Source organism: Streptomyces sp. NBC_00873, from assembly GCF_045207415.1.
Taxonomy (GTDB): Bacteria; Actinomycetota; Actinomycetes; order Streptomycetales; family Streptomycetaceae; genus Streptomyces.
The window spans coordinates 7271360-7385266 of sequence record NZ_CP108803.1 but is presented as its reverse complement, the minus strand read 5'-3'; the positions used below and the strand labels follow the sequence as shown (position 1 = coordinate 7385266).

Below are 113907 nucleotides of genomic sequence, written 5' to 3'. Positions count from 1 at the left end.
TCCTGAACTCGCCGCGCTCCTGACCGCGCCGGAAGAAGGCGGAGACCCGTGCGTCCGTCCGGTTCCAGCCGTCGTTCACCTCTTCGCCCTCGAAGAGCTGGTTCTCCGTGACGAGGAAGGACAGCAGTCCGGCGCTCGGTTCAACGGCCGCGATCAGCCGGCGCAGCGCCTCCTCCGAGGTTCCCTCGTCGAGCGCGGCGGCGTCCAGGGCCGCTTCGAACTCCTGGATCCCCAGGTTCTCCAATGCTCTGACCAGGGCGTCCCGTCCGGCGAAGTGCCGGTGCAAGGTGGCGCGCCCGATGCCCGCCGCCCGGGCGACCTCGTCCATGGTGGCGGTCGATTTACGGGTCAGCAGAGCGGCGGCGCTGCGCAGCACCTGCTCACGGTCAAGTCTCATGAGACGACACTAACCCATACGAGACAAGAATGTCTCATTGAATAATGCGTCGCCCCTCCCTGCCAGGAGGCGGGACCATGGCGCCATGAAGCCGCTGCTGCTGATCGACATCGACGGTCCGCTCAATCCGTACGCGGCACTGTCACGCCGTCACACCCCCGCCGGATATACGAGACACCGGATGCGGCCGACGGGGTGGACCGAGGGGCCCGCACTGCCCGTCCTGCTCAACCTGGCGCACGGGGCGGAGCTGCTGGCGCTCGCCGACCGGTACACCCTGGTCTGGGCGACGACCTGGGAGGACGAGGCCAACGAGTGGATCGGCCCGCATCTCGGACTGCCGCCGCTGCCGTACATCGACTGGCCGGCGATGCACGGCAGCGCCCCGGACGGGACGCTCTGGAAGACGCAGTACGTCATGGAGTACGTGGCCGGGCGGCCGTTCGCGTGGGTCGACGACGAAATAACCGAGCGGGACCGGGCGTGGATCGCCCGCCGGGGACCGGACCGGTCGCTGCTGCTCCAGATCGATCCGCGGATCGGGCTGGAGCGCGCCGACTTCGACGCGCTCGCCCAGTGGGCGGCGGACCGGGACGAGAACTGAGCCCCGGTCCGCCGCCGGCCGGTCTCAGTCGTTGAGCACGGTCAGATCCAGCTCCGGAAGCCGGGCAGGGTCGTTGATCACGTACAGCTCGGTGACCCTGCCCCGCTCGATCGTGAACCGCATGACCGAGAACCGCTGTCCCTCGCGGGTCGAGATGACCGCGAGGGCCCCGTCGACGAGAGCCATCTGCGAAGACCGGGCGAAGGGCGCGAACATGATCGCCTGGCGGGCCACCGACGCGGCTCCGCGTACCAGCGATGGGGCACCCGCGCCACCCGCGCCGCCGTCGGACCGTGCCACCACGTCCGGGTCGAGCACGGCGACGAGTGCGTCGAAGTCGCCGCCCCGGGCGGCGGCCAGGAACGCCTCGACGACCTCTCGCCTGCGGTTGAGATCGGGGTCGGGCGCCGGGTCCACGCCCTGGACCCGGCGCCGCGCCCGGCTGGCGAGCTGGCGGGCCGCGGCCGGGGTGCGGTCCACAATGCGCCCGATCTCGGCGAACGGCACCGCGAACATGTCGTGCAGCACGAACGCCAGCCGCTCGGCGGGGTCCAGCGTCTCCAGCACCACGAGCAGTGCAAGCCCGACCGAGTCGGCGATCAGCGCCTGCTGCTCGGGGTCGCTGCCGGGCCGCGGGCCGAGGACCGGATCGGGGGTGTGCCCGTCGGGTGTCTGTGCCTCCAGAGGCTCCTCCCGCCGGGACCGGCGGGAGCGCAGCATGTCCAGGCAGACCCGGCCGACGACCGTGGTCAGCCAGCCGCCCAGGTTGTCGATCTGCCGGTCGTCGGAGCGGCTGAGCCGGATCCACGCTTCCTGGACGGCGTCCTCCGCCTCGCTCAGCGAGCCGAGCATCCGGTAGGCCACGGCCTTCAGATGGGTCCGGTTCTCCTCGAAGCGTGCTGCCAGAAACTCGTTCTCGTCCACAGACCCATTCCTCCGTCGCGTGCCGTCACAGCATTGACGCATCCAACGGCGCCGATGTGACAACACGGCCGGTGATCAAGGAATCGGCAGGTACGCCGCCGATCAGCTCCAGGGCAGCGCGGCGCGGTGGCGCCAGTACGCCTCGGGCTCCTCGACCAGCGCGTCGAGCTGGGACCGCCGCTCCTCGTCGAGGCCGAGGAGCGGGGCGTGCAGGTTGCCGACGAGCTGGGTGACCGTCGCCGCGCCGGAGAGCACGACACCGGCCCACGGCTGGTGCAGTACCAGCGCGAGCGCGACCGCGTCGCTTCCGAGGCCCGCCTCGGCCGCGATCTCCTGGACGATCGCCGGGGCATCCGTTCCGGCGAGGCGTCCGTTGGCCATGGCTTCCTTGACGATCACGGTCAGCCCGGCCTCGTGCGCCTCGGCGAGCGCAGGACCGGCCGAGGTCTCCAGGGCGTTGAAGGTGGCCTGGACAGTACGGAAGAGGGGTTCGCCGTCGACCCTGACGGTGAGCGCGGCACGGATGGCGTCCGCCTGGGCGGGGCCGCTGGTGGAGAGTCCGACGCTGACTCCGCCGGCCGCGAGTTCGGCGAGCCGCGCGTGGAGTTCCTTGTCGGTGAGGGCCGGGCTGTCGGCGGTCACGGAGTGGATCTGGTAGAGATCGAGCCGGTCGCCGAGCAGCGCCTCGGTCTCGGCGCGCTGCCGCTCGAACGTGGCGAGGCTGTGGTCCTTGACCTCGTGCGCCTCGGCGTCGATGCTCCAGTCGGCGGTGTAGGTGTAGCCCCACTTGCTGCCGATGACGACATCACGTGCCTCGGGACGAGCGGCCAGCCAGGCGCCGAGGAACTCCTCGGAGCGGCCGTAGGAGCGGGCGGCGTCGAAGTAGCGGACGCCCTGGGCGTAGGCGGCGTCGAGCAGTTCATGGGTGCGCTCGCGCAGGGCGTCGACGCTCCGGTCCTCGGGCAGGTCCCGGTCGCGGTGGAGATTGATGTAGCCGGGCCTGCCGACCGCGGCCAGGCCGAGCCCGATATGGGCGGTCGGGGTCGTGGCCGAGGCCAGGCGTCCGAAGGGCATCGTGGCTCCTCGTCGATGGGGTGCTCCCCGCCAACGTAACGCAGCCGGATTCACGCGCGTCCAGCCGCGGGATTCGGCCGATCGGGCCCTCGCCGGCCGGGAGCGGGCCGGTCCGGCCAGGGCCTCGCCCCTCGGACCTGCGCAGACCTGGTCGAGGCCGGCCGGCAGGTCGGCTTCCATGTCGTCCGGGAGTTTCAGCCGGATGAGCACCCGCGGGAGCAGACCGGCCCGGCGAGTGCGGGTGTCGGCGTCCTCACCGTCACCACGGTGACGTGGTGGTCGGCCACACCCCGGACCCCCGCGTCGCCGTTCGGTCGCCCATGCGTGCGGACGCGACGAGGCGGGGAGCGCACGACCGCTCCCCGCCTCGTCGCCTGCGCCCGGGCTGCTGTCAGCTCTTCGCGGTCGCCCATGCGTGCTGGACGGCGAGGTCGGCCTTGACCTCTGCCAGCTGTACGGCGACGGCCGACGGGGCCGTACCGCCGCGTCCGTTGCGGGAGGCCAGCGCGCCCGGCACGTTGAGGACCGTGCGGACCTCGGGGGTGAGGTGCTCGGAGATCTTCGCGAACTGCGCGTCGGTGAGTTCGTCGAGTTCGATGCCCTGCTGCTCGCACTCCTTGACGCATTCGCCGGCGACCTCGTGCGCGACACGGAACGGGACGCCCTGCTTGACCAGCCATTCGGCGATGTCCGTGGCGAGCGAGAAGCCGGCCGGTGCGAGCTCCTCCATCCGCTCGCGGTTGACGGTGAGCGTGGCCATCATGCCGGTGAAGGCGGGCAGCAGGACCTCGAGCTGGTCGCAGGAGTCGAAGACCGGTTCCTTGTCCTCCTGGAGGTCGCGGTTGTACGCGAGCGGGAGGGCCTTCAACGTGGCCATCAGGCCCGTCAGGTTGCCGATGAGCCGACCGGACTTGCCGCGGGCCAGCTCGGCGATGTCCGGGTTCTTCTTCTGCGGCATGATCGACGAGCCGGTGGAGAAGGCGTCGTGCAGGGTGACGAAGGAAAACTCCTTCGTGTTCCAGATGATGACCTCCTCCGCGATCCGGGAGAGGTTGACGCCGATCATCGCCGTGATGAACGCGAACTCGGCGACGAAGTCACGGGAGGCCGTGCCGTCGATGGAGTTGGCGACGGAACCGTGCTCGAAGCCGAGGTCGGCGGCGACCGCCTCCGGGTCGAGCCCCAGGGACGAACCGGCGAGTGCGCCGGAGCCGTACGGGGAGACGGCCGTGCGCTCGTCCCACTGCCGCAGCCGCTCGGCGTCCCGGGACAGGGACTGCACATGGGCCAGGACGTGGTGGGCGAAAAGGACGGGCTGGGCGTGCTGCAGATGTGTACGGCCCGGCATGGCGACGTCCGCATGCGCCTCGGCGAGACCGACCAGGGCATCCTGGAGCTCGGCGATCAGACCGCCGATGATCCGGGCGTGGTCGCGCAGGTACATCCGGAAGAGCGTGGCGACCTGGTCGTTGCGGGACCGGCCGGCGCGCAGCTTGCCGCCGAGGTCCTTGCCGAGACGCTCCAGCAAACCGCGCTCCAGCGCGGTGTGGACGTCCTCGTCGGCGATGGTGCCGGTGAAGGAGCCGTCGGCGACATCGGCTTCGAGCTGGTCGAGACCGGCGATCATGCGGGCCAGTTCGTCCGCGGTGAGCAGGCCCGCCTTGTTGAGGACACCCGCGTGGGCGCGGGAGCCGGCGATGTCGTACGGCGCGAGCCGCCAGTCGAAGTGGACGGAGGCGGACAGCTTGGCCAGCGCCTCGGCCGGGCCGTCGGCGAAACGGCCGCCCCAGAGGCGTACGTCGCTGTTGCCGGTGCCGTTGCTCACTGCGTGCTCCTCGGAAATGCCAGGGGGTGGATGTGCGACCGCCTCCCCGCCGTGGAGGAACGGGGAGGCGGTGACGTAAACGGGTCGGCGTCAGGCCAGGTCACGCTTCGCGGCGATCTTCGACGAGAGGCCGAAGATCTCGGTGAAGCCCTGCGCCTTGGACTGGTCGAACGTGTCGCCCGAGTAGGCGAGCGCGACGCGCTCGGTCACGGGTTTCTCCTTACGGCGCAATCCCTGATAGGCATAACTATGCAGTCCTCCGTATGATTTGTCAAAGATGCTGGTGAACGCCGGCGAGGCGGCGGTGTTCCTCGCCGACCGGTCCGGGGTCGTACGGGTCTGTGCCCGCTATGTACTGCGACAGGGCGGCATCGATCCGCTTCCCCTCTACCGGTCGATGTGTGCCGACCCGGCCGCCCGTCCCGCGGCCCCCGCCGGGCTCGGCGAGTGCGGCACCAGGGAGGACGCCCCGGCACTGTGGTCACTGGTGACGCACCCTGTGCCCGCAGTCCGCGTCCATGCCGTCACCGGCCTGCGCGCGCTCGACGCGGTGCGGTACGAGCAGCTGCGGCCCCTCCTCGACGACCCGTCACCCGCCGTCGTCCGGGCGGTGACGCAGGCTCTGCTGCCGGACGCCGACCGGATACCGCGCGAGTGGCTGCTCGTCAGGACCGGGGCGGACCGACCGCGTGCGCTGCGTGTGGCGGCGGAGCGGCTGTTGCGAGCCCACCTCCGCGCGACGGTCCGCCAGCGGCGTCCCACCGGCTGAAATGCCCCTGCCCGGCGCCGCATTGACGCCGATAATCACCTCATGGGAAAGACGTACGAACGTATCGACAGACGGCTCAGGACCTTCATCGAAGAGCAGCACATCTTCTTCACGGCGACCGCGCCCCTCGACGGGAACGGCACGGTCAACCTCTCCCCCAAGGGCGTCAGCGGCTCCTTCGCGGTCGTCGACGAGCGGACCGTTGCTTATCTGGACTTCGCCGGGAGCAATGCGGAGACCGTGGCGCATCTCCGCGAGAACGGCCGCATCACCCTCATGTGGTGTGCCTTCCAGGGACCGCCGAACATCGTGCGGGTGCACGGCCGCGGCGAGCCCGTCTTCCGTGACGACCCGCGGTTCACCGGCCTGCTCGCCCACTTCCCCGGCGTCGACCCCGCACCGCACGGGCTGCGCGCGATCATCGTAGTGACGGCCGAGCTGATCCGGGACACCTGCGGATACGCCGTGCCTTTCATGTCCTACGACGAGGACCGGCCGCTCCACGCCCAGCGCTTCGCCCGCGAGGACGACACCTCGCTCAGCGAGTACTTCGAGAAGAAGGAGCACGTCGCCACCAGCATCGACGGCCTTCCCGGGCTGCCGCTCCCGCTGCCTGGCATGCCCGCCACGGGATGAGCCGTCGGGCGCCCCGGGGCCCCTGTCCCGGGTCGGTCCAGACCCTCGGGGTCCGTCCCGATCCGGAAAGCCCGCGCGGGCTCAGCGGCCGTTCTGCGCCAGCCGCAGCAGATGGTCGGCGAGTGCCTGACCGCCCGCCGGGTCACGGCTGATCAGCATCAACGTGTCGTCGCCCGCGATCGTGCCGAGGATGTCCTGCAGCTCGGCCTGGTCGATGGCCGAGGCCAGGAACTGGGCCGCGCCCGGAGGCGTACGCAGCACCACGAGGTTGGCCGACGCCTCCGCCGAAATGAGCAGTTCGGCGGAGAGGCGCCGCATCCGTTCCTCCTTGGCGGACTCGCCGAGCGGCGCCTGCGGGGTACGGAAACCGCCCTCGCTCGGCACCGCGTAGATCAGCTCGCCGCCGGTGTTACGGATCTTCACCGCACCCAGCTCGTCCAGATCGCGGGAGAGCGTCGCCTGGGTGACGCTCAGGCCGTCGTCGGCGAGGAGTTTGGCCAGCTGGCTCTGCGAGCGCACCGGCAGCCGGTTCAGGATGTCCACGATCCGGCGGTGGCGTGCCGTGCGGGTCTGCGGCACGGACTGCCCGCCGTACTCGGATTCCTGCGCCTCGGTCATCGTCGTCGCCTCATTCTCCGGAGCGCTTCTCTCCGGATGGTCCGTCCCCGTGTGCCGCGTCGAGAGCGCCGGGCAGTGCCTCGAGGAACGCGTCCACCTCCGCGTCACCGATGATCAGCGGCGGCATCAGCCGTACGACATCGGGGGCGGGCGCGTTCACCAGGAGTCCGGCTCCCTGAGCCGCCTGCTGCACCTGAGGTGCGAGGGGCTCGGTGAGCACGATACCCAGGAGCAGTCCGGAGCCGCGGACGCGGGAGACCAATGGGTGCCCCAGCCCCTCGACACCCTCCCGGATCCGCTCGCCGAGCCGCTTCACCCGATCCAGGGCGCCATCGGCGGCAAGGGTGTCCAGCACGGCGAGACCGGCAGCGCAGGCGATCGGGTTGCCGCCGAACGTCGTGCCGTGCTGACCCGGCTTCAGCAGGTCGGCCGTGGCACCGAAGGCGACGGTGGCGCCGATCGGCAGCCCACCGCCCAGACCCTTGGCGAGGGTGACGATGTCGGGCTCGATGCTCTGGTGGGCCTGGTGCTCGAACCAGTGGCCGCACCGGCCGATACCGGTCTGCACCTCGTCGAGAACGAGCAGGGTGCCGGTGGCCCGGGTGATCTCCCGGGCGGCCTCCAGGTAGCCCTTGGGCGGGACGACCACACCGTTCTCGCCCTGGATGGGTTCGATGATCACCAGCGCGGTCTCGGTGGTCACTGCGGCGCGGAGGGCTTCCGCATCTCCGTACGGGACATGTGTGACGTCGCCGGGCAGCGGAAGGAACGGCTCGCGCTTCCCGGGCTGGCCGGTGAGGGCGAGGGCCCCCATGGTCCGGCCGTGGAAGCCGCCGTCGGTGGCGACCATATGGGTCCGCCCGGTCAGCCGGCCGATCTTGAAGGCGGCCTCGTTGGCCTCGGCGCCCGAGTTGGAGAAGTAGACCCGGCCGGTCCGTCCGAAAAGGTGCAGGAGCCGCTCGGCGAGGGCGACAGGCGGTTCGGCGATGAAGAGGTTGGAAACATGCCCGAGGGAGGCGATCTGGGCGGAGACGGCCTCGACGACGGCGGGGTGGGCGTGGCCCAGCGCGTTCACCGCGATGCCGCCGACGAAGTCGAGGTACTCGGTGCCGTCGGCGTCCCACACGCGGGCGCCTTCGCCGCGGACCAGGGAGAGCTGCGGGGTGCCGTAGTTGTCCATGAGCGAGCCCTGCCACCGCTGTGAAAGCTCGGCGCTGGTCATGCTTCCCCCTCCGTCCCTGACTGTGCGACTGTTCCTGGCTGTGCGTCGGGCACGACCATCGTGCCGATTCCCTCGTCGGTGAAGATCTCCAGCAGGATCGAGTGCTGGACCCGGCCGTCGATGACACGGGCGGTCTCGACGCCGTTGCGCACGGCGTGCAGACAGCCCTGCATCTTCGGCACCATGCCGCTGGACAGCTCCGGCAGCAGCTTCTCCAGCTCGCCGGCGGTGAGCCGGCTGATCACGTCGTCGCTGTTGGGCCAGTCCTCGTAGAGACCCTCGACGTCGGTGAGGACCATCAGCGTCTCGGCGTTCAGCGCGGCGGCGAGTGCGGCGGCCGCGGTGTCGGCGTTGACGTTGTAGACATGGTTGTCGTCGGCGGAGCGGGCGATGGAGGAGATGACCGGGATCCGGCCGTCGTCCAGCAGCGCCTGGATGGCCCCGGTGTCGATGGCGGTGATCTCGCCGACCCGGCCGATGTCAACGAGCTCGCCCTCGATGGTGGGCCGGTGCTGGGTGGCGGTGATGGTGTGCGCGTCCTCACCGGTCATGCCGACGGCGAGCGGGCCGTGCTGGTTGAGCAGGCCGACGAGCTCGCGCTGGACCTGTCCGGCCAGCACCATCCGTACGACGTCCATCGCCTCGGGCGTGGTGACACGCAGCCCGGCCTTGAACTCGCTGACCAGGCCCTGCTTGTCGAGCTGGGCACTGATCTGCGGGCCGCCGCCGTGCACAACAACGGGCTTGAGGCCGGCCTGCCGCAGGAAGACGACGTCCTGCGCGAAGGCCGCCTTCAGCTCCTCGTCGATCATGGCGTTGCCGCCGAACTTGATGACGACGATCTTGCCGTTGTGCCGGGTCAGCCAGGGCAGCGCCTCGATGAGGATCTGCGCCTTCGGCAGTGCGGTGTGCTTCCTCGCGGCACTCATGAGCTGTACGCGCTGTTCTCGTGGACGTAGTCCGCGGTGAGGTCGTTGGCCCAGATGACGGCCGACTCGGTGCCTGCGGCGAGGTCGGCGGTGATCTTCACCTCGCGGTAGCGCATGTCGACGAGGTCGCGGTCCTCACCGACCCCGCCGTTCTTGCAGACCCAGACGCCGTTGATGGCGACATTGAGCTGGTCGGGCTCGAAGGCGGCCTTCGTCGTGCCGATCGCCGAGAGGACCCGGCCCCAGTTGGGGTCCTCGCCGTGGATGGCGCACTTGAGGAGGTTGTTGCGCGCGATGGAACGGCCCACCTCGACGGCGTCGTCCTCGGTCGCCGCGTTGATGACCTCGATCCGGATGTCCTTGGAGGCACCCTCGGCGTCGCCGATCAGCTGCCGGGCCAGGTCGGCGCAGACGACCCGTACGGCCTCCGCGAACTCGCCCTGCTCCGGGGTGATCCCGCTGGCCCCGGAGGCCAGCAGCAGCACGGTGTCGTTCGTCGACATGCAGCCGTCGGAGTCGACCCGGTCGAAGGTGGTGCGGGTCGCGGCGCGCAGGGCGGAGTCGAGACCGGCGGCGTCGACATCGGCGTCGGTGGTGAGGACGACCAGCATCGTGGCGAGCCCCGGTGCGAGCATGCCCGCACCCTTGGCCATGCCGCCGACGGTCCAGCCCTCGCCGCCCGCGACGGCGGTCTTGTGGACCGTGTCCGTGGTCTTGATGGCGATGGCGGCCTTCTCGCCGCCGTGCTCGCTGAGCGCCGCGGCGGCGGTCTCGATGCCGGGCAGCAGCTTGTCCATCGGGAGCAGCGTGCCGATCAGCCCGGTCGAGGCGACGGCGATCTCACCGGCGCTGTGACCGATGAGAACCTCGGCGGCCTTCTCTGCGGTGGCGTGCGTGTCCTGGAAGCCCTGCGGGCCCGTACAGGCGTTGGCGCCACCGGAGTTGAGGACGACGGCGGTGACCTCGCCACCCTTGAGGACCTGCTCCGACCAGAGGACGGGGGCGGCCTTGACGCGGTTGGAGGTGAAGACTCCCGCGGCGGCGCGACGCGGGCCGTTGTTGACCACGAGGGCCAGGTCCGGGTTACCGCTCTCCTTGATTCCCGCGGCGATACCCGCCGCCGAGAACCCCTGTGCTGCCGTGACGCTCACGGTGCCACTCCGATCGTGGAAAGACCTGTGTCCTCGGGAAGTCCGAGGGCGATGTTCATGCTCTGCAGGGCGCCGCCCGCGGTGCCCTTGGCAAGGTTGTCGATGGCGCTGATGACGACGATCCGGCCGGCTGCCTCGTCGTACGCGACCTGGATCTGCACGGCGTTGGAGCCGTACACGGACGCGGTGGCGGGCCACTGCCCCTCGGGAAGGAGGTCGACGAACGGCTCGTCCGCCAAGGCCTTGTCATAGGCGGTACGTACGGACTCGGCGGTCACGCCCGGCTTCGCCTTCGCGCTGCACGTGGCAAGGATGCCGCGGGGCATGGGCGCAAGGGTCGGCGTGAAGGAAACCGTGACCGGCTCACCGGCGGCCGCGCTGAGGTTCTGGATCATCTCGGGCGTGTGCCGGTGGACACCGCCGACGCCGTACGGAGACATGTTGCCCATCACCTCGGAGCCGAGCAGGTGTGGCTTGGCCGCCTTGCCCGCCCCGGAGGTACCGGACGCGGCGACGACGACGGCCTCGGGCTCGACGAGCTGGGCCGCGTACGCCGGGAACAGCGCGAGGGAGACGGCCGTCGGGTAGCAGCCGGGCACCGCGATCCGCTTGGCACCCGCCAACGCGGCGCGGGCACCGGGAAGCTCGGGCAGACCGTAGGGCCAGGTCCCGGCGTGCGGCGACCCGTAGAACTTCTCCCAGTCACCGGCGTCCTTCAGCCGGAAGTCGGCGCCCATGTCGACGACGAGCACCTCGTCACCGAGCTGCTCGGCGACGGCGGCGGACTGCCCGTGCGGCAGTGCGAGAAAAACGACGTCGTGCCCGGCGAGGACCTCGGGCGTGGTCGGCTGGAGCACCCGGTCGGCGAGCGGTCGCAGATGCGGTTGCAGCGCGCCGAGCTTCTGGCCGGCGTTGGTATTGCCGGTGAGAGCACCGATCTCCACCTCGGGGTGAACGAGCAGCAGACGGAGCAGCTCCCCGCCGGCATACCCGCTCGCCCCTGCCACTGCTGCACGTACCGCCATCGGAATCCTCCTCGTCGATGGCATGACTATACGCATCGTCGCACGTTTATGCAAAGCTCTCGCAGGGCGCGGCGATGTGTGGCTGCCCCCGGTCGTAGCCCGCCCAGGACACGCAGGAAGCCGTGGCGCCGGGCGACGCTCCGCTCGGCGGCTTCGCTCAGGTTGTGCCACATATCCCAATGGTCCGCCACCTGCACCGCCCGGGGCGCTCCTGCGGGCGCGCCTGCGCGAAGAACGGTGCGCAGTCACGGCATACGACCTCGGTCCCTGGCCTGTTGGCCAGCCATGCGGCCAAGGTCGAAGCCTCCCGGTCAGGCAGCAGGTGCGCCGGCCGCCGTGGCTCGCTGTCCACCACGGTCCCGTAGTCACAACCCTTGCGGGTCGCCTACTCATCGACGCCGACCACCCTCGGGGCCGGAAGTTGCGGGTCGGGCAATGCCCCGACCATCCGCGGCACTGTGCCGCGGACATAAGGAAACTGATTCACCCGGTCGCTCGTCTTGGGGGGCAAGGTCACGTGGACGTGGATGGGAAGCCATGGTGGAGCAGGCGCGGGCGGACAGCGGTGCAACGGTGAAGGCAGCAGCGCCTCGGTGGGCGCGGCGCCGGGCGGGGCGCCGCGCTCCAGGCGAGGACGCGAGGGTCCGGTCGGCCTGGACGCGGGGGCGGGCGATCGCCGCGCTCGCGGTGCTGACGGCCGGGCTGCTGGCGTTCCACCGGGCCGTCCCCAACTCCGTGGGCCGCCTGGGCAGTCTGCTGGAAGCGTTCCTGCCTTGGCTCGGCCTGGTGGTCGTGGTGCTGCTCGGCGGGGCGCTGCTGCGCCGTTCGGCCACCGCGGTGGTGGCCCTGCTGATGCCCGTGGCAGCCTGGATGCACCTCTTCGGCGGGCTGCTCCTGCCCGGGGCGAAGCCCGGCGGGCACGACCTGGTCGTGGTGCAGCACAACGTCAGCGACGAGAACACCGACCCGGCAGGCACGGCCCGCGCCCTGGCCGACGCCGAGCCCGATCTCATCGCACTGGAGGAGCTGGTACCCCCGGCGCTGCTGGTCTACGAGAAGACCCTCGCCCCGGACTACCCGTACCACGCGGTCCGGGGCACCGTCGGACTGTGGTCGAAGCATCCGCTGACCGACACCCGGCTGTTGGACATCAAACCCCAGGGAATCGCGGAGGCCTGGAATCGCGGGCTGCGGACCGTGGTCCACACGCCGCAGCACGGGGAGATCGCGGCGTACGTCGCGCACCTGCCCTCGGTCCGCGTCCGGGCGAGCGGCCTCGCATCCTCCTGGCGCGACGAGAGCGCCCGCCTGCTGGGCAAAGCCGTCGCCGCCGAGAAGCTGACAACGGTGATCCTGCTGGGGGACCTCAACAGCACGGTCGACGACCGTGGGCTGACCCCGCTGGCCTCACGGATGAACGTAGCGGAACGCGGCTTCGCCTTCAGCTTCCCCGCCGCCTTCCCGCTGGCCCGGATCGACCAGGTCATGGCCCGCTCGGCGACCGTCGCCCACATCCACACCTTGCCCGCCACCGGCAGCGACCACCTGCCGGTCGCCGCCCGGATCACACTGGGCTGAGGAAGGGTCCCGGTGACAGCGAAACTGCGTGGGTGACAGCCGGCGTGCTTCGGCACAGGTGGTGCGACCGAGCGCGGCAGTCGGCCGGTGTGGCGGACCGAAGCGCGCACTACCGCTCAGGGGGCCGGCCACGTCACTCGGACGTACCGACCGAAGCGCTGAAGAGCCGGCGCGGCCGAAGCTTCAGCCGGCGGTCGGGGCAGCATGGTGTCGGGGCAGCATGCTGGGGCGGACGCAGGATGCAGCTGCCGCCCTCGCTCCGTAAGCTCGATATCGGGAATGTTCGGCGACGGGCAGGAAGGTCCTTTCCCCATACACCGACCACACCATCAGTGACCTGATCCCGATGGACAGCACCGGCCGGACTTCCCGCCCGCCGGCTACGCGCAGCAAATCCGCTCAGCGATCGCGGCGGCCACCGACAACGGCAGCCGACCTTGCCGTCCGGTGTCACATCGGGTGCCGGACCAGCTGCTCGGCGACGCCTCGCTACCGATGCCTCTGACGTGGAGCCCTTCATGACCACACCGCGGGACCTCTCGATCGCAGTCATGGACATGGCGCCAGGTCGCCCTGTGGAACAGGGCGACCTGTCACTCGCGCTCGCGGGAGCCGAGATGATCGACCTCCTCGGTGCCGAGGCCGTCAGACTGGACGGCGATCGGATCGTGCCGGGCCTCCGGCCCCCCATAGCCGATCACCTGCTGGACGAGGCTGCGGCGTCGCTGATCCGAGAGGCGCCGTACGAATCGGTCGACGACTGGCTGTGGCGCAGAGGTCGCGGCCTGTCCGCAGCCTATCTGGCCGCGCTCGAGGCGGAGGGGCAGCTCACTCGGCAGCCCCGTCGCGTGATGCCCTTCCGGAGCGGTCGGACGGTGCTGGTCGATTCGCCCGCCCGCCGCGCGGCGGCGAACCGCTGGACATCGGACGAACCCGTCCTCGCCGCCCTTGCGGCAGCCATCGGGATCCGTGACGAGTGGACCGGGGACTTCCCGACCACGGCCGACGACGCGGTGGTGACAGTGCTGGCCGCCGTCAATGACGCGTTGATGGAACTGGAGGCCGTACGGCAACGGCGAGCCATCGAGGATGCGGCTTTCGACAACATCTGGCGAGGCGAATGACGACGGCACACGCGGGGGCGATGGCCGCCGCCACCTGACAGCCACGGCTCTTGACACACCCGCGCGCCGGTGTGGCCACCAGGGCTCCCGAGTCGGCGGGAAGGCTGCCGCCCGCGCACCGTCCGGTGCCTCCGTCGTACAGGCATGACGCCCACAGCGGTGCCCTGCACCAGCGAGGCGTGCCTCGACGTCCGCTCGCACGGCCGCATCGGCGGCAGGATCGGCTGAGCGGAAGTCGCGGGCTTCATGCTCCGCCAGGCGCACGGCAGGGACCGGAAACGCATCGATCCAGGCCATGGACAACCGCTCGCTGCCTCCTTGGCCCGCAGTGCCTGGTCGGCGGCACCGCGATGGGGGTTACCGGCCTCCGGACCGGCAGGGCTTACCCTCCTGCTGGGCTCCTGGCACCGGTTACCGGCACCGGCCTCGTCCGTCCCACCTCACAGATGCGAGCACGAGTACATGTCCATACCTTCCGCACGTTCCGCAATAGCGACGTGGGTGACCCGTCTCTATTTCTCCCGGCTTCGGAAGAAGGGCCGCGGCCTCGACCTCTCCATTCTCTCGAAGCTGCCCGACGCCGCTCTGCTGCCGCTGCGCCGTGACGGCCTCGACCCCGTCGTGGAGATCGGCGCGCTGCGCGACCGGGAGCCGGTCAGTCGGCTGCCCATACCCGGCATGACGGTCTGGCTGGTCTCCGGTTACGACGAGGCGAAGCAGGTCCTCGGCCACGCCCGCGCCTTCAGCAACGACTTCGCCAACCTCGTCAACCACACGAGTGTCACCGAGAACCATCAGCCAGGCGGCCTGGGCTTCTGCGACCCGCCCGACCACACACGCCTGCGTCGGCTACTCACCCCCGAGTTCACGATGCGCCGCCTCAGCCGTCTGACGCCCCGTATCCACGCGATCGCCGAGGAATGCCTGGCCGAACTGGCAAAGGCCGCAGACACCGACGGGCGGGTCGACTTCGTCGAGCACTTCGCGTTGCCGGTCCCGGCCCTGGTCATCTGCGAGCTCCTCGGCGTTCCCTACGAGGAACGGGACGCCTTCCAGCAGTTCTCGGTCGCCCGCTTCGATGTTCTCGGCGGCGTCGGCGCATCCTTCGGCGCGATCTCCCAGTCCAGGGAGTACCTGCACGGCCTGGTCGAACAGCAGCGCCGCAACCCCGGCGACGGTCTGCTCGGCATGCTCATCCGCGAACACGGCGACAGCGTCACCGACGAGGAACTCACCGGCCTCGCCGACGGCGTCCTCACCGGCGGTCTGGAAACGACCGCGAGCATGCTCGCCCTCGGCACTCTGGTCATGCTCCAGGACCGCAAGCACCTCACGGCGATGCGCAACGCCGACGACCCGGCCGCGGTCGCCGCCCCCTTCGTCGACGAACTCCTGCGCCACCTCACGGTCGTCCAGACGGCCTTTCCGCGCTTCGCCCGCGAGGACATGGAGGTCGGCAGCGCACGCATATCCGGCGGCGACATCGTCATCGTCTCCCTCAGCGCCGCCGACCGCGACCCGCGTCTCGGCCCCGCGATGGACACGTTCGACCCGGCCCGCCCACCCGCCTCGTCCCACCTGGCGTTCGGACACGGCATCCACCGCTGCATCGGCGCCGAACTCGGCAAGATGGAACTCCGCGCGGCCTTCCCCAAGTTGGTAGGCCGTTTTCCGGAATTGCGCCTTGCGGTGCGGCCGGAGGAACTGGAGTTCCGTAAATTGTCGGTTGTCTACGGGGTGGACTCACTGCCGGTGCATCTGAACTGAGCAGCGCCCGGCCTCGCGAGCAGGTCTCCGGGGAAGCCGTCACTCACGCGCTGCGGGCGCGGGCGGCGAGCAGGGCAGCCAGGATCACGGGCGCACCAACCATGTGGGGCACATCACTGCTTGCCACTCGTTTTCGGCAATCGTCTCCGGGCCGCCGGGTGAGCGTGAAGCCATCGGTACGAACGCCGGAAGGCGCGCGCCGACCGGCGTCGTCGCGCAGCCGCCCTGTGGAGCGTCGGCCCTGCCCCACGGACGTGGCGCTCACAGAAACGACGCTGCCGGTGATCCTCATCCCGGTTGGGCGGGGACCACCGACAGCGTCGTCGAGTCCAAACTTCGAGAGAAGCAGGTCAGGAGCGCGGTCGCTGGGGCTGACCGGCTCGCTCCGCTTTCTTCTCCTTGATGCGCGCCGCTTCCTTCCGGACCTCGGCCTGGGTGGCGCGCTCCTTCTGCAGCCACTCAGGGAGGTCCTTCTTCAGCGCGTCGATCTGCTCCGTCGTGAGGGCGTCCGTGACTCCGCCACGTGCGAGACCCGCGATGGAGACGCCCAGCTTCGCCGCGACCACCGGGCGGGGGTGCGGTCCGTTGCGCCGCAGTTCCTGCAGCCACTCGGGCGGATCGGCCTGCAGCGCATTGAGCTCGCTGCGCGAGACGACACCCTCCTGGAACTCGGCGGGGGTGGCCTCGAGGTACACACCCAGCTTCTTTGCCGCGGTTGCGGGCTTCATCGTCTGGGTGGTCTGGTGCGACGTCATGGTGTCAAGAGTAGCGAGCGTGTGCGATACCTCCGACCACGACCGGTAACCTGGCGGAGTGACAGGCTCCGATGCACCCCTCTCGTTCCGGCTCGCGTACGTCCCAGGCGTGACGCCGACCAAGTGGGTGCGCATCTGGAACGAGCGGCTGCCCGACATCCCACTGACTCTCGTCGCGGTGGCCGCCGTCGAAGCATCCGACCTGTTGCGGAGCGGCGGCGCCGACGCAGGTTTCGTGCGGTTGCCGATCGACCGGACGGACCTCAGCGCGATCCCCCTCTACACCGAGACGACGGTGGTCGTGGTCCCGAAGGACCACATCGTGGCGACGGTCGACGAGGTGTCCGGAGCGGATCTGGCCGACGACGTCGTGCTGCATCCCCTCGACGACACCCTCGACTGGGAGCGTCCGCCGGGCCGGCCCGCGATCGAGCGTCCGGCCACGACGGCGGACGCCATCGAGCTGGTGGCGGCAGGGGTGGGCCTCCTCGTCGTCCCTCAGTCACTCGCACGCCTGCACCACCGCAAGGACCTCACGTACAGGCCGCTCACGGACGCCCCCGAGTCGCGCGTCGCACTGTCGTGGCCGGAGGAAAAAACCACCGACCTGGTGGAGGACTTCATCGGGATCGTCCGCGGGCGGACCGTCAACAGCTCGCGGGGGCGCAACCCCACCCCGGCACAGCCGAAGCAGCACAAGCGCCCTGACACAGGCGGCGCGCAGCGAAAGTCCACAGCCGGGAAGCCGGCCGGCAAGAGCCCGCGGAGCGGCTCCGGCGGTCCCAAGACCGGCAGGCGGGGCAAGCCCCGTCGTCGGTCCTAGTGCCGTGACCGGCGATGTTTGCCCACCAGGGGCGTCGTCCAGTGCGTGCGATCGCAAGGCGGCCGGAAGTCCCCCAGTGGGGTCTCCCCTGCTCGAACGAAGTTGAGAGCTTGGGGAAGGAGCTGCCAGGGCGCTTGGCCAACGCGGCGAGCAGGCGTGCCGGGCGGTGCGGCCACGAACTTCCGCGGAGCAGCACCAGTCGATGAGCCCTGTACGTTCGCGCGTCGACGAGGCGGGCGTCGAGGAGTTCGAGCCCGGTTTCCTCGTACAACTCGCGCGCCAGGGCCTCGCGGGGCCGTTCGCCCGGATCGAGCCCGCCTCCGGGCAGATGCCACAGCCCCGGTGTGAAGACCGGTGAGGCCTCCGACGGCCTGGTCAGCAACTGGCCGTTCTGCCGTGGCAATCGCGTGTGCCGATATGCGCGAACGTATCCGGTTCCCCACCGCGTGCCTGCCGGCTTCAGCTTCCACGGCTCCAGCATCCCCGTGCGGAGCCGTCGGTCGATCACGATGATCACGCTTGTTGCCAGTCCAAATCCTCTGCTCGTATGAAGGATCTCGGCAGCCAAGAGGTCTAGACCAAGTGGTCTAGACCTCGACTGGAAACTCGGGTATACCTTCTTCAATTCCGCTCGAACGGAGGTTGCAGTGCGCATAAACAGACACGCTGCTCGACTGGTCAGAGCGATAGCGCTCGGATTGTTCGTGCCCCTCCTGGCAGTGCCGTCAGCAGGCGCCGAACCCGTCCCCGCGAACACCGACGTCAACCCCCGACCCGCCGTGGTGCCCGCTCTTCAGCAGTGGGAGGGCGGAACGGGTTCGTTCGAGTTGCGCAAGCACAGCCGGATCGTGCTGGTCAAGAAGCAGGCCGACGAACTCGACGACCAGGGCGCGCAACTCTCCGCCGAGATCGAAGAGGTGACAGGGCACAAGCCGGCCGTGTCCCCCCGGATTCCGCAGGACGGCGACATCGTCCTGTCGATCGATCCCTCCCTCGCCGACGCGACGGGTGGCGCCCGGTTCGCCGAGGAGGGCTACACCCTCACGGCCACCGATCACAACGTGACGATCGCGGCGCCGACCGCGAAGGGTGTCTACTACGGCACCCGCAGCCTTCTGCAGATCCTTCTGCTCGACGACGGCCGCGATTCCGTCCCCGTGGGCACGGCCGTGGACTGGCCCAACTACAAAGTCCGCGGCTTCATGCTGGACGTCGGGCGGCGGTTCTTCACCGCCGACTACATCCGCGACTACCTGCGGGTGATGGGCTGGTTCAAACTCAACCAGCTGCAGTTGCACCTCAACGACAACGGTTTCAAGGGCAGCAAGCCCTGGAGCGAGGTGCAGGCCGGCTTCCGGCTCAAGACCGACAACCCCGAGCTGGCCGGGCTGGCTTCCCAGGACGGGTCCTATGACCGCGCCGACTGGGACTCCTTCGAGGACACCGCCGCCGCGAACGGCGTCACGATCATCCCCGAGATCGACGCGCCCGCCCACTCGCTGGCGTTCATCCGGTTCCGCCCGTCGCTCGGCCTCAACGACGGCCAGTCCGACCACCTCGATCTGTCCAAGCCTGAGACCACCGCGTTCATGAAGTCGGTGTTCGACGAGTTCGTGCCCTGGTTCCGTAGTCCCGATGTGCACTTCGGCGCCGACGAGTACACGGTGGACAAGCCCCGCTACAAGGTCTACTTCAACGAGATGGCCGCCCACATCCGCGCGCTCGGCAAGCAGCCGCGGGCCTGGGGCAGCCTGTCGGTCATGGCGGCCAACAGCGACGGTTACGACCGCGACGTGACCATGAACAGCTGGAACAACGGCTGGTACGGGCCGCAGGCGCTCAAGCAAGACGGCTACTCCTTCATCAACACCAACGATGCCCTGCTCTACATCGTCCCGTTCGCGGGCTACTACCACGGCCACGGGCTGGACGGTAAGTACCTCTATGACCAGTGGGAGCCGAATGTCTTCCCCGGCGGGCAGAGCGTGGCCCCTCGTGACCCGCAGTTGCTCGGAGCCATGTCGGCGGTGTGGAACGACCTGACCGAGGCCACCTACTCGGAGCTGGACGTGCACGGGCTGGTCGAGCCCACGTTCGGCACGCTGGCTCAGAAGATGTGGAGCGGGGCCAAGGCCGATATGCCGTACAGCGCCTTCCTCGACACGGTCCGCAAGCTTGGCGTGGGCACCGGGCTGACGAAGGTCTCCACGACACTCGCCGCGTCGGCGTCGGGAGAGGTGAGCCTGGGGAAGGAGGCGACCGCCTCCGCCGGTGAGGCGGCCGCGGCCTTCGACGGGGTGCGCACCACCAACTGGGCCAGCGGTCCAGGAGATGAGGCATGGCTGCAGGTCAACCTCGGCAAGCCGGTCGCGATCAGCAAGGTCGAGCTGGACTGGGCACCCGACTACGGGCGGGACTACGAGGTCCAGGTGTCACGTGACGGCGAGAAGTGGACCACCGTCGCGAGCCGTACCGGCCGCGAAGCCGCGGGAGTCGACACTCTGACGTTCGATCCGGTCACGGCACGGCACGTACGGCTCGTCGGCACGCAGGCGGGCAACAAGCAGAACGGGTACGCCCTGTGGAGCATGCGCGTCTTCGAGGTGCCGGACCTGGCGCTGCACCGGCCGACCACCGCGTCCTCGACCGAAGTGGCGAGCCTGGGACCGGAGAACGCCACCGACGGCGACGGCAAGACCCGATGGGCCAGTGCCTACCGCGACGGTGAATGGATCCAGGTCGACCTCGGCTCCCCGCAGACCGTCCAGCGTGTCCTGCTCGACTGGGAGAACGCCTCCGGTCGTGACTACGACATCCAGGTCTCCGGCGACGCCGCCAACTGGAAGACGGTGGCCTCGGTTCGGGACAAGCCGTCCGGCGCCCGCGTGGACGAGCTCACCTTCGATCCGGTGACCGCCCGGTACGTGCGGATGCAAGGCATCAAGCGGACAACCGGCTGGGGCTACTCGCTGTGGCGCCTGGAAGTGCGTTCCATGAGCCCGGAGCCCGACCTCGGGTAACCCGCGAGTGGGCCACTAGCCAAATCCTGTCGTCGGACAGCCGTCGTCGCCGCAGGGCGGCCGGAACAGACAACTGAGTCCCGGCCCGCCCTGCGAGTGGCACACCTCGGCGCCCCGGCACCGACGGCTGTCGCTCATCGGGAGCTCGTGGCCCCGTACGCGGAGCGCGTCGGCCCACTGCCGGGGAAGGGCTGTGTTGCCTACCTTGTTCCGGAGCTCACTTCGCGCCCGTACCGCCTCTTGCGTCACGGACGGCCGGTGTCTCCGTCGCGAAAGGAGGGACGTCCTGTTCGCATGTGGCGCCGACGGGGGGCAGGACACCGCTGAGGAAGTAGCGGGCCGCATGCCGGCCGACGCAGCCGCTCGGATTGTCCAGTGACGAGTGACCGTACCCGTTGAGCGTGAGCAGACGGGCGTCGGCGAGTTCACGGGCCATCGCCTTGCCTGCCTGATAGGAGGTGGCAGGGTCGTAGGTCGCATTGACGACGAGCACGGGGTTCGCGGTGTGCCTGTTCCAGGGGCCGGTGTAGTTCCTGACGGCACGGGCCGGCCAGGTTGCGCACGGCTCGTTGGCCCAGGCCCACCAGTGTCCGAGGTCTCCCGCTCGCGCGGTGCTCAGCTTGTCGAGTCCGACGTAGTGTGCCGGGTCGCGGGGGTTGGGGCTTTCCGCGCACAGTACGCCGAGAGTCTGCTCGAAACCGGGATACTTCAAGGAAAATGGAGGCGTCGGCGGATCCTCCGGGATGCGGCCCTCCCAGAGGATCTGCAGCATCTGGGCCGTCTCGGCCCAAGCGGGGTGGACCGTGTAGAGCCCGCCACGGATCACGCTGACAGTCCTCGCGTACGTCCAGGACCCCACGGGCCTTTTCTGGAGGCGCCGCAGCAGCTCGGTGAACTTGGCGCGGGTTGCTGCCGGGTTTCCTGCGGAGAAGGCGCAACTGCTCGCCGGGGCGCGACCGCACAGCCTCAGGAACTCCCGCAGGGCGTCGGCCGAGCCCAGATCGGACCCCAGCCGCAGGAAGGTGCTCAGTTCCGGCTCGCTCTTCGAGCCGTCGTCGACCCAGGCCCGAGGATCGACGTTCCCGTCGAGCACCAGGCGGCCGACCTTGGACGGGAAGAGGTTTGCGTAGGTCGCCCCCAGCAACGTTCCGTACGAGACACCCCAGTACCTCAACTGCCGCTCACCGAGCGCCTGACGCAACCGGTCGAGGTCGCGGGCGCTTTCGGCCGTCGACACATGACGCAGCAGTTCCGGAAACCGCTTCTGACAGCGTCGGCCGAGCTCGGCGTAGGCCGCAGTGAAGGTTCTGCGCTCTTTCGTGCCGACCGGAAAGGCGGGAACATTCGCCAACCATGTGACGGCTTCTTCCGCACCGGCAAAACATTGCACGGCGGTGCTCTGCCCGACGCCGCGTGGGTCCCAACTGACGATGTCGAACCGCTCGCGCAGTTCCTCGGGGAACTTGTGGTACTGCAACGGCAGCCCCACCGTTCCCGGGCCGCCGGGCCCCCCGGGGTTGAAGAACAGTGATCCGACCCGCCGCCCGGGAGCGGTGGCCCGGTGCCTGATCACCACCAGGTCGACGGTGCGCCACCGGGGACGGGCGTAGTCGAGTGGCGCCTTCGCCATTGCGCACTCGAATCCCTGCCGGCCCTCACCCTCACAGGGCTTCCAGGTCAACGTCGTCCCGCCGGCCGCGGACGGTCCCCCGTCGGACAACTCGACGACGACCGAACCTCCGGTCGTGACCGCGGAGGCGAGCAGCAGGACCCCCGCAGCGCACATGGCGCCACGCCTTTGCCGATGGACGGTGACATCTGGCATCGGCGGACCCTTCCTGGGCAGGGTGACTCTTGGCGCGGGGCCGGCGGCCGGCAGGCCCAGTGCCATACGAACGGCGTCGAACGTGCCGGGCAACAGGCGCCCGTCCGAACGGGTGACAGCGTCGTCCGTCCGGGCGCAGCACAAGAGCCGTCCGGTCCCGCGCCCCGTGGACGCGGGCGAACCCGCCGCTTCCGTCGCGGTACACCGTCGGCAGTGTTCCGTCGACGGGTGCGCCGTTCGCCGACCGCGATGCGGGACTCCACTCATCCGTGCGTCAACTCATTGTCCGTGGACGTGAGTTCGTCGGCCCCTCCTCGCCCCCGTACAGCAGCACGTGGCCACGGTCCGGCCATCGGCAGGCCGTCGGCGATGCCCGCGGCACCGCACTCGCGTTCGAGGACCAGCTGGGCGATCCGGCGCTCGGACCACCCCGTCCGCTGGTGGCCGACCGCGGTGATGTCAGGATGGATCCATGACGACCAAGGTTTTTTTCGACATCACCATCAATGACGAGCCCGCCGGGCGGATCGTGTTCAACCTGTTCGACGACGTGGTTCCGAAGACGGCGGAGAACTTCCGCGCGCTGGCGACCGGCGAGAAGGGCTTCGGCTACAAGGGCTCGTCCTTCCACCGGGTCATCCCGGACTTCATGCTGCAGGGCGGCGACTTCACCAGCGGTGACGGCCGTGGCGGCAAGAGCATCTACGGCGAGAAGTTCGCCGACGAGAACTTCAAGCTCACGCACGACAAGCCCGGGCTGCTGTCGATGGCGAACGCGGGCCCCAACTCCAACGGCTCCCAGTTCTTCATCACGACGATCGTGACGTCGTGGCTGGACGGCAAGCACGTCGTCTTCGGCGAGGTCGACGGCCAGGAGAGCATGGACCTGGTCAAGAAGATCGAGGGCTACGGCTCGCAGAGCGGCAAGACCCGGGCCAAGGTCACCATCGCCGACTCCGGCGTCCTCTGACCGTACGAGGGACCCTCTGGCGCCCGGCCCTTCGCTGATCGGTCAGCGAAGGGCCGGACGCCCGCTTCCGGCCCACGCCCGCCCGCCCGACGAGACCGTTCGGGTCCGCGGCGACGCGCTCCGCCTCCAGCTGCGGAGCGACGGCCCCGGTTACGCCTCCATGAGCCGCTGCGCAGGCACAGTCGCCGCGCCGCGGGTGCGGATGACGGACTGGGCCATCCGCCACTTCCCGCCGGGCGAGGTCGGCCGATGGCTGGACCTCGCCGAGCAGCGGGCCGACCGACCTGCCCGCAGGGCCGGGCGTCGCCACACCCTTCCTCGTACCGTCAACCGGCGGTTGACAGCCCATGACTGTCAACCTACGGTTGACATATGGCGAATCCAGTACGCATGACGAATCCGGTACGGCTCGACGAACTGATCGAAGCCATCAAGAAAGTTCACCCCGACGCTCTCGAACAGCTCTCGGGCGCGGTCATCGCCGCCGACCACCTCGGCGACGTGGCCGACCACCTGATCGGCCACTTCGTCGATCAGGCGCGCCGCTCGGGGGCGTCCTGGACGGAGATCGGGAAGAGCATGGGCGTCACCCGGCAGGCGGCCCAGAAGCGCTTTGTCGCCAAGGATCCCGGCGAACCGTCGGATCTCGACCCCAGCCAGGGGTTCAGCCGGTTCACCGAGCGGGCGCGGAACGTCGTGATGGCGGCGCAGAACGAAGCACGCGCCGCAAGCAACGACGAGGTGCGTCCGGAGCACCTGGTGCTGGGGCTGCTCAGTGAGCCGGACGGGCTCGCCGCGGCGTTCATCAAGGCGCAGGGCGTCTCGCTGGACGCCGTCCGGCAGGCCGCGACCGAGGCACTGCCGCCCGCGGCCGAGGAGTTCCCGGACCTCATCCCGTACGACGCCGGGGCACGCAAGGCGCTGGAGCTCACGTTCCGGGAGGCCCTGCGGATGGGGCACAACTACGTCGGCACGGAGCACATCCTGCTCGCACTGCTGGAGCACGAGGACGGCGACGGCGTGCTGACCGGGCTCGGTATCGACAAGGCCGCCGCGGAGACCGGCATCGCGGAGGCCATGACGCTCGTCGTCGCCGCACACAAGGGTGAATGACCGGCTGCATCGACTGAAGCCGGACGGTTCCATGCGGCTGTGAGCGCGTCTGCACCTCCCTGCTCCCCCTCCCCGGCGTGATCCTCCGCCCTAGAGTGGAAGGGAGCAGGGAGGTACCCTCATGCGGAAGGTCACCGACTGCCGGGAATACCCCAGCGAGACGAAATGCACGCTCGCCCTCGCCGGCGAGCCGGAGGAAGTGGTCCGCGCCACCACCGAGCTGGCCGTTCGGGTGCACGGTCATGCGGACGGACTGGAGCTGCGGGAGCAGATCGGGTCCGGGCTTCAGGACGAGCCCACGCAGCTCGCGTGAGCCGCGACGCGGCCCGGTTCGCATCACCCGGATCCACCACGGCGCACACCTTCCCAGGGCCGTGTGCCGCGGTCCCGGGGGTCCGGACCCCGCCCCTGTGCGCACCATGCCGAACAGAGGGTTCGCCGCGCCCTGGCTGTAGGCCGGTCACACCTCTCCGGGAGAACCACACAACCAGCCGCCCGACGAGGCCGAGCAGGGCGGGCACCCGCAGGACCGCCGTGCCCGGCCTGTTCCCGATCGCCGCGCCCCTGCCCGCCCTGGTGCGCGACGCGTCCTGCCCACCCGTGACAGCGCGGGCAGTGTCGCCCAGGGTCTGATCACCGCGCGGACATACGGTTGATCGCTACCCTGTCTTCCCCCGCCACGGGGCGGGGAGACAGGGGTGGGACATGCGCAGAAGAATTGCCGTGCTCGCTGCGGTGGGAGCAGTGGCCACCGCGGTCGTGGTGGCGCCGGCCCTTCACCGGTGACGCCGTCACGGTGAAGTGACCGCGCGGCAGGCCGGGAAACCGGCCCGCCGCCGGGTCACAGCGCCTCGTACACCGCCGTGCGGTGCAGAGCGCGGGCCGGCGAGCCAGGCGTGCACCGCGGCGGGTTCGCGGGCCGCCACATCGGAGAGGGTCCAGCCGCGCCGGCGGCCCATGTCGCAGTCGCGCAGGGCGGGCTGGGCCATGGGGGCGAAGCCGAGCGCCTCGCCGGTGGCGCGGCTGCGGGCGGTCGGCGAGCAGTAGCGCAGTCCGGCGGCGTCCAGGGGCATCAACGCCCGTGCGGCGAGCTGCACTTCGTGCCAGCCGGCCTGATCGAGCGGCCGTCGTCGTCGAAGCGCTCGGCGAGCGGGGAAGAGCTGCGCGCCGCGGCGACGGGCGAGACTCGAACACTCACGGCCGAGAGCGTGGAGCCGGACGCCGCCCAGTTCAAGAGGGCGACTTTCAGACGGCTCCGGGACGGTCGAACCGGAAGTACATCCACTTCTCGGGGTTCTTGAGCGGCTGGAACCCGGCCTTCGCATAGACGCCGTGGGCGTCATCGGTCGCGAGGGTGAGCCTGCGGATGCCGGTCGGGGCGAGGTGGTCGCGCACGGCGACGGCGAGCCGGGTGCCGAGCCCGTGGCCGCGGGCCGGCCGGTCGACGTACACATCGCAGAGCCAGGCGAAGGTGACGCGGTCGGTCACCACCCGGGCGTAGCCGACCTGCTCCCCTGAAGTGGTGTCGTACGCACCGAAGTTGAGCGATCCAGCGATGGCCAGATCCTGCTTCTCGCGGGTACGTCCGAGCGCCCAGTAGGCGTCGGTGGAAAGCCAGTGGTGGATCCGGGCCAGGTCCAGCCGGGCCGGGTCGGACGAGATCTCGTAACGCTCCTGGAGAATGTCAGCCATGCCCGGAGGATAGGTCGCGGCGGCCGGGGGCGGCGAAGAGTTCGTCGCAGGCGGTGCGCAGCCGTCGTACGCCCTCGGCGATCTCGCCCGCCCCGGCGACCGCGGCGAAGCTCAACCGCACCTGGGCGGCCGGGGGTTCGGCGCAGTAGTACGGGCGGCCCGGCGCGACCGCGACGCCCGCGCGCAGGGCGGCCGATACCAACGCCGCCTCGTCGGGGCCGGCTTCGGCATCCGGCAGCCGCAGCCAGAGGCTGCCGCCGCCCGCGGGGATATGCGGGAGCGACAGGTCGGGCAGTTCGAGCCGCAGGGCGGTCGTCATGGCGGTCCGCCGGTTCTTCAACTCCGTCGGCACGGAACGCAGATGGTGACCCCAGGCCGGGGAGCCGACCAGTTCGAGCGCGGCTTCCTGGAGCGGGCGCGGGACGAAGAAGCTGTCGACGATCTGGATGGCCCGCAGCCGTTCCAGCACCGGTCCGCGGGCGGCCAGCGCACCCACCCGCAGGCTCGGCGAGGTGATCTTGGTGAGTGAGCAGACATGGACGACGACGCCATCGGGGTCGTCGGCGGCGAGCGGCGCGGGCAGCGGGCCCGCGTCGTCGTGGACGAGACGGCGGGCGAAGTCGTCCTCGACGACGAACGCCCCCGCCTCGCGGGCGATCCGGACGACCTCACGCCGGCGGTCCGGGGCGAGGACCGCGCCGGTGGGGTTCTGGAAGAGCGGCTGGCAGACGAAGACGCGTGCGCCCGTGGCGCGGAAGGCGGCGGCCAGCAGTTCGGGGCGGACCCCGTCGGCGTCGACCGGGACCGGGACGGGACGCAGTCCGGTGGCACGGGCGGCCGCCAGCATGCCCGGGTAGGTGGGCGATTCGACGAGGACGGGGGCGCCGGGCGGGGCGAGGGCGCGCAGAGCGGTGGCCAGGGCGCTCTGGCCGCCCGCGGTGATGAGTACGTCTGCGGCGGTGAGCGAAGGCCCGATCTCGCGGGCGAACCAGGCACGGAGCTCGGTGAGCCCGTCGGTGGGCGGACGGCCCCAGGCTCCGGGGCGGCGCCCGGCCCGGGCGAGGGCGGCGGCGAGCGCCCGTTCGGGCTGGAGCGAGGGGTGGAGGTAGCCGCCGTTCAGCTCGATGACGCCGGGCGGCGGTGCGGCGAGCGTGACCAGGACGCCGGACGCGTCGACGGTACGTGGCACGACCTCCGGTCCGCCGTCGCCGCTGAGGGAAACCTCCTGCCAGGAGGTGTCGCCGGGCGGGGACACGTCGGTACGGGGCTCCGCCCGGAAGGCGCCGGAGCCGGGGCGGGTCACGACGAGCCCTTCGGCGGCGAGCCGCGCGATCGCCCGGGAGACGGTCACCGGACTGACCCGATATCGCTCCACGAGTGCCCGGCTGGACGGCAGCTTCCCACCAGGCGAGTAGCGGTTCAGTTCGCCTCGAAGGGAACTCACCAGCTCAGCAACGCTGCTACGCTCTTGCATGACAGCAAAGGATAGCGCTACCCGTCAGGTATCGATAGCGGTCACCTACCCTTCGACAGCGGTTGCCCCATCGGCGGGCCGGAGCGGCACACTGCTCGCCGGGCTCGGCGTGGTCGCCTTCTCGCTGACCTTCCCGTCCACGGTCTGGGGACTGGAGAGCTTCGGCCCCTGGTCCCTGGTGACTCTGCGCAGCCTGCTCGCCGCACTGATCGCCGGCTCCGTGCTGCTTGCGGGACGGGTCCCGGTGCCCGACCGCCGCCACTGGGGCGGGCTCGCGGTCGTCGCGGGCGGTGTGGTGGTGGGGTTCCCGCTGCTGACCACGCTGGCCCTGCAGACCTCCACCTCCTCGCACGCGGCCGTGGTGGTGGGGCTGCTGCCGCTGACCACGGCGGTCCTCTCGTCACTGCGGACCGGGTTGCGTCCGCCGCGTACCTTCTGGATCGCGGCACTGACCGGCGCGGCCGTGGTGATCGTGTTCACCGTGCAGCAGAGCGGCGGCGCGCTCTCCTCCGGCGATCTCTTTCTGTTCGGTGCGCTGCTGGTGTGCGCGGCGGGGTACACCGAGGGCGGCAGGCTGGCCGGGGTCATGCCGGGCTGGCAGGTGATCGGCTGGGCACTGGTCCTCGCGGCGCCGCTGATGGTGGCGGGCGCGGCGGTCGCGCTCTCCTTCGAGCCGGTGCGACTGACCACGCACGGGGTCATCGGCCTGGTCTGGGTGGCGGCGGGTTCCACCTTCGTCGGCCTGTACGTCTGGTACCGCGGCATGGCGGAGATCGGGGTCCCGCGGGCGAGCCAGCTTCAGCTCGCGCAGCCGCTGCTGACTCTGGTGTGGTCGTTCCTGCTCCTCGGCGAGAAGGTCTCGGCGGCCGTACCGGTGGCGGCGGTGGCCGTGCTCGTCTGCATCGCGGCCACCCAGCGGTCGGGGGCGCGGCGCCAGGGGGTCTCCGGCGTGGCCCACGACGGCCCGGACGCACGCGCCACGGCGGCCGGGGCCGCGCCCGGTTCCCGCCCGAGCCGAAAAGAGACACTGGTACGCCCGGTGCGCGGGCGGATCCGGTCATAGACTTGTCGACATGGACCGTCACCCGTGAGGAGGTCACTCCAGATGGAGGCACAGGCGGGCGACCGGCTGCTGACGCACGGCAGGACCGTGGGGCAGCACGACCGGGTCGCAGAGATCGTCGAAGTGCTCGGGGACAAGGGCGCTCCCCCGTACCGCGTCCGCTCCGAGGACGGACACGAACACCTGGTTTCGCCAGGTCCCGACACCATCGTCCAGCACACCGTGGTCCGGCACCGGGGCCCGGAGACCCCGTAGGTTCCCCGGGCACACAGCACCGCCCCGACCGCGCCACCCCTCAGTGCGCCCCCTCCGCCTCGGACCCCTCGGGTCAGCGGGGAGGGCGCACTCTGTTGCGGTAGTGGTCCGTCACGACGCGCGCCATCATGCCGGCCCGGTCGGTGACCACGTCCTTGCCCGAGAAGTAGACATGCCCGCGGACCTGGTCGTAGCGGGCGGCGAGGTCGATGTGGCGCGAGAGCTCGGCCGGGTCCTGCCAGGCGGCGGGCTGGGCGGGGTCACCGCCCTTGTAGAGCGCCTCGCCGACGAAGAGGTCGACGCCCGTGCCCCGTACCACCGCATCCCACCAGGGCAACAGCTTGGCGTAATCGGCGGCGGCGAAGCCGATGTTCCAGTAGATCTGCGGACAGATGTAGTCGATCCAGCCCTTCTTGACCCAGCCTCGGGTGTCGGCATGCAGGTCGTCGTAGGTCTGCACCCCTGCCCTGGTGTTCGAGCCGAGCGGGTCGGTGCTCGCATTGCGCCAGACACCGAACGGACTGATCCCGAACTGGACGTGCTTCTTGATCTTCTTGATCCCCGCGGACATCTCGCGGACCAGCTTGTCGGTGTTGTCGCGGCGCCAGGCGGCCTTGTCCGGGAAGCCCGCGCCGTACTTCGCGTAGGTGGCGTCGTCCGCGAAGATCTGTCCGGCGACCGGGTACGGGTAGAAGTAGTCGTCCCAGTGGACGGCGTCGATGTCGTAGCGGCGGACCGCGTCGAGCATGGCGTCCTGGACGAAGCGGCGCACCTCGGGCAGGCCGGGGTTGTAGTAGAGCTTCCCGCCGTACGGCAGGACCCAGTCGGGGTGCAGCCGCGCCGGGTGGGTGGGCACCAGCCGGGACGGGTCCGTGTGGTTGGCGACCCGGTACGGGTTGAACCAGGCGTGCAGTTCCAGGCCGCGGCGGTGCGCCTCGTGGACGGCGGTGCCCAGCGGGTCCCAGCCGGGGTTCTTCCCCTGGACGCCGGTGAGGTACTGGGCCCACGGCTCGTAGGGGGACGGCCACAGGGCGTCGGCGGTCGGCCGGACCTGCAGGACGACGGCGTTCAGCCGCCGGGCGACGGCCTCGTCGAGGTACGCGATCAGCTCGGCCTGCTGCGCCGCCGCCGTCAGGCCGGGCGCCGAGGGCCAGTCGACGTTGGCGACGGTGGCGACCCACATACCGCGCATCTCGCGCCGGGCGACGCGCGGGAGGCTCACACCCGGCCCGGGCGGCGCACCCGCCCCGGACGGAACCGGCACTTCCCGCGGTACGGCGACGGCCTCGGCCGCACCCGCGACCGAGGCCATCATCCCCGCGACCACCCCGGCCGCACCCGCCACAAAGCCCCTTCGGGCCATTTGCCGCATTTCGTTGCACCTGCCGTCTCTGTGTCCTCGTCCGTCACCCCGGCATCGGGGGTAACGCAGAGCATGCCCGCCCCGGCCCGTCATGACCCGTAGGCCGCGGAGTAACGTCGGGGGGTCGAGGCGGGGACCGGAATCAGACGGGAGCCCGCCGAACGGAGACCAGCGAAAGGCACGAGGTGACGGACTCTATGGCCGACATTGCACGCGTCGGAGTGGTGGGCTGTGGCCAAATGGGCGCAGGCATCGCGGAGGTGTGCGCCCGCAGCGGACTCGACGTCATGGTGGCCGAGACCACCGGCGAGGCGCTGGAGATCGGTCGCACCCGGCTCCACAACTCCCTCTCGAAGGCCGCCGAACGCGGCAAGATCACCGAGGAGGAGCGCGACGAGACACTCGGCCGCCTCAGCTTCACCACCGACCTCGGCGAGTTCGCCGACCGCGATCTCGTGATCGAGGCCGTCGTGGAGAACGAACAGGTCAAGACCGAGATCTTCCAGGTGCTCGACCAGGTGGTGACCCGGAAGGACGCGATCCTCGCCTCCAACACCTCCTCCATCCCGCTGGTGAAGCTGGCTGTGGCGACCTCCCGCCCGGACCAGGTCATCGGCATCCACTTCTTCAACCCGGCCCCGGTGCAGAAGCTCGTCGAGTTGATCCCCGCGCTGACCACGTCCGACGAGACGGTCCGGCGCTCCGAGGCACTGGTGCAGGACGTGCTGGGCAAGCATCCGATCCGCGCCCAGGACCGCTCCGGCTTCGTCGTCAACGCTCTGCTGATCCCGTATCTCCTCTCCGCGATCCGGATGTTCGAGTCGGGTATCGCCAGCCGCGAGGACATCGACAACGGCATGGAGCTCGGCTGCGCCCACCCGATGGGCCCGCTGAAGCTCTCCGACCTCATCGGTCTGGACACCGTGGCCTCGGTCGCCGACTCGATGTACGCCGAGTTCAAGGAACCGCTGTACGCCGCTCCCCCGCTGCTCCAGCGCATGGTCGACGCGGGCCGGCTCGGCCGCAAGACGGGCTCGGGCTTCTACCCGTACTCCTGACCTGCCGGTCGTCGTACCGCCTGCGGGGCCGGCCGGGGACGTCCCGGCCGGCCCCGATCGCGTGGGCTGCGCGCCTCACCCGATCCGTAAGTGATGGAGCATCAGCAGCCCGGCCACCATGTTGGCGGCCGGAATCTCGCCCCGGGCGATCATGTCGGGCACCAGCTTGAGCGGGATCCACTCGCGGCGCGACGACTCGAAATCGTCCTGCGGGGGGCCGGTCCAGGTCGCCTCCTCGGCCCAGTAGAGGTGGTGCCGGGCGTCGGTGAGGCCGTTCGACGGCTCCACGGTCAGCAGCGGCCGCAGCGAGCCCGGGCGCCAGCCGGTCTCCTCCTCCATCTCCCGGGCGGCCGCTGCCTCGATGTCCTCGCCGTCCTCGACCACACCGGCGGCGAGCTCCCAGCCCCAGCTGTCGGTGATGAAGCGGTGCCGCCACAACAGCAGTACCTCGTTGGCCTCGTTGACGACGGTCGCCGCGGCGACGGCCCGGAGCCGGACGAGGTAGTGATCGAGGTGACGGCCGTCTGGAAGAACGACATCCGCCAGATTGACGCGGAACCAGCGGTTCTCATACACAGTTTGTTCGTTCAGATTCGTCCACTGCACAGTTCTGCCACCTTCCGACACGTTGGTGGCAACATGGCAGCAGGAGCAGCGCCGGAGGGGAACGTTCCCGGCGTACGTTCCGTACGTTCACAGCGGTACGCGCAACGCCCCGTCGATCAGCTCGGCGGCCTGTTCCGCGTCGGCGCAGCCGCTCCCGACCAGATCCTCGCGCACCGCCCTCAGCCGGTCCCGCAGCCGCTGCGACTCCATCCCCCGGGCCTGTTCCGCCATCTCCGCGGCCGTGCCCGCCGCCCGGTCCGCCTCCCCCTGCCGCAGCTCGATATGGGTCAGCATGGCCAGCCGGTGCACCCGGCCCCGGTCGTGCGCCGGGGTACTGACCGCCGCCGCGGCGTGCTCCCGAGCCCCCGGCAGATCGCCGAGGCTGAGCAGGGCCTCCGCCACCTGCACATTGACCAGGCCCGGTTCGACGTACCCCGTCTCGTCGGGTTCATGGCCGGGGCGGATGCGCTCGGCCTCGGACTCGGCTCGCCGGATGCACTCCAGGGCGCTGTGGCCGTCGCCGAGGTGTGCGTACGCCTTCGCCTGCATCGCGTACAGATCGGCCGCCAGCGCGGGCGTGATGTGCCGTCCCGCCGCCCGCAGCGCCGCCTCCGCGAAGGCGACGGACTGCCGGTAGTCGGCGAGGAACAGCGACTGGTTGACCAGCAGGGCGATCACATACCCGCCGAGCCCCCGGTCCCCGCTCGCCTTGGCCAGCCGCAGCGCCTGGTGGAAGTAGCGCTGGGCGAGACCGTGCGCGTCGGAGTCGTACGCGCAGATGCCCGCGACGGCCACCAGCCCGCCGGTCGCCCGGTGCAGCCGGCGGCCGGTCGCGTCGTTGTAGCTGCCGCGCAGTAGCGGGGCGGTCTCGGCGTTGAGGAAGCCGACGATGCGGGAACGCGTCGCGATGCCGCCGGCCCTGCGGTACATCAGTTCGTAGTGGGCGCGGGCGGCACGCAGCATCACTATGTCGGCCATGCCGACGCGTGTCGGACCGGCACGGGAGACATCGGCGTCCTCGGGCGGGTTCTCCCACTCCCACACGGGCATCACCGCTGTCGTACCGGTGACGGCGGCCGCGGCGAGGACGTGCGGGCGCTGCTGTTCGTCGGAGCGCCACAACGCGGTGGCCCGCTCGACGAAGCCGGTGAGCGTCGAGCCCGGCACGACCGTGCCCCCGCCGCCGCAGGTCGCCATGCCGATGTCGCCGAGGGAGACCGGTCGGCGCAGCCGGTCGCCGAGCACCTCGCAGATCAGGTCGGGCGCCTGTCCGCGGGGCCGCTGGCCCTTCAACCAGCGGGCCACGGCCGTGTGTTCGTACCGCAGGGACAGTCCGCGGGCACGCCCCGCCTGATTGATGTGCGCGGCAAGACCTGCCCGGGAGACGCCCGCCTCGTCGATGAGGGCTTCGAGCAGGATGTTGGGCTCCATTGCCCCTCCTAAGGCCTGTCGCCCCAGTGGAGCACGTTTCACACGGGGTGTGAACGGAATGCCCGAACCGTCCCGCCGCGCACTCTGGTGCGCCGGGGTACGAATCGGTTGAATCAGTCGCCTCGCAAGAGGCGGCCGGGTCGTCTGCTCCCCCTCGTACAGTTGACGACCCGCACCCGCGTCGTTCGCTCTGCCAACCTGCCCGACACTCCGTGGCAGCGCGGACGACGCCGGATCGCACGACCCACTGCCCACTGATCGGAGGGTGGCTGCGGGTCGGACCGGAACCGGGTTCCCCCGGGCCGGGCCGGGGCCCGCGTGCGGTCCCCCGCCGTTCGGCGAGCACAGAAGGAGGGGGCGTATCCGTTGGCCGGATACGCCCCCTCCTCGCCTTCTGCGGCCGGTTCGGCCGCGATGGCCGGTCGCCGTCGGCGCGCTACGCGCCGCGCAGCACCGCGCCCGTCCGCTCCGCGGCCAGCGCGACCGCCGCGTCGCGGGCGGCCGTGGCCTCGTCGACGGTCAGGGTGCGGTCCGGCGCGCGGAACCGCAGCGCGTACGCCAGGGACTTCCTGCCCTCGCCGATCTGCTCGCCGGTGAACACGTCGAACAGCCGCAGCGATTCGAGGAGTTCACCCGCGCCCTCCCGCAGCGCCTGCTCCACGTCGGCAGCGGGCACGTCCTGCGCGACGATCAGCGCGACGTCCTGGGTCGCCACCGGGAAGGTGGAGATCCGCGGCGCCTGGAGCGCGCCGTCGACGGCCTGCTCCAGGAGGTCGAGGTCGATCTCCATGGCGCAGGTCCGCTCCGGCAGGTGGAGCTCCTTGATGACGCCCGGGTGCAGCTCACCGGCGTGCCCGACGAGGGCCTCCGCCTCGTTCGCCGTGACGAACAGCGCGGCGCAGCGGCCGGGGTGCCACGGCGCGTGCTGGTCGTTGCGGACGGTGAGCTCGACACCCGCCTCGCGGGCGATGGCACGAGCGGCCTCGATGGAGTCCGCCCAGTCCACCGGGCGGCCCTTGCCCCACCAGCCGGCCTGCTCGCGGGCACCCGCGAGAACGACCGCCGCGCGGCGCGGCTGACGCGGCAGCGTGGCGTTCAGCCCGGCGATCTGCTCGTCGCCGGGACGGTGGTCGACGGGCAGCCGTACGGCCGCGGTCTCCTCGCCGGTCGGCCGGAAGACCAGTCCCGTCTCGAAGAGCGCCAGGTCGTGGCTGCCGCGGCCGTCGTTGCGCCGCAGCGCGCCGAGGAGGCCCGGCAGCAGCGTGGTGCGCAGCGCCGGCTCCTCGTCGGAGAGCGGGTTGACGAGCTTGACCGTACGGCGGCGGGCGTCGTCGGCGTCGAATCCGAGCTGGTCCAGCACCGCATCGCCGATGAACGGGTAGTTCAGCGCCTCGACATAGCCGGCTCCGGCGAGCGCCCGGCCGACCCTGCGGTGCAGCCGCTGGCGGTCGGTGAGCCCGCGCCCGGACGGCGGCGTCGGCAGTGTCGACGGGAGGTTCTCGTACCCCTCCAGCCGGATGACCTCTTCGGCGAGGTCGTTCGACTCGCTCAGGTCGGGCCGCCAGGACGGCGCGGTGACCAGGAGCTCGTCCTGCCCGTAGACGTCGCAGCCGACCTGCTGGAGGCGGCGTACGACGGTCTCGCGGCCGTACGCGACACCGGCCACCCGGTCGGGGTGGTCCGCGGGCATCACGATGGTGCGGGGCGCGGACGGAGCCATGACCTCGGTGACGCCGGCCTCGGCGGTGCCGCCCGCGAGCAGCACCAGCAGGTCGACGGTGCGCTGCGCGGCGGCGGCCGCGGCCTGCGGGTCGGCGCCCCGCTCGAAGCGCTTGGACGCCTCGGAGGACAGCCTGTGGCGGCGTGCGGTCCGGGCGATCGAGATCGCGTCGAAGTGCGCGGCCTCGATGACGACCTGGGTGCTGGTGTTCTCACCGTTCTGGGCGTCGGCGATCTCGGTGTTGGCGCCGCCCATGACCCCCGCGAGGCCGATCGGCCCGCGGTTGTCGGTGATGACCAGGTCCTCGGCGTCCAGGACGCGGACCGTGCCGTCGAGCGTGGTGAGCTTCTCGCCCTGCTGGGCGCGGCGCACCCCGATCGGCCCGTCGATACGGGTGCGGTCGTAGGCGTGCAGCGGCTGGCCGAGCTCCAGCATCACGTAGTTGGTGATGTCGACGGTGAGCGAGATCGGGCGCATCCCGGCCTTCTGCAGCCGGCGCTGCATCCAGATCGGGGAACGCGCCTCGGGATCCAGGCCGACGACGGTGCGCGCGGTGAACCGGTCGCAGCCGATCGGGTCGGCCACTTTCACGGGGTAGCCGAACGCGTTCGGCGCGGGCACGTCGAGGAGAGCCGGGTCGCGCAGCGGCAGCCCGTACGCGATGGCGGTCTCACGGGCGACGCCGCGCATCGAGAGGCAGTAGCCGCGGTCGGGAGTGACGGCGATGTCGAGGACCTCGTCGACGAGCTGGAGCAGCTCGATCGCGTCGGTGCCGACCTCGTGCTCCGGCGACAGCACGATGATGCCGTGCGTGCCGTCGTCGCCCATGCCGAGCTCATCGGTGGAGCAGATCATGCCGTGCGAGGTCCGGCCGTACGTCTTGCGTGCGGCGATCGCGAAGTCGCCGGGCAGCACGGCGCCGGGGAGGACCACGACGACCTTGTCGCCGACGGCGAAGTTACGGGCTCCGCAGACGATCTCCTGCGGCTCACCGGTGCCGTTGGCGGAGCCGACGTCGACGGTGCAGAAGCGGATGGGCTTCTTGAAGCCCTCCAGCTCCTCGATGGTCAGTACCTGTCCGACGACCAGGGGGCCCTTGAGGCCGGCGCCGATGTGCTCGACGGTCTCGACCTCCAGACCGACGGCGACGAGCTTGGCCTGTACGTCACGGCCGGTCTCCGTCGCCGGCAGGTCGACGTACTCCCGCAGCCAGGAAAGCGGGACGCGCATCAGATCTCCATCCCGAACGGCCGGGTGAACCGGACGTCACCCTCGACCATGTCTCGCATGTCTTCGACGTTGTGGCGGAACATCAGCATCCGTTCGATGCCGAACCCGAAGGCGAATCCGCTGTACTTCTGGGGGTCGACGCCGCAGGCGATGAGCACCTTGGGGTTGACCATGCCGCAGCCGCCGAGCTCGATCCAGCCCTCGCTGCCGCAGGTGCGGCAGGGGCGGTCCGGGTTGCCGACGGACGTGCCGCGGCAGACGTAGCAGACCATGTCCATCTCGGCGGACGGCTCGGTGAACGGGAAGAAGTTCGGCCGCAGCCGGGTCTTCATCTCCGGGCCGAAGAGCGCCTGGACCATGTGGTCGAGGGTGCCCTTGAGGTCCGCCATGGTGAGGCCCTCATCGACGGCGAGCAGCTCGATCTGGTGGAAGACCGGGGTGTGCGTCGCGTCGAGCTCGTCGGTGCGATAGACCCGCCCGGGGCAGACGACGTAGACGGGCGGCTCACGGTCGAGCAGGGTGCGGGCCTGGACCGGCGAGGTGTGCGTACGCAGCACGATGCCGGACTCGTCGCCCGTGGTCGGCTTCCCGTCGGGCGTGGTGCCCTGGACGAAGAAGGTGTCCTGCATCTGCCGGGCCGGGTGGTCGGGCACGAAGTTCAGGGCGTCGAAGTTGAACCACTCCGCCTCGACCTCGGGGCCCTCCGCGACCTCGTAGCCCATGGCCACGAAGACGTCCGCGACGCGCTCCATGATGGTCGTCAGGGGGTGGCGGGCACCGGCCGGGGTGCGGTCGTACGGCAGCGTGACGTCCACCGCCTCCTCGACCAGCACACGGGCGTCCCGCTCGGTCTCCAGCTCCGCCTGACGGGCGGCGAGGGCCTTGCTCACGGCGCCGCGGGCCTGGCCCACGCGCTTGCCCGCCTCGGCCTTGGCCTGCGGCGGCAGTGCGCCGATCTCCCGGTTGGCGAGGGACAGGGGCGAGGTACCACCGGTGTGCGCGGTCTTCGCCTGGGCGAGCGCGTCGAGGTCGCCCGCGGCGGCGAAGGCGGCGAACGCCTCGTCCCGCATGCGCTCGATCTCTTCCGGTTTCAGTGCCTCGACCTCGACTGGGTCGTACGACTTGTTCGGTGCCGACATCTCTTCCCGTGCTTCCGATTGGCTGGTACTGCTCTTACCGGGGGATACCCCCGGACCCCCGTGGCCCCGCTCGACGACTGGAGGACGCAAAGGTGCCAAAGGTCGAGTCTAAAGGCCACGAGGGGTGGAGGAAGCCCGCGGGCTGCTCAGGCCCTCCCGTCGCCCGCCGCCGCCCTGCCTGATTGCTTCGCAGACTCTCTTATTTCAGAAAGGCCGGAGCCGCCACGGGCAGAATAAATCGGAATTCTGCGCCGCCGCCGGGGCCGCGGCCGACCGTGATCGTGCCGCCGTGCGCCTCGACGATGCCCTTGACGATGTAGAGGCCCAGCCCCGTACCGCCGCGCTTGCTCCCCCGCCAGAAGCGGGTGAAGACGCGGCCCATCGACTCCTCGGGAATGCCGGGGCCTTCGTCGCTCACGGTGACGGCCGTTCCCTTCTCGTCGCTCTTCGCGGGTGCGGGTGCGAGTTCGATGGTGACGGTTCCCTCGCCGTGGCGCACCGCGTTTTCCAGCAGGTTGCCGAGGACCTGGTCGACCTTGTCCGGGTCGGCCCACACTGCGGGCAGCGGCTGCCGGGTGCGGACGAGGAAGCGGTCGGGCGCCTGGCCGTTCGCGGTGAGGGCCTGGATGTGGCGTTCCACGGCGGCGGAGAGATCGACCGGCTGGCGGCGCAGCTCCAGGCGGCCGGAGTCGATCCGGGAGATGTCCAGCAGCTCGGCGATGAGCCGGGTGACGCGGTTGGCGTCGGCGTCGACGGTCTCCAGCATCAGGCGCTTCTGGTCGTCGGTGAACCGTTCCCACTTGGCCAGCAGCGTCGCGGTGAAGCCCTTGACGGAGGTCAGCGGGGAGCGCAGTTCGTGGGCGACGATCGCGATCAGTTCGGCGTGGCTGCGCTCGGTGCGGCGACGGGCCTCGGTGCCGCGCAGACTGATCACCAGCCTGCGTACCGGACCGGTCGGGTACTCACGTACGTACCGGGCGGCGACGAGGACCTCGTGACCGCCGGGAAGCAGCAGGTTCCGCTCGGGCTGGCCGACCCGGGTGGCGAGGCCGCCGTACGGGTCGGTCAGGGCCCACCAGCGTCGGCCCTTGAGGTCCTCGAGCGGCAGTACGTGCTCCAGCGGGCGGCCGAGTGCGGCGGTCCCGGGTACGGCGGTGATCCGGGCGGCCGCCGCGTTGAAGCAGATGACCCGGCCCGTCCTGTCGGCGATGACAAGTCCGTCGGGGAGGTCGTCCGGGTCGATGCCGGATGCGACGGTGTCCTCCGCGGGGCCGTTGCCCTCGCCGTCGGCCGGGGTGCTTCCACCGTCCGGACCCCGGTCGGGGCGCACGCCGACCGCGTGTGTCTCGCGCGGCCCGCTCATGCCGACAGACATATTCCCGTACCCCACCTCTCGAACCGGCGCAGTGGGCCCCCGAGTTCGTCACCCTACTAGTCGTCGGTGACGGAGCGACACCCTGTGGGGGCGCACTGCTGCGGTGCGCCGGTCGGCGGGGTGCGGGGCCGGTCAGCCGGCGGTACGGCGGGAGCGCTGGGCGCGGGCCGAGGCGTACAGGCAGACGGCCGCCGCCGTGGCGAGGTTGAGGCTCTCGGCCTTGCCGTGGATCGGCACCCGGACGACGGCGTCGGCCAGCGCCCGGGTCTCCTCGGGCAGCCCCCACGCCTCGTTGCCGAAGACCCAGGCGGTGGGACCGCCCATGGTGCCCGCGTCGAGCTCGTCGTCTAGGTCGTCGTCGCCCGCGCCGTCGGCGGCGAGGATCCGTACGCCCGCGTCCCGCAGCCCCTGGACGGCCTGCTCGACCGGTACGCCCACGACGACCGGCAGGTGGAAGAGCGAGCCGACCGAGGCACGCACGGACTTGGGGTTGTAGAGGTCGACGGAGGCGTCGGTGAGGACGACGGCGTCGGCGCCCGCGGCGTCGGCACAGCGCAGCACCGTACCGGCGTTCCCGGGGTCGCGTACGTGCGCGAGGACGGCGACGAGGGTGGGCTTCGCGGCGAGGACGGACTCGAACGGCGAGTCGAGGAACCGGCAGACGCCGATGAGTCCCTGTGGGGTGACCGTCTGCGACACATCGGCGAGCGTGTCGCCGTCCGCGAGGTGCACCCGGGCGCCGGCCGCGTGGGCGGCGTCGATGATGTCGGCGTACCGCTCGGCCGCCTCGACGGTGGCGAAGAGCTCCAGCAGGGTCGGCTCACCGTCACTGCCGCGGTGTTCGGCGGCCTCGCGCACGGCCTGCGGCCCCTCGGCGATGAACCGTCGCTCCTTGCCCCGGAAATTGCGCCGGGCGAGGCGCCGGGCGGCGGCGACGCGCGGCGATCGCGGGGAGATCAGTTCGGGGGTGGCCATGGTCGGCAGCGGGCCTCTCTGCGTGCGGAGGTACGGAACAAGGGGTGCAACGCACCGGACCCGCAGACGACGAGCGCCTGCGGGTCCGGCTCAAAAGCCAAGAAGTGTGCCCTGGATCAGGCGGCCTTCGGGGCGTTGACGTCACTCGGGAGGGCCTTCTGGGCAACCTCGACGAGAGCGGCGAACGCGTTGGCGTCGTTGACCGCGAGCTCGGCCAGGATCTTGCGGTCCACCTCGATGTTGGCGGCCTTCAGACCCTGGATGAGGCGGTTGTACGTCATGCCGTTCTGGCGGGCAGCGGCGTTGATGCGCTGGATCCACAGCTGACGGAAGTCGCCCTTGCGCTTCTTGCGGTCGTTGTAGTTGTAGACCAGGGAGTGGGTGACCTGCTCCTTGGCCTTGCGGTACAGGCGCGAGCGCTGACCGCGGTAACCGCTGGCGGCCTCGAGGATTGCCCGGCGCTTCTTGTGGGCGTTGACTGCCCGCTTGACGCGTGCCACTTGTTAACTCCTTGTAGCGGGGCTGGTGTTCACGGTATCGACTCACCCAGCCCGGAAACGAATTGGTCCCGGTGTGATCGAGGTCGCGCCCCCGGATTCACCGGGGGCCGAACCTCACTTGCCGAGAAGCTTCTTGATCTTCTTGGCGTCGGCCGGAGCCACGACGACCGTGCCGGTCAGCGAGCGGGTCTTCTTGGACGACTTGTGCTCGAGCAGGTGGCGCTTGCCGGCCTTCTCACGGAGCACCTTGCCGGAGCCGGTGATCTTGAAGCGCTTGCTGGCACCGCTGTGCGTCTTGTTCTTCGGCATCGCGCCGTTCTCTCCTCGTAAGTGGCGCCCCTCGCGGTGCAGGCACCGGGCAGCAGGGGCGTCAGATCTTGGTGGGGATTCCGAGGGGACCCGGGGCCGCCTGGATGGCGGCCCCTGAGGTCACGCCTCGGAAGGTGTCTCGGCCGAAGCCTCGGGCTGCGCTTCGGCCGGAGCCTCGGCAGCCTCTTCCGCAGCAGCCTCGGCGTCCGGGGTGTAACCCTGACGCTCCGCCTTGCGGGCGGCCTGGGCCTCACGGGCCTCGGCCATGGCTTCGGTCTTCTTCTTGTGCGGGCCCAGAACCATGATCATGTTCCGGCCGTCCTGCTTCGGGTTCGACTCGATGAAGCCGAGTTCCTCGACGTCCGAAGCGAGACGCTGGAGCAGACGGAAGCCGAGCTCAGGGCGGGACTGCTCACGACCACGGAACATGATCGTGATCTTGACCTTGTCGCCCTGCTTGAGGAACCGGACGACGTGACCCTTCTTGGTGTCATAGTCGTGCGGGTCGATCTTCGGCCGGAGCTTCATCTCCTTGATGACCGTGTGCGCCTGATTCTTGCGCGCCTCACGGGCCTTCATGGCCGACTCGTACTTGAACTTCCCGTAGTCCATGAGCTTGCACACGGGCGGACGGGCGGTCGCCGCCACCTCGACCAGGTCGAGGTCGTACTCCTGTGCGAGTTCCAGGGCCTTGGCAAGCGGAACAATCCCGACCTGCTCGCCGCTGGGACCGACAAGTCGCACCTCGGGAACGCGAATCCGGTCGTTGATGCGGGGCTCGGCGCTGATGGATCCTCCTCGGTAGCACCACGCGGCCGCCTGGCGGACAGCCACGTAACGTCTGTTTTGTGAGACCAACCGCACAGGGCCAAGAAAAATGCCCCGACGGGACACAGGCGGGGCTCCTGGAAAACCGGAACACCGCCGCGGTCAACCGCGGGGCGCATCGGGTGGCTCCATCGTCCGTACGGAACGATGGGCGCCACCTGACCGGTGACCTGCCGTCCCGGAGGATGGTCAGGTGGGAGATCGGAGCCTCCACTTGTGGGCCGGGCTCATAGCTGCCCAGCCGGTCGTTACACCAGGCTAGCAGCTCGCCAGGGCAGACGCTAACCGGCTGCCGCAGCCCACTCCCGCAGACGGAGCCGTGCCGGCGTGCGCCTATCGTATGGCGCATGAGTGACGCGACCCCCAGCAGTGAAACCCCCGGCTTCGACGACATGACCCGCGACATCGCAGAGGTCCCCGCGGTCGAGGTGATCGTGACGGTCGCCGTCAACCTGATGAGCGCGGCCGCCGTGAAGCTCGGCCTCACCGAGGACGGCGACGAGCACAAGGACCTCGACGAGGCCCGCAAGCTGGTCCACGCCCTGGCCGGCCTGCTGGACGCGAGCGCCACGGAGATCAGCTCGTTCCACGCGGCGCCGCTGCGGGACGGACTGAAGTCTCTGCAGCTGGCGTTCCGCGAGGCCTCGCTGGTACCGGACGAGCCGGGCCAGGGCCCCGGCGAGAAGTACACCGGCCCCGTCTTCGGCTGAGCCGCCGCCCCTCTCCTCCCCTCCGTACGACCGTGAGCCCCTGCCCGTCCGGGCAGGGGCTCACTGCGTCCCCGCGTCACGCCCTGCTGAACGCCGCACACCCCGGGGCGGGGTGGGTCAGCTGGTCCACCGGAGCCGCGACCACACCGCCGGGGCGGCTGTTCGCGTGCGTCGGGCCGGTCGGGTGATCAGCGTGTGAAGAGGGGCTCACCGGGCGCGATCGTGTCGGCCGGAAGCAGCGCGAGGTCCAGGCCCCGCACCAGCCGTGCCCGCAGGACCTCGTCGGCGGCGAGCGATTCCGCAACCCGGCGGGCCGTATCGGCGGGGGCCGCGTCGGGCGCCAGGACCAGGGCGAGAGTGCCGCCCGACCGTCCCGGGACGAGGTGGGCGCGGAGCACGGCGGGCTCGGCGGCGACCGCGTCGCGTACCGCGGAGGTGACCGCCGGGTCGTCCAGCGGGTCGGCGCTGGTACGGCCCTCGGCAAGGGCGAGCAGCGCGGAGCCGGTCAGTTCGTACGCCACAGGACCGGCGAGGTCGAGCACCACCGTGTCCGCCTTCTCGTGCGCGGCCGCCTGCAGCGCCTGGTGCAGGGGTACGGCGACGGGGCGGGCCTGCGGGTCCCAGCGGGCCAGCGAGGCGGTCGAGGTGAAAGCGGGCAGTGCGCGACGGTCACCGGCCTGGAGGGTGGGGACGGCCATGTCGCTCGTCTTCTCGCGGCGCAGCCCGCCCACCCGTCGCCCACCACCCTTGCCGGGCGCTTCGCGACTGTCCTCCTCGTCCTCCTCCACCTCTCCGAGGACGGCGACGACAGGGATCAGGAGCCTGGCTCCCTTGAGCGCTTCAAGGACGGGGCCGACGGCCGTCCGGTCCTCGGCCCAGGCGGCGAGCGCCGCGGTGAGTGCGGGGTCGGCCGTGCCGTCGTCGTCGGAGTAACGGGGGTCCGGAATGTTCTTCTGCGCCACAGGGCGAGCGTAGTCGGTGCGGTTTCTCACGATGCCCTCAGGTGCGCCACAGCGCTCTGCCAGGTCCTCTTCCCAGCGTCCGCTCCATGCCCCTGTCGATACCGAACATACGTACATCCGCGCTGTCCGCCGCCACGACGGCCGTGGTCCTGCCGGCAGGTTCGGCCGCGGGAGGCGTGTATCCGGTGGGCCGGCTCTCGGAGACCGGCATCGAGCGGGTGGAGTCGGTCGCGAAGGCCGCGGTGAGGGTGCTCGACGAGGCGCGGTGAGCGCGCCCCGGCTCTGCTTCAGCGGCGCACGGAGGGCTTCCTGCCGCGCCACAGCAGTACAGCCAGCGCCAGCAGTACGGCTCCGAGGCCGCCCGCGACCGGGGCGAGCCAGCCGACAGGAGCTCCGTCCTTGTGCTGCGGGGTGGGGCCGGGACCGAAGTACCGCTCGCTGTAGCCGGCCTTCGCGGACGCGGCCGAATCGGCTTTGAGACCGGCCGGGCGGAGCGTGCCGCCCGCCTTGATCGCGGCGGCCGGGTCGACGATGCCGTAGCCGCGGGAGTCGTCGCGGCCGCCCTCGGGTGAGTCGCGCGCGGTGTCCATGAGGAGCTTCTTGACCTGGGCGGGCGACAGCCCCGGGTGGGCGGCCCGCACCAGCGCGACCGCGCCGGAGACGAATGCGGAGGCGGCCGAGGTTCCCCACTCGATGTAGTAGTGACGGTCGGGGGACGGGACGACGATGTCGACGCCGGGGGCGCTGACGGTGGCGTACCAGCGGCGGGTGGAAAACGCCGCATGCGTGCCGTACCGGTCGACGGCGGCGACCGCTATCACACCGGGGTAGGCGGCGGGATACGAGATGTGGTCGCCCTTCTCGCCCCCGTTGCCCGCCGACGCGACGACGACGGCGCCCTTCTTCAGCGCGTACTGGATGGCGGCGTCCTCACCGCCATCGGGGTGTGCGGACTCGCTGTCGTCGCCGAGGGAGAGGTTGATGACGTCGGCGCCGTGGTCGGCGGCCCAGCGGATGCCGTCGGACAGGGCCGTACCGCGGGACTCGCGGGCCTTGGCGCGGGACGGATCGGAGGCTTCGAGGATCACCCGGACCGGAAGGATCTTCGCCTCGGGGGCGATGCCGAGCACCCCGTCACCGCGGCCGACGCCGTGACCGCGGCCCGCGATGATGCCGGCCATCGCGGTGCCGTGCCGAGCCCAGGAACGGTCGCCGCGCCGGGCGCCGAAACCGATCATGTCCTTGCCGGGCAGCACCTGGCCCGCCAGGTCGGGGAGGCTGTCGTCGACCCCGGTGTCGACGACGGCGACGGTGATCCCCTTGCCTCTGGTGGTCTGCCAGGCCCGGTCGGTGTCGAGCGCCTGGAGGCCCCACTGCTGGGGTCGGATCGTGTCCGCGCGGGCGGGGACGGCGGGCAGCAGCGCGAACGCGGTGGCGGCGCAGACCGCGCCGAGTGCGCGGCGGTGGCGGCGTCGGCTGCTCATCGCGGCTTCTCCGAGAGGTCGGTGACGGTCCGGCGCAGCCCGCGCTCGATCCGGTCGGCGATGCCCTTGGCCTCATGACCGAGACCCGCCTGCGCCACGGCCGTCGTGGAGTCCGCGGCCAGCGCCTTGGCGACGGGCTGCGGGTCGGTGACCGTACGCCCGTCGGCGAAGCCGGAGACGGCGAACACGACGACGGGTACCTCGGTCAGCACATGGACGGTCCAGGTGGCGCGCTGCCTGTCGCCGAACCCGGCGGCAGCGGTGCCCTTGACGGCGTACGTACGGGGCATGAGGTCGGTGCGGGTGTCGAGGCGCTGGTCGGTGAAGCGGGTGCTCAGCGCCCTCATCGCGTCGGTTCCGCCCTCGGTGAAGACCATGCCGACCGTGGTGACGCTGCTGGACGTGGCGTCGGCGTACGTGGCTCGCAGCAGCCGTTCGCAGCCGACCGGTCGGAGCGTCTTGAGGAGCAGGGGGTCGAGCCCGCTCGTGCAGCCGCTGTCCGGGGCGACGCCGATCCGGGTCCAGACCCGGTCCGCGCCGCCGGGACCCGCGCCTTCTCCCTTGAGGGTGCGCGGGAAAAGGGTGTCCACGGGGATGTCACGCCAGGCGGTTCGGCCGGTGACGTACGGGTCACGGGCGCCGGGATCGGCCGAGGATTCGCTGGTGAGACAGGCCCCGGTGACCGCGCCGCCGATCAGCCCGAGCCCGAGCACGACACAGGCCGCGGCGGCCGCGGCCCTGGCCGGTTGACGGGTGGGGACGGGGCGCAGCCGGGTGGTCGTCTCGGCCGGCGTTTCGGGAGCGGGGTACGGGCGGTGGCCGTGGGGGTACGGGACATGGCCGCCCGGGTACGGCGGGGGCGGTACCGCGCCGGGCCGCGGTGTGAGATCCACGGCACCGACCGGCCGACGGCGGGTCGCGGCGGGCGGCGCCTCGGGGCGGGGCGGAGGGGGTGCGTGGGCAGGGCTGGGGGCGGCGATCGGGCTCACGGGACGGAGCCGGGTGGTCGTCTCCACGGGCCTCTGCTCCGGGACCGGGCTCTGGGGCCGGCTCTCGGTCCCGCTCTGGTTCTGGTTCTGGTTCTGGCTCTGCGGCGGAACGGGATGCTGCGCCGGATTCGGGCCCGGGGTCGCCCGGTCCGGGCACGCGGTGGGCAGGGCCGGGGCCGACGGCTCCGCCGTGCGCCCCGGTTCGTCCGGGGGTCCGGCCGGGCGGGGCGGCGTCGTCGGGCGGGGCGGCACGGGAGCGCGCTGCGCCTCGGTACTCATCCGCCCCCCTGGTCCACGTTCCGTACCGCTCGCGGATCACCTTCACAGGCAGGCCCGTTGGTCGCCGCGTGCCCGTCACTCTACGGGCTGGGAGGGGGCGGATGGGAGCGGGGCGCCGCAGCCCCTTGGGATCTGCCCAGATCGTCCCCCTACCCAGCGGTAGTGGCGTCTGGCAAGCTGCGGCCATGACTGCCCGCGCCGCTGACCGGACCCGCTACGACCGGGCCACGGCCCACCTCGACGCCCCGATCGCCGTCGTCGATCTGGACGCCTTCGACGCGAACGCCGACGATCTCGTCCGCCGGGCGGCGGGAAAGCCGATCCGGGTCGCGAGCAAGTCGGTGCGCTGCCGGACCCTGCTGGAGCGGGTGCTCGCACGGCCGGGCTTCGCCGGGATCATGTCGTTCACACTGGCCGAGTCGCTGTGGCTGGCCCGGGCCGGGTTCGACGACGTCCTGCTGGCCTACCCGTCGGCCGACCGGTCCGTCTTCGCCGAGCTGGCCGCCGGCCCGAAGCTCGCCGCCGCGGTGACGGTGATGGTGGACGACCACGCACAGCTGGAACTGATCGACGCGGCGCGGGCCGGTGGCCAGGAGGAGATCCGGGTCTGTCTGGAGCTGGACACCTCGCTCCGGCTGCTCGGCGGCCGGGTCAGGATCGGAGCGCGGCGTTCGCCGTTGCGCTCCCCCGCCCGGCTGGCGGAGCTGGCGCGCTCGGTGGCGCGCAGGCCCGGTTTCCGGCTGGTCGGTCTGATGGCGTACGAGGGGCACATCGCCGGGGTCGGGGACGCGGTCGCGGGCCGGCCGTTGCGGTCCCGGGCGATCCGGCTGATGCAGGCGACGGCCCGCAGGGAACTGGCGGCCCGGCGGGCGGAGGTGGTCCGGGCGGTGCGCGCGGTGGCGCCGGACCTGGAGTTCGTGAACGGCGGCGGTACGGGCAGCGTGCAGCACACGGCGGCGGAGTCCGCGGTGACCGAGATCGCGGCCGGGTCGGGGCTCTACGTACCGCGGCTGTTCGACAACTACACGTCGTTCACCGCCCGCCCGGCGGCGCTGTTCGCACAGCCCGTGGTGCGGCGGCCCGGCGTGGGTGTGGTGACGGTGCTCGGCGGCGGCTACCCGGCGTCGGGGGCTGCGGGTGCGGACCGTCTGCCCGTCCCGTATCTGCCGGAGGGACTGCGCTACGACCCGCAGGAGGGTCCGGGCGAGGTGCAGACGCCGCTGCTCGGCGCCCCGGCCGACGATCTGCTGATCGGCGACAAGGTGTGGTTCCGGCACGCGAAGGCCGGTGAGCTGTGCGAGCGTTTCGACGAGCTGCAGCTGATCGAGGGCGACCGGGTGACGGCGACCGTGCCGACGTACCGGGGCGAGGGGCAGACATTCCTCTGACCTGTCGGCCGAGGCGCGGGGATCAGGGGGCCACGGAACTGCCGACGCCGCCGCTCGTCTCGCTGTCGTCGATCGGCCGGATGCCCTGGGTGAGGGTGTCCATGCGGGAGAGCGGCGGCCCATCGCCGCCCCCGCCACCACCACTGCGGCCGTGGCCCATGTACGGGGGCGGGACCGGCTGCTGCGGTGCGGCGGTGTCAGGGCGGGTGTGGGCGGTCCATGCCGTGCCGTCCCACCACCGGTCGGTACCCGGTGCGGCGGCGTCCGGCATACCGCCCGGCGGGGTCGCGTCGCTCATGCCTCCACTCTGGAGTTCCGCTGTCAACGGGGGCTCCGGGCAGACTGCTTGAGGCGTACGCGGGCGCCTGCCCGGCCGGTCGCCCCGCACGGGAGCGGACGGGATCAGACGGGCGTGACGTACGCGCCGGAGATTCCGCCGTCGACGAGGAAGTCGGTGGCGTTGACGAACGAGGAGTCGTCGCTGGCGAGGAACGCGACCGCCGCGGCGATCTCCGTCGCCTCGGCGAACCGGCCGATCGGGATGTGCACCAGCCGACGGGCCGCGCGCTCCGGGTCCTTGGCGAACAGCTCCTGGAGCAGCGGGGTGTTGACCGGCCCGGGGCAGAGTGCGTTGACCCGGATGCCTTCGCGGGCGAACTGCACACCGAGCTCGCGGGACATGGCGAGGACGCCGCCCTTGGACGCGGTGTACGAGATCTGGCTGGTGGCCGCCCCCATGATCGCCACGAAGGACGCGGTGTTGATGATCGAGCCGCGGCCCTGCCGTCGCATGTAGGGCAGGGCGGCCTTGCAACAGAGGTAGACGGAGGTGAGGTTGACGTCCTGGACGCGCTTCCATGCCTCGAGCCCGGTGGTGAGGATGGAGTCGTCGTCGGGCGGCGAGATGCCCGCGTTGTTGAAGGCGATGTCGACGGAGCCGTAGGTGTCATAGGCGGCCTTGAAGAGCGCCTCGACCTGTTCGGGGTCGGTGACATCGGTGCGTACGAAGAGGCCGCCCACCTCGTCGGCCGCGGCCTTGCCCGCGATCTCGTCGATGTCCGCGCAGACGACGTGGGCGCCCTCGGACGCCAGGCGGCGGGCGGTGGCGAGGCCGATGCCGCTGCCGGCGCCGGTGATGACGGCGGTGCGGCCGACCAGGCGGCGGCAGATGTTCTCGGTGTCTGTGGTCATGCGGGTTCAGGCCTCCGTGCTGATGAAGACGTTCTTGGTTTCGGTGAAGGCGGTGAGGGCGTCGGGGCCCAGTTCCCGGCCGAGACCGGACTGCTTGTAGCCGCCGAACGGGGTCCAGTAGCGGACGCTGGAGTGGGAGTTGACGGACAGGTTCCCGGCCCGGACCGCCTGGGATACGCGCAGCGCGCGGCCGACGTCACGGGTCCAGAGCGAGCCGGCGAGGCCGTACTCGGTGGCGTTCGCGAGTCGTACGGCGTCCGCTTCGTCCTCGAAGGGCAGGACGACCGCGACCGGTCCGAAGACCTCTTCGGCGGCCACCGGGGAGTCCGGGGCGATGTCGGTCAGCACGGTGGGCGGGAACCAGAAGCCGGGGCCCTCGGGGGCGCTGCCGCGGATCGCGCTCGCACCCTCGGGGACGTACGACCGTACGCGTTCCAGCTGGGTCCGGGAGATCAGCGGGCCCATCCGGGTCTTCTCGTCGGACGGGTCGCCGACGACGACCGAGGCGACGGCGGGGGCGAGGAGTCCGAGGAAGCGGTCGTGGACGGAGCGTTCGACGAGGATGCGGGTACGGGCGCAGCAGTCCTGGCCCGCGTTGTCGAGGAACGCCATGGGGGCGGCGGCCGCGGCGGCCTCGATGTCGGCGTCGGCGAAGACGATGTTCGGGCTCTTGCCGCCGAGTTCGAGGGTCAGCCGCTTCACGCGCGCGGCGCACCTGGCCATGATCTGTTTGCCGACGCGGGTGGAGCCGGTGAAGACGATCTTGGGGACGCCGGGGTGCTCGACGAGGGCGTTGCCCGCCACGTCGCCCGCGCCGGGCAGCACCTGGAAGAGGTGCTCGGGAAGGCCCGCATCCACGGCCAGCCGGGCGAGCCGCAGTGCGGTGAGCGGGGTGGTCTCGGCGGGTTTGAGGATGACGGCGTTGCCCGCGGCGAGCGCGGGGGCGGCGCCCCAGGCGGCGATCGGCATGGGGAAGTTCCACGGGGCGATCACGCCGACGACACCGAGGGGTTCGAGCAGAGTGAGGTCGATGCCGCCGGGGACCGGGATCTGCCGGCCGCTCAGCCGCTCCACTCCCCCGGCGGCGAAGTCGAGCAGATCGCGGACGTTGCCCGCCTCCCAGCGGGCGTTGGCAAGGGTGTGACCGGCCTCGCGGACCTCCAGCCGGGCCAGTTCCTCGCGGTCTTCGTCGACGACGACGGCGAAGCGGCGCAGCAGCCTGGCACGGTCGGCGGGGGCCGCTGCCGCCCAGGTGCGCTGCGCGACCGCGGCCCGGACGACTGCCTCATGAACCTCGTACGAGGTCGAGTCCACGACGGTCGCAATGGTCTCTTCGGTCGCTGGATTGATGATGCGGCGCTCGTTCGGCAACGGTTACCTCATTCACATTCGAAGAAACGGGGCGTCCATCCGCTTGTCCACCGCCGCCGCACGCGCCTGCGGTCGCCTCGCCTCGACCGGCTCGACCTCGAACAGCCCATCGCCACCACACATACCGGAATCATCCCGCATGAATGATCACGAGGATGGGCGGCGGTGGCACCTACAAATCTGCCGGGCGGGTAAACCCGTAGGCGCGCTCGACCTTGGCCACGTGGAGCGAGAACGAGGCATACCAGTGCTCGCGTCCGTGCGCACGGGCCAGGGCGTGCTCTGCGTGATCCCGCCAAGCGGCAATCGAGTCCTCGTCCCTCCAGTACGACACCGTGATCCCCAGGCCATCCGCACCGCGAGCGGAATCGACACCAAGGAATCCCGGCTGGTCGGCAGCCAGTTTCAGCAACCGCTCGTCTGTCTCCCCATAGCCGTTGTCGCCAGCGGTCCGCACGGCGGTGAACACCACGGCGTAGTAGGGCGGGGCGGGCAGCGACGCGGGCGCAAGATCGGTCACGGAGGTCCTCCAACAAACGACACCGGCAGTATCGCCTCAAACGATCTCGCGCACCCACCTGAACTCACAACCCTGCTATCCGGTTACTGACCCACGCTCCTGGGAACGGTGCTGTGGAGTGCCATCGGGCCTCACCGCGCCTATATCACCCGTTTCCGCCGGTGGGTGAATTCCGGCCTCCGGGACCGAATCATGGATGCATTGCTCTACGACGCAGGAACCGATCTGCCGGATGCAGTACTCCTGCCGCCGCTCTTGATCGAGAGCCGCACGGATGCAAGGCTCAGTGCGCGGACCGGTGATACGCCCGGTCAGAGCCTCTCAAATGCCCTGCGGAGCTCCCAGTCGGTCACCGCGGCGTCGAAGGCCTCGAGTTCGACGCGCGCCATGTTGCGGTAGTGCGCGACGACGTCCTCGCCGAAGGCCGCCCTGGCCAGGTCGCTCTTCTCCCAGAGGTCGGCGGCTTCGCGGAGTGTGGTGGGAACGTGGTCGTACGCGGTGGCGTAGGCGTTGCCCTCGCAGGGGTCGGGGAGTTCGAGCTTCTGCTCGATGCCGTGCAGGCCGGCGGCGATCATTCCGGCTACGGCGAGGTACGGGTTGACGTCGCCGCCGGGCAGTCGGTTCTCGAAGCGCATCGAGCGGCCGCGGCCGACGACACGGAGCGCGCAGGTTCGGTTGTCGTGGCCCCAAGCGACGGCGGTCGGGGCGAAGGAGCCGGGCTGGAAGCGTTTGTAGGAGTTGATGTTCGGTGCGTAGAGAAGGGAGAAATCACGCAGGGCGGCCAGTTGTCCGGCGAGGAAGTGGCGCATCACCGGGGACATGTCGCCGTCCTCGGCCGCCATGGCGTTCCGCCCGGCCTCGTCGATGGACTGGAGCGAGAGGTGGATGTGGCAGGAGTTGCCTTCGCGCTCGTTGAACTTGGCCATGAAGGTAAGCGCGACGCCCTCCTGGGCGGCGATCTCCTTGGCGCCCGTCTTGTAGATGGCGTGCTGGTCACAGGTGACCAGGGCCTCGTCGTAACGGAACACGATCTCGTGTTGCCCGGGGTTGCACTCGCCCTTCGCGGACTCCACGGTGAGACCCGCGGCAGCCATTTCGTTACGGATGCGGCGTAGCAGCGGCTCGACGCGGCCGGTGCCGAGGACGGAGTAGTCGACGTTGTACTGGTTGACCGGGGTCAGATCGCGGTAGTTGCGGTCCCAGGCCTGCTCGTAGGTGTCCTTGAAGACAATGAATTCGAGCTCGGTGCCGACATGCGCCGTGTAGCCGTGCCCTGCGAGTCGTTTCAGCTGTCTGCGGAGAATCTGACGGGGTGAGGCGACGACGAGTGAACCGTCCTCCCAGGCGAGGTCGGCGATGACCATCGTGGTGCCCGGGTTCCAGGGAACCCGACGCAGGGTGGTGAGGTCGGGGTGCAGCGCGAAGTCGCCGTAGCCCTGCTCCCAGGAGGACATCGCGAATCCGTCGACGGTGTTCATGTCAGTGTCCACGGCCAAGAGGTAGTTGCAGCCCTCGGTTCCGTGCTCCATGACTTCGTCGAGGAAGAAGGGTGCCGCGAACCGTTTGCCTTGCAGCCTTCCCTGCATGTCGGGGAAGGCCAGGACCACGGTGTCGATCTCACCGCTTCTGACAAGGACACGCAGTTCCTCGACGGCGAGCGGGGCTGTTCGGTCGGACACGGATGGATCCTCTCCTCGCAGGCCGATGGATGATCCAAACCTATGGGTAGCGCAAGGGCTTTGGATACGGTGCCGATGCGTTCCGCGTGCCGTGTGAGAGAGGGATCGGATGAACCATCCGCTGATCGGAATCAGCACTTATCTGGAGGCTTCGGCGCGCTGGGGCGTTTGGGACCTGCCCACGACGCTGCTGCCGGCGGACTACGCACGCCTGGTCCGCGAGTCGGGCGGTCTGGCTGTACTCCTCCCGCCGGACGATCCGGACCTCGCGGCTTCGGTGGTCGCCCGGCTCGACGCGGTGGTGATCGCGGGCGGGCCCGATGTGGACCCCGTACGGTACGGAGCCGACCGGCATCCGCGGACCGGGCCGCCCGCACCGGAGCGCGATGCCTGGGAGCTGGCCCTGATCGGAGCCGCGCTGGAGTCCGGTACGCCGTTGCTCGGCGTCTGCCGCGGTATGCAGCTGCTCAATGTGGCGCTCGGCGGCACCCTGATCCAGCACCTGGACGGCCACATCGGCCCGCTGGGCACGACCGGAGTCTTCGGCGCCCACCCGGTGACACCGGTTCCGGGAACGCTTTTCGCGTCGATCGTGCCCGAGGAGTCCTCCGTACCGACCTACCACCACCAGGCCGTGGACCGGCTCGCTCCGGACCTGGTGGCGTCGGCCCACGCGGCGGACGGCACGTTGGAGGCCCTCGAATCCCCGGGGCCGCAGTGGGTGCTGGGGGTGCAGTGGCATCCGGAGATGGGTGACGACTTGCGGGTGATGCAGGCGCTGGTGGCGGAGGCGGCACGCGGCTGACCGCGCGGAGGGGCCCCGAGCGCGGCCTGCTCGCCGCGGTCAGCGTGCGGGACACCGTCAAGGCCGGCGCGGCGGGCGAACAGGCAGCGGTTGCACCAGGTCTCAGCGTCTCGGGTCGTTCGTGGCGTCGACGTGTTCCGCGACTGCGACGAGCAGCAGCCGCGTCCCCGGCACCGTGGCCCGCCAGCGGTGCCGTACCCCACCTGACAGGAACAGCGTGTCGCCGCGCTCCAGCCGGTAGGCCTGCCCCTCCGCCTCCACCTCCGCGGCGCCGTCCACCACGTACATCACCTCGTCGTTGCGGTGCTGGAACTCCCGGCCGAGGTCGATCTCGCCGGTGAACTCCAGCGCGCTGAGCTGATGCCGCCCGCGCACCACTCGGCGCACCCCGTCACCCTCGCCCGCCCGGACCACCTCGACGGCGCGCGCCGAGTCGGCAGCGGCGCACAGCCGTGCCGTGGTGGTCTCCAGGGCGTCGGCAACCCGGTCCAGCGACCGGGCGCTGGGCCGGGCCCGCTCGTTCTCGATCTGGCTGAGGAACGGCACGGACAGGCCGCTGCGGCTCGCGACCGCGGCCAGTGTGAGCCCCAGGGATCTGCGTCGTCGGCGGACCGCGGCGCCCACGCGGAGTGATTCCTTGTCATCCATGTCCAGCTCCCTCCCGACTCGTCATCCTCCCGGCTGCCAGCACCTTACGCACAACGTTCGGCAAGGACGGCCGGTAAATGAATCCCGGAACAGCTGGAAGGGGTGGCACCGCCGACCGGCAGTGCCACCCCTTCACGGTGCTTCAGACCCTACTGGGGAGCCATCTTGTCGGCGACGCCCGGGTTCTCCTTCAGCCAGGCGCGGACCGCGTCCTGCTCCTTGCCCTTGCCGGTCGTCTGGATCTTCGCCTCAAGACTGGTGAGCTGGTCCTCGGTCATCTTGAAGTTCTTCAGCCAGCTGCCGACGTGCGGGTTGTCGTCGGAGAAGCCCTTGCGGGTCAGGGTGTGGATGCCGTCACCCTTGCCCCAGAGGTTCTTGGGGTCCTTGAGCTTGGTGAGGTCGTACTGGTTGTACGCCCAGTGCGGCGACCAGAGCGGGACGACGATCGGTTCCTTCTTGGCGTATGCGCGCTTCAGCTCGGCGAGCATCGAGGGCGTGGAGCCGTCGACGACCTTGTACTCCTTGTCGAGGCCGTATCCCGGAAGGATCTTGTCCTTGAGCAGCCCGGTCTCACCGGCGCTCGGCTCGATGCCGACGACGCGCCCCTTGAAGTCGGACGCCTTGCCCTTGAGGTCGTCGAGCGAGTCGACGCCCTTCACGTACGAGGGAACGGCCAGCTCCAGGGAGGTGGGACTGTACCAGGAGCCCATGTCCTCCAGGCGGTCCCGGTACTTCTTCCAGTACGTGGCATGGGTGACCGGGAGCCAGGAGTCGGTCTCGAAGTCGATCTGGCCGTTCGCCATACCGGTGTAGAGCGCGCCGGCCTCGTACTGCTTCACGTCGACCTCGAAGCCGCGCTCCTCCAGCAGCTCCTTCCAGAGGAAGGTGGAGGCGATGCCCTCGTCCCACGGGATGTATCCGATGCTGATCTTCTGGCCCTTGCCGACGTTCGATGCGTCGGTGGAGGCACCGGTGTCCTGCTTCGACGAGCCGAAGATGCCCATGCCACCGGCGACGAGTGCGAGGACGACGACGCCGACGACCGCGACGGCGGGCTGCGGACGGTGGTTCCAGATCTTCAGTCCGCCGGCCACCGACTGGGCCTTGGCGAGGGCGCGGCGGGCCAGCGGGGAGACCTCGCGGCCCAGCGCGCTGGTCATCCGGTCCAGATACATCGCCAGGATGACGATGGAGATGCCCGCCTCGAAGCCGAGGCCGACGTCGACGTTGCCGATGGCGCGGTAGACGGAGCCGCCGAGGCCGCCGCCGCCGACCATGCCGGCGATGACCACCATGGACAGGCCGAGCATGATGACCTGGTTGATGCCCGCCATGATCGTGGGCAGGGCGAGCGGCAGCTGCACCCGCAGCAGGGTGTTGCGCGAGGTGGTGCCGAAGGCCTCGGCCGCCTCGACGAGTTCCCCGTCGACCTGGCGGATACCGAGCTCGGTCATCCGGACGCCCGGGGGCAGCGCGAAGATGATGGTGGCGATGATGCCGGGCACGACGCCGACGCCGAAGAAGATGACGCCGGGGATCAGATAGACCATGGCGGGCATGGTCTGCATGAAGTCGAGGACCGGCCGGGTCACCGCGGACACCGTCCTGGAGCGCGCCGCCCAGATGCCGAGCGGGACGGCGAGGACCAGAGTGACGATGGTCGCGACGAGCACCAGTGTGAGGGTGTCCATCGCTTCGTCCCACAGCTCGACCGAGTCGATCAGCGCGAAGCCCACGAAGGCGAGAACACCCGCGAGCAGACCGCGCAGCCACCAGGCGATGACGGCGACGATGCCCGCGAAGAGCAGTGGGGCGGGGGCGGAGAGGACGGCTGCTATGCCGTCGAACATGCCGCCGACGACGGAGCTGATCGCGTCGAACAGCCAGGCCAGGTGGGTCTGAAGCCAGTCGACCGCACTGTTCACCCATTCACCGAGCGGGAGCCTAAACATCGGCGGCCACCTTCTTCGCAGTGGTCGTGGCGTCCTGCGGGAGCTCGATGGGGGTCATCGGCTCGCCGAGGACGGCAAGCAGCCGGGACCGGGGCACGACCCCGACGAGCTTGCCGTTGGCGTCGGTCACGGCGACCGCGACACCACTGCGCGAGCACGGCGTGAACAGCTCGATGATCGGCGTGGACTCAAAGACCGTGGCCGGCGCCGCCCTGAGGACGTCGTCGGGCGTACGGAGTTCCTTGCCGTCGTCGCCCGTGGTGCCCATGACGGTGTGCGGCTCGGCCATGATGGCGCCCGCGGTCAGCACCCGGGAGCGGTCGACGTCCTGGGTGAAGGAGGCGACGTAGTCGTTGGCGGGGGTGACGAGGATGTCCTCGGCGGTGCCCAGCTGGACGATCCTCCCGTCCCGCATCACGGCGATCCGGTCGCCGAGGCGCATGGCCTCGTTGAGGTCGTGGGTGATGAAGACGATGGTCTTCTTCAGCCGCTTCTGCAGTTCGAGCAGCTGGTCCTGCATGTCGCGGCGGATCAGCGGGTCCAGTGCGCTGAACGACTCGTCCATCAGGAGCAGGTCGGCGTCGGTGGCGAGGGCGCGGGCCAGGCCGACGCGCTGCTGCATACCGCCGGACAGCTCGTCGGGCCAGGACTTCTCCCAGCCGCCGAGGCCGGTCAGCTCCAGCGCCTCGGCGGCGCGCTTCTCGCGCTCGGCGCGCGGCACACCCTGCACTTCGAGGCCGTACGCGGCGTTCTCCAGGACGCTCCGGTGCGGGAACAGGGCGAAGTGCTGGAAGACCATGCTGATCTTCGAGGAGCGGACTGCACGGAGTTCGCGGGGGCTCAGGGCGGTCAGGTCCTGGCCGTCGAACAGCACGCGTCCGGCTGTGGGGTCCAGCAGCCCGTTGAGCATCCGCAGCAACGTGGACTTGCCGGATCCGGACAGACCCATCACGACGAAGATCTGGCCCGGTTCCACGGTGAACGAGGCGTCGATCACCGCTGCGGTCGTTCCGTCGGCGCGCAGCGCGTCGCGGTCCGTGCCGCTCTCGAGCTTCTGCACGGCTTGATCGGGTCGTCTGCCGAACACCTTGTACAGATGGTCGGCTTGCAGCCTTGACACATACACCTCACGCGTTGAACCGAAAACGGTCTGCCACCCCCTCCGGCAGACCGTGGAGCGGCGCGGATTCGGTCCGCTTGGCACGCGCTCCAGTGGAAATGGCGACGTGGTCCGCTCCGATGGCGCGCCTGCCCACACTTACACGAGCCAAACAAAATAGTGACCCAGTTCACTTTTGGGTCGGTGTCAGTGAGGTGCGGCATCATTGGGGTGTGAGGCAGATGCTCCTCGACACCACCTTGTCGCGGGATACCATCACCCGCATGACAACAGCGCATGTGCCGAGGCGGGTCATCGGGTACGCCCGGATCTCCAAGGCCACGGACGAGAGCACGTCCATCGAGCGCCGGCGAGAAGTCATCCAGGCTACGTGCCACGCACGAGGATGGGCCCTCGCCGACATCATCGAGGACGTCGACGTATCGGCCACCAAGACCCGCCTCGACCGCCCCGGCCTTGCCCGGGTCCGCGAAGCCGCCGCCGCTGGTCGCGTCGACACGGTCATGGTCTGGCGCATTGACCGCGTGGCGCGCTCCGTGTCCGACCTTGCGTCACTCACCGAGGAGTGGGCGAAGGCCGGTGTGTCGCTGGTTTCCGCTACGGAACCGTTCGACATGACGACGTCAGCCGGTCGCATGCTGCTCCAGTTGCTCGGCGTGTTCGCCGAGTTCGAAGCGGCCACCATCCGCGACCGCGTCACCGCCGCCCGCGCCGCACTGGTGAAAGCCCAGCGATGGCCGGGAGGCTCGGCACCGTACGGATACCGCATCGTCGACAACCCCGACGGCGCCGGAAAGGCCCTTGAAGTCGCCCCGGTCGAGGCCGCGTACGTCCGCAAGGCCGCCGACCTGGTGCTGAACGGCAAGTCTGTCTACTACGCGACCAATGTACTCAACGCAGTCGGCTCGGTCCCGCGCAAGGCCAAGGCGTGGTCGATGACGTCGCTGCGCATCGTCCTCACGCAGGCGGCGACGCTCGGCCACATGACACACAAGGGGAAGGTCGTCACCGACGCCGACGGCCAGCCGGTCCAGGTGTGGGAGCCGATACTCCCCGAAGAGGACGTGCTGCGGCTCCGCGCACTGCTCGCGCCGACGAAAACACCGGGCGGGGAACGCAAGCGGCGCACCCGGCTGCTGTCGGGACTGCTGCGGTGCTCGTCGTGTGGTGGCTCCATGCGGGTCAACAAGACCGGCGGCCACAACCCGGTGACCCGGTACGCCTGCCACGGCCGCTCGGACGGTACCGGCTGCGTACGGGCAACCTCCATCGTCGCCGAGCGGATCGAGGAGCACGTGGAGCGCACTTTCCTAGCGACGGTGGGCAAACTCGAAGTCGTCGAAGCCCACGAGACGGTGCGCGAGGTCGCCGAACTCGCCACGACCGAAGCGGCCATCAAGTCGACCACGGCGGAACTCGCGGACGTGGACGACGACGAGCGCGAGGCTGAACTCATGTCAGACCTTCGCAAGCTCAAGGCCAAGCGCCGTGAGCTGCTGGCCATGCCTGACGAACCTGAGGTCGACTACGTGAGCCTCGGTATGACCTTCGCGGAAGCGTGGGAGCAGCGCGACACTGACGGACGACGCGACCTGCTGTCGTCCGCGCTTCAGCACATCGTGGTCAAGCCGGGCGTTCGGGGGCGGCGTGGCATCGACCCCGAACGCGTCGATATCCACTGGCGCAGCTGACGGCCGACTGACGGCAGCGGGGCGGCGTTCCGGGGCGATGGCCCCGGGGCAGTGTCCTCGTCGTTTTCCCGGCGGACGTCCGCAAGGCCCTCGCCGACCTGGACGCCGCGAACTCAGCGATTGCTGCCGCCGAGGGCAAAGCCTTCGAAGCGCAACAGGCCATCGCCAAAGCCGAAGTCGACATGCGCGCTGCCGTCACCGAAGGCAAAACGCCCAAGGTCCCCGGCCAGGGGTGGGGGCGTTTCCCGTTCTCGGCCGTCCTACGGGCATGCTGATGCCATGACGACCAGGCCCAAGAAGTGCCTTTTGCTAGACACCTCATCCCTCTATTACCGCGCCTACTTCGGAGTCCCCGATTCGGTGCGCGCGCCGGACGGCACGCCGGTCAACGCCGTGCGCGGACTGCTCGACTTCATCGGGCGGCTCGTCCAGGACCACCGGCCGGACGAGCTGGTGGCCTGCATGGACGCGGACTGGCGGCCGCACTGGCGGGTGGAGCTGATCCCGTCGTACAAGGCACACCGCGTCGCCGTGGAGACCGCCGAGGGACTCCCCGACGAGGAGGAGACCCCCGACACGCTGGCCCCGCAGGTCCCGATCATCGAGGACGTGCTCGACGCGCTCGGCATCGCCCGGGTCGGTGTCGCGGGGTACGAGGCGGACGACGTGATCGGTACGCTCACCGGCCTCGCCACGGGCCCGGTGGACATCGTCACCGGCGACCGGGACCTCTACCAGCTCGTCGACGACGCCCGTGAGGTGCGGGTGCTCTACCCGCTGAAGGGTGTCGGGTCGCTGCAGCTGACGGACGAGGCGTGGCTGCGCGAGAAGTACGGGGTGGACGGGTCGGGCTATGCCGATCTGGCGCTGCTCCGCGGCGACCCCAGCGACGGGCTGCCGGGGGTCCCGGGCATCGGTGAGAAGACGGCGGCGAAACTGCTGGACGCCTTCGGTGATCTGGCCGGGGTCATGGCAGCGGTGGACGATCCGGCGGCGAAGCTGACGCCCTCGCAGCGCAAGCGGCTCGACGAGGCGCGGGACTACGTGGCCGTCGCGCCGACGGTGGTCCGGGTCGCCGGTGACGTACCGCTGCCCGAGTTCGATCCCGCGCTGCCCACCGAGCCGCGCGATCCCGCCGCCCTCGAAGCGCTGGCCGGCCGGTGGGGACTGGGCGGTGCCCTGCAGCGGCTGCTCTCCACGCTCCGGGCCTGAGGTGCTAACTTAGGCAAGCCTAAGTATTTGGAGCAGGGAGAACCTCGTGGCAGAACGACCGGCGCGGCAGGCACCCACGGCGCAGGGGGCCCAGGTCCTGCGCACCGAGCGGATCACCCCGCACATGGTGCGGGTGGTGCTCGGCGGTGACGGCCTGGCCGGCTTCGCGCTGTCCGGGTTCACCGACCACTACGTCAAGCTGTGCTTCGCGCCCGAGGGCGCCGACTACGAGCACCCGTTCGATATTGCCCGGATCCGCGAGGAGTATCCGCGCGAGCTGTGGCCGGCCACCCGTACCTACACGGTGCGTTCCTGGGATCCGGTCGCCCGGGAGCTGGCGATCGACTTCGTGGTCCATGGCGACGAGGGCCTGGCGGGCCCGTGGGCGCTCCGCGCGGCTCCGGGTGACGAGGTGACCTTCCTGGGTCCCGGCGGCGGTTACGGACCCGACGCGTCGGCGGACTGGCACCTGCTGGCCGGTGACGAGAGCGCCCTGCCGGCGATCGCGGCGGCTCTGGAGCAGATGCCCGTGGGTGCGGTGGTGCACGCCTATATCGAGGTGGCGGACGCGTCCGAGGAGCAGAAGATCGTGACGGCCGACGGGGTCGAGCTGACCTGGCTGCGCCGTGGCGACCGCCCGGTCGGCGACGCGCTGACCGCGGCCGTGAAGTCCCTGGAGTTCCCGGTGGGCCGGGTGCAGGCGTTCGTGCACGGCGAGGCGGGCTTCGTGAAGGAGATCCGCCGCCATCTGCGGCTCGAGCGGAAGATCCCGCTGCCGCAGCTGTCGATCTCCGGCTACTGGCGCCTCGGTCAGAACGACGACGCGTGGCGCTCGGTGAAGCGCGAGTGGAACGAGCAGGTGGAGCGGGAGCAGGAAAGCGCGGCGTAGGCCACCGCACCCGGGCGCCTCTTGTGGGTAGGTACGCCCCGGTCACCGTCCAGGACGGACGGCGACCGGGGCGTACGCGTGTCACGGGCTCCCAGACGGTGACCGGGGTGTGCGTATGTCCCGGGCTCCCGGTCAGCCGGCGCCGCGCGGCTCCCTCGGACTGTCGTCGCCGTACGCCCTTGCCGACGCGTCCACGTGTGCGAGCCGGCGCAGTGCACTGAACATCGCCTCGCCCAGCACCGTGCCGACGACCACACTCTCGACCAGGTCCTCGCGCGCCACCCGCCGCCCCACATAGTCGAGGTCGGCCCGGGCGACCGGTTCCGCGGCGGCCGCGTAGTCGTCGAGCAACTCGACGAACCCCCCGTGCCCCGCCCGCCGCAGCGCGACCAGCACCCCGGCCAGCGCCTCGCCGGCCGGACTGTGCGCCTCGGCCCGCCAGCCACGCCGGACCAGCAGCTCGGCCACCTCCTCACGGGCGTCCTCCAGTTCGGGCCCGGGTTCGCTGCCCTCCAGCGCCGTGATCCGCTTCGCCGCCACGCCCAGTACGTTGTGCACCGGCTGCGCGGGGTCGTCGATCGTGTGCAAGACATCCCCGATCGCGGCGAGCGAGAGGCCGCCGACGTCCAGCAGGGCGCGGATCAACTTCAGCCTGCGCTCGTGCCCGGAGTCGTACGACGCCTGATTCGGGCTGGTCAACTGCCCTGCGGGCAGCAGCCCTTCACGTACATAGAACTTGATCGTCGGTACCGGAACCCCGGACCTGCGACTCAACTCGCCAATGCGCACCGCGCGTTACTCCTTCCGCCCTTGCCAACCCCACATCCCATCATAGATAGTTCCACTATCGGATAGCAGAGAGTCCCACTATCCATAATCTTTGATCTTCACAGGGAGTACACCCATGCCGTCATGGCGTTCCTGGCACCGCCCGTTAGTCCTCTTCGCCGCGGCGATGGCCGTCATGGCCGTCGTCTCCGGAGTGGGGCTCCTGGTCGACGACCGGGTCCTCGCGGGCTCGGCGATCTGGTTCAAGCCTTTCAAGTTCGCGGTCTCGTTCGTGGCGTACGCCCTGGCGCTCGCCTGGATGCTGACGCTCCTCACCCGCGGCCGGCGCACCGGCTGGTGGGCCGGGACCGTGGTCGTGGTCTCCAGCCTCGCCGAGATGGCGATCATCACCGCGCAGGTCATCCGCGGGAAGCGCAGCCACTTCAACCACGCCACCCCGTTCGACGAGCGGCTGTTCACCGCGATGGGCGTCACCGTCGCCGTCCTCTGGACCGGAACCCTGGTCATCGCGATCCTGTTGCTGCGCGCCCGTATCCAGGACCGCGCCGCCGCCCTCGCGATCCGCTCGGGGGTGTTCATAGCGCTGGCGGGCGCGGGAATCGGCTTCCTGATGACGCAGCCGACTCCCGAGCAGCGGGCTGCCGGGAACCTCGACACCGCGGATGTGATCGGCGCACACTCCGTCGGCGTACCCGACGGCGGCCCCTCGATGCCGCTCACCGGCTGGTCGACGACCGGCGGCGATCTGCGCATCCCGCACTTCGTCGGCATGCATGCGCTCCAGCTGCTCCCGCTGCTCCTGCTCGCCCTGGTGGCGCTGGCCCCGCGCTTTCCCCGGCTGGGCGATCCACGGGTCCGGCTGCGCCTGATGCTCGTCGCATCAGGCGCGTACGCGGCGGTCGTCGCCCTCGTCGCGTGGCAGGCGCTGCGCGGGCAGTCACTGATTCATCCGGACGGCGCGACGCTCACCGCCGCGGCACTCGCCCTGGCCGCCACCGCCGCCGGAACGTATGCGGCGCTGCGACCGATTCCCGTACTCCGCACCGCGGATTCCGTCGAGAAGGAGCTCATGGCATGACCGGCGCACTCTTCGAGGTCTCGTTCTGGCTGGCAGCGCCCTTCTGGCTGCTCATGATCCTGGCGCCGCACTCGCGGCCCACCGCGCGCCTCGCGGCGTCCCCGCTGACCGTTCTGCCGGTGCTGGCCGTGTATCTGCTGATGGCCGTACCGGTCTTCCCCGAACTGTGGACTGCCGTGCGCAGCCCCAACATCGACACGTTCCGCGACCTGACCGTGCTGGCGAACGGGGCGGGGGCGATCTGGGCGCAGGTCATCGCGTGGGACCTGCTGCTCGGCCAGTGGATGTTCCTGGAGGGCCGCCGGCTGGGTGTCCCCGCGCTGGTGATGAGCCCTCTGCTGGTGCTGACGATTCTGCTGTCGCCGTTCGGCCTGCTGGTCTTTCTGGTGCTGCGCGCGGTCCGGAAGTCGAGGAGCCGGCCCGGGGAGACCCTCCCGGACCGGTTCCACGACGCGGCGCTCTCCTGACCCCGCGGCCGCACGCACCGTCAGACGGACTTCTGGTACGAGCGGAAGGTGCGGGTCGACAGCCGGACCGCCACCGCCGCGACGACGAGCAGCGCTCCCGCGCGGCTGAGCACCAGCCACCAGCCGGGATCGGCGGTCAGTGCCGAACGGCCCGCCACCATCGCCCAGTTGACCGGGTTGAAGTCGGCGATCTGCCGCATCCAGGACGGCATCCGGCTCGGCGCCATGAACGAGGACGAGAGAAAGGTCAGCGGCAGCAGCAGGAACGTGTTGATACCGATGATCGACTCACGCCGGCGGACCAGCATCCCCACCAGCGCGTTGGAGAGCGCGTCGAAGACCGTACGTCTCGGCCTGCAAGTCGGGCCGGCCGGGGTTGCGTCACCGCCCGGCCGGTCTCCGCCGTGTGTACGGCATGGGCGCGATCCCGCCACGCCGGACGGAGCCCCTGCGCGGCCCGCTGCCGGGGTACGGGGACCGGCTCCTGCGCACACCCGAGCCGGCGGTCCTGGCCCAGCGCCTGGACGCCCAGGAATCATAAGATCCACATGGTTCGAAATGTACACATAAGGCCGAGATAAGCGCAGAATGGTGGCGCAGGCGCCTACAGCACACCTTCCTCACACCGCGGTCGGGCCTGCAGGATCGAAGGAGACGACTCTCATGTCCAACGTCTCACACACCCGCGCTGACATCACCAGTCATCCGGATGTTTCCGAAATGCGGGAGCGCTATGCCCGCATGCTCGGTGGTCGCGATGTGGCGCTCGTCGACGGACCGGTGTTCCTCGTCGGCCTCTACTGCGCCATTTCGCCCTGGGTACTTCACTTCACTGCCAGCCAGCCCACCCTCGTGCAGCACAACCTGATCATGGGGATCGCGATCGCGGTGCTGGGACTCGGGTTCACGGTGATGCCGGACCGGATGTACGGCCTGAGCTGGGCCATCTGCGCCATGGGCATCTGGATGATCATCTCGCCGTGGGTCGTCGGCAGCAGCCCCGACATGGGCGTCATCCTCAACAACGTCATCATCGGCGGTCTGGCCGTACTGCTGGGGCTGGCCTGCGCCGGAGTGGCGATGAAGAGCAATCGGACCCAGAGGGTGCCCCCTGCCGGTCCCTGAACGACGAAGGAGCGTGAGCTTCCGGCCGGTCCGCACCCAGCGGACCGGCCGAGGCACGTCCGGGGAGGGTCCGCGGGGTACGCGTCCACCAGCAACGGTGCGCGGGCTACGCGCGCTACGCGCCCACGATCCCTGGCAGGCAGCGCCGCATCCGCCGTCGCCTCCGCGAACGCGGCCACCGGCCGTTCCGGCTCACCAGGATCACGCCTTCGATCAGCCCGAAGACCAGGTCGGCCCGGAGTGCCGGCTCCTGCTCGTCCGGCGCAGCCCCCGCCCGGGTCGCCGCCTGCAGCGTCCCGTACGCCTCCTTCAGCTGCGCCCGCACCCGGTGGGCGGGCTCGGGCGGGGCCGCCGCAGGCGCCCCGTCCCAGGCCCGGTCGAGCGAACCCGCAGCGCACTCCCCGTCACCCCACCGAGCTGTACGCCACAACCCCCCGGAGCACCGCATCCGTTGCCTTGCGTGCAGTGCGCGCCACGGACCCGGCGCCCGCGCCCGGCGGCGCCGCGGCCGCGATCTGCCCCAGCACATCGATGACCTGCTTGCACCACCGTACGAAGTCCCCCGCGGGCATCTCCGCCTCGCGCAGCACCTCGTCCAGCGTCCGCCCCGACGCCCACATGTAGACGGCCCAGGCGAATCCGAGATCGGGTTCCCGCTGCCCGACCCCCTCCGCCTGGTTGATCTTGAAGTCCTCCTCCAGGGCGTCGAGCCGCCCCCAGATACGGACCATCTCGGCCATCGCCGTCTTCGCCGGCCCGGACGGCAGCTTCGGCGCCACGGCGTCGTCCGCCTGCCGCGCCTCGTACACCAGCGCCGACACACACGCGGCAAGTTCCGCCGGGTTCAGCCCCTCCCAGACCCCTGCCCGCAGGCACTCGCTGGCCAGCAGGTCCAGTTCGCCGTAGAGCCGGGCCAATCGCCGCCCGTGCTCGGTGACTTCATTGCCCCGCAGATAGTCCAGCTCGGTAAGGAGCGCCACGATCCGGTCGAAGGTGCGGGCGATCGTGTTCGTCCGCCCCTCGATCCGCCGCTCCAGCTGCTTCGTGTCCCGCTGCAGCCGGTGGTAGCGCTCCGCCCACCGCGCATGGTCCTCGCGCTCATTGCACCCATGGCACGGGTGGGCCCGCAACTCGGCCCGGTAGCGGGCGATCTGCTGGTCGTCAGCGGCCTCGGCCCGCCCCCTGCGGTGCCGCTCCGGCACGATGTGCCCTGCCTTGGTCCGCAAGGCCGACGCCAGATCGCGCCTCGACTGCGGCGACCGCGGGTTGAACGACTTCGGCACCCGCATCCGCTCCACCGCCTCGACCGGCACGGGGAAGTCTATGGAGGCGAGCCGCTTGACCTGCCGCTCGGCGGTGAGCACCAACGGCCGCGGCCCATCGTTGTATTCGAGCCCGCGATGCGCGTTGGCCCGCCCGGCGGGCAGCCCCGGGTCCAGCACCAGGGCCAGCCCGGCGAACTTCCCGGTCGGGACGTGGATGACGTCGCCCGGCTTCAGCTTCTCCAACGACGCCGCTGCGGCGGCCCGCCGCTGTGACGCGCCGTGCTTGGCGAGCTCCGTCTCCCGGTCCTTGAGATCGCGGCGCAGCCGTGCGTACTCCTCGAAGTCGCCGAGGTGACAGGTCATGCCCTCGCGGTAGCCTTCGAGACCCTCCTCGTTCTTCTGTACCTGCCGGGAGATCCCGACGACCGAGCGGTCGGCCTGGAACTGGGCGAACGAGGTCTCCAGCAGCTCGCGCGACCGGTGCCGCCCGAACTGCTGCACCAGGTTCACGGCCATGTTGTACGAGGGCCGGAAGCTGGACCGCAGCGGATACGTACGCGTACCCGCGAGTCCGGCCAGCGCCCCCGGGTCCATGCCGCGCTGCCACAGCACCACCGCATGGCCCTCGATGTCGATGCCCCGCCGCCCGGCACGCCCGGTCAGCTGGGTGTACTCGCCCGGGGTGATGTCGGCGTGCTGCTCCCCGTTCCACTTGACGAGCTTCTCCAACACCACCGATCGCGCGGGCATGTTGATGCCGAGGGCGAGGGTCTCCGTCGCGAAGACCGCCTTGACGAGCCCGCGTACGAAGAGTTCCTCGACGACCTCCTTGAAGGTCGGCAGCATGCCCGCGTGGTGCGCGGCGATGCCTCGCTCCAGACCTTCGAGCCACTCGTAGTAGCCGAGGACATGGAGATCCTCGGGAGGAATGGACTCCGTCCGCTCCTCGACGATCTCCCGCACCAGACGCCGCTTGTTCTCGTCGTTGAGCCGCAGTCCGGCCTGCAGACACTGCTGCACGGCGGCCTCGCAGCCGGCCCGGCTGAAGATGAAGGTGATGGCGGGCAGCAGCCCCTCGGCGTCCAGCCGGTCGATGACCTCGGGCCTGGACGGGGTCCAGATCTTGCTGCGCTGGCGCCGCTCGCGCTCGCGGTCGGCCTCCCGCACCATCTTTCCGCGGCGGCGCTCGCGCGGGTTGTATCCGCGCTGGTTCTCCATGCGGGCGAGCCGGACGAGGTCGGGGCTGACCTCGCGGCGGCCGACGCCACGGCCGCCGTGGTCGGTCTCCTCCTCGAAGAGGTCGTACATCCGGCGGCCCGCCAGGACGTGCTGCCAGAGCGGCACGGGCCGGTTTTCGGAGACGATGACTTCGGTGTCACCGCGGACGGTGTCCAGCCAGTCGCCGAACTCCTCGGCGTTGGACACGGTCGCCGACAACGACACCAGGGTCACCGAATCCGGCAGATGAATGATCACTTCTTCCCACACCGCGCCGCGGAAGCGGTCGGAGAGGTAGTGCACCTCGTCCATCACCACATAGCCGAGGCCGCGAAGCGCCTGGGAGCCCGCGTACAGCATGTTCCGCAGCACTTCGGTGGTCATGACGACCACGGGTGCGTCCCCGTTGACGCTGTTGTCGCCGGTCAGCAGGCCGACCTTGTCCGCGCCGTAACGCTTGACCAGATCGGTGAACTTCTGGTTGGACAGGGCCTTGATCGGTGTGGTGTAGAAGCACTTGCGGCCCTGGCGCAGCGCGAGATGCACGGCGAACTCGCCGACGATCGTCTTGCCCGACCCGGTCGGGGCCGCGACCAGCACCCCTTTACCCGCCTCCAGGGCCTTGCATGCATCGATCTGGAACGGGTCCAGACCGAACTCGTACAACTCACGGAAGGGCGCGAGTGCCGTGGCCTGCTCGGCGACGCGGATCCGGAATGCCTGGTATCGCTCAGCTGGTGAGAGGTCCTCTGTCATCTTGGTTACGAGCCTACCCGTCACCTCTGACAGTCAGCGCGATCTTTAATTCACTGTGCAAGAACCCTGGCCGCGCCCGGCACACAGGTAGCGGTGAGCGGCAGGGCGCCGAGCGGTTCACCGTCCGCATACGCGGTGACACCGGCCGCGACCAGCTCGATCGACGAGACCCGGTGCACGGTGACCTGAGGATGGCCGAGGTGCGTGCCCTTGTAGACGCGGGGGAACACCTTGAGCAGGGTGGTACGGCTGCAGTCCCCGACGACGGTCACGTCGAAGAGCCCGTCGTCCATGACGGCGTCCGCACAGATCCGCATTCCGCCGCCGTACGTGGACCCGTTGCCCACGGCGATGAGCGTCGCCTCGATCTCCTGGACCGGTCCGCCGTCGAGCCTGATGCGGTACGGGATCGGTCTGAACGCGGCGAGTTCGGCGAGGATCGCCAGGTCGTACTTGAACCGCCCGCCGGCCCAGCGCATCCGGTTGCCCCGGTCGTTGACCCGGGAGTCGAAGCCGGAGGCGAGCACCGAACCGAACCATCGCTCCCCGACCCGGCCCAGGTCGATCTCGCGGACGCTGCCGCCCTTGAGCGCCTCGGCCGCGAGCCGTCCGGCGGCGGCCGGGTCCCGTATCGGCAGGCCGAGGGCGCGGGCGAAGTCGTTGCCGGTGCCGACGGCGACGACGCCGAGCGGTGTCATGGTCCCGGCGACGGCCTGGAGGGCGAGGGACATCATGCCGTCCCCGCCCACGGCTATCAGCGCACCGGTCCCGCCCGCGACGGCCTCACGGGCCCGCCGCAGCGCGTCGTCGGCGTCCTCGCCCAGCACCGTGCGCACGGAGAATCCGGCGGCCCGCAACGCGGAAGCGGCCGGCTGCGCGGCGTGCGCGCCCCGGCCGCGTCCTGCGGTGGGATTGACGAAAAGGGTGATCTCGCTGGTCACCCGGGGGACCTTACAAGGTCAGGTGATGTCGTCGTAACCGTTCACCCGGTCACGGTCCGGCCCCGCTTGCGCGGGCAGCGACCCGGACGTCGACACCGATTCGATCTCACCGATGTCCTCGGGGGTCAGGTCCAGCTCCGACGCCTCGTCATCGGCGGGTCCCTCCGCCGCGCGCCGTGCCTTGCGGCGGTCGTTGAGGAGCGAGAGTGCAGTGGCACAGAAGTACAGGACCCAGATCGGCCCGGCGAGGGCCAGCATGGTGAGCGGGTCCGTACTGGGCGTGGCCAGGGCGGCGAAGACCGTGATTCCCATGATCATCCCGCGCCACCAGCCGAGCATCCGCTTGCCGGTGATGACCCCGCCGAGGTTCAGCATGACGAGCAGCAGAGGCAGCTCGAAGGAGAGTCCGAAGACCACAACCATGCGCGTGATCAGGTCCAGCAGGTCATCGAGCGGCAGCTGGTTGTCCAGGCCGGCCGGCGAGAAGTCCAGCAGGACCTTGGCCATCGTGGGCAGCGTCTTGTACGCGAAGAAGCCACCGGCGAGGAAGAGCGGGAAGCCCGCGCCGACGAAGGCGAGCGAGTACTTCTTCTCGTGCTTGTGCAGACCGGGGGCGACGAACGCCCACAGCTGGTAGAGCCAGATCGGTGACGAAAGGACGACACCCGCCATGAGGGAGACCTTGAGCGCAAGGGTGAACGGCGTCAGCAGACCGTTCAGGACGATGCGCGCACAGGTGCCGTCCTCCTTCTTCGCGAGTTCGGCGAAGCTCGAATCACAACCGACCGCCTTCAGCACCGGGTCGGTGAAGAACTCGATGATCCCCTTGTAGAAGAACGCGGCGACGATCGTGACGACGACGATCGCCAGCAGAGCCTTCACCAGCCGGTTACGCAGCTCACGCAGGTGCTCCACCAGGGGCATGCGGCCCTCTGCGTCCGTCTCCTGCGTGCGGGCAGACTTGAGCAACCCACGTCCTCATCTCGTGCAGCAGGTGGTCACCATCACGGCGCCTGCGTCGGCCCGGTTGTCAGCGGTTGGTCGAGTCGGTCGGCTCGGCAACCGGACGCGAGCTCGTCACATCGCCGGGCGCGGCCTTGATGGTGCGCGGGGCGGCCTGGTCCTGGGCGGCATCGTTCGGCGGGTCCGCGGGGGTGGCCGTCGCGGCACCCTCGGACTTCATCGCCTTGGCCTCGCTCTTGAGGATGCGGGCCGACTTGCCGAGCGAGCGAGCCATGTCAGGAAGCTTCTTCGCGCCGAACAGCAGAACAATGACAACGAGGATCAGGATGATCTCGGGAGCGCCGAGCCTTCCGAACATATGCGTGTACCTTCTCACCGAGGCAGCAGGGGTGGGGCTGATCGAGCGTCGGACAGACGCCCGATCTTCGTACTGTCAGCGATCGTATCCCGCAGGAGTAAACGCAGGGCAATACCCAAGCATCCTTGCGATTACGGCCCATGCCTCGCTCTCAGGGCCGCCATCAGCAGCGTACCCTCCGAACCTGAGAAACTGGAGGCCCCGCCCGCCCCGATCGACCGGTCCGGCGCACAGCTTCCTCGTCCGTGTCAGCGCAACGCCTCGCCGGTGGCGGCGAGATCGGTTGCGGCCCGTTCGAGATCCTCGGCCGCCCGGTTGATGCGCCGAGTGGTACGGGTCACCTGTCGCCCCAGGCGCTGGGCCTCGACGAACACCTTGATGGCCAGTACGCCGAGGACGGCGATCCCGAGGAATCCCAGGGCGATGGCGAGCATGGGCCAGAACATGCGCAGAGCCTCGATGTTGTCTAGGTGTCGCAGGAGCCGGGTGTCCGTGTGTCAGGAGTTCTGAAGGCTGGTGTGGAGGCGCAGCGTCCGCACGCCCCCACCCGTGAGGAGTTCCACTATCCGCTCCCCCGCGGGTTTACGGACGGCAGCGCCGCACTCGGGGCAGGTGAACGAGTAGAACGTGGTGCGACGGCTGGAGCCGATGGCAAGGCGCAGGGCACCCGCCGCGAGCTCGAAGCGCCCGCGGCAGTCCGGGCAGGCCGCCTTGAACCGTACGGACTCCGGTACCACCACAGTTGAGATACCCGACATCACGGACATATTGCTCACATCTCCTCAGGTATCCGTTCAGGCAGGGCCGTCGTAGGCGGCGAGCGCTGCCCGCGCCGCCTGCTGCGCGCTCTGCGCCAGCTCCGGTGGGGCGACGATGCGCCCTTCCCCGCCGAGCCGCAGCGCAAGCCTGCGCAGCGACGCCGGATCGGGCGTGCGCAAGGTGATCCGCAGTCCGCCGTCGGTCAGTTCCTCCGCGCTGTCGTGCGGGTAGTACTCGGCGACCCACCGGCCACCGGGCCCGACCTCGATCACCACCTCGGGGTCCTCGGCCGCCGGCTGCACCAGCCCCTCGGACAGGTCCCGCAGTTCCAGCTCCGGCGGTGCGGACGGCTCGTCCAGCAACCGGATCTCGGCGACCCGGTCGAGCCGGAACGTACGCCGGTCCTCGGAGGACCTGCACCAGGCCTCCATGTACGTATGCCCCACGGCGAACAGCCGGATCGGGTCCACCTCGCGCTCGGTGAGCTCGTCGCGCGCGGGTGAGTAGTACCGCAGCCAGAGCCGGCGCCGCTCCGAGATCGCCCGGTCGACATCGGCGAAGACGCCGCCCTCGGACTCGAAGGTGACCGAGAGCCGGGAGCTCGCCGCCCCGACCTCACCGGCCGCCGTCTCCAGCTTGGCGGTGGCCCGCAGCAGTGCCTGCCGGTCGCTCTCCCGCAGCCCCGGCAGCGTCGCCACGGCGCGCGCCGCGACCAGCAGGGCCGTCGCCTCGTCCGCCGCGAGCCGCAGCGGCTCCGCCACGTCGTCCGGGTTGTGCCACCAGATCCGGTCGCCGTCGGTGTCGATGTCCAGCAGATCGCCGCCCCGGAAGCTCGTCCCGCACATGGGCAGGACGTCGAGGTCCGAGATCAGCTCGTCCTCGGTGATCCCGAATGCCCGGGCCACGTCCTGCACATGGGCGCCGGGGCGCTCCCTCAGATACGTCACGAGGGACAGCATCCGGCGCGTCTGGTCGATCGCGTTCGTCGCCATGAATACGGTCCCTCCTCAGTCCTCGGCCACGGCACGCAGCCGGTCCACCACATCGGCCCGCAGATCCGCGGGTTCCTGCACGACGACGTCCGGGCCGAACTCGACGAGCCAGGCGTCGAGACCGTGTCCGTACGGAATCTCCAACTCTTCCCAGCCGTCGCCGAGTTCCCGCACCGATATCGCCCGCGAGCGCAGCGGGTATCCGGAGCCGGACCGCAGCCGGATCAGCGCGGTCCGGGTCGCCGTCTCCCCCGCCCAGCTCTCGACGGTCTCCCGGACGGTCACCACGTCGGGCACCTCGGCAGTGAAGACCCCGGCCCGCGAGCGGACCCGGCCGGTGATCCGGGAGAGACGGAACACCCGCTCGGCACGACGGTCCCGGTCCCAGCCGGCCAGATACCAGTGACCGCGCCAGCACTCGAGCGTCCAGGGCTCGACCTGGCGCTGCTCCGGGCGGGCGGCGTTGGCCTTGCGATAGTCGAAGGTGACCGGACGGCGGTCCCGGCACGCCAGCATCAACGGCTCGAACGCTGCCTCATGGACCGGGATACGGGGCTCGAGGGCGCTGTGCACCTCGTACGCGTCCTCGGCCTCCGGCATCCCGGCGGCGCGAAGCTTCTGCAGCGCGCCACTGGCCGCGCCCGCGAGCCGGGCCTGCTGCCACACCTTTGCCGCCAGGCCGAGCGCCGCGGCCTCCTCGGCGTCCAGCGTGATCGGCGGCAGCCGGTTGCTGTCCCGGCGGGCCAGATAGCCGATGTCGCCGTCCAGGTTCTCCACGGTCTCGATGACCAGACCGAGCTCGCGCAGATCGTCCTTGTCCCGCTCGAACATCCGGTTGAAGGCTTCGTCGGAGCCCGCTTCCAGATAGGCCTCGATGGAACCGCGCAGCTCGCGCTTGCTGAGCGGGCGCCGGGTCCCCAGCAGGCACAGCGCCAGGTTCATCAGCCGCTCGGCCTTGGCAATCGCCATCGGCGCCCTTTCTCTACGTGCTCTACGACCCTCGACCGTACCGCTCCGGAGTGTCCGGACAAAAGCGAGGAGGGTGCTGAAGATCTCGGCGCCGCGAGAGCGGCCAAGATCTTCAGCACCCTCCTGGAGTCCACGCTCCACGGCACGAGGGCCCGTGCGGTCCCGCACGGGCCCTCGTGATGTGTCCGAGGGAGGGATCAGACGGCGATCAGGTCGCAGACGAAGATCAGCGTCTCGCCGGGGGCGATACGGCCGCCGGCGCCGCGGTCACCGTATGCGAGGTGCGCGGGGATGGTCAGCTGGCGACGGCCGCCGACCTTCATGCCCTGCACGCCCTGGTCCCAGCCGGAGATGACCTGACCGACGCCGAGCTGGAACTGCAGCGGGGTGCCGTGGTTCCACGACGCGTCGAACTCCTCGCCGGTGGAGAAGGCCACGCCCACGTAGTGGACCTTGACCATGTCGCCGGCCTTGGCGACCGCGCCGTCGCCCTCCCAGATGTCCTTGATCTCCAGGTCGGCCGGCGGCTCGCCGCCCGGGAAGTCGATCTCGGGCTTCTCGATGCTCACTGAACTGCTCCTCCACATGAATAACTGGGCAACCGGGACAGTCTTACATCTTTGCCAGCAGGTCCACGGCGAAGACCAGGGTGGAGTTGGCGGGGATGGACTGCTGAGCCTTGTCACCGAAGGCCTGGTCCGGCGGGATGACCAGCAGGACACGGCTGCCGATCTTCTTGCCGATCAGGCCGTTCTTCAGCCCCTTGAGGGTCACCTGGGCCAGCGGGAAGGTCTGGGTCTTGCCCGTGGCGTACGTGCTGTCGAACGTCTTTCCGTCCTTCCACAGCAGGCCCACGTAGTTCACGACGACGCTGTCGGTCTCCTTGATGACCTCGCCCTTGGACTCCAGGATGTAGTTGGAGACGAGCTTCTTCGGCGGGTCGGTCTTCTCCGGGATCTTGACCGTCGGAGCCTTGCCGTCGGTGTTGGTGCCCACCTTCGGCAGGTCGATGTTGTCCTGGGCGACCGCGGTGCCCTGGGCCGACGCCGGGATGTGCGTCGCCTTCAGGATGTCCACGACGAAGACGAGGGTGGCGTTCGGCTTGATGTCGCCCTGGCCCTGCGCGCCGTAACCGAGGTCCGGCGGAATGACGAGCTGGACGCGGCTGCCGACCTTCTTCCCGAGGAGGCCCTGGTCCCAGCCCTTGATGACCATGCCGGCACCGAGGGTCAGATCGAACGGCTGCTTACGGTCGAAACTGTTGTCGAACGGCTTCGTGGAGTCCCACGCCTGCCCCAGGTAGTTGACCTGGATCGCGTCGCCGTTCTTCAGCGTCGCGCCCTTTCCCTCACTGACGACACGCGTTTTCAGATCCTTGGGAGGATCGCCCTCTCCCTTGGACAGGGTGGGCTTTTCACCGAACTTCGCACCCGCGGTGATCGCGGGAAACGCGTTATTCGAGGCGGAGGCTGAAGCGGAGTCGGATCCCTTGCCGTTGCCGCCGCACGCCGCTGTCAACAGCAGCAGGGGGACAACGAGAAGGCCGGCAAGTCGGCGCACTGGTTCCTCAGATCTCAGACGGCACAGTTGATTGGGTCCCCGACACTCTAGGGCGTGCACAGGGCCCCGCACGAGGAACGTACGGGGCCCGCGTCGCACAAGAGCCGAGGCGCGTCCTGCGCCCGGTCACATACCCGCGATCAGCTTCTCCACTCGATCGTCCACGGAACGGAACGGGTCCTTGCACAACACCGTGCGCTGCGCCTGGTCGTTGAGCTTGAGGTGGACCCAGTCGACGGTGAAGTCCCGCCGCTGCTCCTGGGCCCTTCGGATGAAGTCACCGCGCAGCCGCGCCCGGGTGGTCTGCGGGGGCACGGACTTGCCCTCGAAGATCTTCAGGTCGTTGCAGATGCGGGCGGCCTGCCCCTTCCGCTCCAGCAGGTAGTACAGCCCGCGGCGCCGGTGGATGTCGTGGTAGGCGAGGTCTATCTGGGCGACCCGCGGATGCGACATCGTCATGTTGTGCTTGGCCCGGTACCGCTCGATGAGCTTGTACTTCATCACCCAGTCGATCTCGGTCCCGATCCGGTCGAGGTCCTCGGCCTCGACCGCGTCGAGCGTACGGCCCCACAGCTCCAGGACCTGTTCGACGGTGCCGGTGCGGATGCCGCGGCGGTCGACGAAGTCCACGGCCTTCTCGTAGTACTCCCGCTGCACCTCGATGGCGGACGCCTCGCGGCCGCTGGCGAGGCGCACCTTGCGCTGACCGGTGATGTCGTGGCTGACCTCACGGATCGCCCGGATCGGGTTCTCCAGCGTCAGATCACGCATCACCGTGCCCGCTTCGATCATGCGGAGCACCAGGTCCGTCGCGCCGACCTTGAGCAGCATCGTCGTCTCGGACATGTTGGAGTCACCGACGATGACATGGAGGCGGCGGTACCGCTCCGCGTCCGCGTGCGGTTCGTCACGGGTGTTGATGATCGGACGGGAGCGCGTCGTCGCGGAACTGACGCCCTCCCAGATGTGCTCGGCACGCTGGCTGACGCAGTAGACCGCGCCACGCGGGGTCTGCAGCACCTTGCCCGCACCACAGATCAGCTGCCTCGTGACGAGGAAGGGAATGAGGATGTCCGCGAGCCGGGAGAATTCTCCGTGCCGCGCCACGAGGTAGTTCTCGTGACACCCGTAGGAGTTTCCCGCCGAATCGGTGTTGTTCTTGAAGAGATAGACGTCGCCCGCGATTCCCTCCTCGTGCAGGCGGCGTTCGGCGTCGACAAGCAGGCCTTCGAGAATGCGCTCGCCGGCCTTGTCGTGGGTGACCAGCTCGGTCAGATTGTCGCATTCGGGGGTTGCATATTCCGGATGCGATCCCACGTCGAGGTAGAGGCGGGCGCCGTTCCGCAGAAAGACATTGCTGCTGCGGCCCCATGACACGACACGGCGGAAGAGGTAGCGCGCCACTTCATCAGGAGACAGTCGGCGCTGTCCCCTGAACGTGCACGTGACGCCGTACTCGTTCTCCAGCCCGAAAATGCGGCGGTCCATGACTGAACATTACGCCTGATGGCCCGAGCTGAAACCGGGTTGGACAGCACCGTTTTGATCATTTTCCGATCCCTGCACGGAAACGTCCGTACGCCCGGGAACTGCGAGGACCCTTCCCGTCGCCAGCAGAACCATCAGTGCGGCCACTCCACCGGCCCCCGCGACGGCGAAGCTCCACGCCGTACCGCCCAGCTCGACGGCCGGGCCCGCCAGGGCCGTTCCCGCCGCCGCGCCCACCCCGAACGTCGTCACGAGCCAGGAGAATGCCTCCGTCACCGTGCCCCGCGGAGCATGCCGGTCCACCACGATGAACGAACACGCGATCGCCGGCGCCAGGAACACCCCGGCCAGCGCGGCCAGGGCGGTCATCGCCACCACATCCGGTGTCAGCATCAGCGGCAGATAGCCGAGGGCCAGCAGCGCGACGATGACCCGCAGCCGGCGCTCCGGCGCTCCGGCCCACTGACGTGCCCCGTACACCGCCCCGCCGATCAGCGCGCCGAGACCGAGCGCGGCCATCAGCCAGCCGTAGACCGCTTCCCGGCCGTGATCGTCGGCGTACGCGACGCCCGCCACCGTGATCGAGCCCAGCGCGACCCCGACGAAGAAGAAGGAACCGAGAAGCGCCAGCAGCCCCGGCGAGCGCAGCGCACCCAGCCAGTGCGCCTCGCGGGGCGCCGAGCGCCAGGTACGGGAGGGCTCCGACACCACCACGGAGAGCGCGCCCAGCACTCCTATCGCGTTGATGACGAGCAGCGCGGCGGCGGGCGACCAGAGCGAGACCAGCACCGTCACCAGCAGCGGGCCCACGGTGAACATGACCTCCTGGGCCACGGCGTCCATGGCGTACGCCCGGTGCACCCGGTCCTCCCTCCCCAGGACCGTCGGCCACAGCGCCCGCAGACCGCCCTCCAGCGGCGGCGTGAACACCCCTGCCACGATCACGGCCCCGTAGGCCAGCGGAAGCGATCCGAGGCCCACCAGAGCCAGCAGGGACATGCCCAGCGCCGAGACGACGGACGCGGGGAGCTGGACGCGCGGCTGGCCGTACAGGTCCACCGCCCGGCCCAGGAGGGGCTGCCCGACCGCGGTGGCGAGGCCGTACACCGCCGCGAGCGCCCCCGCGAGGGTGTAGCTGCCGCCCTCGGCCCGGGTGAACAGGACGATCGCGATGTGGGCGGTGCCGCTCGGCAGCCGTCCCACCAGCGTGCCGATCAGCAGCCGTGCGGCATGCCGCGCCCGGAGGATGTCCAGATAGCCCGCGGCCATGTCCGCCCCTCTCCGCCGGGCGCCTTCCGGACACCTGAGGTTTTACGTATAACGTCGAGCTTCATACGTACCATGTGCCCTGTCCTCAGGTCCACCTCACCGCCCGCACCAGCACCGCACACGCCCAGCCCGGAGGTCTCCGTGACCAGCGCATCCCAGCCCGCCCCGGCCCGGCCCACCAGCCGCGACGTCGCGCGGGCCGCAGGCGTCTCCCAGGCCACCGTCTCGCTCGTCCTCGGCGGCAAATGGCGCGGCAGGGTCTCCGAGGCGACCGCCGCGCGCGTCCGCGCCGCCACCCAGGACCTCGGCTACCGGCCCAATCTCGCCGCCCGCAGCCTGCGCCTCGGCCGCACCAGGACCGCGCTGCTGGTCGTCCCGGCGCTCACCAACGAATTCTTCGCGCGTGTCTACACCGGCGCCGCCGCCGTCGCCGCCGAACACGACTTCGGGGTCGTCCTCTACCCCTCCCCCGACGGCACGGGTCCGGCCAGGGACCCCTTCGCCTCCGCCCGCGCCGCCCTCGACGGGGTCATCGCCTCGTCCATGGCCGCCGACGCCCTCGACGCCCTGCGCGGCGCCGACCTGCCTCTGGTCATGCTGGACAGCGACCCCGCGGACACCGGCGTCGCGGCCCGGGTCAACCTGGACATCGCCGACGGCATGCGGCAGGTTACGAACCATCTCCTCACCCTCGGCCACCGCCGCTTCCTGCACCTGGCGTCGGCCATCGACTCCTGGACCTTCGCCGTTCGCGCCGGGTCCGTCCGCGACACCCTGCGGGGCGTGCCCGGCACCTCCGTACGGACCGTCCCGGCACGGCTCGACGTACGGGCCGGCCGGGAAGCCACGGAACACGCTCTGGCCGCCCCCGGCCCCCGACCGACCGCGATCATCTGCGACGACGACATCCTTGCCGCGGGCGCCTGCAAGGCCGCCCGCCGGCTCAACCTGCGGGTCCCCGACGACCTCTCCGTCACCGGCTTCGACGACCTGGCTCTGGCGACCGCCGTCGAACCCGAACTCACCACCGTTCAGCTCCCCGCCGAGCAGGTCGGCGAGCGCGGCATGACCGCCCTCCTGTCCGTGCTCGACGGCTGCCCGGCCGAACCCGGCAGCCTGCCGGTGCACCTGGTCGTCCGCGGCTCCTCCGGGCCCCCGCCGCCCCGTTCATGACGAGGCCCCGGCCCGCCGCGAACGGTGGACCGGGGCGTAGGAACATCCGGCAGGACTACTCCTCGGACGACTCCGGGGATGCCGGCGGCTCCGCGGACTCCGCAGCCCCCGACGACTTCGTGACATCGGTGGGAGCCTCGCCCCCCTCGCCGTCCTCCAGGTCCGACGGGGCGTCCGTCGGCGTGGCCCCGCCGTCGGCCTCCAGCAGCCGCGCCAGCTGCCGCCCGACGATCCGCTTGAACTTCCGCTGCTGAGGGCGTGTACGGTCCAGGACCGCCACCTCGAGGCGCTCCGCGGGAATCTCCCGCTCGCTCCCATTGGGATCACGGGACAGTGCCTGCACAGCCAGCTTGAGCGCCTCCGCCAGGGTCATTCCGTCACGGTGGCGCTGATCCAGGAACGTGCTGATCTGTTCCGCATTGCCGCCCACCGCGACCGAACCGTGCTCGTCCACGATCGAGCCGTCGTGCGGCAGCCGGTAGATCTGATCGCCCTCGGGCTCGACGCCCACCTCGGCGACCACCAGCTCCACCTCGTACGGCTTCTCCGCCGCACTGGAGAAAATGGTGCCCAGGGTCTGCGCATAGACGTTGGCCAGCCCACGGGCCGTCACATCATCGCGGTCGTAGGTATATCCGCGGAGATCGGCGTAACGGACACCGCCGATGCGCAGATTCTCGTACTCGTTGTACTTACCGGCGGCGGCGAAACCGATCCGGTCATAGATCTCGCTGAACTTGTGCAGCGCACGGGACGGGTTCTCGCCGACGAACACAATGCCGTCGGCGTACTGCAGCACAACCAGGCTGCGACCACGGGCAATGCCCTTCCGGGCGTATTCCGCCCGGTCGGCCATGGCCTGCTGAGGTGAGACATAGAACGGCGTCGACACCGGCTATCCGTCCCTTTCTGTCAGTGACGAGTGCATCGAAGAAGCCTCGGGATCCGGATCAGAGCAGCGCGGCGCGCGGGCCGTCGGGCTGTTCCATCCGGCGCTCCAGGATCGACCGCGCGATGTCGGAGGATTCCGGATCGGCGAGCCTGCGGAAGCCCTCGTCGGTGATGACGGTGACGATCGGATAGATCCGCCGGGCCACATCGGGACCGCCGGTCGCCGAGTCGTCGTCCGCGGCGTCGTACAGCGCCTGCACGACCAGGGTGAGCGCCTCCTGCTCCGTCAGGTCCTCGCGGTAGAGCTTCTTCATCGACCCGCGGGCGAAGATCGACCCGGAGCCGGTGGACGCGTAGCCCTGCTCCTCGGAGCGGCCACCGGTGACGTCGTACGAGAAGATCCGGCCCTTCTCGCGGTCGACGTCGAAGCCGGCGAAGAGCGGAACCACGGCGAGGCCCTGCATGGCCATGGCCAGATTGCTGCGGATCATCGTGGAGAGCCGGTTCGCCTTGCCCTCCAGGGAGAGCTGGGCCCCCTCGACCTTCTCGAAGTGCTCCAGTTCCAGCTGGAAGAGCTTGACCATCTCCACGGCGAGCCCGGCCGTACCGGCGATGCCCACCGCCGAGTACTCGTCGGCCGGGAAGACCTTCTCGATGTCGCGCTGCGCGATCATGTTGCCCATGGTCGCCCGCCGGTCGCCGGCGAGCACCACGCCACCGGGGAACGTCGCGGCGACGATGGTGGTCCCGTGCGGCGCCTCGATCGCCCCCTGCAGGGGCGGCAGCTGCCGGTTGCCCGGGAGCATCTCGGGAGAATGGTCGGACAGGAAGTCCATGAACGAAGAGGATCCCGGCGTCAGGAAGGCAGCTGGTAGACGCCCGGTGCTACGAGTGTTGGCTTCCACGCGTTTCCCTCCAGGTAAGCGATGGCCCTGCGCAAGGTGTCAGGATCATCTCCCAACTTGCCGATGGCCGAATTGCAGTTGAAGCACAGTACGCCCCGGACCCTACCCGTCTCGTGACAGTGATCAACATGCACGGCGGGGGCAGCCAGGCAGATCGTGCAGATGCCCATCTGCGACGAGATCATCTCGTCGCGCTCGGCTTCGGTCATGCCGTACTGACGCTTGAGATGGCCCGCACGCCCCTTCACCGCTTTGCAGGGCTTGCAGAGCGTGGCGAAGCCATCCGAAGCCCGACGGTTTCGGTCCCACTCACCGTGCGGCTTGGTCTCCCCGCAAGTGCGGCAGAACTTGTGCCCTTCGGGCGTCTCGAGTTGCTGGCGAACTCCGCCCACGGTTTTGGCTCCTGGCACCGCGCGCATCGCTTCGACTCACTCAACTTGAGCACTCCAGCACCCTCACCCTCGACCTTCGATTCGAAGGCGAGGTCACTCTCCACCCTTCTGAACGAAGGATCGAACGAAATCCTCTGCGTTCTCCTCGAGTACATCGTCGATTTCGTCCAGAACCGAGTCGACATCGTCGCTCAGCTTCTCCTGCCGCTCCTTGAGGTCGTCGGCAGTCTGCGCGTCCTGCGCCTGCTCCTCGACCTCCTCGGTGGAGCGTGTCGCCTTCTGCTGTCCGCCGCCGGTGTCCTTGGTCGCCATGTAGCTCACCCCGCTCGGTTCGAAGCACTTGATCAGACCCTACCTACGAGGTCCGACATTGGCCCGGTAGTTCTCTACAACGCCCGGGGACCATCTCGATGATTCCCAGTCGGCGGCTGTTTCAGCCGCCGGACAGCACCCGGACCAGCTCTTCCGCCGTGCGACAGCGGTCCAGGAGCTCCTTGACGTGGTTACGGGTCCCCCGGAGCGGTTCCAGGGTGGGGACCCGCTGCAGCGAGTCATGGCCCGGCAGATCGAAGATGACCGAGTCCCAGGAGGCCGCGGCGACGTCGTCCGCGTACTGTTCGAGACAGCGGCCGCGGAAGTACGCCCTCGTGTCCTCCGGGGGCTTCGTACGGGCCTGCTCGACCTCGCGCTCGTCCAGCAGGCGTTTCATCTTCCCGCGGGCCGCGAGACGGTTGTAGAGGCCCTTCTCGGGCCTCACATCGGCGTACTGGAGGTCCACCAGGTGCAGCCGGGCCGCGTCCCAGTCCAGGCCGTCGCGGCGGCGGTAGCCCTCCATGAGCTCCCGCTTGGCGATCCAGTCGAGCTCGCCCGACAGGCTCATCGGATCGTTCTCCAGTCGGTTGAGGGTGTCCTCCCAGCGGATCAGGATGTCCTTGGTCTGCTCGTCGGCGTCCGCCCCGTACCGCTCCTCGACGTATTTGCGGCCCAGCTCGAAGTACTCCATCTGAAGCTGCACCGCGGTGAGTGTCCGGCCGCTGCGGAGCGTGATCAGATGCTGCAGGGTCGGGTCGTGGGAAACCTGGTGCAGGGTGCGCACCGGCTGGTCGACGGCCAGATCGACGTTGATGAAGCCGTCCTCGATCATGGACAGGACGAGCGCCGTGGTGCCGAGCTTGAGGTAGGTGGAGATCTCCGACAGATTCGCGTCGCCGATGATCACATGGAGGCGGCGGTACTTCTCGGCGTCGGAGTGGGGCTCGTCGCGGGTGTTGATGATGGGGCGCTTGAGAGTCGTCTCGAGGCCGACCTCGACCTCGAAGTAGTCCGCCCGCTGGCTGATCTGGAAGCCGTGTTCGTGGCCGTCCTGGCCGATTCCCACGCGGCCTGCGCCGGTGACGACCTGGCGGGAGACGAAGAACGGGGTCAGGTGGCGCACGATGTCGGAGAACGGGGTCTCCCGCTTCATCAGGTAGTTCTCGTGCGTGCCGTACGAGGCGCCCTTGTTGTCGGTGTTGTTCTTGTAGAGATGGATCGGCTGGGCGCCGGGGAGCTGGGCCGCGCGCTCGGCGGCCTCGGCCATGACGCGTTCGCCGGCCTTGTCCCAGAGGACGGCGTCCCGCGGATTGGTGACCTCCGGCGAGCTGTACTCGGGGTGTGCGTGGTCGACGTAGAGCCGGGCACCGTTGGTGAGAATGACATTGGCGAGGCCGATGTCCTCGTCGGTGAGCTGGCTGGAGTCTGCGGTTTCGCGGGCGAGGTCGAAGCCTCGCGCGTCGCGCAGCGGATTCTCCTCCTCGAAGTCCCAGCGGGCGCGTCGCGCCCGGTGCATCGCCGCCGCGTAGGCGTTGACGATCTGGGACGAGGTGAGCATGGCATTGGCGTTGGGGTGTCCGGGCACGGAGATGCCGTACTCCGTCTCGATGCCCATTACTCGCCGTACGGTCATGCGGCCCTCCTTGCCCGGCGGCGTTCCCTTCCGGGATCGGCGCTCAAGTACCGCTGCTTGTCCGGTGCGTGTGCGGTGCCCGTCCCCGCACTGCGCGATGGGGCGGTACGGAAGAGCCTAGAGCGCCTCTGCGCTGGTGGGGAGATCAATTACGTCATTGCTCCGGTGTCGTGGGAGCTGTCCGGAAAGCAACCGGCTGCGGATGCCCGGCCGGGCATCCGCAGCGCGTCTGCGTTCTACAGGTACTGCCCGGTGTTTGCCACCGTGTCGATGGAGCGACCAGTGTCTGCGCCCTGTTTTCCGGTGACAAGGGTGCGGATGAAGACGATCCGCTCGCCCTTCTTGCCGGAGATCCTGGCCCAGTCGTCGGGGTTGGTGGTGTTGGGAAGGTCCTCGTTCTCCTTGAACTCGTCCACACACGCCTGGAGGAGATGGGAGACGCGAAGGCCCTTCTGGCCCTGGTCGAGGAAGGCCTTGATGGCCATCTTCTTGGCCCGGTCGACGATGTTCTGGATCATCGCGCCGGAGTTGAAGTCCTTGAAGTACAGGACTTCCTTGTCGCCGTTGGCGTACGTGACTTCGAGGAAGCGGTTCTCCTCGGACTCGGTGTACATCCGCTCGACGACGGACTGGATCATGGCGTGAGCTGCGGCTTCCTTGGAACCGGTGTGCTCGGCGAGATCGTCGGCGTGCAGCGGCAGAGAAGGCGTGAGGTACTTCCCGAAGATGTCCTTCGCCGCCTCCGCGTCCGGACGCTCGATCTTGATCTTCACATCGAGACGGCCGGGCCGGAGAATCGCGGGGTCGATCATGTCCTCGCGGTTGGAGGCGCCGATCACGATGACGTTCTCCAGGCCCTCCACGCCGTCGATCTCGGCGAGCAGCTGGGGGACGATCGTGTTCTCCACGTCCGAGCTGACACCGGATCCGCGGGTGCGGAAGAGGGATTCCATCTCGTCGAAGAAGACGATGACGGGGGTACCCTCGCCGGCCTTTTCGCGGGCCCGCTGGAAGACGAGACGGATGTGCCGCTCGGTCTCACCGACATATTTGTTGAGGAGCTCCGGACCCTTGATGTTGAGGAAGTAGCTCTTTCCGGCGGGCTGGCCGGTGACTTCCGCGACTTTCTTGGCCAGGGAGTTGGCGACGGCCTTGGCGATGAGTGTCTTGCCGCAGCCGGGCGGACCGTAGAGCAGGATGCCCTTCGGCGGCCGCAGTTCGTGCTCCTTGAAGAGGTCGGGGTGGAGGTAGGGCAGCTCGACCGCGTCCCGGATCAGCTCGATCTGGTCGCCCAGGCCGCCGATCTTGTCGTAGTCGATGTCCGGAACCTCTTCGAGGACGAGCTCCTCGACCTCGCTCTTCGGGACGACTTCGTAGACGTAACCGGACCTGGGTTCGAGCAGGAGCGCATCGCCGGGCCGGATGTTGATGTCGAGGAGCGGTTCGGCGAGCCGTACCACTCGTTCCTCGTCGGTGTGCCCGATGACCAGGGCGCGCTCGCCGTCCTCGAGGATCTCCTTGAGGGTGACGATGTCCCCGGCCCGCTCGAATTCCATGGCCTCGACCACGTTGAGCGCTTCGTTGAGCATGACTTCCTGGCCGCGCCGGAGGTCGTCGATCTCGACACTGGGACTGACGTTCACCCGGAGCTTGCGGCCCCCGGTGAAGATGTCGCAAGTGCCGTCCTCGTTGCCCTGCAGGAAGACTCCGAAGCCGGCCGGCGGCTGTGCGAGCCGGTCGACTTCCTCCTTGAGGGCCACGATCTGGTCGCGGGCCTCGCGCAGGGTGTTGGCGAGCCGTTCGTTCTGTGCGGACACGCCTGCGAGGTTCGTCTGCAACTCGACGATCCGCTCTTCGAGAATCCTCGTATGGCGCGGAGAGTCGGCGAGCTTACGTCGCAGGACGGCGATTTCCTGCTCAAGATAGGCGACCTGGCCGGCTGGGTCTTCGGACCCCCGCCCGGGCCGGATGCCGCGGTTGATGTCGTCGTCGTGGGCTGCCACGGTCCTCACCTCCTCCAAGGGGAGCTGGACGCTTCCTGACCCTACCTGGGTGGGTGATGATTGAAACCCCTAGATCACAAAGACTGCGGGGTGTGTCCGATCTTCACCCTTGCGCTCTCCCTCACGCCAGGGGAATACCCACCGTTCAACATCGGAAAGCGGCCGGTTGTATCGTCGAACCGGTCAACACCCGTCAGGGCTGGCTATTTTTGGTTCGGATACGCAGGGAACGGCAGGAAAAATGACCGTGCAGCAGGACGCTCCCACCGGAAGCGACACGCAGGACCTGGAGGTCTGGATCGACCAGGACCTCTGCACGGGAGACGGGATCTGCGTCCAGTACGCCCCCGAGGTCTTCGAGCTGGACATCGACGGTCTGGCGTACGTGAAGAGCGGCGACGACGAGCTGCTGCAGGACAAGGGGGCGACGACACCCGTTCCGCTTCCGCTGCTTCAGGACGTGGTCGATTCGGCCAAGGAGTGCCCGGGCGACTGCATTCATGTACGTCGCGTTTCGGACAGGGTCGAGGTCTACGGCCCCGACGCGGCCTGATCCGTCGGCTCCGGCCTGCCGGGTACGGGGAGTGACCGGTCAGGCGCTGTTCGCTTCGCTCTCCGCGGCGCGGACGAAAGCGCCGTTCCGCCACTGCCAGGTCACCTTTTCCTGCTGGTCGGGACAGCAGCGCGGGGTCTCGGGCGAGGAGTAGCCGAGGAGCGTGGCGGAGATGATTCCGTCACGCACGGTGAAGTCGCCGATGCTCATCTGCTGGGCGGGGTCCACCAGGGTCGCAACGACCCGGGGTGCGGCCCCGCTTCCCTGTGTGAGGACGTAAACACCGCTCGGCGGGGTGCCGGATCCGGCCGCGCAGTGGACCACGGCGACGGTTTCCGGCCGGTCGTCGCCGTCGAGATCACCGGGGATCTGCTTGGCGACGGTGCTCCCCACCGTCCCGCAGTCCAGCGGGAAGGTCGCCCGGGTCGGATCGGGGGCGGCCGCGGGCGCGGTGCCGTGCTGCGTGGCGGTCCGGTGCGGGGTCGAGGCGGAGGCGGTGGCGGCATCGGGCTGGAGCATGCCCGCTGCCGCGACGACGGCGGCCATGGCGGTCGCGGTCACGAGCCACTGCATCGGCCCGGTGTCGGTGTGCGCGAGGTCCGGGAGCTCGGAGGTCTGCACGCGGGATGTCTCCTGTGGTTCCTGTGGTGCGGCGATGCCGGGAAGGCGGGGCGTCAGCCATGGGGTGGGGGTGGCCAGCATCGTGCCACACCTCACAGGGCGGTGGAACGGTGGGGTCGGTACGGATTGGGATTCCGTGCACAGCCCCACAGCAGCAGCCTCCACACGGGCAACGAATAGGCGCCGCCGCGGAGTTCCCGGGACGGTCCGGGAACTCCGCGGCGGCGCCGGTGCGTTGTGCGGGGTCAGCCGCGGGAGGAGGAGCCGCTCTGGCTGCCGGGACCGTCGTAGTCCTCACCGTACGCGCCCTTGGCGGGCCGGCGGCGGCGCAGCGGAGCCTCCACACCGTCGGCCAGGCGGCGCGCGGTGACGAGGAAGCCGGTGTGGCCGATCATGCGGTGGTCCGGGCGGACCGCGAGACCCTCGACGTGCCAGTTGCGGATCATCGATTCCCAGGGCTGCGGTTCGGCGAAGCAGCCGATCTCGCGGATGGACTCGACGGTCCTGGCGAGCTGGGTGGTGGTCGCGACGTAGGCGCAGAGGATGCCGCCTGGGACGAGCGCCTTGGAGACGGCCTCCAGGCATTCCCAGGGGGCGAGCATGTCGAGGATGACCCGGTCGACATCGGTGTCGGAGAGGTTGTCCTGGAGGTCGCCGACGGTGAGCTGCCACGCGGGGTGCGGCTCGCCGAAGTAGCGCTCGACGTTCTGCTGGGCGATCTCCGCGAAGTCCTCGCGGCGCTCGTACGAGTGCAGCATGCCCTGGTCGCCGATGGCGCGGAGCAGGAAGGTGGAGAGCGAGCCGGAGCCGACGCCGGCTTCCACGACGCGGGCGCCGGGGAAGATGTCGGCGAACGCCAGGATCTGCCCCGCGTCCTTGGGGTAGACCACGGCGGCGCCGCGGGGCATGGACAGGACGTAGTCGGGGAGCAGGGGGCGCAGCGCGAGGTAGGCGACGTTTCCCGTGGTTCGGACCACACTGCCCTCGGGAGCACCGATCAGCTCGTCGTGCGGGAAAGAACCCTTGTGGGTGTGGAAGTTCTTTCCGGCTTCGAGCGTGAAGGTGTAGTGGCGTCCCTTGGGGTCGGTGAGCTGGACCTGGTCCCCGACCTTGAAGGGCCCGCGTCGGCGGGCGGCACCGGTCGGTTCAGACATGTGACCAGCGTACCGGTGTTTCCAGGGGCTCCGACCGCGCGCCGGAGAGCCCGGCCCGACCGGCCGGACAGCCCTCAGAGGCTGTCGGGCTGACTCTGATCGGGCAGTCGTGCCCTGGCATGCACGCTTCCCGATCGAAGTCAGCCCGACAGCCTATCAGGCGGCGGGGCGGGCCATGGCGGCGACGAAGGCGCGTTCGACGTCGGCGGTGGAGAGGACTCCGTAGATCTCGCCGGTCTCTTCGAGAACCAGGTATTCGGTGGCGGGGCTGGCCTTCAGGGTGTCGAGGAGCTCTTCGCCGGTGAGTTCGGCGGAGATCATCATTCCGGCGGTCAGATCCTGGGCGAGGGCGCTGACGGCGACCCAGGGGCGGCGGTGTTCGGGGACGGAGACGATGGCGGCCTCGCGGACGACGGCCTTGGGGTCGCCGTGTCCGTCGACGACGACGAGGGCGCGGGCGCCCGCCTCGTTGGCGCGCCGGAGCGCTTCGGAGAGAGGGGTGGCGGCTTCCACGGGGACGGCGCGGCGGGTGAGGGTGCGGGCGCGCAGGTCGGGGAGGTGTTCGCGCAGGCGGGCCATGCGGAGGCTGTTGCCCGCTCCGGTCCAGATGATGGCGGCGAGGATCGCGGCGAGCAGGGCGTTGGTGACGGTGTCCATGCCGCTGACGTCGTCGGGGTTGTTCCCGAGCCCGCCGGTGCGGGTGAGGAGCGGGAGGCCGATGAGGACGGCCACGGCGAGAGCGCGCCCGACCCAGGCGGCGGCGACGGTGCCGCTCATGGCGCGGCCGGTGATCTTCCAGACGACGGCACGGAGCATGCGGCCTCCGTCGAGCGGGAGGCCGGGCAGCAGGTTGAAGGCGGCGACGATGAGGTTGGAGATCATCAGTCCGGCGAGCAGGACTCCGGGGACGGTGCCGGGTTCGACGAACTTCATGGCGACGTAGAAGACGCCGGCGAGTACCAGGGAGAGCAGGGGACCGACGAAGGCGAGTACGAATTCGCGGCCGGGAGTCTCGGACTCCTTCTCGATCTCGGAGACGCCGCCGAAGAACTGCAGCTGGATGCGGCGCACGGGGAGCTTGTAGCGGAGCGCGGCGACCGTGTGCGCGAGTTCGTGGACGAGTACGGAGGCGTAGAAGGCGATCGCGAAGAAGAGGGAGACCAGATAGCGGACCGCGCCGAGTTCCGGCAGGACGCGGTCGAGCTGGCCGCCGAAGACCCAGGTGATGAGCGCCGCGACAAGGAACCAGCTGGGCGCGACGTATACCGGTACGCCGAAGGGGCGGCCCATCAGGAGCCCGCCGCCCGGCTCCCGGGGGCGCTGCGGTTTGCCGTTCTCGGGCGCGGCGGGGTCCGTTCCGCCGGCGCCGGGCTGCGGCTGCCCGCTGTCGCCGCTCTCGTCCACGGGGTCCCTTCGGTCGGTGCCTTTCGGCACGATCATGCAGTGTGCGAGGGTCTGTCGTCGATGGTATGCCGCCTATGGCCTCCCGCCCTATCGCGGGGGAGGCCGCGAGTGTCAGTGGCGGGTCGTAGGGTCTTCGTCATGACTTCCGTGCCCCGGCCGCCGCAGCCGCCTTCGTCCCTGTCGCCGTCGCGGGCGAGCGATTTCATGCAGTGTCCTCTGCTGTACCGGTTCCGGGTGATCGACAGGCTGCCGGAGAAGCCCAGTGAGGCGGCTACCCGGGGCACGCTGGTGCATGGGGTGCTGGAGCGGCTCTTCGACGCACCGGCGGCGGAGCGTACGGCGGGCCGGGCGACGGCGATGGTTCCCGGCCAGTGGGACCGGCTGCTGGAGTCGAAGCCGGAGCTGTCGGAGCTGTTCGCGGAGGATGCAGAGGGCGAGCGGCTGGCGCGCTGGCTGTCGGAGGCCGAGAGCCTGGTGGAGCGGTGGTTCTCGCTGGAGGATCCGACGCGCCTGGAGCCGACGGAGCGGGAGATGTTCGTCGAGACGGAGCTGGAGTCGGGGCTGCGGCTGCGCGGGGTGATCGACCGGATCGATGTGGCACCGACGGGCGAGGTCCGGATCGTCGACTACAAGACGGGGAAGGCGCCGCGACCGGAGTATGCGGAGGGCGCGTTGTTCCAGATGAAGTTCTACGCCCTGGTGATCTGGCGGCTGAAGGGTGTGGTGCCGCGCCGGCTGCAGCTGGTCTATCTGGGCAGCGGCGACGTCATGACGTACGACCCGGTCGTGGCGGATCTGGAGCGGGTGGAGCGGAAGCTGCTGGCGCTGTGGGACGCGATCCGGCTGGCCACGGAGACGGGAGAGTGGCGGCCGCGGCCGACGAAGCTGTGCGGCTGGTGCGACCACCAGGCGGTCTGTCCGGAATTCGGCGGGACTCCCCCGGCCTATCCGCTGCCGGTCCGCCCGGCCGTTCCGGTCCAGGGTGTGCAGGGCAGAATGGACCCGGTCCAGGCCGAGGCCGCCCGACCGGCGGCCGTTGAAGGAGCTTGAGGAGATCTGGTGGCAATCCGCGTCCTACTGGTCGACGACCAGCCGCTGCTGCGCACCGGCTTTCGGATGATTCTTGAGGCGGAGGGGGATCTGGCGGTGGTGGGCGAGGCCGGTGACGGTCTCCAGGCTCTCGATCAGGTGCGGGCACTGCAGCCCGATGTGGTGCTGATGGACATCCGTATGCCGCGGATGGACGGCGTCGAGGCGACTCGTCAGATCACGGGACCGGGCCGGGACGGCCCGGCGAAGGTGCTGGTGCTGACCACGTTCGATCTCGACGAGTACGTGGTGGAGGCATTGCGCGCCGGTGCCAGCGGCTTCCTGCTGAAGGACGCTCCGGCCAATGAGCTGGTGCAGGCGATCCGGGTGGTCGCGGCAGGCGAGGCGATGCTGGCCCCGAGCATCACGCGCAGGCTGCTGGACAAGTACGCGGATCATCTCCCGTCGGGCGAGGATCCCGTGCCGGACACCCTGCACACGCTGACGGAGCGTGAGGTGGAGGTGCTGAAGCTGGTGGCGCGTGGTCTGTCGAATGCGGAGATCGCCGCCGATCTGTTCGTCAGCGAGACGACGGTCAAGACGCATGTGGGCCATGTGCTGACGAAGTTGGGGCTGCGCGACCGGGTGCAGGCCGCGGTGTACGCGTACGAGAGCGGACTGGTGCGCCCCGGCGCCCAGTGATCCGGCACGGTTCGGCCGGGACCGGGCGCCGGAGCGGCGCCGTGGTTCAGGCGGCGCTGCGGCCGAGCTCCCAGAACTGGAGGTCGGCGGAGGAGTTGACCGACCACTCGACGCCGGTGAGGCCGTCGCGGGAGGCAATGTACTGCTTCCCCTGCCAGATCGGGAGCACAGGAACGTCGGTGGCGACGAGGTCCTGGAGCTTCTGGAAGGTCTTGGAGGCGGCGGCGCGGTCGGAGACGCGGCGGGACTGCGGGATCAGCGTGTTCTGGGCCAGCGCGGACCTGTAGGGCGAGTTGAGGAAGTTGTCCTTGTCGAGAAACGGCGCCGTGTAGTTGTCCGGGTCCGGGAAGTCCGGGAGCCAGCCCAGGCCGTAGACGGCGTAGTCGCCGCGCTTCTGTGCCGCTCGGTACTTCGCCCAGGGGGTGCCCCGGGTGGTGACGTCGAACAGCCCCGTGTCGTTCAGCTGCTTCTTCAGCGTCTTGAACTCGTCGGCGGTGGCCGGACCGTAGTAGTCGGTCGTGTAGTGCAGGGTGAACTTCACCGGGGTCTTGATGCCGGCGGCCTGCAGAAGTGCGGCGGCCTTGCCGGTGCTGGGCTCGCCGTACTTGTTGTAGAACGAGCTGGTGTGCCCGGTGATGCTGGACGGGATCAGCGAGTAGAGCGGCTCGGCGGTGGTGCCGTAGACCTGGCCGGCGATCTGGCCGCGGTCGATGACCTGGGCGATGGCCTGGCGGACGGCCTTGTTCTTCACCGCGGGGTCGGTGGTGTCGAAGCCCAGGTAGCTGATGGCGAGGCCGGGCATCTCGGTGAGTTTGATGCCGTCCTTCGGCTTCTCCAGCATCTGCTTGGCCTGGCCGGGCGACATGGTGCGGGTCATCATGTCGATCTTCTTGTCGTCAAGTGCCTTGCCCATCGCCGTGGCGTCGGGGAAGAGGTCGAGTTCGACCTTGTCGTTGAGGACCTTCAGATCACCCTTGTACTTCGGGTTCCTGGTGAAGACGATCTTGTCGACCTGGTGGTTCCTGACTTCCGGCTTCATCGTGTAGGGGCCGGAGCCGTCGACCTGGAAGCCTTCTCGCGGGGACTTCGCCGGGTACTTGCTCTTCGGCACGATGGCGGCGGCAGGGGTGGCGAGCTTGTAGGGGAAGGTCGCGTCCGGCGTCTTCAGGTGGAAGATGACTTCGTTGTCGTCGCGGGTCTCGATCGTGTCGATGTTGGCGAGCAGGCCGACGGGTCCGTTGTCGGAGTCGATGCCGATGACCCGGTTGATGGAGTACTTAACGTCCTCGGCGGTGATGGGCTTGCCGCTCGCGAAGGTGAGACCGCTGCGCAGCCTGCAGCGGTAGCTCTCGTTCTGCCGGTCGGTGAACGTACAGCTCTCGGCGGCCTCGGGGACGGGCTCGCCGCCGCCGCGCGGGACGTGGGTCAGCGTCTGCACGGTCTGCCGCAGGACGTTCCAGACGCCTGCTTCGTAGCCGATGGCGGGGTCGAGCGGTGCGGGGTTGTCCTCGGTGGCGACGAACTCGTCCGTGGTGCCGACAACGATGGCGGCGTTGCCATCGCTCCCGTCGTCCGTCGCGCCGCAGGCGGCGAGTACGGGGGCGAGCAGGCCGACGACGGCCGGCAGCACCAGAGTCTTGCGGTTCATCTTGGACGTTCTCCCTCATCCGGCCATTGAGAAAACGACATTAGTGGGCGCCACCGGTAATCCCTGACCGGCGGCACCCCATGCGCAATCGAATGGTGAAGGGAATTGTCGCCGAGCTGATTTCCCGGGCGGGGAAGGTTCCGTACAGGGCTCCACGAATCGGGACGATTGGGCGGATAATAACGGATAACTCGGGCGATCTTGAGGGAGGCTGCGAGCCTTCGAGGTGACAAAGCTCACCCCCGGGCCATTCTCCGCCTTGGCATGCTCCCGACTTTTCCCTACGCATGCGTGACGAAACGCGCACACGGCCACGCCGAGAGTTTTTCTATTCATTCACAGAAATACTCTCGGTACGGGGATCAATGCATTCCCGTAACCAGACCGCGGAGAAATGCGAGATCGACTTCTTCGAGGGAACCCACCACGACCCGGCCCGATGCGGGTGCGATCGGTGCGACGGACGGTACGGCGACGACCCAGCAGCCGGCGGCCTCTGCCGCGGCGACACCGGTCGCGGTGTCCTCGATGACCGCACAGCGCTCGGGGGCCGCGCCGAAGCCGGAGGCAGCGGTGAGGTAGGGCTCCGGGTGCGGCTTCGTCCGGGAGACCTCGTCACCTGCGACGGTGAGCGAGAAGTGGTGGTGGCCGACCGAGTCCAGCACCCGGTCGATGATGCGCCGGTGCGAGGCGGAGACCAGGGCGGTCGGGACCTCGTGCGTCACCAGTTCGGCGAGCAGCCGTGCGGCGCCCGGCATCAGTGGCACACCGCGGTCGATGCGCTCCTCGAAGCGGTCGTTGAGCAGCACGGTGAGCTCCGGGAGGGTGATGTCCGCACCGGTGACATCGATGAGATACCCGGCGCTGCGGGTCATCGGCCCGCCGACGACCACGTCCTTCCACGCCTCGTCCAGCCGGTACCCGAGGTCGGCGAAGACCGCCACCTCGGCCTCCCACCAGAAACCCTCGGTATCGACCAGGGTGCCGTCCATGTCGAGGAAGACGGCCTGCAGGGCGGCGCCTTCCGCCGTACGGATCAAGGACGCGGGGACCGTACTGGTCATGCGGCACACCTTCCATGAGGGACGAGAAGGCCGGCCGCCTTTTCCAGGGAAAGGGCGGCCGGCCTGCACTGGACCGACCAGTGTACGACTTGTCCCGCTACGGCGCGTCGGACATTTCCTTACCGCGCGTTGAAGTACTTCGCCTCCGGGTGGTGGATGACGATCGCGTCCGTGGACTGCTCCGGGTGGAGCTGGAACTCCTCGGAGAGGTGGACACCGATCCGCTCGGGCTGCAGCAGGTCGGCGATCTTCGCCCGGTCCTCCAGGTCGGGGCAGGCCCCGTAGCCGAGGGAGAAGCGTGCGCCGCGGTACTTCAGCGCGAACATGTCCTCGACTGCGGCCGGGTCCTCGCCGCCGAAGCCGAGTTCGGAACGGACCCTGGCGTGCCAGTACTCGGCGAGAGCCTCGGCGAGCTGGACGGAGAGACCGTGCAGCTCCAGGTAGTCGCGGTAGGAATTGGCCTCGAAGAGCTTCGCGGTCTCGCCGCCGATCTTCGAGCCGACGGTGACGACCTGGAGGCCGATCACGTCCGTCTCACCGGACTCCTCCGGGCGGAAGAAGTCCGCGAGGCAGAGGCGGCGGCCGCGGCGCTGGCGCGGGAAGGTGAAGCGGGTGCGCTCGGAACCGTCCTCGTGCAGCAGGATCAGGTCGTCGCCCTTGGAGACGCACGGGAAGTAGCCGTAGACCACGGCGGCTTCCAGCAGGTTCTCCGTGTGCAGCTTGTCGAGCCAGCCGCGCAGGTGCGGGCGGCCCTCGGTCTCCACGAGCTCCTCGTACGTCGGTCCGTCACCGGCGCGGGCCTGCTTGAGGCCCCACTGGCCCTTGAAGAGCGCACCCTCGTCGAGCCAGGAGGCGTACTCCTTGAGCTGGATGCCCTTGACGACACGAGTGCCCCAGAACGGCGGTTCGGGTACCGGGTTGTCGGTGGCGACATCGGACCGTACGCCGTCCTCGCGCTCCTCGACCTCCAGTACGGCGGTCTCCCGCTTGGGGACGCGGCGCTGCTTGAGCTCGGGGAGGGCGGCGCCGGGGACGCCGCGCTTGACCGCGACCAGGGCGTCCATCAGGCGCAGGCCCTCGAACGCGTCGCGGGCGTAGCGGACCTCGCCCTCGTAGATCTCGTGGAGGTCCTGCTCGACATAGGCCCTGGTGAGAGCCGCGCCGCCGAGGATCACCGGATATTCGGCGGCCAGCTTGCGCTGGTTCAGCTCCTCCAGGTTCTCCTTCATGATCACGGTGGACTTCACCAGGAGGCCGGACATCCCGATGACATCGGCGCGGTGCTCCTCCGCGGCTTCCAGGATCGCGGAGACCGGCTGCTTGATACCGATGTTGACGACGTTGAAGCCGTTGTTGGACAGGATGATGTCGACGAGGTTCTTGCCGATGTCGTGGACGTCGCCGCGGACGGTGGCCAGCACGATCGTGCCCTTGCCCTCCGCGTCGGACTTCTCCATGTGCGGTTCCAGGTATGCCACGGCGGACTTCATGACCTCGGCCGACTGGAGCACGAACGGCAGCTGCATCTGACCGGAGCCGAACAGCTCGCCGACGACCTTCATGCCTTCGAGCAGCGTGTCGTTGACGATGTCGAGAGCCGGACGGGTCTGCAGTGCCTCGTCGAGGTCGGTCTCCAGGCCGTTCTTCTCCCCGTCGATGATGCGGCGCTGGAGGCGCTCGTCGAGCGGCAGCGCGAGGAGCTCCTCGGCCTTGCCGGCCTTCATCGACTTCATGTTGACGCCCTCGAAGAGCTCCATGAGCCGCTGCAGCGGGTCGTAGCCTTCGGCGCGGCGGTCGTAGATGAGGTCGAGTGCGACCTTGACCTGCTCCTCCTCCAGGCGCGCGATCGGCAGGATCTTCGAGGCGTGCACGATGGCGGAGTCGAGACCGGCCTTGACGCACTCGTCGAGGAAGACGGAGTTCAGGACGACCCGGGCGGCCGGGTTGAGACCGAAGGAGATGTTCGACAGGCCGAGTGTGGTCTGGACCTCGGGATGGCGCCGCTTCAGTTCGCGGATGGCGCCGATGGTGGCGGCGCCGTCCTTGCGGGACTCCTCCTGCCCGGTGCAGATGGTGAAGGTCAGCGTGTCGATGAGGAGGTCGGACTCATGGATGCCCCAGTTGCCGGTCAGGTCCTCGATCAGCCGCTCGGCGACGGCGACCTTGTGCTCGACGGTGCGGGCCTGGCCCTCCTCGTCGATCGTCAGAGCGATCAGCGCGGCACCGTGCTCGGCGGCCAGTTGCGTGACCTTGGCGAAGCGCGACTCGGGTCCGTCGCCGTCCTCGTAGTTGACGGAATTGAGGACCGCCCGGCCGCCGAGCTTCTCCAGACCGGCCCGCAGGACCGGCAGCTCGGTGGAGTCGAGCACGATCGGGAGCGTGGAGGCGGTGGCGAAGCGTCCGGCCAGCTCCTCCATGTCCGTGACACCGTCCCGGCCGACGTAGTCGACGCAGAGGTCGAGCATGTGCGCGCCCTCACGGATCTGTTCGCGCGCCATCTCCACGCAGTCGTCCCAGCGGGTCTCCAGCATGGCCTCGCGGAACTTCTTGGATCCGTTGGCGTTCGTACGCTCGCCGATGGCGAGGTACGAGGTGTCCTGGCGGAACGGGACGGTCTGGTACAGCGAGGCGGCGCCGGGCTCGGGGCGCGGGTCGCGGGGGGTGAGGGCGGCGCCGCGGACGCGTTCGACGACCTGGCGCAGGTGCTCCGGAGTCGTACCGCAGCAGCCGCCGACCAGCGAGAGGCCGTACTCCTGGACGAACGTCTCCTGCGCGTCGGCCAGTCCTTCGGGACCGAGCGGGAAGTGCGCGCCGTCCTTGGTGAGCACCGGCAGTCCGGCGTTGGGCATGCAGAGCAACGGGATGCGGGAGTGGCGCGTGAGGTAGCGCAGGTGCTCGCTCATCTCCGCCGGGCCGGTCGAGCAGTTCAGGCCGATCATGTCGACGCCGAGCGGTTCGAGCGCGGTCAGCGCGGCGCCGATCTCCGAGCCGAGCAGCATGGTGCCGGTCGTCTCGAACGCCAGCGAGCACAGCAGCGGGAGGTCGCTGCCCATCGCGTCCAGCGCCCGCCGCGCACCCAGTACCGCGGCCTTGGTCTGGAGGAGGTCCTGCGTCGTCTCGATGATGAGCGCGTCCGCGCCGCCGGTGATCAGTCCTTCGGCGTTCTGCTGGAAACCGTCGCGGAGCACGGTGTACGGCGCGTGGCCCAGCGTCGGCAGCTTGGTGCCGGGACCGATGGAGCCGAGCACCCAGCGCTGCTGCCCGGTGGAGGCGGTGAACTCGTCGGCCACCTCGCGGGCGATGCGCGCGCCGGACTCGGACAGTTCATGGATGCGCTCGGGAATGTCGTACTCGCCCAGGGCGGAGGCGTTGGCACCGAAGGTGTTCGTCTCGACGCAGTCCACCCCGACCGCGAAGTACTCCTCGTGCACCGAGCGCACGATGTCCGGGCGGGTGACGTTGAGGATCTCGTTGCAGCCCTCGAGGTGCTGGAAGTCCTCAAGGGTGGGGTCCTGTGCCTGGAGCATGGTGCCCATGGCACCGTCGGCCACCACCACGCGGGTGGCGAGTGCCTCGCGGAGGGCTTCGGCTCGGTTCCGGCTGTCAGCGGAAGGGGTCGGCGACGGGGCCATGGATGTACTCCCAGGGATGCGACGGCTGTCGGCTTTGCGGCCTCGGTGGAGGCCGCACCCCGTCAGGGTAGCCGGGTGCCGCCTTCGACGGTCACTGTGTCCCACGGAACGGACGGCATGCTGTGCGGGGGCATGTCCGGGGCGGTGCGGCGGAGCAGGATCGCCGCACGATCGAGCATTGGTCGGCATCGGCCGATAGTGTTCAGCATTGTCGAACCATAAGTGGAGGAGTACGGCGCCATGGCCAAGAACATCCAGTCGCTCGAGCGGGCGGCGGCGATGCTGCGCCTGCTGGCGGGCGGCGAACGACGACTGGGGCTGTCCGACATCGCCTCCTCCCTGGGCCTGGCCAAGGGCACCGCGCACGGCATTCTGCGCACGCTGCAGCACGAGGGCTTCGTGGAGCAGGACGCGGCTTCCGGGCGCTATCAGCTGGGCGCCGAGCTGCTGCGCCTGGGCAACAGCTATCTGGACGTCCACGAGCTGCGGGCGCGCGCTCTGGTCTGGACGGACGACCTGGCCCGCTCCAGCGGCGAGAGTGCCCACCTGGGGGTCCTGCACCAGCAGGGCGTCCTGATCGTGCACCACGTCTTCCGCCCCGACGACAGCAGACAGGTCCTGGAGGTCGGGGCCATGCAGCCGCTGCACTCCACCGCACTGGGCAAGGTGCTCGCGGCGTACGACCCGGTGGCGCACACCGAGGCGGTCGAGGCCGAGCGGCGGCCTTTCACCCCGCGCACCGTCACCGACCTGGAGGAGTTCGAGTCGGTGCTCTCGCTGACCCGGGCGCGCGGCTGGGCGGCCGACGTGGAGGAGACGTGGGAGGGGGTGGCCGCGGTGGCCGCACCGATCCACGACCGGCGCCGGATGCCGGTCGGCGCGGTGGCCGTGACCGGGGCGGTGGAACGCGTCTGCTCCGGGGGCGAGCTCCGCCCCGAGCTGGTCGCGGCAGTACGGGACTGCGCCCGGGCCGTCTCCCGGGATCTCGGCGCCGGGCGATTCTGACCGTTCTGGCAGATCATCGGTGATGATCGAATCAATCGGTAACGATCGGATCAAAGGCCCAGGAACTCTTGACGCTTCATTCAGCAGGGGGAAACACTGCCGTTCGTCGGTCGACATTGTCGAACACCTAACGGCAATAGACGCTAGGGTGTGACAGTGCCAAGGGCCGGTCAAGCCCTCACCTGAGGGCACGGACCACCGGAGGGACCCGGGGTTCGGCTTCCCTGGACGAAGGACAAAGGAGTCGCGGGTGTCCAGCTCCGACATCTTCATCGGCGAGACCATCGGTACCGCCGTGCTCATCCTGCTCGGCGGCGGTGTCTGTGCCGCCGTCACTCTCAAGCACTCCAAGGCACAGAACGCCGGCTGGCTCGCCATCACCTTCGGATGGGGCTTCGCAGTGCTGACCGCCGCGTATCTGGCCGACGGTGTGTCGGGGGCGCACCTCAACCCCGCGGTCACCATCGGCCTTGCGATCAAGGGCGCCACCCCGTGGAGCGACGTACCGCTGTACCTCGGCTCCCAGCTGCTCGGCGCGATGATCGGCGCGGTGCTGGTCTGGCTGACGTACTACGGGCAGTTCCGGGCCCATCTGACCGATCCGGAGACGCTGTACAGCCAGCCGAGTGAAGAGGGCATGGTCGACCAGGCCGCCGCCCCGAAGGCCGGCCCGGTGCTGGGCATCTTCTCGACGGGCCCGGAGATCCGGAACGCCGTCCAGAACGTGATCACCGAAGTCATCGCCACCGTCGTGCTGGTCCTGGCGATCCTCACGCAGGGTCTGAACAACAACGGTGACGGTCTCGGCACGCTCGGCGCGCTGATCACCGCCCTGGTCGTCGTCGCCATCGGTCTCTCGCTCGGCGGCCCGACCGGTTACGCAATCAACCCGGTTCGCGACCTCGGGCCGCGTATCGTGCACGCGCTGCTGCCGCTGCCGAACAAGGGCGGTTCCGACTGGGGCTACGCGTGGATCCCGGTCGTCGGCCCCCTCATCGGCGGTGCGATCGCGGGCGGGCTCTACAACGTCGCCTTCGCGTGAGCCGTAGAGCTCAGAGCCGTCACCCTCAGATCTCACAGACCTCCAGGAGCACACCGTGACCGACCCACACACCACCGGCCCGTTCATCGCGGCCATCGACCAGGGCACCACCTCCAGCCGCTGCATCGTCTTCGACAAGGACGGCCGGATCGTCTCCGTCGACCAGAAGGAGCACGAGCAGATCTTCCCGAAGCCCGGCTGGGTCGAGCACAACGCGACCGAGATCTGGGAGAACGTCCAGGAGGTCGTCGCCGGCGCCATCGTCAAGGCGGGCATCACCGCCGCCGACGTCAAGGCGATCGGCATCACCAACCAGCGCGAGACCACGCTGCTCTGGGACAAGAACACCGGTGAGCCCGTCCACCACGCGATCGTCTGGCAGGACACCCGCACCGACGCGCTCTGCAAGGAGCTCGGCCGCAATGTCGGCCAGGACCGGTTCCGCCGCGAGACCGGGCTGCCACTCGCCTCGTACTTCTCCGGACCCAAGGTCCGCTGGCTGCTCGACAACGTCGAGGGACTGCGCGAGCGCGCCGAGCGCGGCGACATCCTCTTCGGCACCATGGACTCCTGGGTCATCTGGAACCTGACCGGCGGCGCCGACGGCGGCGTGCACGTCACCGACGTCACCAACGCCTCGCGCACCCTCCTGATGAACCTCCACGAGATGACGTGGGACCAGCGGATCCTCCAGTCGATGGAGATCCCCGCCGCCGTGCTGCCGGAGATCCGGTCCTCCGCCGAGGTGTACGGCATCGCCAAGGACGGCGTCCTGGCGGGCGTCCCGGTCGCGTCCGCGCTCGGCGACCAGCAGGCGGCCCTCTTCGGCCAGACCTGCTTCTCCCAGGGCGAGGCCAAGTCCACGTACGGCACCGGCACCTTCATGCTGATGAACACCGGCGAGACGCCCGTCAACTCGTACAACGGGCTGCTGACGACCGTCGGGTACCGGATCGGCGACCAGAAGCCGGTCTACGCCCTGGAAGGCTCCATCGCCGTCACCGGTGCGCTCGTGCAGTGGATGCGCGACCAGATGGGTCTGATCAAGTCCGCCGCCGAGATCGAGACGCTGGCGTCGTCGGTCGAGGACAACGGCGGCGCGTACTTCGTGCCCGCCTTCTCCGGTCTCTTCGCCCCGTACTGGCGCTCCGACGCCCGCGGTGTCATCGCCGGACTCACCAGGTACGTCACCAAGGCGCACATCGCCCGTGCCGTCCTCGAGGCCACCGCCTGGCAGACCCGCGAGATCACCGACGCCATGACCAAGGACTCCGGCGTCGAGCTGGCCGCCCTCAAGGTCGACGGCGGTATGACCTCCAACAACCTGCTGATGCAGACGCTCGCCGACTTCCTGGACGCGCCCGTGGTGCGGCCCATGGTCGCCGAGACGACCTGCCTCGGCGCCGCCTACGCCGCCGGTCTCGCCGTCGGCTTCTGGCCGGACACCGACGCGCTGCGCGCCAACTGGCGCCGGGCCGCCGAGTGGACCCCCCGCATGGACGCGGACACCCGCGAACGTGAGTACAAGAGCTGGCTCAAGGCCGTGGAACGTTCCATGGGCTGGCTCGACGACAACACTGCCGAGGAGTAATCGACATGACCACCCTGCAGAGCGTCCCGGCACTCGGGACGCACCCGGCCTCCGGCTCCCTTCCGAGCCGCGCCGAGACTCGGGAGCAGCTCTCCAAGGCGACGTACGACCTCCTGGTGATCGGTGGCGGAATCCTGGGCATCTCCACCGCCTGGCACGCCGCGCAGTCCGGGCTGCGGGTGGCCCTGGTGGACGCCGGCGACTTCGCCGGCGCCACCTCCTCCGCCTCCTCCAAGCTGCTCCACGGCGGTCTGCGCTACTTGCAGACCGGCGCGGTGAAGCTGGTCGCGGAGAACCACTTCGAGCGCCGTGCGGTGTCCCGCCAGGTGGCTCCGCACCTGGCCAATCCGCTCACCTTCTACCTGCCGGTCTACAAGGGCGGCCCGCACGGCGCGGCCAAGCTCGGCGCGGGTGTGTTCGCGTACTCGGCGCTGTCCGCGTTCGGTGACGGCGTCGGCCATGTGATCAGCCCGGCGAAGGCGCAGCGCGATGTGCCGGAGCTGCGCACGGACAATCTGAAGGCCGTCGCGGTCTACGGCGACGACCAGATGAACGACGCCCGGATGGCGCTGATGACGGTCCGCGCGGCCGTCGACGCGGGTGCGGTCGTCCTCAACCATGCCGCGGTCACCGGGCTGCGGTTCACCAAGGGCCGGGTGACGGGCGCCGACCTCGAGGACCGTACGGACGGCACGGAGTTCGGCGTCACCGCCCGGCTGGTGCTGAACGCCACCGGCCCGTGGGTCGACCACCTGCGGAAGATGGAGGACCCGAACGCGGCGCCTTCGATACGCCTGTCCAAGGGTGCGCACCTCGTACTGAAGCGCACCCGCCCCTGGAAGGCCGCGCTGGCCACCCCGATCGACAAGTACCGCATCACGTTCGCCCTGCCGTGGGAGGACATGCTGCTGCTCGGCACGACGGACGAGGAGTACGAGGGCGATCCGGCGGACGTCGCGGTCAACGAGAAGGACACCGCGCAGATCCTCGACGAGGCGGCGTTCTCGATCAAGGACCAACAGCTGTCCCGCGATCTGATCACGTACTCCTTCGCGGGTCTGCGGGTGCTGCCGGGCGGTCCCGGCGACACCTCCAAGGCCAAGCGCGAGACGGTCGTGACGGAGGGCCGCGGCGGGATGCTCTCGGTCGCGGGCGGCAAGTGGACGACCTTCCGCCACATCGGCCGTACGGTGATGAACAAGCTGGCCTCGCTCCCCGGGCACCCGCTGGCCGATGACATGGAGCCCATGGCACATCTGCCGAAGAAGCTCCCGCTGCCCGGCATCGCCAACCCGAACGCGGTCGCGCACCGGCTGCTGATCGACGGCGGAACGCCCGGACCGCGGATGTCCGCCGACACCGCCCGGCACCTCGCCACGCACTACGGCTCGCTCTCCTTCGACATCGCGCGGCTGGCGAACGAGAACCCGGCGCTGGCCGAGCGCATCCACCCGGACGCGCCGGAGATCTGGGCACAGGTCGCCTACGCGCGTGACCACGAGTGGGCGGAGACGGCCGACGACGTGCTGCGCCGCCGCACGACGCTGACGATCCGGGGCCTGGCCACGGACGAGATCCGGACCAGGGTCGAGGGAATGCTGGCAGACAAGGGCTGACCGGCACTGGCAGGGCTGACGCACGCACGGGCGGGGGCGGTTCCCACGGGGGGAGCCGCCCCCGCCCGCGTACCGCTGTGGCCTGGGGCGGCCGGTGGACGTGCCAGCGCGAGGCTCCCTCGACGCTCTGGAAGTGAGCGATCGATCACCTCCTCCGGCAGACGAGGTTCTTCCGTCTGATCCGACCGTTCCTGGGCAGTGAGCAGGAGTGAGTCCCGGCTCACCGGTACGCCCCGAACGGTCTTGGGCGCACTGGTACTCCGCTTTCGCGTCCCGGTCGGCGACGCATATCCCGTATGCGGTCCGTCCCGGGCGGGCGGAATCCCTCACGACCTGGCCATGTGGGTGTGGCCAGAGGCGACGGGGAGGCCCCGAACCATCTCGCTGGTGACACGGGGGCCCCGACTGCTGACGCCCACCCGGCGTCCCAGATCGCACCGAGAACGCTACGCACACCCCGCCGGGCATACCCGCAGCTCGTCACACCGTTCACCCCATCGTGTCCATGTTCGCCAAAACGATGTGATTGCCCAACAGTTGTGAACCCCCATAATGAAGGGATACATCGGATGTCTTGTGCCGGGGTCTGATCCCGTCCGAATCCAGGAGGACCGTCATGGCTGTCACCGACGAGGCGATCGAGAAGATCAAGGGAATGATCGTCTCGGGTGCGCTACGGCCAGGCGACCGGCTGCCCAAGGAGAGCGAACTCGCGGCGGAGCTCGGGCTCTCCCGCAACTCGCTGCGGGAGGCCGTCCGCGCCCTGTCGCTGATCCGCATCCTCGACGTCCGGCAGGGTGACGGCACGTACGTCACCAGCCTCGACCCGCAGCTGCTGCTGGAGGCGCTGAGCTTCGTCGTGGACTTCCACCGCGACGACACGGTGCTGGAGTTCCTGGCGGTCCGCCGGATCCTGGAGCCCGCCGCGACGGCGATGGCGGCGACGCGGATCAGCGAGGCGCAGCTGGATGTGCTGAGCTCCCAGCTGGACGCGCTGGGCGCGCAGCCCTCGGTGGAGGAGCTGGTCGCCTGTGACCTGGAGTTCCACCGCGGCATCGTGCAGTCGTCCGGTAATTCGGTGCTCTGCTCGCTGCTCGACGGTCTCTCCGGGCCGACGACGCGGGCCCGCGTCTGGCGCGGACTGACGCAGGAGGACGCGGTCAGCCGGACGCTGCACGAGCACCGGGCGATCGTGTCGGCGCTGCGGGACCGGGATGCGGAGGCTGCGCGGGCCTGGGCGACGGTGCATGTGGCGAGCGTGGAGCAGTGGCTGAGGTCGACGCTGTGACATGCGTACGGGCCGGTGCGCGGAAGGTTCCGCGCACCGGCCCGTAAGGACCCCGGTTCAGTCCTGCTTCTCGCCGCTCGCGAAGCGCGAGATGACCAGGGCGACAATGATGATCGCGCCGTTGAGGAACTGGTTCCACAGCGCCGGGACGCCGCCGAGGGTCATCACATTGACCACCAGCTGCAGCGTCAGTACGCCGGTCAGCGCACCGAACAGCGTGCCACGACCGCCCTTGAGGCTGATGCCGCCGATGACCGCCGCGGCGAACACCTGGAAGATCCAGCCGTTGCCCTGCGTCGCGGCGACCGCCCCGTAGTGGCCGGTGTAGAGGATGCCCGCGAAGGCCGCCAGCAGACCGCCGATGGCAAGCACGATCCAGGTGACCCGGTCGACCCGGATGCCCGCGGCCCGTGCCGCTTCCGGGTTGCCCCCGATCGCGTACAGCGAACGCCCGTGGCGCAGCCAGGCCAGCGCCGCGCCGCCGATCGCGAAGAGCACCAGGCAGATCCAGACCGCGGCCGGTGCGCCGAGCCACTCGCTCTTGCCGAGGTAGCGGAAGGACTCAGGGACGTCGGTGATGGACTTGCCCTCGGTGATGCCGATGTGGAGTCCGCGCAGCATGGTGAGCATGCCGAGCGTGGCGATGAAGCCGTTGACCCGGAGCTTCAGCATCAGGAAGCCGTTGATCGCGCCGATCGCGAGCCCCACCAGCAGGCAGAGCGGGATCGCCGACCAGGTGGGCAGCAGGCCGAGGCCGGCGAAGCGGCCGCCCTCGGTGGGCAGCACCAGCCACATGGCGACGACGGGCGCGATGCCGATCGTCGACTCCAGCGACAGGTCCATCCGTCCGCAGATGAGAATCAGGGCCTGGCCGAGGACCAGCAGGCTGAGTTCGGAGGACTGCTGGACGACGCTGATCAGGTTGTCGGAGGTGAGGAAGACCGGCGAGACGATGAAGCCGATCACCATCAGCACCAGGATCACCGGCACCAGGGAGAAGTCGCTCCACCGGATCAGCTTGAGCCGGCTCAGCGGGCTGTCGTCGCCGAGCGCGCCCCCCAGTCCCCCGTTGATGTCGTCGGCCGTCGACGGCCGTATCGTGCCGGTCATTCCCTTTCCCCCACACCTTCCATGGCGGCGACGAGTTCCCCGTCGGTCCACCCGCTTCCGAACGCCCCGACCACGCGCCCATGGAACAGGGCGAGCACCCGGTCGCAGACCCGCAGATCGTCCAGCTCGTCCGAGACGACGACTGCGGCATTGCCCTCGTCGGCGACCCGCCGGACGACGCCGAGCAGAGAGTCCTTGGACTTGACGTCCACACCCGCGGTGGGCCGGACCGCGACCAGCACGCTCGGCTTGCGGGCCAGTGCGCGGGCGACCACCACCTTCTGCTGGTTGCCGCCCGACAGCCCGGCGACGGGCTGTTCGGGTCCCTGTGTCTTGATGTCCAGCGACTCGATCATCGACCGTGCGAACTCCCTGGTGCGGGAGGGCAGTACGGTCCCCCACGGCCCGAGCTGGTCGGTGACCGTGAGGGTGGCGTTCTCGGCGACGCTGCGTCCCAGGACGAGGCCCTGGTCGTGCCGGTCCTCGGGGATGTATCCGATCCCGGCGTCCAGCGCGTGCGGCACGCTGCCGGACGGCACCGTCCTCCCGTGTACGCAGACCGTGCCGCCGTCGGCCTTCCGCATCCCGGCGAGCGCCTCACCGAGTGCGGTGTTGCCGCTGGCCGCGGATCCGGCGAGGCCGAGCACCTCGCCGGGGCGGACCTCGAGGTCCAGCGGCTCGAACTGGCCCTCCAGGGAGAGCCCTTCGGTGCGCAGAACGGGCTTCGCCGACGCGTCCCGTACCGCTGCCCGGTCACCGCCCGCGTGCCAGGCGGCGGGTCCGCTGCCCTTCTCGCCCGTCATCGCCGTGACCAGTTCGGTCTTGGTGAGGTCGGCGACCGGGGCGGTCAGGACGTGGCGGGCGTCACGGTAGACGGTGACCGCGGTGCACAGGTCGTACACCTCCTGCAGATGGTGGGAGATGAACAGGAACGCCACTCCCTGGCTCTGCAGTTCCCTGAGCTTGTCGAAGAGCCGCCCGATGCCGCGGGCGTCGAGCTGGGCGGTCGGTTCGTCGAGGATGATCAGCCGGGCGCCGAAGGACAGCGCCCGGGCGATCTCGACGAACTGCCGCTGCTCCACGGCCAGATCCCTGGCCCGGGTGTTGGGGTCGACCTGGACCCCGTACTCGGCCAAGAGCTGCTCCGCACGCCTGCGGAGCCTCCCCCAGCTGATCCACCGCGACTCGTCGTCCAGCCGGCCGAGGAAGAGGTTCTCGGCGACGGTCAGATCGGGGACGACCATGGACTTCTGGTAGACGCACGCGACCTTCGACTGCCAGGCCGTGGTGTCCCCGAAGGCGGGCGCGGGCTCCCCGCCGAAGCGGACCGTGCCCGCGTCCGCCTTGTGCAGCCCCGTCAGGACGCTGACCAGCGTGGACTTGCCGGCGCCGTTACGACCGACGAGGGCATGGGACTCCCCGGGCTGCACGGTGAGCTGCACACCGTCGAGCGCCACGGTGGGACCGAAGCGTTTGACGACGCCTTCCGCCTGTACGGCAGGTGGTGCCTTTTCCATCAGACCCCTTCTCAGCGAAGCGCTGTAGTAATGTTGGTGCCCTTCCCTCGGGCGGCGGTCAGGGCTTGGCCGCGTCTCGGCTCTTCGTTGCCGAGAGGGAAGCCCTCTCGGCAACGAGAGGGAGGAGTCACGGCTAGCTCTTCTTCTCCAGCTGATTGGCCCACAGTTTCGGGTCGTCCACGTTGTCCTTGGTCACCAGGGGCGCGGGAAGCTGGTCCTCGAAACCATTGGGAATCTTGATGATGTTCGAGTCGTGGTCGGTCGGGCCTTCCTTGAAGGTCTTGCCGTCCAGGGCCGCCTTGGCGTAGTACAGCGCGTACTTCGCGTACAGGTCGGCGGGCTGCGAGATCGTCGCGTCGATCTTGCCCGCCCTGATGGCGTCGAACTCCTCCGGGATGCCGTCGTTCGAGATGATCGTGATGTGGCCCGCCGTACCGGCCGGCTTCAGCAGCTTCTTCTGCTCCAGCAGCGCGAGGGTCGGCTGCAGGAAGACACCGCCGGCCTGCATGTAGATGCCGTTGATGTCGGGGTTCGCGGCGAGCGTGGACTGGAGCTTGGCGGACGCGACGTCGCCCTTCCAGTCGGTGGCCAGTTCGAAGACCTTGATACCCGGGTAGTCCTTGTCCATGCAGGCCTTGAACGCCTGGGACCGGTCGCGGCCGTTGATCGAGGACAGGTCGCCCTGGAACTCGACGACCTTGCCCTTGCCCTTCAGCTGCTCGCCGAGGTACTTGCAGGCGTTGGTTCCGTACGCCTTGTTGTCGGCGCGGACGACCATGTAGACGTTGCCCTTGTCGGGGCGGGTGTCGACGCTGATGACCGGGATCTTCTTGTCGTTCAGCGAGTTCAGCGACTCGGCGATGGCGCCGGTGTCCTGCGGGGCCATCACGACGGCCTTGGCGCCCTGGTCGGTGAACGTCTGGACATTGGCGACGAGCTTGCCGATGTCGTTCTGCGAGTTGGTCAGCGGCAGTGCCTTGACCTCACCCGCTTTGACGCCCTTCTCGACGTAGTTCTGGTACGAGTTCCAGAAGTCGCTGTCGCTGCGCGGCAGGTCGATACCGACCTTTCCGGCGCCCGCGCCGTCATCGGTGGACTCGCGGTTGCAGCCCGCGAGGGCAGTGACGGCCAGCAGCACGGCGCAGGCTGCCGCACTCGTCGTACGCACTCTCATTGGTGTCCCGTCCTTCGTGGAGTACTGGCTCGGTGCTCGGTCGGTTGGTGCGGCTCGGGTTCGGTGGGGTGGATCAGTTGCCGGCGGGCCGCAGGCGCAGGCCCTGCATTCCGCCGTCGACCGCGAGCGCCGTGCCCGTGACGGAGGCGGCGGCGGGGCTGGCGAGGTAGACGATCGCGGCGGCGACCTCGTCGGCCGACACGAGTCGTCCCAGCGGCTGGCGGGCGCCCAGTGCGGCGCGTTCGGCGGCCGGGTCATCGGCCTGGCCGAGGAGCCGGCCGATCCACGGGGTGTCCGCGGTGCCGGGGTTGACGCAGTTGACGCGGACACCTTCGCGGACGTGATCGGCGGCCATGGCGAGGGTCAGCGAGAGCACCGCGCCCTTGCTGGCGCTGTACAGGGCGCGCTGCGGCAGTCCGGCGGTCGCCGCGATGGAACAGGTGTGGGTGATCGAAACGGCGCCGGGCCGGTCGGCCACCGCACGCCGCAAATGGGGCAGGGCGTGCCGGGCGGTGCGGACCATGCCGAGGACATTGATGTCCAGGACCCGGGTCCACTCGTCGTCGGCGTTGTCCTCGACGGTGCCGATCGAGCCGATGCCGGCGTTGGACACGACGGTGTGCAGCGAGCCGAGTTCGGCGGCTGCCCGGTCCACCGCCTCGCGCACGGCGTCGTCGTCGGTGACGTCAGCCTTCACGGCGAGGGTGCCCTCGGGGGCGCCCGCGGTCTCCCGGTCGAGCACGGCCACGCGCGCGCCGCGTTCCAGCAGCAGCTTCGCGACGGCGGCCCCGATACCGGAGGCACCGCCCGTCACCAGGGCGGACATCCCCTCGAAGTCGCTTGTGGCGGTCATCAGTTGGCCTCCTCGGGCGCGCGGCGGGCCTGCCATACGGGGCCCTCCGGGTAACGGTGTGCGGCGATCGAGTCGGGGAGCATCCGGGCGGAGAATCCCGGGGAGCTCGGGGCGACGTAGCGGCCCGCTTCGATCACGGTGGGGTCGGCGAAGTGTTCGTGGAGGTGGTCGACGTACTCGATCACGCGGTTCTCCCAGCTGCCGGAGACCGCCACGTAGTCGAACATCGACAGATGCTGCACCAGCTCACACAGTCCGACGCCGCCCGCGTGCGGGCAGACCGGCACGCCGAACTTGGCGGCGAGCAGCAGGATCGCCAGGTTCTCGTTGACGCCCGCGACGCGCGCCGCGTCGATCTGGACGAAGTCGACGGCGCCGGCCTGGAGCAGCTGCTTGAACACGACGCGGTTGGCGACGTGTTCACCGGTGGCGACCTTGACCGGCTGCCCGGCCCGGACTGCGGCGTGCCCGAGGATGTCGTCGGGGCTGGTCGGCTCCTCGATCCAGTGCGGGTCGAACGGCGCGAGCGCGGTCATCCACTCCACCGCGTCGGCGACGTCCCACCGCTGGTTGGCGTCGACGGCGATCCTGATGTCCGGTCCGACGGCCTCGCGGGCCAGGGAGAGCCTGCGGACGTCGTCGTCGAGGTCTCCGCCGACCTTCAGCTTGATCTGGGTGAAGCCGTCCGCGACGGCCTCCTTCGCCAGTCGGACCAGCTTGTCGTCGGCGTAGCCGAGCCAGCCGGGCGACGTGGTGTACGCGGGGTAGCCCTCGGCACGCAGCCGTTCGGCTCGCCCGGCGCGGCCCGGTTCGGCCGTCCGGAGGATCTCGAGGGCCTCGTCCGGGGTGAGGACGTCGGTGAGATAGCGGAAATCGACGAGGGAGACGAGCTCCTCCGGAGTCATTTCGGCGAGGAACTGCCAGACAGGTCTGCCCGCCTGCTTCGCGGCCAGGTCCCACGCGGCGTTGACGACCGCGCCCGCCGCCATGTGCATCACGCCCTTCTCCGGGCCGAGCCAGCGCAGTTGCGAGTCATGGGTGAGCTCGCGGTACAGCGCACCGAGATCGGCGGCGGTACGGGGGGCCGGGCGGCCGACCACGTACGGGCGCAGCGCGTCGATCGCGGTCGCCATCACCTCGTTGCCGCGCCCGATGGTGAAGCAGAAGCCATGACCCTCGATACCGGCTCCGTCGTCGTCCGAGCCGTCCGGGGCATCTGTGCGCAGTACGACATAGGCGGCGGAGTAGTCGGGATCGGCGTTCATGGCGTCCGAGCCGTCCAGTTGCTCCGAGGTCGGAAAACGGATGTCGTGGACCTCGAAGTCCGTGACGGTGTGACTCATGTGCGCCCCCCAGGGGAATAACATCGGACCTCTGTTCCGGTCATCCGATGTATAGCGCCGCGAAGGCACCAAAGTCCAGAGTTGAGCCGAAATTGACGCGACACAGCTCGGATGAATTCGGAGACCGGTGCCCTGGTTGGGCCGGTGATGCACCCCCTGGGGCCAGGTTCACCCGGCCGCGGACAGGGGCTGCGGCGATGGAGCCCCGACGCCGTAAGGTTGGTACGTACGCAAGGGAACTTCGGAAGGAGGCCTGGGTGATCGAGCTCGCGGGGGTTCCCGAGCTGATCGACCCGGTCATGGTGGCCGCGTTCGAGGGGTGGAACGACGCAGGTGACGCCGCCTCCACAGCGGTCGCGCACCTGGACCGGGAGTGGAAGGGCGAGGTGTTCGCGGCGCTCGACGCCGAGGACTACTACGACTTCCAGGTCAATCGGCCGACGGTCTGGCTGGACGGCGGGGTACGCAAGATCACCTGGCCCACCACGCGGCTCTCGGTGGTCCGTATCGGCGGGGACAAGCCCCGCGATCTCGTCCTGGTCCGCGGTATCGAGCCGTCGATGCGCTGGCGCTCGTTCTGCAACGAGATCCTGGGCTTCGCCCATGAGCTGGGCGTGGAGATGGTGGTGGTGCTGGGCGCGCTGCTCGGCGACACCCCGCACACCCGCCCGGTACCGGTCAGCGGAGTCACCTCCGACCCGGATCTGGCACGGGCCATGGAGCTGGAGGAGACCCGGTACGAGGGGCCGACGGGCATCGTCGGCATCCTCCAGGAGGCGTGCACGCATGCGGGTGTGCCCGCGGTGAGCCTCTGGGCGGCCGTGCCGCACTATGTGTCGCAACCGCCCAACCCGAAGGCCACCTTGGCGCTGCTGAACCGCCTGGAGGACCTGCTCGGACTGCGCATCCCGCTGGGCGAACTGCCCGAGGACGCGCGGGCCTGGCAGCTCGGGGTCGATCAACTGGCCGCCGAGGACAGCGAAGTGGCGGAGTACGTGCAGACGCTGGAGGAGGCCCGGGACACCGCGGAGCTTCCCGAGGCGACGGGCGAAGCCATCGCCCGGGAGTTCGAGCGGTATCTGCGGCGCCGGGACATCGGCCCGGGCTCCGGACCGGGTCAGGCGCCGGGCGGGCATGCGACGGAGAGTGGCGACGCCTCGTATCTGCGCGACACGTCGAGCGGCCGCACCAGGCCGCCGAAGCCGCCGCGGCCGGAGACGGGGACACCACCGGGAACCTCTGGCGAGCCCACTCAGGAGCACCCCTCCGACGACGACAACGGCTCCGAAGATTCATCGGAGGACTGACGGCGGTGCGCCGGACGGGTCGAGTGCCCGCCCGGCGCACCGGTGGTGAGCCGGCCTCTCAGGAGCAGCTGAAGCGCGCGGCGGCCCAGTCCCCGTGGTCACCGGTCTTGGATCCGTTGGTGTCGGTGACCTTCAGGTGCACATGGCGCGCACCGGTGACGTCCACATCGACCGGCACGGTGGCCGATGCCCCGGTCACCTTCGGCGAGGTCCACAGCACCTTGCCGTCCGCCTCGACGGAGAACGCGACTTCGCCGTAACCGTTGATCTCGTCGTCGATCCCGGCGTCCGCGGTGAACGTGGTGCAGCGTCCGCCGAGATAGACCTCGATGTCGGAGTCGGCGTGGGTGCCGATCCCCTTCGCGTAGGTCTTCCCGGCGAGGGTGAGGGTGTGTCCGTCGGTCGCGCCCGACTCGCCGTTGCTGCGGTCACGCTCGGCCGGCCCATAGCCGTTGGTCGACTTCAGCCACACCATGTCGCTCGCCCAGGTGTCGGTGGTCGGCGGCTGGGGCATCACCGCGGCCGCGAACCGCTGGACGGTGGTGCGGGATTCGCCCGCCGCCCGGTAACGGGCGAGCGCGGTGATCCGGGCCTCGCCTGCCGTGGCGTCCTTCGCCGGGGTGACCGCCACCTCGACCCGCCGGGTCGTGCCCGCCGGGATCCGGTCCACGGTGTTCGCCGGGGTGACCTGCCAGCCCTCGGGGACGTCCAGGTCGACCGCGGCGTCCGTCACATCGGCGCTGCCCGCGGTGACATCGACGGCCACCGTGCCCGCGACGCCCGCCCCGACCTCCTGCCCCTCCGGCGCGGAGACGACGGCCGTGGCGGCCGCGTTCTTCCCGCCGACGGCGCTGGTGTCCTCCAGCTCCACGCTGAACTCCTTGCCGGTGGAGAGCGGTGCGGTCTTGATCTTCACCACTCCGCCGCGGTCGTCCCGGTCGTACCACCAGCCCTCCTTCGCGGTCTTGTACGCGGCCGCGGAACCCAGCTGAGGCAGCTTGCCGTCGAGCTTCACCGCGCTCGGCGCGGACCCGGTGTGCACGCTGAACTCGTACGGCCGCCTGCTCTGCTTGCCGGTGAAGTCCCCCTTGCTCTCACCGATGTTCACGGTGATGTCGCCCGCGCCCCGGACCGGCGCCTCGACGTCGGCGCGCTGGGTGGCGTACCTGCCGTCGCGGTGCTGCCGGGTGACGCCGTCGTCCTCGTACAGCGTGAACGAGGTCGCGCCCTGCGGGTAGATGTCCCAGGCCAGCGAGGAGTCGGCGGTCCGGTCCTGGTACGAGCGGATGCCCGGCCACATCGGCACACTGGCACCGGCCTTGACGAAGAGCGGCAGGGTGTCGAGCGGGGCGCTGTAGTGGTCGACGGTGGTGGGCCCCTGGTAGGTGCGGCCGCTCCAGTAGTCGATCCAGGTGCCCTTCGGCAGATAGATCCCGTCGCGGTGGGTGCTGTCCTGGTAGACGGGTGCGACGAGGAAGTCCTCGCCGGACATGAACTCGTACTTCGCCGCGTCCGTCGCCGCCTTCGGGTCGTCCGGGTATTCGAGGACGAGCGGGCGGACCATGCCGACGCCGGTCTTGGTCGCCTCGTGCGCGTACGAGTACTGGTACGGCAGCAGCGACTCCTTGAGCTTGAGGTAGTCGCGGTTGATGGAGGTGTAGGGCTCGCCGTAACGGAAGGGCTGCTTGTCGCTGGCCGCCCAGCCGTCCATCGTCATCGTGGTGCCCAGGAACATCTTCCACTGGAGATCACGGGTGTACGTCTTGGCGCTGCCGCCGAAGATGCCGTCGACGTCGCCCGTCGTGTAGGCGAGTCCGGACATCGTGGCACCCGCGTAGGTCGGGATCTGCCAGCGGATGTAGTCCCAGGTGCCGGACTGGTCACCGGACCACTGGACGCCGCAGCGCTGCGCGCCGGACCAGCTCTCCGGGGCGTAGGTGAAGCCGCGGGCGTCGCTGTTGTCCTCGATTCCCTTGTACGCGTCCTTGCAGCCGTCGAGCGCGAATTTGTACCCGGAGCCGATCCAGGCGACGTCGAGCTTGGCGACCCGCTGACCCGCCTTGACCTGGGCGGCGATCTTGTCGATGCCGTCCTGGGTCCACAGGCCGAGCTGCATGCCGCGGTCCTGGAGGCCCTTGGCGGTCTCGGCGAGGTCCTCGTGGCCGCAGCCGTAGCCGTCGTTGACGAGCATCCAGCCGTTGGGCATGTCGTGCTCGACGTAACCGTCGGCGACCTTCAGGGCGTCCAGGGTGTGGCGCTCGCCGCGGTTGGCATTGTGCAGGTAGCAGTCGGCGTCGCCGATCTCCATCCCGTACACGGGCGGCAGGAAGGGCTTGCCGGTGAGCTTCGTGTACTGGCCGATGACGTCCTTGGCGTCGCCGGCGAAGTAGTAGGCGTCGAAGCGCTGTTCCCGCGCGCTGGTGGTCACCGGGTCGGTGAACGCGTAGGTGTTGGGCGCATAGGTGTTTCGGAAGACGCCGTACCCGGCGGAGGAGAGATAGAACGGCACGGAGTTGGGGTGACCGCCGTCGTTCCAGTTGTAGTCGACGCCGACCTCGACGGTCTTGTCGCGGTGCGAAGTGTTGCCGCGCCCGTTCTGCATGCCGGCACCGTAGAACTGCTCGGCGGCGCCGCGGGCCAGCGTCTGGGTGGTGCGCTTCCCGTCCCAGCTCAGCCCCTTGGCCTCGGACCAGACGAGGCTGCCGTCGGCCCGGTGGAGCTCGAAGCGCAGCGGCGACTTGTAGGCGCGCAGCGTGACGCTGCCGGTGGACAGCTCGTACCGGTCGCTCTTCTCCTTCCACCGGGTGTGCGGCGGGGCACCCTGCGGCAGGACGATGTCGTCGCCGGTCGGGTCGGAGAACGTACCGTCCGGGGCGAGTTCGATACGGAAGGTCTCGTCGGTGACGAAGCTGACCCGGGCCTCGGCGGAGCCGGCTCTGAGGTGGTAGACGGACCCGTCGGCGGAGAAACCGCTCAGATCGCCGACCGTCGTGGCCTCGGGCGCGGCGGGTTCGGCCTGTGCGCTGCCGGGTCCCGCAAACACGGCGACCAGTCCCAGCAGAGCTGCAACTGCCACCACTCTGATGCGCGTTGATGATTGCATAGAGCGCTTTTAGCGCAGCCGCAAGCATTTGACCATGGACAAAACGGGACCGGCCCCGAACTTCATGGAGAAGTCCAAGGCCGGCCAACAGGCAGAGAAGGAAGGGTTGTTACAGCGTGTTACAGCGCGACACCCAGCAGCGCGTCGACAGCGCGCGAGACGAGGCCCGGTGCACCCTCGTCCGTACCGCCCTCGGCGTTCTGGCGCTCGGCCCAGCGGTCCACGGCGGCCAGAGCGGCCGGTGCGTCCAGGTCGTCGGCGAGGGCCTCGCGGACCTCTTCGACGAGGGCGTCGGCGGACAGTCCGTCGGGCCGGGAGACGGCGGAACGCCACCGCGCGAGCCGCTCGACAGCGTCGGCGAGCACCTGGTCGGTCCACTCCCAGTCCGACCGGTAGTGGTGCGAGAGCAGCGCCAGCCTGATCGCGGCCGGGTCCACGCCGTCACGGCGCAGCGCCGACACGAAGACCAGGTTGCCCCGGGACTTGGACATCTTCTCGCCGTCCAGGGCGACCATTCCGGCGTGCACGTACGCCTGGGCGAACGGGTGCTCGCCGGTCAGCACCTGGGCATGCGAGGCGCCCATTTCGTGATGCGGGAAGGCGAGGTCGGACCCGCCTCCCTGGACGTCGAAGCCCATGCCGAGGTGGTCCAGGGCGATGGCCACGCACTCGATGTGCCAGCCGGGCCGGCCGGCACCGAGCGAGGCACCGTCCCAGCTCGGCTCACCCTCGCGGGCGGCCATCCAGAGCATCGGGTCGAGCGGGTTCTTCTTCCCCGGGCGCTCCGGGTCGCCCCCGCGCTCTGCGGAGAGCAGCCGCATCGCCTCGGCGTCCAGGTTGGACACCTCGCCGAAGTGCGGGTCGGTCTCGACGGAGAAGTACACGTCACCGTCGAGCTCGTAGGCGGCACCGGCGTCCCGGAGCCGTTCGACGAGCGGGACGATGCCGGGTATCGCCTCCACCGCGCCGATGTAGTGCTTCGGCGGAAGCATGCGCAGGGCGGTCATGTCCTCGCGGAACAGGGCCGTCTCGCGCTCGGCGAGCTCGGTCCAGTCCTGACCGTCGCGCACGGCCCGCTCCAGCAGCGGATCGTCCACGTCGGTCACATTCTGGACATAGTGAACCTGCCGCTTGGTGTCGAGCCACACGCGTTGAACCAGGTCGAACGCGTTGTAGGTCGCCGCATGACCCATGTGGGTCGCGTCGTACGGCGTGATGCCGCAGACGTAGATGCGGGCGACGGGACCGGGGTCAAGAGCGATCCGTCCGCCGGTCGCGGTGTCGTGGATCCGAAGGTCGCGGCCCTTGCCAGGCAGGGCGGGGACCTCAGAAGCGGGCCAGGCATGCATGTCATGAGCGTAACCGGACGTTGCGTCCGGATACGAACCGGATACGGGATCGTGGCCGGGGAGACGGTCTTACGCTTCCGCGGTGCTCGCTCCCCCACTCCGCCGCTTCCCGAAACCGTGGCTCTGCCCGGGCCCCCGGACCCTCAGTCGCCGGGCGGGCTGTGCGAGGCCCACAGGCCCGTTCGGTCGGTCTAAGGACGCCCTCGACACCGGGCGGGCTCAAGGACGTTCTCCGGCGCCGGACGGGCTCGATTTTCGGCCACCCGCCGCCGGGAAGATTCCGCCCGGACCTTGACGGGACGGGGTCCGGGGCAGAGCCCCCGAAAACCAGCCCTCCGGTGCTTGAGCCTCTGAGGGGCGGAGGTCCGGGGGCGGCGCCTCCGGGTCCGGGGAGGAGTGGGCAGGAGAAACGGCCCCCGGCCCGTCACACCGGCGGCCA

102 protein-coding genes and 4 pseudogenes (2 of these 106 only partly in view) are annotated in these 113907 nt (G+C 69.7%); 35 read left to right on the top strand and 71 right to left on the bottom strand.

Going from position 1 to position 113907, the window contains the following annotated elements:
* Positions 1 to 397, bottom strand: partial view of a TetR/AcrR family transcriptional regulator gene (locus tag OH809_RS34090; RefSeq protein ID WP_406417755.1) — the 5' portion only. Its footprint begins 155 nt before the window's first position; the window shows 397 of its 552 coding nt (coding positions 1-397); it begins with the start codon at positions 395 to 397; the stop codon falls past the left edge of the window.
* A gap of 85 nt (positions 398 to 482) precedes the next feature.
* On the opposite strand from OH809_RS34090, the gene OH809_RS34085 reads away from it, so the two are divergent.
* Complete coding sequence (locus OH809_RS34085) at positions 483 to 1001, top strand: HAD domain-containing protein (protein WP_406417756.1); 519 nt, start codon at positions 483 to 485, stop codon at positions 999 to 1001.
* A gap of 24 nt (positions 1002 to 1025) precedes the next feature.
* Here the strand turns inward: OH809_RS34085 and sigJ are convergent, their stop codons facing one another.
* From sigJ to argH, 3 genes are all read right to left on the bottom strand, one after another.
* Entirely contained in the window at positions 1026 to 1925 is a 900-nt protein-coding gene (sigJ, locus tag OH809_RS34080) for an RNA polymerase sigma factor SigJ (protein WP_406417758.1), read from the bottom strand.
* A 102-nt stretch (positions 1926 to 2027) separates the two neighbouring features.
* A complete protein-coding gene (locus tag OH809_RS34075) occupies positions 2028 to 2999 on the bottom strand; it encodes an aldo/keto reductase (protein ID WP_406417759.1) in 972 nt (323 codons plus the stop codon).
* Between the two features lie 391 nt (positions 3000 to 3390).
* Positions 3391 to 4824: an argininosuccinate lyase gene (gene argH / locus OH809_RS34070; RefSeq protein ID WP_406417761.1), complete on the bottom strand. Its 1434-nt coding sequence runs from the start codon at positions 4822 to 4824 to the stop codon at positions 3391 to 3393.
* Positions 4825 to 5101: 277 nt separating this feature from the next.
* Between argH and OH809_RS34065 the strand changes: the two genes are divergently transcribed.
* On the top strand, positions 5102 to 5593 hold the full coding sequence (locus OH809_RS34065) for a HEAT repeat domain-containing protein (protein ID WP_406417763.1): 492 nt from the start codon (positions 5102 to 5104) through the stop codon (positions 5591 to 5593).
* A 42-nt stretch (positions 5594 to 5635) separates the two neighbouring features.
* On the top strand, positions 5636 to 6229 hold the full coding sequence (locus tag OH809_RS34060) for a pyridoxamine 5'-phosphate oxidase family protein (RefSeq protein WP_406417764.1): 594 nt from the start codon (positions 5636 to 5638) through the stop codon (positions 6227 to 6229).
* A gap of 81 nt (positions 6230 to 6310) precedes the next feature.
* Here the strand turns inward: OH809_RS34060 and OH809_RS34055 are convergent, their stop codons facing one another.
* From OH809_RS34055 to argC, 5 genes are read right to left on the bottom strand one after another with little or no spacing between them, the layout of a single operon-like run.
* Positions 6311 to 6847: an arginine repressor gene (locus tag OH809_RS34055; RefSeq protein ID WP_037698928.1), complete on the bottom strand. Its 537-nt coding sequence runs from the start codon at positions 6845 to 6847 to the stop codon at positions 6311 to 6313.
* Between the two features lie 10 nt (positions 6848 to 6857).
* Entirely contained in the window at positions 6858 to 8069 is a 1212-nt protein-coding gene (locus OH809_RS34050; RefSeq protein ID WP_406417766.1) for an acetylornithine transaminase, read from the bottom strand.
* Positions 8066 to 8998, bottom strand: coding sequence for an acetylglutamate kinase (argB, locus tag OH809_RS34045; RefSeq protein WP_406417767.1), 933 nt, complete (start codon positions 8996 to 8998; stop codon positions 8066 to 8068). The genes OH809_RS34050 and argB overlap by 4 nt, the downstream gene beginning before the upstream one ends.
* Entirely contained in the window at positions 8995 to 10149 is a 1155-nt protein-coding gene (gene argJ, locus OH809_RS34040) for a bifunctional glutamate N-acetyltransferase/amino-acid acetyltransferase ArgJ (protein WP_266987792.1), read from the bottom strand. Before argJ ends, argB begins: the two co-directional genes overlap by 4 nt.
* Positions 10146 to 11174: an N-acetyl-gamma-glutamyl-phosphate reductase gene (gene argC, locus OH809_RS34035; RefSeq protein ID WP_406417769.1), complete on the bottom strand. Its 1029-nt coding sequence runs from the start codon at positions 11172 to 11174 to the stop codon at positions 10146 to 10148. The genes argJ and argC overlap by 4 nt, the downstream gene beginning before the upstream one ends.
* Before the next feature lie 537 nt (positions 11175 to 11711).
* On the opposite strand from argC, the gene OH809_RS34030 reads away from it, so the two are divergent.
* The 3 genes from OH809_RS34030 to OH809_RS34020 all read left to right on the top strand — a co-directional run bounded on the left by OH809_RS34030 (position 11712) and on the right by OH809_RS34020 (position 15643).
* Complete coding sequence (locus OH809_RS34030) at positions 11712 to 12752, top strand: endonuclease/exonuclease/phosphatase family protein (RefSeq protein WP_406417770.1); 1041 nt, start codon at positions 11712 to 11714, stop codon at positions 12750 to 12752.
* Between the two features lie 518 nt (positions 12753 to 13270).
* Positions 13271 to 13876 (top strand): GPP34 family phosphoprotein, encoded by a 606-nt coding sequence (locus OH809_RS34025; RefSeq protein WP_406417772.1) that lies wholly within the window; start codon positions 13271 to 13273, stop codon positions 13874 to 13876.
* Positions 13877 to 14338: 462 nt separating this feature from the next.
* Positions 14339 to 15643: a cytochrome P450 gene (locus tag OH809_RS34020; RefSeq protein WP_406417773.1), complete on the top strand. Its 1305-nt coding sequence runs from the start codon at positions 14339 to 14341 to the stop codon at positions 15641 to 15643.
* Between the two features lie 350 nt (positions 15644 to 15993).
* On the opposite strand, the gene OH809_RS34015 is transcribed toward OH809_RS34020, so the two are convergent.
* The gene (locus OH809_RS34015; protein WP_406417775.1) at positions 15994 to 16398 is read right to left on the bottom strand and encodes a DUF5997 family protein; all 405 of its coding nucleotides are present in this window, start codon (positions 16396 to 16398) and stop codon (positions 15994 to 15996) included.
* Positions 16399 to 16456: 58 nt separating this feature from the next.
* On the opposite strand from OH809_RS34015, the gene OH809_RS34010 reads away from it, so the two are divergent.
* Entirely contained in the window at positions 16457 to 17221 is a 765-nt protein-coding gene (locus OH809_RS34010) for a LysR family substrate-binding domain-containing protein (RefSeq protein WP_406417777.1), read from the top strand.
* Positions 17222 to 17423: 202 nt separating this feature from the next.
* A complete protein-coding gene (locus tag OH809_RS34005) occupies positions 17424 to 17579 on the top strand; it encodes a hypothetical protein (protein WP_406425468.1) in 156 nt (51 codons plus the stop codon).
* Here the strand turns inward: OH809_RS34005 and OH809_RS34000 are convergent.
* A pseudogene (locus OH809_RS34000) lies at positions 17508 to 17702 on the bottom strand (NUDIX hydrolase); the annotation flags it as partial. The gene OH809_RS34005 and the pseudogene OH809_RS34000 overlap by 72 nt on opposite strands.
* Before the next feature lie 223 nt (positions 17703 to 17925).
* Here OH809_RS34000 and OH809_RS33995 point away from each other — a divergent pair.
* Positions 17926 to 20241 carry a discoidin domain-containing protein gene (locus OH809_RS33995; protein WP_406417779.1) on the top strand — a complete coding sequence of 772 codons (2316 nt, stop codon included), beginning with the start codon at positions 17926 to 17928 and terminating at the stop codon, positions 20239 to 20241.
* Between the two features lie 217 nt (positions 20242 to 20458).
* Here OH809_RS33995 and OH809_RS33990 read toward each other — a convergent pair whose 3' ends face one another.
* Positions 20459 to 22027 carry an alpha/beta hydrolase gene (locus OH809_RS33990; protein WP_406417781.1) on the bottom strand — a complete coding sequence of 523 codons (1569 nt, stop codon included), beginning with the start codon at positions 22025 to 22027 and terminating at the stop codon, positions 20459 to 20461.
* A 511-nt stretch (positions 22028 to 22538) separates the two neighbouring features.
* On the opposite strand from OH809_RS33990, the gene OH809_RS33985 reads away from it, so the two are divergent.
* The 3 genes from OH809_RS33985 (at position 22539) to OH809_RS33975 (ending at position 24462) form a co-directional block, all read left to right on the top strand.
* Positions 22539 to 23036, top strand: coding sequence for a peptidylprolyl isomerase (locus OH809_RS33985; RefSeq protein WP_406417782.1), 498 nt, complete (start codon positions 22539 to 22541; stop codon positions 23034 to 23036).
* Between the two features lie 372 nt (positions 23037 to 23408).
* Entirely contained in the window at positions 23409 to 24149 is a 741-nt protein-coding gene (locus tag OH809_RS33980; protein ID WP_406417784.1) for a Clp protease N-terminal domain-containing protein, read from the top strand.
* A gap of 121 nt (positions 24150 to 24270) precedes the next feature.
* On the top strand, positions 24271 to 24462 hold the full coding sequence (locus OH809_RS33975) for a DUF1059 domain-containing protein (RefSeq protein ID WP_406417786.1): 192 nt from the start codon (positions 24271 to 24273) through the stop codon (positions 24460 to 24462).
* A gap of 544 nt (positions 24463 to 25006) precedes the next feature.
* Here the strand turns inward: OH809_RS33975 and OH809_RS33970 are convergent.
* The 3 genes and pseudogenes from OH809_RS33970 to OH809_RS33960 all read right to left on the bottom strand — a co-directional run.
* Positions 25007 to 25347 (bottom strand): annotated as a pseudogene (locus tag OH809_RS33970) (histidine phosphatase family protein); the annotation flags it as partial.
* A 47-nt stretch (positions 25348 to 25394) separates the two neighbouring features.
* Positions 25395 to 25841, bottom strand: a complete 447-nt coding sequence (locus OH809_RS33965; protein ID WP_406417788.1) for a GNAT family N-acetyltransferase — start codon at positions 25839 to 25841, stop codon at positions 25395 to 25397.
* Positions 25834 to 27315, bottom strand: a complete 1482-nt coding sequence (locus OH809_RS33960; protein ID WP_406516012.1) for a PLP-dependent aminotransferase family protein — start codon at positions 27313 to 27315, stop codon at positions 25834 to 25836. The genes OH809_RS33965 and OH809_RS33960 overlap by 8 nt, the downstream gene beginning before the upstream one ends.
* On the opposite strand from OH809_RS33960, the gene OH809_RS33955 reads away from it, so the two are divergent.
* The gene (locus tag OH809_RS33955; protein ID WP_406516011.1) at positions 27314 to 28378 is read left to right on the top strand and encodes a DMT family transporter; all 1065 of its coding nucleotides are present in this window, start codon (positions 27314 to 27316) and stop codon (positions 28376 to 28378) included. The genes OH809_RS33960 and OH809_RS33955 overlap by 2 nt on opposite strands.
* Positions 28379 to 28420: 42 nt before the next feature.
* Positions 28421 to 28633, top strand: coding sequence for a DUF1918 domain-containing protein (locus OH809_RS33950; RefSeq protein ID WP_406417794.1), 213 nt, complete (start codon positions 28421 to 28423; stop codon positions 28631 to 28633).
* A gap of 73 nt (positions 28634 to 28706) precedes the next feature.
* On the opposite strand, the gene OH809_RS33945 is transcribed toward OH809_RS33950, so the two are convergent.
* Complete coding sequence (locus OH809_RS33945) at positions 28707 to 30005, bottom strand: glycoside hydrolase family 10 protein (RefSeq protein ID WP_406516010.1); 1299 nt, start codon at positions 30003 to 30005, stop codon at positions 28707 to 28709.
* A gap of 188 nt (positions 30006 to 30193) precedes the next feature.
* On the opposite strand from OH809_RS33945, the gene OH809_RS33940 reads away from it, so the two are divergent.
* On the top strand, positions 30194 to 31054 hold the full coding sequence (locus OH809_RS33940) for a 3-hydroxybutyryl-CoA dehydrogenase (RefSeq protein ID WP_406417798.1): 861 nt from the start codon (positions 30194 to 30196) through the stop codon (positions 31052 to 31054).
* A gap of 75 nt (positions 31055 to 31129) precedes the next feature.
* Here OH809_RS33940 and OH809_RS33935 read toward each other — a convergent pair whose 3' ends face one another.
* The 9 genes from OH809_RS33935 to infC form a co-directional block, all read right to left on the bottom strand.
* A complete protein-coding gene (locus tag OH809_RS33935; RefSeq protein ID WP_406417800.1) occupies positions 31130 to 31660 on the bottom strand; it encodes an NUDIX hydrolase in 531 nt (176 codons plus the stop codon).
* 87 nt (positions 31661 to 31747) lie between these two features.
* Positions 31748 to 33091 (bottom strand): transcriptional regulator, encoded by a 1344-nt coding sequence (locus tag OH809_RS33930; protein WP_406516009.1) that lies wholly within the window; start codon positions 33089 to 33091, stop codon positions 31748 to 31750.
* Between the two features lie 436 nt (positions 33092 to 33527).
* Positions 33528 to 36041: a phenylalanine--tRNA ligase subunit beta gene (gene pheT, locus OH809_RS33925; RefSeq protein ID WP_406516008.1), complete on the bottom strand. Its 2514-nt coding sequence runs from the start codon at positions 36039 to 36041 to the stop codon at positions 33528 to 33530.
* A complete protein-coding gene (pheS, locus tag OH809_RS33920; protein ID WP_406516007.1) occupies positions 36041 to 37180 on the bottom strand; it encodes a phenylalanine--tRNA ligase subunit alpha in 1140 nt (379 codons plus the stop codon). Before pheS ends, pheT begins: the two co-directional genes overlap by 1 nt.
* 199 nt (positions 37181 to 37379) lie before the next feature.
* The gene (locus OH809_RS33915; RefSeq protein ID WP_406417807.1) at positions 37380 to 38555 is read right to left on the bottom strand and encodes an ATP-binding protein; all 1176 of its coding nucleotides are present in this window, start codon (positions 38553 to 38555) and stop codon (positions 37380 to 37382) included.
* Between the two features lie 132 nt (positions 38556 to 38687).
* Positions 38688 to 39530, bottom strand: coding sequence for a TrmH family RNA methyltransferase (locus OH809_RS33910; protein WP_406516006.1), 843 nt, complete (start codon positions 39528 to 39530; stop codon positions 38688 to 38690).
* A gap of 116 nt (positions 39531 to 39646) precedes the next feature.
* Positions 39647 to 40030: a 50S ribosomal protein L20 gene (gene rplT, locus OH809_RS33905; protein ID WP_003970214.1), complete on the bottom strand. Its 384-nt coding sequence runs from the start codon at positions 40028 to 40030 to the stop codon at positions 39647 to 39649.
* Between the two features lie 114 nt (positions 40031 to 40144).
* The gene (gene rpmI, locus OH809_RS33900; RefSeq protein WP_030918579.1) at positions 40145 to 40339 is read right to left on the bottom strand and encodes a 50S ribosomal protein L35; all 195 of its coding nucleotides are present in this window, start codon (positions 40337 to 40339) and stop codon (positions 40145 to 40147) included.
* A 120-nt stretch (positions 40340 to 40459) separates the two neighbouring features.
* Positions 40460 to 41173: a translation initiation factor IF-3 gene (infC, locus tag OH809_RS33895; protein WP_384131276.1), complete on the bottom strand. Its 714-nt coding sequence runs from the start codon at positions 41171 to 41173 to the stop codon at positions 40460 to 40462.
* Between the two features lie 341 nt (positions 41174 to 41514).
* Here infC and OH809_RS33890 point away from each other — a divergent pair, with 341 nt between their 5' ends.
* Positions 41515 to 41877 (top strand): DUF1844 domain-containing protein, encoded by a 363-nt coding sequence (locus OH809_RS33890; protein WP_037700593.1) that lies wholly within the window; start codon positions 41515 to 41517, stop codon positions 41875 to 41877.
* A 188-nt stretch (positions 41878 to 42065) separates the two neighbouring features.
* On the opposite strand, the gene OH809_RS33885 is transcribed toward OH809_RS33890, so the two are convergent.
* Positions 42066 to 42839 carry an SseB family protein gene (locus OH809_RS33885; protein WP_406417809.1) on the bottom strand — a complete coding sequence of 258 codons (774 nt, stop codon included), beginning with the start codon at positions 42837 to 42839 and terminating at the stop codon, positions 42066 to 42068.
* A gap of 86 nt (positions 42840 to 42925) precedes the next feature.
* Between OH809_RS33885 and OH809_RS33880 the strand changes: the two genes are divergently transcribed.
* Positions 42926 to 43108 carry a hypothetical protein gene (locus OH809_RS33880; protein ID WP_406417811.1) on the top strand — a complete coding sequence of 61 codons (183 nt, stop codon included), beginning with the start codon at positions 42926 to 42928 and terminating at the stop codon, positions 43106 to 43108.
* Positions 43109 to 43126: 18 nt separating this feature from the next.
* On the opposite strand, the gene mycP is transcribed toward OH809_RS33880, so the two are convergent.
* Both mycP and OH809_RS33870 read right to left on the bottom strand, forming a co-directional pair.
* Positions 43127 to 44323 (bottom strand): type VII secretion-associated serine protease mycosin, encoded by a 1197-nt coding sequence (gene mycP / locus OH809_RS33875; protein WP_406417813.1) that lies wholly within the window; start codon positions 44321 to 44323, stop codon positions 43127 to 43129.
* Positions 44320 to 45216, bottom strand: coding sequence for a hypothetical protein (locus OH809_RS33870; RefSeq protein ID WP_406516303.1), 897 nt, complete (start codon positions 45214 to 45216; stop codon positions 44320 to 44322). Before OH809_RS33870 ends, mycP begins: the two co-directional genes overlap by 4 nt.
* A gap of 560 nt (positions 45217 to 45776) precedes the next feature.
* Here OH809_RS33870 and OH809_RS33865 point away from each other — a divergent pair.
* Complete coding sequence (locus OH809_RS33865) at positions 45777 to 46979, top strand: amino acid deaminase/aldolase (RefSeq protein WP_406516005.1); 1203 nt, start codon at positions 45777 to 45779, stop codon at positions 46977 to 46979.
* Positions 46980 to 47001: 22 nt separating this feature from the next.
* Here the strand turns inward: OH809_RS33865 and OH809_RS33860 are convergent, their stop codons facing one another.
* The 5 genes from OH809_RS33860 to OH809_RS33840 all read right to left on the bottom strand — a co-directional run bounded on the left by OH809_RS33860 (position 47002) and on the right by OH809_RS33840 (position 51740).
* The gene (locus OH809_RS33860) at positions 47002 to 47277 is read right to left on the bottom strand and encodes a DUF2510 domain-containing protein (RefSeq protein ID WP_406417817.1); all 276 of its coding nucleotides are present in this window, start codon (positions 47275 to 47277) and stop codon (positions 47002 to 47004) included.
* A gap of 104 nt (positions 47278 to 47381) precedes the next feature.
* On the bottom strand, positions 47382 to 48170 hold the full coding sequence (locus tag OH809_RS33855) for a 3-oxoacyl-ACP reductase (RefSeq protein WP_406417818.1): 789 nt from the start codon (positions 48168 to 48170) through the stop codon (positions 47382 to 47384).
* A 6-nt stretch (positions 48171 to 48176) separates the two neighbouring features.
* Positions 48177 to 49541, bottom strand: coding sequence for an aldehyde dehydrogenase family protein (locus OH809_RS33850; protein WP_406516004.1), 1365 nt, complete (start codon positions 49539 to 49541; stop codon positions 48177 to 48179).
* 172 nt (positions 49542 to 49713) lie between these two features.
* The gene (locus tag OH809_RS33845; RefSeq protein ID WP_406417822.1) at positions 49714 to 50061 is read right to left on the bottom strand and encodes an antibiotic biosynthesis monooxygenase family protein; all 348 of its coding nucleotides are present in this window, start codon (positions 50059 to 50061) and stop codon (positions 49714 to 49716) included.
* A 311-nt stretch (positions 50062 to 50372) separates the two neighbouring features.
* Entirely contained in the window at positions 50373 to 51740 is a 1368-nt protein-coding gene (locus OH809_RS33840; RefSeq protein ID WP_406417824.1) for a glutamine synthetase family protein, read from the bottom strand.
* Between the two features lie 109 nt (positions 51741 to 51849).
* Between OH809_RS33840 and OH809_RS33835 the strand changes: the two genes are divergently transcribed.
* Positions 51850 to 52545, top strand: a complete 696-nt coding sequence (locus OH809_RS33835; RefSeq protein ID WP_406417826.1) for a gamma-glutamyl-gamma-aminobutyrate hydrolase family protein — start codon at positions 51850 to 51852, stop codon at positions 52543 to 52545.
* A gap of 102 nt (positions 52546 to 52647) precedes the next feature.
* On the opposite strand, the gene OH809_RS33830 is transcribed toward OH809_RS33835, so the two are convergent.
* From OH809_RS33830 to OH809_RS33820, 3 genes are all read right to left on the bottom strand, one after another.
* A complete protein-coding gene (locus OH809_RS33830) occupies positions 52648 to 53193 on the bottom strand; it encodes a helix-turn-helix domain-containing protein (protein ID WP_406417827.1) in 546 nt (181 codons plus the stop codon).
* Between the two features lie 149 nt (positions 53194 to 53342).
* Entirely contained in the window at positions 53343 to 55145 is a 1803-nt protein-coding gene (locus OH809_RS33825) for an ABC transporter permease/substrate binding protein (protein ID WP_406417829.1), read from the bottom strand.
* Positions 55138 to 56205, bottom strand: coding sequence for a glycine betaine/L-proline ABC transporter ATP-binding protein (locus tag OH809_RS33820; protein WP_406417832.1), 1068 nt, complete (start codon positions 56203 to 56205; stop codon positions 55138 to 55140). Before OH809_RS33820 ends, OH809_RS33825 begins: the two co-directional genes overlap by 8 nt.
* A 323-nt stretch (positions 56206 to 56528) precedes the next feature.
* Between OH809_RS33820 and OH809_RS33815 the strand changes: the two genes are divergently transcribed.
* The 3 genes from OH809_RS33815 to OH809_RS33805 all read left to right on the top strand — a co-directional run bounded on the left by OH809_RS33815 (position 56529) and on the right by OH809_RS33805 (position 60057).
* Positions 56529 to 57956: a recombinase family protein gene (locus OH809_RS33815; protein ID WP_406516003.1), complete on the top strand. Its 1428-nt coding sequence runs from the start codon at positions 56529 to 56531 to the stop codon at positions 57954 to 57956.
* A 279-nt stretch (positions 57957 to 58235) separates the two neighbouring features.
* Positions 58236 to 59168 carry a 5'-3' exonuclease H3TH domain-containing protein gene (locus tag OH809_RS33810; RefSeq protein WP_406516002.1) on the top strand — a complete coding sequence of 311 codons (933 nt, stop codon included), beginning with the start codon at positions 58236 to 58238 and terminating at the stop codon, positions 59166 to 59168.
* A gap of 46 nt (positions 59169 to 59214) precedes the next feature.
* Positions 59215 to 60057 (top strand): siderophore-interacting protein, encoded by an 843-nt coding sequence (locus tag OH809_RS33805; protein ID WP_406516001.1) that lies wholly within the window; start codon positions 59215 to 59217, stop codon positions 60055 to 60057.
* Between the two features lie 132 nt (positions 60058 to 60189).
* On the opposite strand, the gene OH809_RS33800 is transcribed toward OH809_RS33805, so the two are convergent.
* Positions 60190 to 60846: a MerR family transcriptional regulator gene (locus tag OH809_RS33800; protein ID WP_406417838.1), complete on the bottom strand. Its 657-nt coding sequence runs from the start codon at positions 60844 to 60846 to the stop codon at positions 60190 to 60192.
* Between the two features lie 115 nt (positions 60847 to 60961).
* Here OH809_RS33800 and OH809_RS33795 point away from each other — a divergent pair, with 115 nt between their 5' ends.
* Complete coding sequence (locus OH809_RS33795; protein WP_406516000.1) at positions 60962 to 61924, top strand: hypothetical protein; 963 nt, start codon at positions 60962 to 60964, stop codon at positions 61922 to 61924.
* Complete coding sequence (locus OH809_RS33790) at positions 61921 to 62391, top strand: ABA4-like family protein (RefSeq protein ID WP_406515999.1); 471 nt, start codon at positions 61921 to 61923, stop codon at positions 62389 to 62391. The genes OH809_RS33795 and OH809_RS33790 overlap by 4 nt, the downstream gene beginning before the upstream one ends.
* A gap of 20 nt (positions 62392 to 62411) precedes the next feature.
* Here the strand turns inward: OH809_RS33790 and OH809_RS33785 are convergent.
* A pseudogene (locus OH809_RS33785) lies at positions 62412 to 62735 on the bottom strand (ABC transporter permease); the annotation flags it as partial.
* 319 nt (positions 62736 to 63054) lie between these two features.
* On the opposite strand from OH809_RS33785, the gene OH809_RS33780 reads away from it, so the two are divergent.
* Complete coding sequence (locus OH809_RS33780; RefSeq protein WP_406417843.1) at positions 63055 to 63516, top strand: SPW repeat protein; 462 nt, start codon at positions 63055 to 63057, stop codon at positions 63514 to 63516.
* Positions 63517 to 63656: 140 nt separating this feature from the next.
* On the opposite strand, the pseudogene OH809_RS33775 reads toward OH809_RS33780, so the two are convergent.
* The 13 genes and pseudogenes from OH809_RS33775 to OH809_RS33715 form a co-directional block, all read right to left on the bottom strand.
* Positions 63657 to 63847, bottom strand: a pseudogene (locus tag OH809_RS33775) (TetR/AcrR family transcriptional regulator); the annotation flags it as partial.
* A 73-nt stretch (positions 63848 to 63920) separates the two neighbouring features.
* Positions 63921 to 66755 (bottom strand): DEAD/DEAH box helicase, encoded by a 2835-nt coding sequence (locus tag OH809_RS33770; RefSeq protein ID WP_406515998.1) that lies wholly within the window; start codon positions 66753 to 66755, stop codon positions 63921 to 63923.
* A gap of 50 nt (positions 66756 to 66805) precedes the next feature.
* Positions 66806 to 67696: a diacylglycerol kinase gene (locus OH809_RS33765; protein WP_406515997.1), complete on the bottom strand. Its 891-nt coding sequence runs from the start codon at positions 67694 to 67696 to the stop codon at positions 66806 to 66808.
* An 18-nt stretch (positions 67697 to 67714) separates the two neighbouring features.
* Positions 67715 to 68665 carry a twin-arginine translocase subunit TatC gene (gene tatC / locus OH809_RS33760; RefSeq protein WP_406417849.1) on the bottom strand — a complete coding sequence of 317 codons (951 nt, stop codon included), beginning with the start codon at positions 68663 to 68665 and terminating at the stop codon, positions 67715 to 67717.
* A 61-nt stretch (positions 68666 to 68726) separates the two neighbouring features.
* Positions 68727 to 69017: a Sec-independent protein translocase subunit TatA gene (tatA, locus tag OH809_RS33755; protein ID WP_266987647.1), complete on the bottom strand. Its 291-nt coding sequence runs from the start codon at positions 69015 to 69017 to the stop codon at positions 68727 to 68729.
* 248 nt (positions 69018 to 69265) lie between these two features.
* On the bottom strand, positions 69266 to 69463 hold the full coding sequence (locus OH809_RS33750; RefSeq protein ID WP_406417851.1) for a hypothetical protein: 198 nt from the start codon (positions 69461 to 69463) through the stop codon (positions 69266 to 69268).
* 51 nt (positions 69464 to 69514) lie between these two features.
* Entirely contained in the window at positions 69515 to 69784 is a 270-nt protein-coding gene (locus tag OH809_RS33745; protein ID WP_406424821.1) for a hypothetical protein, read from the bottom strand.
* 27 nt (positions 69785 to 69811) lie between these two features.
* A complete protein-coding gene (locus tag OH809_RS33740; protein WP_406417853.1) occupies positions 69812 to 70768 on the bottom strand; it encodes a helix-turn-helix transcriptional regulator in 957 nt (318 codons plus the stop codon).
* Between the two features lie 15 nt (positions 70769 to 70783).
* Entirely contained in the window at positions 70784 to 71737 is a 954-nt protein-coding gene (locus OH809_RS33735) for a helix-turn-helix transcriptional regulator (protein ID WP_406417855.1), read from the bottom strand.
* Between the two features lie 197 nt (positions 71738 to 71934).
* Positions 71935 to 72306: an FKBP-type peptidyl-prolyl cis-trans isomerase gene (locus tag OH809_RS33730; protein WP_037700522.1), complete on the bottom strand. Its 372-nt coding sequence runs from the start codon at positions 72304 to 72306 to the stop codon at positions 71935 to 71937.
* A 43-nt stretch (positions 72307 to 72349) separates the two neighbouring features.
* Positions 72350 to 73297, bottom strand: coding sequence for an FKBP-type peptidyl-prolyl cis-trans isomerase (locus tag OH809_RS33725; RefSeq protein WP_406417856.1), 948 nt, complete (start codon positions 73295 to 73297; stop codon positions 72350 to 72352).
* Between the two features lie 126 nt (positions 73298 to 73423).
* Complete coding sequence (pafA, locus tag OH809_RS33720; RefSeq protein WP_393300360.1) at positions 73424 to 74785, bottom strand: Pup--protein ligase; 1362 nt, start codon at positions 74783 to 74785, stop codon at positions 73424 to 73426.
* 9 nt (positions 74786 to 74794) lie between these two features.
* Positions 74795 to 76054, bottom strand: a complete 1260-nt coding sequence (locus OH809_RS33715) for an MFS transporter (RefSeq protein ID WP_406417859.1) — start codon at positions 76052 to 76054, stop codon at positions 74795 to 74797.
* A 141-nt stretch (positions 76055 to 76195) separates the two neighbouring features.
* Here OH809_RS33715 and OH809_RS33710 point away from each other — a divergent pair, with 141 nt between their 5' ends.
* Positions 76196 to 77227: a LacI family DNA-binding transcriptional regulator gene (locus OH809_RS33710; RefSeq protein WP_406417860.1), complete on the top strand. Its 1032-nt coding sequence runs from the start codon at positions 76196 to 76198 to the stop codon at positions 77225 to 77227.
* Positions 77228 to 77282: 55 nt separating this feature from the next.
* On the opposite strand, the gene prcA is transcribed toward OH809_RS33710, so the two are convergent.
* The 6 genes from prcA to arc all read right to left on the bottom strand — a co-directional run bounded on the left by prcA (position 77283) and on the right by arc (position 83363).
* Positions 77283 to 78119 (bottom strand): proteasome subunit alpha, encoded by an 837-nt coding sequence (prcA, locus tag OH809_RS33705; protein ID WP_393300351.1) that lies wholly within the window; start codon positions 78117 to 78119, stop codon positions 77283 to 77285.
* A 58-nt stretch (positions 78120 to 78177) separates the two neighbouring features.
* The gene (prcB, locus tag OH809_RS33700; RefSeq protein WP_406417862.1) at positions 78178 to 79023 is read right to left on the bottom strand and encodes a proteasome subunit beta; all 846 of its coding nucleotides are present in this window, start codon (positions 79021 to 79023) and stop codon (positions 78178 to 78180) included.
* A complete protein-coding gene (locus OH809_RS33695; RefSeq protein ID WP_406417864.1) occupies positions 78975 to 79415 on the bottom strand; it encodes an endonuclease VII domain-containing protein in 441 nt (146 codons plus the stop codon). Before OH809_RS33695 ends, prcB begins: the two co-directional genes overlap by 49 nt.
* Positions 79416 to 79508: 93 nt before the next feature.
* Entirely contained in the window at positions 79509 to 79727 is a 219-nt protein-coding gene (locus tag OH809_RS33690; protein ID WP_406417865.1) for a ubiquitin-like protein Pup, read from the bottom strand.
* A gap of 121 nt (positions 79728 to 79848) precedes the next feature.
* Positions 79849 to 81360: a depupylase/deamidase Dop gene (dop, locus tag OH809_RS33685; RefSeq protein ID WP_406417866.1), complete on the bottom strand. Its 1512-nt coding sequence runs from the start codon at positions 81358 to 81360 to the stop codon at positions 79849 to 79851.
* Positions 81361 to 81596: 236 nt separating this feature from the next.
* Positions 81597 to 83363 (bottom strand): proteasome ATPase, encoded by a 1767-nt coding sequence (gene arc / locus OH809_RS33680; protein WP_327247297.1) that lies wholly within the window; start codon positions 83361 to 83363, stop codon positions 81597 to 81599.
* 241 nt (positions 83364 to 83604) lie between these two features.
* Here arc and OH809_RS33675 point away from each other — a divergent pair, with 241 nt between their 5' ends.
* Positions 83605 to 83916 carry a ferredoxin gene (locus OH809_RS33675; protein WP_327247296.1) on the top strand — a complete coding sequence of 104 codons (312 nt, stop codon included), beginning with the start codon at positions 83605 to 83607 and terminating at the stop codon, positions 83914 to 83916.
* A gap of 39 nt (positions 83917 to 83955) precedes the next feature.
* Here OH809_RS33675 and OH809_RS33670 read toward each other — a convergent pair whose 3' ends face one another.
* From OH809_RS33670 to OH809_RS33660, 3 genes are all read right to left on the bottom strand, one after another.
* Entirely contained in the window at positions 83956 to 84537 is a 582-nt protein-coding gene (locus OH809_RS33670) for a hypothetical protein (RefSeq protein WP_406424823.1), read from the bottom strand.
* Between the two features lie 245 nt (positions 84538 to 84782).
* Positions 84783 to 85691 carry a tRNA (adenine-N1)-methyltransferase gene (locus OH809_RS33665; protein ID WP_037700492.1) on the bottom strand — a complete coding sequence of 303 codons (909 nt, stop codon included), beginning with the start codon at positions 85689 to 85691 and terminating at the stop codon, positions 84783 to 84785.
* A gap of 156 nt (positions 85692 to 85847) precedes the next feature.
* Positions 85848 to 87095, bottom strand: coding sequence for a site-2 protease family protein (locus OH809_RS33660; RefSeq protein WP_406424825.1), 1248 nt, complete (start codon positions 87093 to 87095; stop codon positions 85848 to 85850).
* Between the two features lie 204 nt (positions 87096 to 87299).
* On the opposite strand from OH809_RS33660, the gene OH809_RS33655 reads away from it, so the two are divergent.
* Both OH809_RS33655 and OH809_RS33650 read left to right on the top strand, forming a co-directional pair.
* On the top strand, positions 87300 to 88145 hold the full coding sequence (locus OH809_RS33655) for a RecB family exonuclease (protein WP_406424827.1): 846 nt from the start codon (positions 87300 to 87302) through the stop codon (positions 88143 to 88145).
* Between the two features lie 9 nt (positions 88146 to 88154).
* The gene (locus OH809_RS33650; RefSeq protein ID WP_266987616.1) at positions 88155 to 88826 is read left to right on the top strand and encodes a response regulator transcription factor; all 672 of its coding nucleotides are present in this window, start codon (positions 88155 to 88157) and stop codon (positions 88824 to 88826) included.
* 46 nt (positions 88827 to 88872) lie between these two features.
* Here OH809_RS33650 and OH809_RS33645 read toward each other — a convergent pair whose 3' ends face one another.
* The 3 genes from OH809_RS33645 to metH form a co-directional block, all read right to left on the bottom strand.
* Positions 88873 to 90474, bottom strand: coding sequence for an ABC transporter substrate-binding protein (locus OH809_RS33645; protein ID WP_406417869.1), 1602 nt, complete (start codon positions 90472 to 90474; stop codon positions 88873 to 88875).
* 362 nt (positions 90475 to 90836) lie between these two features.
* Positions 90837 to 91538 (bottom strand): HAD family hydrolase, encoded by a 702-nt coding sequence (locus tag OH809_RS33640; RefSeq protein ID WP_406417871.1) that lies wholly within the window; start codon positions 91536 to 91538, stop codon positions 90837 to 90839.
* Between the two features lie 119 nt (positions 91539 to 91657).
* Positions 91658 to 95170, bottom strand: a complete 3513-nt coding sequence (gene metH, locus OH809_RS33635; RefSeq protein WP_406417873.1) for a methionine synthase — start codon at positions 95168 to 95170, stop codon at positions 91658 to 91660.
* Positions 95171 to 95410: 240 nt separating this feature from the next.
* On the opposite strand from metH, the gene OH809_RS33630 reads away from it, so the two are divergent.
* The 5 genes from OH809_RS33630 (at position 95411) to OH809_RS33610 (ending at position 101712) form a co-directional block, all read left to right on the top strand.
* Positions 95411 to 96175 (top strand): IclR family transcriptional regulator, encoded by a 765-nt coding sequence (locus tag OH809_RS33630; protein ID WP_406417874.1) that lies wholly within the window; start codon positions 95411 to 95413, stop codon positions 96173 to 96175.
* Positions 96176 to 96425: 250 nt separating this feature from the next.
* A complete protein-coding gene (locus OH809_RS33625; RefSeq protein WP_406417876.1) occupies positions 96426 to 97217 on the top strand; it encodes an MIP/aquaporin family protein in 792 nt (263 codons plus the stop codon).
* A gap of 55 nt (positions 97218 to 97272) precedes the next feature.
* Positions 97273 to 98808, top strand: a complete 1536-nt coding sequence (glpK, locus tag OH809_RS33620) for a glycerol kinase GlpK (RefSeq protein ID WP_406417878.1) — start codon at positions 97273 to 97275, stop codon at positions 98806 to 98808.
* Between the two features lie 5 nt (positions 98809 to 98813).
* Entirely contained in the window at positions 98814 to 100424 is a 1611-nt protein-coding gene (locus OH809_RS33615; RefSeq protein WP_366690272.1) for a glycerol-3-phosphate dehydrogenase/oxidase, read from the top strand.
* 616 nt (positions 100425 to 101040) lie between these two features.
* Positions 101041 to 101712, top strand: a complete 672-nt coding sequence (locus OH809_RS33610) for a FadR/GntR family transcriptional regulator (RefSeq protein WP_037700470.1) — start codon at positions 101041 to 101043, stop codon at positions 101710 to 101712.
* A 57-nt stretch (positions 101713 to 101769) separates the two neighbouring features.
* Here the strand turns inward: OH809_RS33610 and OH809_RS33605 are convergent, their stop codons facing one another.
* The 5 genes from OH809_RS33605 to OH809_RS33585 form a co-directional block, all read right to left on the bottom strand.
* Complete coding sequence (locus OH809_RS33605; RefSeq protein WP_406417880.1) at positions 101770 to 102822, bottom strand: ABC transporter permease; 1053 nt, start codon at positions 102820 to 102822, stop codon at positions 101770 to 101772.
* Entirely contained in the window at positions 102819 to 104339 is a 1521-nt protein-coding gene (locus OH809_RS33600) for a sugar ABC transporter ATP-binding protein (RefSeq protein WP_406417882.1), read from the bottom strand. The genes OH809_RS33605 and OH809_RS33600 overlap by 4 nt, the downstream gene beginning before the upstream one ends.
* A gap of 133 nt (positions 104340 to 104472) precedes the next feature.
* Positions 104473 to 105513 carry a sugar ABC transporter substrate-binding protein gene (locus tag OH809_RS33595; RefSeq protein WP_406417883.1) on the bottom strand — a complete coding sequence of 347 codons (1041 nt, stop codon included), beginning with the start codon at positions 105511 to 105513 and terminating at the stop codon, positions 104473 to 104475.
* A gap of 73 nt (positions 105514 to 105586) precedes the next feature.
* The gene (locus OH809_RS33590; protein WP_406417885.1) at positions 105587 to 106366 is read right to left on the bottom strand and encodes an SDR family NAD(P)-dependent oxidoreductase; all 780 of its coding nucleotides are present in this window, start codon (positions 106364 to 106366) and stop codon (positions 105587 to 105589) included.
* Positions 106366 to 107709 carry an L-fuconate dehydratase gene (locus OH809_RS33585; RefSeq protein WP_406417887.1) on the bottom strand — a complete coding sequence of 448 codons (1344 nt, stop codon included), beginning with the start codon at positions 107707 to 107709 and terminating at the stop codon, positions 106366 to 106368. Before OH809_RS33585 ends, OH809_RS33590 begins: the two co-directional genes overlap by 1 nt.
* A gap of 257 nt (positions 107710 to 107966) precedes the next feature.
* Between OH809_RS33585 and OH809_RS33580 the strand changes: the two genes are divergently transcribed.
* Positions 107967 to 109016 carry a PAC2 family protein gene (locus OH809_RS33580; RefSeq protein ID WP_406417889.1) on the top strand — a complete coding sequence of 350 codons (1050 nt, stop codon included), beginning with the start codon at positions 107967 to 107969 and terminating at the stop codon, positions 109014 to 109016.
* Between the two features lie 58 nt (positions 109017 to 109074).
* Here OH809_RS33580 and OH809_RS33575 read toward each other — a convergent pair whose 3' ends face one another.
* The 3 genes from OH809_RS33575 to OH809_RS33565 all read right to left on the bottom strand — a co-directional run.
* Entirely contained in the window at positions 109075 to 112119 is a 3045-nt protein-coding gene (locus OH809_RS33575) for an NPCBM/NEW2 domain-containing protein (RefSeq protein WP_406417890.1), read from the bottom strand.
* A 119-nt stretch (positions 112120 to 112238) separates the two neighbouring features.
* Complete coding sequence (gene mshC / locus OH809_RS33570) at positions 112239 to 113468, bottom strand: cysteine--1-D-myo-inosityl 2-amino-2-deoxy-alpha-D-glucopyranoside ligase (protein ID WP_406417892.1); 1230 nt, start codon at positions 113466 to 113468, stop codon at positions 112239 to 112241.
* A gap of 424 nt (positions 113469 to 113892) precedes the next feature.
* On the bottom strand, positions 113893 to 113907 hold the final stretch of the coding sequence (locus OH809_RS33565; RefSeq protein WP_406417894.1) for an SCO1664 family protein. It continues 831 nt past the right edge of the window; only the last 15 of its 846 coding nucleotides appear in the window; the start codon falls outside the window, past its right edge; the stop codon is at positions 113893 to 113895.

Bases quoted from the DNA above. Each gene is read 5' to 3' on its own strand.
- OH809_RS33745 (WP_406424821.1), bottom strand. From the start codon at position 69,784: ATGTCCGTGATGTCGGGTATCTCAACTGTGGTGGTACCGGAGTCCGTA.
- OH809_RS34050 (WP_406417766.1), bottom strand. From the start codon at position 8,069: ATGACCAGCGCCGAGCTTTCACAGCGGTGGCAGGGCTCGCTCATGGAC.
- OH809_RS34085 (WP_406417756.1), top strand. From the start codon at position 483: ATGAAGCCGCTGCTGCTGATCGACATCGACGGTCCGCTCAATCCGTAC.
- OH809_RS33740 (WP_406417853.1), bottom strand. From the start codon at position 70,768: ATGGCGACGAACGCGATCGACCAGACGCGCCGGATGCTGTCCCTCGTG.
- OH809_RS33790 (WP_406515999.1), top strand. From the start codon at position 61,921: ATGACCGGCGCACTCTTCGAGGTCTCGTTCTGGCTGGCAGCGCCCTTC.
- OH809_RS33835 (WP_406417826.1), top strand. From the start codon at position 51,850: ATGAACCATCCGCTGATCGGAATCAGCACTTATCTGGAGGCTTCGGCG.
- OH809_RS33950 (WP_406417794.1), top strand. From the start codon at position 28,421: ATGGAGGCACAGGCGGGCGACCGGCTGCTGACGCACGGCAGGACCGTG.
- dop (WP_406417866.1), bottom strand. From the start codon at position 81,360: ATGACCGTACGGCGAGTAATGGGCATCGAGACGGAGTACGGCATCTCC.
- OH809_RS33750 (WP_406417851.1), bottom strand. From the start codon at position 69,463: ATGTTCTGGCCCATGCTCGCCATCGCCCTGGGATTCCTCGGGATCGCC.
- OH809_RS33610 (WP_037700470.1), top strand. From the start codon at position 101,041: ATGGCTGTCACCGACGAGGCGATCGAGAAGATCAAGGGAATGATCGTC.
- OH809_RS33665 (WP_037700492.1), bottom strand. From the start codon at position 85,691: ATGTCTGAACCGACCGGTGCCGCCCGCCGACGCGGGCCCTTCAAGGTC.
- OH809_RS33690 (WP_406417865.1), bottom strand. From the start codon at position 79,727: ATGGCGACCAAGGACACCGGCGGCGGACAGCAGAAGGCGACACGCTCC.
- OH809_RS33615 (WP_366690272.1), top strand. From the start codon at position 98,814: ATGACCACCCTGCAGAGCGTCCCGGCACTCGGGACGCACCCGGCCTCC.
- OH809_RS33825 (WP_406417829.1), bottom strand. From the start codon at position 55,145: ATGTTTAGGCTCCCGCTCGGTGAATGGGTGAACAGTGCGGTCGACTGG.
- OH809_RS33860 (WP_406417817.1), bottom strand. From the start codon at position 47,277: ATGAGCGACGCGACCCCGCCGGGCGGTATGCCGGACGCCGCCGCACCG.
- argC (WP_406417769.1), bottom strand. From the start codon at position 11,174: ATGGCGGTACGTGCAGCAGTGGCAGGGGCGAGCGGGTATGCCGGCGGG.
- OH809_RS33880 (WP_406417811.1), top strand. From the start codon at position 42,926: ATGCCCCTGTCGATACCGAACATACGTACATCCGCGCTGTCCGCCGCC.
- OH809_RS33780 (WP_406417843.1), top strand. From the start codon at position 63,055: ATGTCCAACGTCTCACACACCCGCGCTGACATCACCAGTCATCCGGAT.
- mycP (WP_406417813.1), bottom strand. From the start codon at position 44,323: ATGAGCAGCCGACGCCGCCACCGCCGCGCACTCGGCGCGGTCTGCGCC.
- rpmI (WP_030918579.1), bottom strand. From the start codon at position 40,339: ATGCCGAAGAACAAGACGCACAGCGGTGCCAGCAAGCGCTTCAAGATC.
- OH809_RS33940 (WP_406417798.1), top strand. From the start codon at position 30,194: ATGGCCGACATTGCACGCGTCGGAGTGGTGGGCTGTGGCCAAATGGGC.
- OH809_RS33890 (WP_037700593.1), top strand. From the start codon at position 41,515: ATGAGTGACGCGACCCCCAGCAGTGAAACCCCCGGCTTCGACGACATG.
- OH809_RS33715 (WP_406417859.1), bottom strand. From the start codon at position 76,054: ATGGCCGCGGGCTATCTGGACATCCTCCGGGCGCGGCATGCCGCACGG.
- OH809_RS33795 (WP_406516000.1), top strand. From the start codon at position 60,962: ATGCCGTCATGGCGTTCCTGGCACCGCCCGTTAGTCCTCTTCGCCGCG.
- pafA (WP_393300360.1), bottom strand. From the start codon at position 74,785: ATGGACCGCCGCATTTTCGGGCTGGAGAACGAGTACGGCGTCACGTGC.
- OH809_RS33590 (WP_406417885.1), bottom strand. From the start codon at position 106,366: ATGACCGCCACAAGCGACTTCGAGGGGATGTCCGCCCTGGTGACGGGC.
- OH809_RS33605 (WP_406417880.1), bottom strand. From the start codon at position 102,822: ATGACCGGCACGATACGGCCGTCGACGGCCGACGACATCAACGGGGGA.
- OH809_RS33585 (WP_406417887.1), bottom strand. From the start codon at position 107,709: ATGAGTCACACCGTCACGGACTTCGAGGTCCACGACATCCGTTTTCCG.
- OH809_RS33595 (WP_406417883.1), bottom strand. From the start codon at position 105,513: ATGAGAGTGCGTACGACGAGTGCGGCAGCCTGCGCCGTGCTGCTGGCC.
- tatA (WP_266987647.1), bottom strand. From the start codon at position 69,017: ATGTTCGGAAGGCTCGGCGCTCCCGAGATCATCCTGATCCTCGTTGTC.
- OH809_RS33640 (WP_406417871.1), bottom strand. From the start codon at position 91,538: ATGACCAGTACGGTCCCCGCGTCCTTGATCCGTACGGCGGAAGGCGCC.
- OH809_RS33830 (WP_406417827.1), bottom strand. From the start codon at position 53,193: ATGGATGACAAGGAATCACTCCGCGTGGGCGCCGCGGTCCGCCGACGA.
- OH809_RS33645 (WP_406417869.1), bottom strand. From the start codon at position 90,474: ATGAACCGCAAGACTCTGGTGCTGCCGGCCGTCGTCGGCCTGCTCGCC.
- OH809_RS33865 (WP_406516005.1), top strand. From the start codon at position 45,777: ATGACTGCCCGCGCCGCTGACCGGACCCGCTACGACCGGGCCACGGCC.
- OH809_RS33980 (WP_406417784.1), top strand. From the start codon at position 23,409: ATGGCGAATCCAGTACGCATGACGAATCCGGTACGGCTCGACGAACTG.
- OH809_RS33955 (WP_406516011.1), top strand. From the start codon at position 27,314: ATGACAGCAAAGGATAGCGCTACCCGTCAGGTATCGATAGCGGTCACC.
- OH809_RS34055 (WP_037698928.1), bottom strand. From the start codon at position 6,847: ATGACCGAGGCGCAGGAATCCGAGTACGGCGGGCAGTCCGTGCCGCAG.
- OH809_RS33990 (WP_406417781.1), bottom strand. From the start codon at position 22,027: ATGTGCGCTGCGGGGGTCCTGCTGCTCGCCTCCGCGGTCACGACCGGA.
- OH809_RS34075 (WP_406417759.1), bottom strand. From the start codon at position 2,999: ATGCCCTTCGGACGCCTGGCCTCGGCCACGACCCCGACCGCCCATATC.
- OH809_RS33855 (WP_406417818.1), bottom strand. From the start codon at position 48,170: ATGACCACAGACACCGAGAACATCTGCCGCCGCCTGGTCGGCCGCACC.
- OH809_RS33735 (WP_406417855.1), bottom strand. From the start codon at position 71,737: ATGGCGATTGCCAAGGCCGAGCGGCTGATGAACCTGGCGCTGTGCCTG.
- pheS (WP_406516007.1), bottom strand. From the start codon at position 37,180: ATGTCGGCACCGAACAAGTCGTACGACCCAGTCGAGGTCGAGGCACTG.
- OH809_RS34020 (WP_406417773.1), top strand. From the start codon at position 14,339: ATGTCCATACCTTCCGCACGTTCCGCAATAGCGACGTGGGTGACCCGT.
- pheT (WP_406516008.1), bottom strand. From the start codon at position 36,041: ATGCGCGTCCCGCTTTCCTGGCTGCGGGAGTACGTCGACCTGCCGGCG.
- OH809_RS34005 (WP_406425468.1), top strand. From the start codon at position 17,424: ATGAGCCCTGTACGTTCGCGCGTCGACGAGGCGGGCGTCGAGGAGTTC.
- OH809_RS33965 (WP_406417788.1), bottom strand. From the start codon at position 25,841: ATGGCTGACATTCTCCAGGAGCGTTACGAGATCTCGTCCGACCCGGCC.
- metH (WP_406417873.1), bottom strand. From the start codon at position 95,170: ATGGCCCCGTCGCCGACCCCTTCCGCTGACAGCCGGAACCGAGCCGAA.
- OH809_RS33930 (WP_406516009.1), bottom strand. From the start codon at position 33,091: ATGGAGCCCAACATCCTGCTCGAAGCCCTCATCGACGAGGCGGGCGTC.
- mshC (WP_406417892.1), bottom strand. From the start codon at position 113,468: ATGCATGCCTGGCCCGCTTCTGAGGTCCCCGCCCTGCCTGGCAAGGGC.
- OH809_RS33985 (WP_406417782.1), top strand. From the start codon at position 22,539: ATGACGACCAAGGTTTTTTTCGACATCACCATCAATGACGAGCCCGCC.
- OH809_RS33575 (WP_406417890.1), bottom strand. From the start codon at position 112,119: ATGCAATCATCAACGCGCATCAGAGTGGTGGCAGTTGCAGCTCTGCTG.
- OH809_RS34030 (WP_406417770.1), top strand. From the start codon at position 11,712: ATGGTGGAGCAGGCGCGGGCGGACAGCGGTGCAACGGTGAAGGCAGCA.
- OH809_RS33770 (WP_406515998.1), bottom strand. From the start codon at position 66,755: ATGACAGAGGACCTCTCACCAGCTGAGCGATACCAGGCATTCCGGATC.
- OH809_RS34060 (WP_406417764.1), top strand. From the start codon at position 5,636: ATGGGAAAGACGTACGAACGTATCGACAGACGGCTCAGGACCTTCATC.
- OH809_RS33945 (WP_406516010.1), bottom strand. From the start codon at position 30,005: ATGCGGCAAATGGCCCGAAGGGGCTTTGTGGCGGGTGCGGCCGGGGTG.
- OH809_RS33810 (WP_406516002.1), top strand. From the start codon at position 58,236: ATGACGACCAGGCCCAAGAAGTGCCTTTTGCTAGACACCTCATCCCTC.
- OH809_RS33960 (WP_406516012.1), bottom strand. From the start codon at position 27,315: ATGCAAGAGCGTAGCAGCGTTGCTGAGCTGGTGAGTTCCCTTCGAGGC.
- argB (WP_406417767.1), bottom strand. From the start codon at position 8,998: ATGAGTGCCGCGAGGAAGCACACCGCACTGCCGAAGGCGCAGATCCTC.
- OH809_RS34065 (WP_406417763.1), top strand. From the start codon at position 5,102: ATGCTGGTGAACGCCGGCGAGGCGGCGGTGTTCCTCGCCGACCGGTCC.
- OH809_RS34015 (WP_406417775.1), bottom strand. From the start codon at position 16,398: ATGACGTCGCACCAGACCACCCAGACGATGAAGCCCGCAACCGCGGCA.
- OH809_RS33630 (WP_406417874.1), top strand. From the start codon at position 95,411: ATGGCCAAGAACATCCAGTCGCTCGAGCGGGCGGCGGCGATGCTGCGC.
- OH809_RS33675 (WP_327247296.1), top strand. From the start codon at position 83,605: ATGACCGTGCAGCAGGACGCTCCCACCGGAAGCGACACGCAGGACCTG.
- OH809_RS33975 (WP_406417786.1), top strand. From the start codon at position 24,271: ATGCGGAAGGTCACCGACTGCCGGGAATACCCCAGCGAGACGAAATGC.
- OH809_RS33915 (WP_406417807.1), bottom strand. From the start codon at position 38,555: ATGTCTGTCGGCATGAGCGGGCCGCGCGAGACACACGCGGTCGGCGTG.
- OH809_RS33600 (WP_406417882.1), bottom strand. From the start codon at position 104,339: ATGGAAAAGGCACCACCTGCCGTACAGGCGGAAGGCGTCGTCAAACGC.
- OH809_RS33655 (WP_406424827.1), top strand. From the start codon at position 87,300: ATGCAGTGTCCTCTGCTGTACCGGTTCCGGGTGATCGACAGGCTGCCG.
- OH809_RS34025 (WP_406417772.1), top strand. From the start codon at position 13,271: ATGACCACACCGCGGGACCTCTCGATCGCAGTCATGGACATGGCGCCA.
- OH809_RS33815 (WP_406516003.1), top strand. From the start codon at position 56,529: ATGACAACAGCGCATGTGCCGAGGCGGGTCATCGGGTACGCCCGGATC.
- OH809_RS33910 (WP_406516006.1), bottom strand. From the start codon at position 39,530: ATGGCCACCCCCGAACTGATCTCCCCGCGATCGCCGCGCGTCGCCGCC.